This window comes from Arthrobacter sp. T2-23, from assembly GCF_055398325.1.
Window position 1 is genome coordinate 1131509 of the sequence record NZ_AP027917.1, and the last position, 113921, is coordinate 1245429.

At 67.1% G+C, this 113921-nt stretch carries 98 protein-coding genes, 3 rRNA genes, 1 pseudogene and 1 riboswitch (2 of these 103 running past the window's edge); of the genes and pseudogenes, 49 read left to right on the top strand and 53 right to left on the bottom strand.

Features of this window, described 5'->3' with window-relative positions:
• From ACZ5Z0_RS05185 to ACZ5Z0_RS05220, 8 genes are all read right to left on the bottom strand, one after another.
• Nucleotides 1-103, bottom strand: the 5' portion of a protein-coding gene (locus ACZ5Z0_RS05185) for an ABC transporter ATP-binding protein (RefSeq protein ID WP_464110173.1). 1493 nt of this gene lie to the left of the window's left edge; only the first 103 of its 1596 coding nucleotides appear in the window; its start codon is at nt 101-103; the stop codon falls past the left edge of the window.
• Nucleotides 104-329: 226 nt separating this feature from the next.
• Nucleotides 330-1442 carry a BMP family lipoprotein gene (locus ACZ5Z0_RS05190; protein ID WP_464110174.1) on the bottom strand — a complete coding sequence of 371 codons (1113 nt, stop codon included), beginning with the start codon at nt 1440-1442 and terminating at the stop codon, nt 330-332.
• A gap of 302 nt (nt 1443-1744) precedes the next feature.
• A complete protein-coding gene (locus ACZ5Z0_RS05195; protein ID WP_464110175.1) occupies nt 1745-2770 on the bottom strand; it encodes an NADP-dependent oxidoreductase in 1026 nt (341 codons plus the stop codon).
• Complete coding sequence (locus ACZ5Z0_RS05200) at nt 2767-3198, bottom strand: organic hydroperoxide resistance protein (protein WP_464110176.1); 432 nt, start codon at nt 3196-3198, stop codon at nt 2767-2769. The genes ACZ5Z0_RS05195 and ACZ5Z0_RS05200 overlap by 4 nt, the downstream gene beginning before the upstream one ends.
• A 59-nt stretch (nt 3199-3257) precedes the next feature.
• Nucleotides 3258-3650 (bottom strand): MarR family winged helix-turn-helix transcriptional regulator, encoded by a 393-nt coding sequence (locus tag ACZ5Z0_RS05205; protein ID WP_464110728.1) that lies wholly within the window; start codon nt 3648-3650, stop codon nt 3258-3260.
• A gap of 170 nt (nt 3651-3820) precedes the next feature.
• On the bottom strand, nt 3821-5020 hold the full coding sequence (locus ACZ5Z0_RS05210) for an amidohydrolase (protein WP_464110177.1): 1200 nt from the start codon (nt 5018-5020) through the stop codon (nt 3821-3823).
• A 143-nt stretch (nt 5021-5163) separates the two neighbouring features.
• Nucleotides 5164-6168 carry an IS481 family transposase gene (locus ACZ5Z0_RS05215; protein ID WP_464110154.1) on the bottom strand — a complete coding sequence of 335 codons (1005 nt, stop codon included), beginning with the start codon at nt 6166-6168 and terminating at the stop codon, nt 5164-5166.
• Nucleotides 6169-6277: 109 nt separating this feature from the next.
• Nucleotides 6278-7435, bottom strand: a complete 1158-nt coding sequence (locus ACZ5Z0_RS05220) for a mannose-1-phosphate guanylyltransferase (protein ID WP_464110178.1) — start codon at nt 7433-7435, stop codon at nt 6278-6280.
• Nucleotides 7436-7785: 350 nt separating this feature from the next.
• On the opposite strand from ACZ5Z0_RS05220, the gene sdhC reads away from it, so the two are divergent.
• The 5 genes from sdhC (at nt 7786) to ACZ5Z0_RS05245 (ending at nt 12161) form a co-directional block, all read left to right on the top strand.
• On the top strand, nt 7786-8121 hold the full coding sequence (gene sdhC / locus ACZ5Z0_RS05225; protein WP_315851473.1) for a succinate dehydrogenase, cytochrome b556 subunit: 336 nt from the start codon (nt 7786-7788) through the stop codon (nt 8119-8121).
• A gap of 3 nt (nt 8122-8124) precedes the next feature.
• Nucleotides 8125-8589: a succinate dehydrogenase hydrophobic membrane anchor subunit gene (locus ACZ5Z0_RS05230; protein WP_464110179.1), complete on the top strand. Its 465-nt coding sequence runs from the start codon at nt 8125-8127 to the stop codon at nt 8587-8589.
• Between the two features lie 120 nt (nt 8590-8709).
• The gene (sdhA, locus tag ACZ5Z0_RS05235; RefSeq protein WP_464110180.1) at nt 8710-10509 is read left to right on the top strand and encodes a succinate dehydrogenase flavoprotein subunit; all 1800 of its coding nucleotides are present in this window, start codon (nt 8710-8712) and stop codon (nt 10507-10509) included.
• 1 nt (nt 10510) lies between these two features.
• Nucleotides 10511-11293, top strand: a complete 783-nt coding sequence (locus tag ACZ5Z0_RS05240; RefSeq protein WP_464110181.1) for a succinate dehydrogenase iron-sulfur subunit — start codon at nt 10511-10513, stop codon at nt 11291-11293.
• A gap of 97 nt (nt 11294-11390) precedes the next feature.
• Nucleotides 11391-12161: an alpha/beta hydrolase family protein gene (locus ACZ5Z0_RS05245; protein ID WP_138770017.1), complete on the top strand. Its 771-nt coding sequence runs from the start codon at nt 11391-11393 to the stop codon at nt 12159-12161.
• On the opposite strand, the gene ACZ5Z0_RS05250 is transcribed toward ACZ5Z0_RS05245, so the two are convergent.
• The 10 genes from ACZ5Z0_RS05250 to glyA form a co-directional block, all read right to left on the bottom strand.
• Nucleotides 12118-13281, bottom strand: a complete 1164-nt coding sequence (locus tag ACZ5Z0_RS05250; RefSeq protein WP_464110182.1) for a YihY/virulence factor BrkB family protein — start codon at nt 13279-13281, stop codon at nt 12118-12120. The genes ACZ5Z0_RS05245 and ACZ5Z0_RS05250 overlap by 44 nt on opposite strands.
• Nucleotides 13226-13903: a 2'-5' RNA ligase family protein gene (locus ACZ5Z0_RS05255; protein WP_464110183.1), complete on the bottom strand. Its 678-nt coding sequence runs from the start codon at nt 13901-13903 to the stop codon at nt 13226-13228. Before ACZ5Z0_RS05255 ends, ACZ5Z0_RS05250 begins: the two co-directional genes overlap by 56 nt.
• Nucleotides 13904-13907: 4 nt before the next feature.
• The gene (gene trpS, locus ACZ5Z0_RS05260; protein WP_464110184.1) at nt 13908-15023 is read right to left on the bottom strand and encodes a tryptophan--tRNA ligase; all 1116 of its coding nucleotides are present in this window, start codon (nt 15021-15023) and stop codon (nt 13908-13910) included.
• Between the two features lie 16 nt (nt 15024-15039).
• Complete coding sequence (locus ACZ5Z0_RS05265) at nt 15040-15873, bottom strand: exodeoxyribonuclease III (protein ID WP_464110185.1); 834 nt, start codon at nt 15871-15873, stop codon at nt 15040-15042.
• Between the two features lie 10 nt (nt 15874-15883).
• A complete protein-coding gene (locus tag ACZ5Z0_RS05270) occupies nt 15884-16456 on the bottom strand; it encodes a hypothetical protein (protein WP_464110186.1) in 573 nt (190 codons plus the stop codon).
• Nucleotides 16457-16525: 69 nt separating this feature from the next.
• Nucleotides 16526-17386 carry an ABC transporter permease gene (locus ACZ5Z0_RS05275; protein WP_464110187.1) on the bottom strand — a complete coding sequence of 287 codons (861 nt, stop codon included), beginning with the start codon at nt 17384-17386 and terminating at the stop codon, nt 16526-16528.
• Nucleotides 17383-18234 (bottom strand): ABC transporter permease, encoded by an 852-nt coding sequence (locus ACZ5Z0_RS05280; RefSeq protein WP_464110188.1) that lies wholly within the window; start codon nt 18232-18234, stop codon nt 17383-17385. The genes ACZ5Z0_RS05275 and ACZ5Z0_RS05280 overlap by 4 nt, the downstream gene beginning before the upstream one ends.
• Nucleotides 18227-19177 (bottom strand): ABC transporter ATP-binding protein, encoded by a 951-nt coding sequence (locus ACZ5Z0_RS05285; protein ID WP_464110189.1) that lies wholly within the window; start codon nt 19175-19177, stop codon nt 18227-18229. The genes ACZ5Z0_RS05280 and ACZ5Z0_RS05285 overlap by 8 nt, the downstream gene beginning before the upstream one ends.
• 181 nt (nt 19178-19358) lie before the next feature.
• Nucleotides 19359-20297: a bifunctional methylenetetrahydrofolate dehydrogenase/methenyltetrahydrofolate cyclohydrolase gene (locus ACZ5Z0_RS05290; RefSeq protein WP_464110190.1), complete on the bottom strand. Its 939-nt coding sequence runs from the start codon at nt 20295-20297 to the stop codon at nt 19359-19361.
• A gap of 4 nt (nt 20298-20301) precedes the next feature.
• Entirely contained in the window at nt 20302-21603 is a 1302-nt protein-coding gene (glyA, locus tag ACZ5Z0_RS05295) for a serine hydroxymethyltransferase (protein ID WP_464110191.1), read from the bottom strand.
• Between the two features lie 171 nt (nt 21604-21774).
• Nucleotides 21775-21860, bottom strand: a riboswitch (ZMP/ZTP riboswitch).
• A gap of 32 nt (nt 21861-21892) precedes the next feature.
• On the opposite strand from glyA, the gene purU reads away from it, so the two are divergent.
• Nucleotides 21893-22753: a formyltetrahydrofolate deformylase gene (purU, locus tag ACZ5Z0_RS05300; protein ID WP_464110192.1), complete on the top strand. Its 861-nt coding sequence runs from the start codon at nt 21893-21895 to the stop codon at nt 22751-22753.
• A gap of 53 nt (nt 22754-22806) precedes the next feature.
• Nucleotides 22807-23220, top strand: coding sequence for a class I SAM-dependent methyltransferase (locus tag ACZ5Z0_RS05305; protein WP_464110193.1), 414 nt, complete (start codon nt 22807-22809; stop codon nt 23218-23220).
• Nucleotides 23221-23234: 14 nt separating this feature from the next.
• On the opposite strand, the gene ACZ5Z0_RS05310 is transcribed toward ACZ5Z0_RS05305, so the two are convergent.
• Nucleotides 23235-23738, bottom strand: coding sequence for a DUF2231 domain-containing protein (locus ACZ5Z0_RS05310; RefSeq protein WP_464110194.1), 504 nt, complete (start codon nt 23736-23738; stop codon nt 23235-23237).
• Between the two features lie 89 nt (nt 23739-23827).
• Between ACZ5Z0_RS05310 and ACZ5Z0_RS05315 the strand changes: the two genes are divergently transcribed.
• The 10 genes from ACZ5Z0_RS05315 (at nt 23828) to ACZ5Z0_RS05360 (ending at nt 35471) form a co-directional block, all read left to right on the top strand.
• A complete protein-coding gene (locus ACZ5Z0_RS05315) occupies nt 23828-24346 on the top strand; it encodes a gamma carbonic anhydrase family protein (RefSeq protein WP_464110195.1) in 519 nt (172 codons plus the stop codon).
• A 95-nt stretch (nt 24347-24441) separates the two neighbouring features.
• Nucleotides 24442-25632 carry an ROK family transcriptional regulator gene (locus ACZ5Z0_RS05320; RefSeq protein ID WP_464110196.1) on the top strand — a complete coding sequence of 397 codons (1191 nt, stop codon included), beginning with the start codon at nt 24442-24444 and terminating at the stop codon, nt 25630-25632.
• Nucleotides 25633-25762: 130 nt separating this feature from the next.
• Complete coding sequence (gene mmsA / locus ACZ5Z0_RS05325) at nt 25763-27319, top strand: multiple monosaccharide ABC transporter ATP-binding protein (protein WP_138770033.1); 1557 nt, start codon at nt 25763-25765, stop codon at nt 27317-27319.
• A gap of 45 nt (nt 27320-27364) precedes the next feature.
• A complete protein-coding gene (mmsB, locus tag ACZ5Z0_RS05330; RefSeq protein WP_464110197.1) occupies nt 27365-28633 on the top strand; it encodes a multiple monosaccharide ABC transporter permease in 1269 nt (422 codons plus the stop codon).
• A gap of 62 nt (nt 28634-28695) precedes the next feature.
• On the top strand, nt 28696-29796 hold the full coding sequence (locus tag ACZ5Z0_RS05335) for a substrate-binding domain-containing protein (protein WP_464110198.1): 1101 nt from the start codon (nt 28696-28698) through the stop codon (nt 29794-29796).
• A 102-nt stretch (nt 29797-29898) separates the two neighbouring features.
• A complete protein-coding gene (locus tag ACZ5Z0_RS05340; RefSeq protein ID WP_464110199.1) occupies nt 29899-30969 on the top strand; it encodes a Gfo/Idh/MocA family protein in 1071 nt (356 codons plus the stop codon).
• A gap of 991 nt (nt 30970-31960) precedes the next feature.
• Nucleotides 31961-32476, top strand: a complete 516-nt coding sequence (locus ACZ5Z0_RS05345) for a hypothetical protein (RefSeq protein WP_464110200.1) — start codon at nt 31961-31963, stop codon at nt 32474-32476.
• A gap of 486 nt (nt 32477-32962) precedes the next feature.
• Entirely contained in the window at nt 32963-34252 is a 1290-nt protein-coding gene (locus tag ACZ5Z0_RS05350) for a serine/threonine-protein kinase (RefSeq protein WP_464110729.1), read from the top strand.
• Complete coding sequence (locus tag ACZ5Z0_RS05355) at nt 34249-34758, top strand: mucin-associated surface protein (RefSeq protein ID WP_464110201.1); 510 nt, start codon at nt 34249-34251, stop codon at nt 34756-34758. The genes ACZ5Z0_RS05350 and ACZ5Z0_RS05355 overlap by 4 nt, the downstream gene beginning before the upstream one ends.
• A gap of 95 nt (nt 34759-34853) precedes the next feature.
• Nucleotides 34854-35471, top strand: coding sequence for an SRPBCC family protein (locus ACZ5Z0_RS05360; protein WP_464110202.1), 618 nt, complete (start codon nt 34854-34856; stop codon nt 35469-35471).
• Nucleotides 35472-35560: 89 nt separating this feature from the next.
• Here the strand turns inward: ACZ5Z0_RS05360 and ACZ5Z0_RS05365 are convergent, their stop codons facing one another.
• A complete protein-coding gene (locus tag ACZ5Z0_RS05365; RefSeq protein ID WP_464110203.1) occupies nt 35561-37780 on the bottom strand; it encodes an NADP-dependent isocitrate dehydrogenase in 2220 nt (739 codons plus the stop codon).
• 260 nt (nt 37781-38040) lie between these two features.
• On the opposite strand from ACZ5Z0_RS05365, the gene ACZ5Z0_RS05370 reads away from it, so the two are divergent.
• Complete coding sequence (locus ACZ5Z0_RS05370; protein WP_464110204.1) at nt 38041-39039, top strand: trypsin-like serine peptidase; 999 nt, start codon at nt 38041-38043, stop codon at nt 39037-39039.
• A gap of 465 nt (nt 39040-39504) precedes the next feature.
• On the opposite strand, the gene purH is transcribed toward ACZ5Z0_RS05370, so the two are convergent.
• Nucleotides 39505-41190 (bottom strand): bifunctional phosphoribosylaminoimidazolecarboxamide formyltransferase/IMP cyclohydrolase, encoded by a 1686-nt coding sequence (gene purH, locus ACZ5Z0_RS05375; protein WP_464110205.1) that lies wholly within the window; start codon nt 41188-41190, stop codon nt 39505-39507.
• Between the two features lie 150 nt (nt 41191-41340).
• On the opposite strand from purH, the gene ACZ5Z0_RS05380 reads away from it, so the two are divergent.
• Complete coding sequence (locus ACZ5Z0_RS05380) at nt 41341-42693, top strand: MFS transporter (protein ID WP_464110206.1); 1353 nt, start codon at nt 41341-41343, stop codon at nt 42691-42693.
• A 69-nt stretch (nt 42694-42762) separates the two neighbouring features.
• On the opposite strand, the gene purN is transcribed toward ACZ5Z0_RS05380, so the two are convergent.
• A complete protein-coding gene (purN, locus tag ACZ5Z0_RS05385; protein ID WP_464110207.1) occupies nt 42763-43353 on the bottom strand; it encodes a phosphoribosylglycinamide formyltransferase in 591 nt (196 codons plus the stop codon).
• 39 nt (nt 43354-43392) lie between these two features.
• On the opposite strand from purN, the gene ACZ5Z0_RS05390 reads away from it, so the two are divergent.
• Nucleotides 43393-43824 carry a hypothetical protein gene (locus ACZ5Z0_RS05390; protein ID WP_464110208.1) on the top strand — a complete coding sequence of 144 codons (432 nt, stop codon included), beginning with the start codon at nt 43393-43395 and terminating at the stop codon, nt 43822-43824.
• A 13-nt stretch (nt 43825-43837) separates the two neighbouring features.
• Here the strand turns inward: ACZ5Z0_RS05390 and ACZ5Z0_RS05395 are convergent, their stop codons facing one another.
• On the bottom strand, nt 43838-45160 hold the full coding sequence (locus tag ACZ5Z0_RS05395) for a cell division protein PerM (RefSeq protein ID WP_464110209.1): 1323 nt from the start codon (nt 45158-45160) through the stop codon (nt 43838-43840).
• Nucleotides 45161-45315: 155 nt separating this feature from the next.
• Here ACZ5Z0_RS05395 and ACZ5Z0_RS05400 point away from each other — a divergent pair, with 155 nt between their 5' ends.
• The 8 genes from ACZ5Z0_RS05400 to ACZ5Z0_RS05435 all read left to right on the top strand — a co-directional run bounded on the left by ACZ5Z0_RS05400 (nt 45316) and on the right by ACZ5Z0_RS05435 (nt 56618).
• Nucleotides 45316-45783, top strand: a complete 468-nt coding sequence (locus ACZ5Z0_RS05400; RefSeq protein WP_138770046.1) for a DUF4383 domain-containing protein — start codon at nt 45316-45318, stop codon at nt 45781-45783.
• 216 nt (nt 45784-45999) lie between these two features.
• On the top strand, nt 46000-47436 hold the full coding sequence (locus ACZ5Z0_RS05405) for a flotillin family protein (protein ID WP_464110210.1): 1437 nt from the start codon (nt 46000-46002) through the stop codon (nt 47434-47436).
• Nucleotides 47429-47686, top strand: a complete 258-nt coding sequence (locus ACZ5Z0_RS05410; RefSeq protein ID WP_464110211.1) for a hypothetical protein — start codon at nt 47429-47431, stop codon at nt 47684-47686. Before ACZ5Z0_RS05405 ends, ACZ5Z0_RS05410 begins: the two co-directional genes overlap by 8 nt.
• Nucleotides 47687-47890: 204 nt before the next feature.
• On the top strand, nt 47891-49054 hold the full coding sequence (locus ACZ5Z0_RS05415) for a glycosyltransferase family 4 protein (RefSeq protein ID WP_464110212.1): 1164 nt from the start codon (nt 47891-47893) through the stop codon (nt 49052-49054).
• Nucleotides 49051-50445, top strand: a complete 1395-nt coding sequence (locus tag ACZ5Z0_RS05420) for a UDP-glucose dehydrogenase family protein (RefSeq protein WP_464110213.1) — start codon at nt 49051-49053, stop codon at nt 50443-50445. The genes ACZ5Z0_RS05415 and ACZ5Z0_RS05420 overlap by 4 nt, the downstream gene beginning before the upstream one ends.
• A gap of 152 nt (nt 50446-50597) precedes the next feature.
• Nucleotides 50598-52337 (top strand): putative bifunctional diguanylate cyclase/phosphodiesterase, encoded by a 1740-nt coding sequence (locus tag ACZ5Z0_RS05425; RefSeq protein ID WP_464110730.1) that lies wholly within the window; start codon nt 50598-50600, stop codon nt 52335-52337.
• A 35-nt stretch (nt 52338-52372) separates the two neighbouring features.
• Nucleotides 52373-54532 (top strand): putative bifunctional diguanylate cyclase/phosphodiesterase, encoded by a 2160-nt coding sequence (locus tag ACZ5Z0_RS05430; protein WP_464110214.1) that lies wholly within the window; start codon nt 52373-52375, stop codon nt 54530-54532.
• Nucleotides 54533-54755: 223 nt separating this feature from the next.
• Nucleotides 54756-56618 carry a putative bifunctional diguanylate cyclase/phosphodiesterase gene (locus ACZ5Z0_RS05435; RefSeq protein ID WP_464110215.1) on the top strand — a complete coding sequence of 621 codons (1863 nt, stop codon included), beginning with the start codon at nt 54756-54758 and terminating at the stop codon, nt 56616-56618.
• 172 nt (nt 56619-56790) lie between these two features.
• On the opposite strand, the gene ACZ5Z0_RS05440 is transcribed toward ACZ5Z0_RS05435, so the two are convergent.
• The 10 genes from ACZ5Z0_RS05440 to ACZ5Z0_RS05485 all read right to left on the bottom strand — a co-directional run bounded on the left by ACZ5Z0_RS05440 (nt 56791) and on the right by ACZ5Z0_RS05485 (nt 69826).
• Nucleotides 56791-57639, bottom strand: a complete 849-nt coding sequence (locus tag ACZ5Z0_RS05440; protein ID WP_464110216.1) for an SDR family NAD(P)-dependent oxidoreductase — start codon at nt 57637-57639, stop codon at nt 56791-56793.
• 155 nt (nt 57640-57794) lie between these two features.
• Nucleotides 57795-57911 (bottom strand): 5S ribosomal RNA (rrf, locus tag ACZ5Z0_RS05445).
• A gap of 209 nt (nt 57912-58120) precedes the next feature.
• Nucleotides 58121-61244, bottom strand: a 23S ribosomal RNA gene (locus ACZ5Z0_RS05450).
• A gap of 483 nt (nt 61245-61727) precedes the next feature.
• Nucleotides 61728-63252, bottom strand: a 16S ribosomal RNA gene (locus ACZ5Z0_RS05455).
• Together the 16S, 23S and 5S rRNA genes form the textbook arrangement of a ribosomal RNA operon.
• 598 nt (nt 63253-63850) lie before the next feature.
• A complete protein-coding gene (locus tag ACZ5Z0_RS05460; RefSeq protein WP_464110217.1) occupies nt 63851-65125 on the bottom strand; it encodes a plasmid pRiA4b ORF-3 family protein in 1275 nt (424 codons plus the stop codon).
• A 142-nt stretch (nt 65126-65267) separates the two neighbouring features.
• Entirely contained in the window at nt 65268-66896 is a 1629-nt protein-coding gene (locus ACZ5Z0_RS05465) for an alkaline phosphatase D family protein (protein ID WP_464110218.1), read from the bottom strand.
• 80 nt (nt 66897-66976) lie between these two features.
• Nucleotides 66977-67441: a hypothetical protein gene (locus ACZ5Z0_RS05470; protein WP_464110219.1), complete on the bottom strand. Its 465-nt coding sequence runs from the start codon at nt 67439-67441 to the stop codon at nt 66977-66979.
• Nucleotides 67442-67628: 187 nt separating this feature from the next.
• The gene (locus ACZ5Z0_RS05475) at nt 67629-67832 is read right to left on the bottom strand and encodes a cold-shock protein (protein ID WP_011690916.1); all 204 of its coding nucleotides are present in this window, start codon (nt 67830-67832) and stop codon (nt 67629-67631) included.
• A gap of 199 nt (nt 67833-68031) precedes the next feature.
• Nucleotides 68032-69246 carry an acyltransferase family protein gene (locus ACZ5Z0_RS05480; RefSeq protein ID WP_464110220.1) on the bottom strand — a complete coding sequence of 405 codons (1215 nt, stop codon included), beginning with the start codon at nt 69244-69246 and terminating at the stop codon, nt 68032-68034.
• 85 nt (nt 69247-69331) lie between these two features.
• Nucleotides 69332-69826 carry an SRPBCC family protein gene (locus ACZ5Z0_RS05485; RefSeq protein WP_464110221.1) on the bottom strand — a complete coding sequence of 165 codons (495 nt, stop codon included), beginning with the start codon at nt 69824-69826 and terminating at the stop codon, nt 69332-69334.
• A 194-nt stretch (nt 69827-70020) separates the two neighbouring features.
• Here ACZ5Z0_RS05485 and ACZ5Z0_RS05490 point away from each other — a divergent pair, with 194 nt between their 5' ends.
• Both ACZ5Z0_RS05490 and ACZ5Z0_RS05495 read left to right on the top strand, forming a co-directional pair.
• Nucleotides 70021-70473 carry a DUF4383 domain-containing protein gene (locus tag ACZ5Z0_RS05490; protein ID WP_464110222.1) on the top strand — a complete coding sequence of 151 codons (453 nt, stop codon included), beginning with the start codon at nt 70021-70023 and terminating at the stop codon, nt 70471-70473.
• 109 nt (nt 70474-70582) lie between these two features.
• Nucleotides 70583-71650, top strand: coding sequence for a tellurite resistance/C4-dicarboxylate transporter family protein (locus ACZ5Z0_RS05495; RefSeq protein WP_464110223.1), 1068 nt, complete (start codon nt 70583-70585; stop codon nt 71648-71650).
• Between the two features lie 190 nt (nt 71651-71840).
• Here ACZ5Z0_RS05495 and ACZ5Z0_RS05500 read toward each other — a convergent pair whose 3' ends face one another.
• Entirely contained in the window at nt 71841-72023 is a 183-nt protein-coding gene (locus ACZ5Z0_RS05500; RefSeq protein WP_464110814.1) for a hypothetical protein, read from the bottom strand.
• Between ACZ5Z0_RS05500 and ACZ5Z0_RS05505 the strand changes: the two genes are divergently transcribed.
• Together ACZ5Z0_RS05505 and ACZ5Z0_RS05510 are read left to right on the top strand one after the other, a co-directional pair.
• Nucleotides 71970-72212 carry an HNH endonuclease signature motif containing protein gene (locus ACZ5Z0_RS05505; RefSeq protein ID WP_464110731.1) on the top strand — a complete coding sequence of 81 codons (243 nt, stop codon included), beginning with the start codon at nt 71970-71972 and terminating at the stop codon, nt 72210-72212. The two genes, ACZ5Z0_RS05500 and ACZ5Z0_RS05505, sit on opposite strands and share 54 nt — an antisense overlap.
• Before the next feature lie 157 nt (nt 72213-72369).
• Nucleotides 72370-73116, top strand: a complete 747-nt coding sequence (locus tag ACZ5Z0_RS05510) for a haloacid dehalogenase type II (RefSeq protein ID WP_464110224.1) — start codon at nt 72370-72372, stop codon at nt 73114-73116.
• A gap of 62 nt (nt 73117-73178) precedes the next feature.
• Here ACZ5Z0_RS05510 and ACZ5Z0_RS05515 read toward each other — a convergent pair whose 3' ends face one another.
• On the bottom strand, nt 73179-73535 hold the full coding sequence (locus tag ACZ5Z0_RS05515) for a hypothetical protein (RefSeq protein ID WP_464110225.1): 357 nt from the start codon (nt 73533-73535) through the stop codon (nt 73179-73181).
• A 594-nt stretch (nt 73536-74129) separates the two neighbouring features.
• Here ACZ5Z0_RS05515 and ACZ5Z0_RS05520 point away from each other — a divergent pair.
• The 3 genes from ACZ5Z0_RS05520 to ACZ5Z0_RS05530 all read left to right on the top strand — a co-directional run bounded on the left by ACZ5Z0_RS05520 (nt 74130) and on the right by ACZ5Z0_RS05530 (nt 76334).
• Nucleotides 74130-74609, top strand: coding sequence for a hypothetical protein (locus ACZ5Z0_RS05520; protein WP_464110226.1), 480 nt, complete (start codon nt 74130-74132; stop codon nt 74607-74609).
• A gap of 67 nt (nt 74610-74676) precedes the next feature.
• Nucleotides 74677-75066: a TfoX/Sxy family protein gene (locus ACZ5Z0_RS05525; RefSeq protein ID WP_464110227.1), complete on the top strand. Its 390-nt coding sequence runs from the start codon at nt 74677-74679 to the stop codon at nt 75064-75066.
• Nucleotides 75067-75068: 2 nt separating this feature from the next.
• Nucleotides 75069-76334 (top strand): flavin-containing monooxygenase, encoded by a 1266-nt coding sequence (locus tag ACZ5Z0_RS05530; RefSeq protein WP_464110228.1) that lies wholly within the window; start codon nt 75069-75071, stop codon nt 76332-76334.
• A gap of 1542 nt (nt 76335-77876) precedes the next feature.
• Here the strand turns inward: ACZ5Z0_RS05530 and ACZ5Z0_RS05535 are convergent.
• Nucleotides 77877-81032, bottom strand: coding sequence for a DEAD/DEAH box helicase (locus ACZ5Z0_RS05535; protein ID WP_464110229.1), 3156 nt, complete (start codon nt 81030-81032; stop codon nt 77877-77879).
• 485 nt (nt 81033-81517) lie between these two features.
• On the opposite strand from ACZ5Z0_RS05535, the gene ACZ5Z0_RS05540 reads away from it, so the two are divergent.
• On the top strand, nt 81518-82141 hold the full coding sequence (locus ACZ5Z0_RS05540) for a hypothetical protein (RefSeq protein WP_464110230.1): 624 nt from the start codon (nt 81518-81520) through the stop codon (nt 82139-82141).
• Between the two features lie 213 nt (nt 82142-82354).
• Here the strand turns inward: ACZ5Z0_RS05540 and ACZ5Z0_RS05545 are convergent, their stop codons facing one another.
• A complete protein-coding gene (locus tag ACZ5Z0_RS05545; protein ID WP_464110231.1) occupies nt 82355-82735 on the bottom strand; it encodes a VOC family protein in 381 nt (126 codons plus the stop codon).
• A gap of 315 nt (nt 82736-83050) precedes the next feature.
• Between ACZ5Z0_RS05545 and ACZ5Z0_RS05550 the strand changes: the two genes are divergently transcribed.
• Nucleotides 83051-83809, top strand: a complete 759-nt coding sequence (locus ACZ5Z0_RS05550; protein ID WP_464110232.1) for a DinB family protein — start codon at nt 83051-83053, stop codon at nt 83807-83809.
• Here ACZ5Z0_RS05550 and ACZ5Z0_RS05555 read toward each other — a convergent pair.
• Nucleotides 83806-84915: an AI-2E family transporter gene (locus ACZ5Z0_RS05555; RefSeq protein WP_464110233.1), complete on the bottom strand. Its 1110-nt coding sequence runs from the start codon at nt 84913-84915 to the stop codon at nt 83806-83808. The two genes, ACZ5Z0_RS05550 and ACZ5Z0_RS05555, sit on opposite strands and share 4 nt — an antisense overlap.
• A gap of 121 nt (nt 84916-85036) precedes the next feature.
• Between ACZ5Z0_RS05555 and ACZ5Z0_RS05560 the strand changes: the two genes are divergently transcribed.
• Entirely contained in the window at nt 85037-85621 is a 585-nt protein-coding gene (locus ACZ5Z0_RS05560) for a histidine phosphatase family protein (protein WP_464110234.1), read from the top strand.
• A 28-nt stretch (nt 85622-85649) separates the two neighbouring features.
• Here the strand turns inward: ACZ5Z0_RS05560 and ACZ5Z0_RS05565 are convergent, their stop codons facing one another.
• The 4 genes from ACZ5Z0_RS05565 to ACZ5Z0_RS05580 all read right to left on the bottom strand — a co-directional run bounded on the left by ACZ5Z0_RS05565 (nt 85650) and on the right by ACZ5Z0_RS05580 (nt 90047).
• Entirely contained in the window at nt 85650-87548 is a 1899-nt protein-coding gene (locus ACZ5Z0_RS05565) for an FAD-binding monooxygenase (protein WP_464110235.1), read from the bottom strand.
• Nucleotides 87549-87760: 212 nt separating this feature from the next.
• Nucleotides 87761-89125, bottom strand: coding sequence for an MFS transporter (locus ACZ5Z0_RS05570; protein WP_464110236.1), 1365 nt, complete (start codon nt 89123-89125; stop codon nt 87761-87763).
• 93 nt (nt 89126-89218) lie between these two features.
• A complete protein-coding gene (locus ACZ5Z0_RS05575) occupies nt 89219-89539 on the bottom strand; it encodes a GYD domain-containing protein (protein WP_464110237.1) in 321 nt (106 codons plus the stop codon).
• A gap of 172 nt (nt 89540-89711) precedes the next feature.
• Nucleotides 89712-90047, bottom strand: coding sequence for a cupin domain-containing protein (locus ACZ5Z0_RS05580; RefSeq protein ID WP_464110238.1), 336 nt, complete (start codon nt 90045-90047; stop codon nt 89712-89714).
• A gap of 155 nt (nt 90048-90202) precedes the next feature.
• On the opposite strand from ACZ5Z0_RS05580, the gene ACZ5Z0_RS05585 reads away from it, so the two are divergent.
• A complete protein-coding gene (locus ACZ5Z0_RS05585; RefSeq protein ID WP_464110239.1) occupies nt 90203-91957 on the top strand; it encodes a RecQ family ATP-dependent DNA helicase in 1755 nt (584 codons plus the stop codon).
• 7 nt (nt 91958-91964) lie between these two features.
• On the opposite strand, the gene ACZ5Z0_RS05590 is transcribed toward ACZ5Z0_RS05585, so the two are convergent.
• On the bottom strand, nt 91965-92282 hold the full coding sequence (locus tag ACZ5Z0_RS05590; RefSeq protein ID WP_464110240.1) for an acylphosphatase: 318 nt from the start codon (nt 92280-92282) through the stop codon (nt 91965-91967).
• A 156-nt stretch (nt 92283-92438) separates the two neighbouring features.
• On the opposite strand from ACZ5Z0_RS05590, the gene ACZ5Z0_RS05595 reads away from it, so the two are divergent.
• Nucleotides 92439-92705: a YegP family protein gene (locus ACZ5Z0_RS05595; protein WP_464110241.1), complete on the top strand. Its 267-nt coding sequence runs from the start codon at nt 92439-92441 to the stop codon at nt 92703-92705.
• A gap of 50 nt (nt 92706-92755) precedes the next feature.
• On the opposite strand, the gene ACZ5Z0_RS05600 is transcribed toward ACZ5Z0_RS05595, so the two are convergent.
• Nucleotides 92756-93532 (bottom strand): hypothetical protein, encoded by a 777-nt coding sequence (locus tag ACZ5Z0_RS05600; RefSeq protein WP_464110732.1) that lies wholly within the window; start codon nt 93530-93532, stop codon nt 92756-92758.
• A gap of 9 nt (nt 93533-93541) precedes the next feature.
• Nucleotides 93542-94165 carry a hypothetical protein gene (locus tag ACZ5Z0_RS05605; RefSeq protein WP_464110242.1) on the bottom strand — a complete coding sequence of 208 codons (624 nt, stop codon included), beginning with the start codon at nt 94163-94165 and terminating at the stop codon, nt 93542-93544.
• 326 nt (nt 94166-94491) lie between these two features.
• On the opposite strand from ACZ5Z0_RS05605, the gene ACZ5Z0_RS05610 reads away from it, so the two are divergent.
• On the top strand, nt 94492-95727 hold the full coding sequence (locus ACZ5Z0_RS05610; protein WP_464110243.1) for a mechanosensitive ion channel family protein: 1236 nt from the start codon (nt 94492-94494) through the stop codon (nt 95725-95727).
• Nucleotides 95728-96068: 341 nt separating this feature from the next.
• Here the strand turns inward: ACZ5Z0_RS05610 and ACZ5Z0_RS05615 are convergent, their stop codons facing one another.
• Together ACZ5Z0_RS05615 and ACZ5Z0_RS05620 are read right to left on the bottom strand one after the other, a co-directional pair.
• Nucleotides 96069-96947: a pullulanase X25 domain-containing protein gene (locus tag ACZ5Z0_RS05615; protein ID WP_464110244.1), complete on the bottom strand. Its 879-nt coding sequence runs from the start codon at nt 96945-96947 to the stop codon at nt 96069-96071.
• 123 nt (nt 96948-97070) lie between these two features.
• Nucleotides 97071-97937 (bottom strand): DUF1295 domain-containing protein, encoded by an 867-nt coding sequence (locus ACZ5Z0_RS05620; RefSeq protein ID WP_464110245.1) that lies wholly within the window; start codon nt 97935-97937, stop codon nt 97071-97073.
• A gap of 155 nt (nt 97938-98092) precedes the next feature.
• On the opposite strand from ACZ5Z0_RS05620, the gene ACZ5Z0_RS05625 reads away from it, so the two are divergent.
• Both ACZ5Z0_RS05625 and ACZ5Z0_RS05630 read left to right on the top strand, forming a co-directional pair.
• Nucleotides 98093-98533 (top strand): DUF2177 family protein, encoded by a 441-nt coding sequence (locus tag ACZ5Z0_RS05625; protein WP_464110246.1) that lies wholly within the window; start codon nt 98093-98095, stop codon nt 98531-98533.
• 82 nt (nt 98534-98615) lie between these two features.
• Complete coding sequence (locus tag ACZ5Z0_RS05630) at nt 98616-99590, top strand: aldo/keto reductase (RefSeq protein ID WP_464110247.1); 975 nt, start codon at nt 98616-98618, stop codon at nt 99588-99590.
• 82 nt (nt 99591-99672) lie between these two features.
• Here the strand turns inward: ACZ5Z0_RS05630 and ACZ5Z0_RS05635 are convergent, their stop codons facing one another.
• A complete protein-coding gene (locus tag ACZ5Z0_RS05635) occupies nt 99673-100773 on the bottom strand; it encodes an adenosine deaminase (protein WP_464110248.1) in 1101 nt (366 codons plus the stop codon).
• 66 nt (nt 100774-100839) lie between these two features.
• On the opposite strand from ACZ5Z0_RS05635, the gene uvrA reads away from it, so the two are divergent.
• Nucleotides 100840-103407 carry an excinuclease ABC subunit UvrA gene (uvrA, locus tag ACZ5Z0_RS05640; RefSeq protein WP_464110249.1) on the top strand — a complete coding sequence of 856 codons (2568 nt, stop codon included), beginning with the start codon at nt 100840-100842 and terminating at the stop codon, nt 103405-103407.
• Nucleotides 103408-103421: 14 nt separating this feature from the next.
• On the opposite strand, the gene ACZ5Z0_RS05645 is transcribed toward uvrA, so the two are convergent.
• Nucleotides 103422-103994, bottom strand: coding sequence for a hypothetical protein (locus ACZ5Z0_RS05645; RefSeq protein ID WP_464110250.1), 573 nt, complete (start codon nt 103992-103994; stop codon nt 103422-103424).
• Between the two features lie 145 nt (nt 103995-104139).
• On the opposite strand from ACZ5Z0_RS05645, the gene ACZ5Z0_RS05650 reads away from it, so the two are divergent.
• From ACZ5Z0_RS05650 to ACZ5Z0_RS05670, 5 genes and pseudogenes are all read left to right on the top strand, one after another.
• On the top strand, nt 104140-105045 hold the full coding sequence (locus ACZ5Z0_RS05650; RefSeq protein WP_464110251.1) for an MSMEG_6728 family protein: 906 nt from the start codon (nt 104140-104142) through the stop codon (nt 105043-105045).
• A gap of 48 nt (nt 105046-105093) precedes the next feature.
• On the top strand, nt 105094-106011 hold the full coding sequence (locus ACZ5Z0_RS05655; protein ID WP_464110252.1) for an SDR family oxidoreductase: 918 nt from the start codon (nt 105094-105096) through the stop codon (nt 106009-106011).
• Nucleotides 106012-106053: 42 nt separating this feature from the next.
• Nucleotides 106054-106443: a DUF1622 domain-containing protein gene (locus ACZ5Z0_RS05660; RefSeq protein WP_464110253.1), complete on the top strand. Its 390-nt coding sequence runs from the start codon at nt 106054-106056 to the stop codon at nt 106441-106443.
• A 59-nt stretch (nt 106444-106502) separates the two neighbouring features.
• A complete protein-coding gene (locus ACZ5Z0_RS05665; protein ID WP_464110254.1) occupies nt 106503-107186 on the top strand; it encodes a YqjF family protein in 684 nt (227 codons plus the stop codon).
• Between the two features lie 95 nt (nt 107187-107281).
• Nucleotides 107282-108903, top strand: a pseudogene (locus tag ACZ5Z0_RS05670) (HNH endonuclease signature motif containing protein).
• Nucleotides 108904-109640: 737 nt separating this feature from the next.
• Here the strand turns inward: ACZ5Z0_RS05670 and ACZ5Z0_RS05675 are convergent.
• From ACZ5Z0_RS05675 to ACZ5Z0_RS05690, 4 genes are all read right to left on the bottom strand, one after another.
• Nucleotides 109641-111464 carry a gamma-glutamyltransferase family protein gene (locus ACZ5Z0_RS05675; RefSeq protein ID WP_464110255.1) on the bottom strand — a complete coding sequence of 608 codons (1824 nt, stop codon included), beginning with the start codon at nt 111462-111464 and terminating at the stop codon, nt 109641-109643.
• Between the two features lie 3 nt (nt 111465-111467).
• Nucleotides 111468-111611, bottom strand: a complete 144-nt coding sequence (locus ACZ5Z0_RS05680; RefSeq protein WP_349413107.1) for an MFS transporter small subunit — start codon at nt 111609-111611, stop codon at nt 111468-111470.
• A gap of 1 nt (nt 111612) precedes the next feature.
• Nucleotides 111613-113007 carry an OFA family MFS transporter gene (locus ACZ5Z0_RS05685; RefSeq protein ID WP_464110256.1) on the bottom strand — a complete coding sequence of 465 codons (1395 nt, stop codon included), beginning with the start codon at nt 113005-113007 and terminating at the stop codon, nt 111613-111615.
• 159 nt (nt 113008-113166) lie between these two features.
• On the bottom strand, nt 113167-113921 hold the 3' end of the coding sequence (locus tag ACZ5Z0_RS05690; RefSeq protein WP_464110257.1) for a Tex family protein. It continues 1660 nt past the right edge of the window; only the last 755 of its 2415 coding nucleotides appear in the window; its start codon lies off the right edge, out of view — the gene reads right to left on this strand; the stop codon is at nt 113167-113169.

Genomic DNA, 113921 nt, shown 5'->3' on the forward strand with positions numbered 1-113921 from the left:
CCAGCAGGCAGTGCACCTGCCCCGGTTCGACGACCAAATCGATGTGGTCATTGGCTACCAGGGACCCGAATCGCTTCGTGATCCCTTTCAGTTCGAGTTTCAAAACCCCAACCAATCTGTGTGTGTATGGATCTGCTCCGGCGCCTTGTCGGCGGCAGGGCAGCGGGTAATCCCAGCCTAGTGTCACCAGTGGTTCCTGGGCAGGGCAACGCTGCAGGCAAAAGAGGCGCCGGCAGGCCGCTGCTGGCGGGACGAAGCCAGCAAAACAGAACGCGCCGCCCTTCGGCCGAGACAACGGCGGAAGGGCAGCGCGCCCCGCGGTTCGGTGCTTACTTGGTCGGGCTGGACTTCGACTCGACCTTGACGGTGCCGGAGATGATGTCCTTCTTGAGCTGGTCCAGTTCGCTCTTCAGGTCTGCCGGCACAGCGGAATCGAGATCGTGGAATGGAGCCAAGGCCACGCCGCCGTTTTCGAGGGTTCCGATGTACGGTGTGGCGTCGAACTTGCCGTCCTTGTCGTCCTTGATGACCGTCTCCACAGCGGTGGACATGGTCTTCTGCACGGAGGAGAGGATCACGGACTTGTAATCCGGAGCGGTCAGGTAGCCGTCCGAGTCAACCCAGATAAGCTTGGCATCCTTGCCCTTGGACTTGGCGTCGAGGATCGCGCTGCCCGCGCCGCCTCCGACGGGTCCGGCCACGGGCAGGACGATGTCGGCGCCCTGGTCCAGGAAGCCCTGGGTCAGGACCTTACCCTTGTCGACCTGCTTGAAGTCACCAACGAAGGTGCCGTCCTGCTTGTCCTTGTCCCAGCCGATGAGCTGGACGTTCTTGCTCTTCTTCTGGTTGTAGTACTTCACGCCGTCGGCAAAGCCATCCATGAAGATGGTGACGGTAGGGATGTTGATGCCGCCGAAGGTGGCGACCTTGCCGGTCTTGGAGGTGCCCGCCGCCAGGTAGCCGGCCAGGAATGCAGCCTGGGCAGTGTTGTAGACGATCGGCTTGACGTTCTTGGGGAACGCAGGGTCGTTGTAATCGATGATCGCGAAGTGGCTGTTCGGGTTGGCCGTCGCGATGGACTTCGTGGCGTCGCCGAGCAGGAAGCCGACGGTGACGGTGAGCTTGCAGCCCTGCTGGACCATGGAGCGAAGGTTGGGGTCGTAGTCCGTGTCAGCCTTGGACTGAACGTGCTTCTCCTGGATGCCGAGGTCCTTCACGGCGCTCTGCAGGCCCTCGTAGCCGGACTGGTTGAAAGACTTGTCGTCGAATCCACCGGAGTCGGAGACCATGCAGGCGGTGTAATCCGATTTGGTCGCTGAACCTGAGGCGCCGGACGAGGACGGGGCAGCCCCGCAACCGGTGAGCAGCAGGGCGGTCGCACCCGCGGTGGCGACGCCGGCCATTGAACCGCGCTTAAGGGTGGCGCGCAGTGAGTTCTTCAAAGTTCCTCCAGGAAGAAAGAGATAGGCGCTACGACGGGAGTTCAATGAGTGTCTGCTTCCGGTTTTCCCCCGAAACACTGTTGTCACTGACGGATTCGCAGCACTGCGCCGAGGCGCACTGATGGAAGCTACTTTAGTGTCATGGAACACGTCGAGTAACACACTTCACAGCTGTTTCCCAGATTGTTGAGAACTTGTTACCAAGCGGTACCCCACCTGCGCGAACGTATACGTGAGGCCCCGAAATCGTGGGAAATCGGGGCCTCACGTGTACGTTCGCGCGTGCTGGACGCGGAGCTAGCTCAGAGGCGGACCAGCATCTTTCCGGTGTTGGCGCCCTCGAGCAGGTCCATGAAGGCCTGCGGGGCGTTCTCCAACCCGTCCACGATGGTCTCGTCGTAACGGACGGTGCCGTCGGCCAGCCAGCCGGAGAGCTTCTCGACGAACTCGCCCATGTACTGCCAGTAGCCGCCCACCAGGAAGCCCTTGAGGGTCAGCTGTTTGCCGATGGCCAGCATGAGGTTCCGCGGGGCCGGCGTCGGCTCGGTGGAGTTGTACTGAGCGATGGCGCCGCACATGGCGACGCGGCCGCCGACGTTGAGCACGGACAGCGCGGCCTCGAGGTGCTCGCCGCCGACGTTGTCGAAGTAGACGTCGATGCCCTTCTCCCCCGCGGCCTCCTTCAGCAGCTCGCGAACCGGGCCGTCGTGGTAGTTGAAGGCGGCGTCGAAGCCGAGCTCCAGCAGGCGGGCCACTTTCTCCGGGGTGCCGGCGCTGCCGATCACCCGGGAGGCACCCATGGCCTTGGCAATCTGCCCCACCAGGGAGCCGACGGCGCCGGCTGCGCCGGAGACGAAGACGGCCTCGCCGGGCTTAAACTCGGCGACCTTGAGCAGTCCGGCGTAGGCGGTCAGCCCGGTCATGCCGAGCGCGCCCAGGAAGGCGGACGTCGGGGCCAGGTCGGTGCGGGCCGGCGTCGTCGCTGCGGCGTCTAGGACGGCGTACTCACGCCAACCGAGGCTGTGCACCACAGTGTCCCCCACCTCACGGTCGGCTGAGCGGGAGGCGATGACCTCGCCGACGGCGCCGCCCTCCATGGCGGCGTCCAGGGCGAACGGCGCGGAGTAGGACTTGACGTCATTCATCCGGCCGCGCATGTAGGGGTCCACGGAGATGTAGAGGTTGCGGACCAGGACCTGGCCGTCCTGCGGTTCCGGCAGGGCCGACTCGGCGAGGCGGAAGTTCTCCGGCACGGGGCGGCCGTGGGGCCGAGAGGCGAGCTGGATTTCCCGGGTGGTGGCGGGGAGAGAGATGGTTTCGGTGCTCATGCGGCGACCTCCAGGATCTTGATGTCTACGGTGATGTTGCCTCGGGTGGCGTTGGAGTAGGGGCAGACCTCATGGGCCTTGGCGACGAGCGCCTCGGCGGTTTCGCGGTCAACGGCCGGCAGTGCGATCTCGAGTTCGGCGGCGATGCCGTAGCCGGAGCCGCCGTCGAGGGCGCCGAGGTGGATCTTCGCGGCGACGGCGGAGTCGGTCAGGTCCGCCTTCTGCTGGCGGCCCACCAAGCGCAGGGCAGAGTGGAAGCAGGCGGCGTACCCGGCGGCGAAGAGCTGCTCCGGGTTGGTGCCTTCTCCGCTGCCGCCGAGTTCCACCGGGCTGGCCAGGGCGACGTTGAGCTTGCCGTCGGACGTCTGCGCGTTTCCGTCGCGTCCTTCGCCGGAGGCCAGTGCCTCGGCCGTATAGAGGGTCTTCATAAGGGTCCGATCTGTTGGAAATTCAGGGGAAAACTGGGAGGGGTGCCGAGCGGCGCGGGTCAGCGGCCGGCCTGCAGCGCAGCGGTGAGCCGGCCCAGCGTCTCGCGGAGCTGGTCGAGCTCCACGGCGGAAAGTCCGGCGGCATCGGCGAGCCGCTGCGGAATGCCGGTGGCGCGGGCGCTGAGGGCGGTGCCGGCCGCGGTGAGGAATACCTCCACGCGCCGTTCGTCCGCCGTGGACCGCCGTCGTTCGACGTAGCCGAGGGACTCGAGCCGCTTGAGCAGTGGCGAGAGCGTGCCGGAGTCGAGGCCGAGCTCCTCGCCCAGCTCGCGGACGCCGCGCGGCTGGTCCTCCCAGAGCACCATCATCACGAGGTATTGCGGGTAGGTCAGTCCGAGCTCGTCCAGCATCGGCCGGTAAGCAGCCGTGGCAGCCCGCGAGGCCGAGTACATGGCGAAGCACACCTGCCTGTCCAGGCGGGGAACATCCCCTGGGGGAGCGCCAGGTTCGGGGGCGTGGCTGGAAAAGGTTTCGGTCACCCACGAACAGTAGCCAACAATTCAGTTGTGCACAACCCATTCGCCCGAAGCCAGGGCGCGAAATGTCCGTTCGCGCGGAGGGCCTAGAGGTCGCGGAGGGTGCGGAGCGCGGCGGCGGTTAGTACCCGGACGCCGAGGCCCAGGGCGCGCTCGTCCAGGATGTAGTCGCCGCGGTGCAGGTCGTACTCTTCGCCGCCGGGGGTCTTCGTGCCCAGCCGCATCATCGCCCCGGGCAGGTCGGCCAGGAACCAGGCGAAGTCCTCGCCGCCCATCGACTGCGGGGTCAACACCACCGAGCTCTCGCCGATCTCGGCACGCGCGGCGGCCTCGATCAGCGCGGTTTCGTGTTCCGAGTTCACCACCGGCGGCACGCCGCGGGTGTGTTCCAGATGGACGTCGACGCCGTAGGGCGCCGCGATCTGCTGCACCACCTCGTCGAGGATCTCCCCCGCGCTGTGCCAGGCCTCGCGGTCCAGGCAGCGCATGGTGCCGGCCATGTAGCCGCTTGCCGGGATGGCGTTCGGGGCCGAGCCGGCCGAGATGTGTCCCCACACCACGGAGACGCCGCTGCGGACGTCGACGCGGCGGGACAGCACGGCCGGGACATTGATGGCGATCTGGGCCAGCGCGAAGACCAGTTCCTCGGTCAGGTGCGGACGCGACGTGTGGCCGCCCCGGCCGGTCAGTTCAATCTTGATGGTGTCCGACGCCGAGGTGATGGCACCGATCCGGGTGCCGATCTTGCCCACTTCGATCCGGGGGTCGCAGTGCAGCGCCAGGATCCGGGGCACTCCCTCCAGCACGCCTTGCTCGATGCACGCGTGCGCGCCGCCGGGCATGGTCTCCTCGGCCGGCTGGAAGATAATCCGCACCGTGCCGCCCAGCGGCGAGGACTCATGCATCTGCTGCAGGACCAGGGCGATGCCCAGCATCGTGGTGGTGTGGACGTCGTGCCCGCACGCATGCGTCACGCCATGGTTCTTGGACGCGAACGGCAGCCCGGTCTCTTCGATGATGGGCAGCGCGTCAATGTCCCCGCGCAGCGCCGTCGCAATCGGGCCCTCGCCGACGTCGACCGTCAGCCCGGTGCCCTCGAGTCGGCGGGGTTTGAGCCCGGCAGCCTCGAGCCGCTTGGCGAGCTGGTCGGTGGTGCGGAACTCCTTGAAAGAAAGCTCCGGGTGCGCATGCAGGTCGCGGCGGAAAGCGATCAGCTCCGACAGGAGTGGCTCCAGCCACGGCCCCACCAGGGTGGTTGGCTCAGCTTCAGTAGTGTAATTGCGCACACAATCACTGTAGCGAGAGTCCAAAAATTAGCGGCATCGCCGACGGCGCGTTACGGTTCCCGGACAGCGCCGCGTCCCCGGCTAGCGCCCCGGCACCCACGCCAGCCCTCGGAGGTGACCAGAGCAGGAGCGGGCTAGATGTACTAACCCGGCACGTTAGTGACACGGCTGGCGGGTGAGGCGCCTTTGAGGGCGGTGTGTGGCCTGTGGTGATTGTAGTAGTCGATGAAGTCCTGGTAACAGGCTTGGCGTTCCGTTTCTGAGCGGTAGGCCCTGGCGTAGGCCCATTCCTCTTTGAGGATTCGGTTGAAGCGTTCGACCTTGCCGTTTGTCTGGGGCCGGTAGGGCCGGGTGCGTTTGTGGCTGATGCCGGCCTCGGCAAGGACTTTGCCGAAAGCTCTGGACCGGTAGCAGGAGCCGTTGTCGGTCATCACCCGCTTGATCCGAACGCCTTGGGCTTGGAAAGCGGCGATGGCGTTGCGCATGAATGCGGCCGCTGTGGCTTGGGTTTCGTCGGGAAGGATCTCGGAGTAGACGAACCGGGAATGGTCATCGACGGCGTGATGAATAAAGGAGTAGCCCCTGACCTGCCCGCGGTCTTTACGGCGGCCTTCGGCGAGGTTCCTGGCCCGGGCATTCGCCTCGCCCTGCACGCGCCCGTGGATCCGGTGGCCGCCGCCGTTGGGGATGCGGCCGAGCTTCTTGACATCGATGTGGACCATCTCGCCGGGCCAGGCGTATTCATATCGGCGGGCGCGGTCCCGGCCCCGGGTCCTGACTCCGGTGGCCGGATCGGTGAACCGCAGCGGGGGACAGAGGTAACGAGCCAGGATCCGGTGAACAGTGGAGATGTTCAAGTGCAGGTGATACGCGATCCGGGCCGGACCCCAGCGCCTGTTGACCCGCAGACCCAACACCCGCCGCTCGGAGCGCACCCGGGTCCGGTGCGGACAGGCAGCCGGTCGGCTTGAACGGTCTTGAAGCCCGTCCTCGCCGAAATCACGGTACCGCTGCGACCAACGGGCTGCGGTCGGCACGGAGACACTGAACCGTTCAGCCGCCCGGCGCAACGGCCAACCATCATCAACGATGCAGCGAGCCAGCCGAAGACGGCACGAGTGAGCCAAAAACGCGTTACGGTGGGACACGAGGACCTCCTGGGTTGTGTTCGCTCTCGACAAGCACCACACAACACCCGGAGGTCCTCTTATTGCGTCAAATCAGTCCCCGTGTCACTAACGTGCCGGGACAGTACAGCTAGAGCACGTCCGTGTCGCCGCTGGCCTTGAGCGCGTCCACCGCGGCCTTGACCCGCTGGGAGTTCGCCTTTGTGGTGACGAGCAGCGCATCTGGGGTGTCCACGATCACGACGTCTTTGATGCCGATCAGTGCGATCACGCGCTTGGTGTCGGTGACCACCACGCCGCTGGCGTTTTCGGTGAAGACGCGGGCGCCCTCGCCGATCACGGTGACGTCGTCGACTTCCTTGGCGCTGTTGAGGCGGCCCACGGAGGCGAAGTCTCCGACGTCGTCCCAGCGGAAGGTGCCGGGCACGACGGCGACGTCCCCGGCCGCGGCGGCCGGCTCGGCGACCGCGTAGTCGATGGCGATCTTGGGCAGGGTGGGCCAGACGCGGGAGGTGACCTCGTCGCGCAGCGGGGTGTCCCAGGCCTTGGCGATTTCCTGCAGGCCCGCGAACAGCTCCGGCTGGTTGGCTTCCAGGTGCTTGAGCATGAGCGAGACCGGCGCGACGAACATGCCGGCGTTCCAGACGTACTCGCCGCTGTCCAGGTACTGCTGGGCAACTTCCTCACTGGGCTTCTCGACGAACTCGACGACCGTGTGGGCGCTCGGGGCTCCGGCCACGCTCAGCTTGTCGCCGGCGCGGATGTAGCCGAACCCGGTGGAGGGGTGGGTGGGCTTGATGCCGATCGTCACGATCTTGCCGGCGGCCGCGGTGTGGATGGCCTCGCGGACGGCGTCCTGGAACAGTTCGTCAGGGCTGATGACCTGGTCCGCGGCGAAGGACCCCATGATGGTGTCCGGGTCGCGCTCATACAGGATGGCGGCGGCTAGCCCGATGGCCGCCCCGGAATCCTTGGGCTCGCTCTCCAGGACGAGGTCCGCCTCGGACACCTCGGGCAGCTGTCGGCACACGGCCTCGCGGTGCGCGGTTCCGGTGACGACCAGCACGCGGCTGCCGGCGAGGGGTTCCAGCCGGTCATAGGTGGCGCGCAGCAGCGTGCTGCCGGACCCGGTGAGGTCGTGCAGGAACTTCGGGGCAGCGGCCCGGGACAGCGGCCAGAGCCGGGTGCCCACTCCGCCGGCAGGAATCACCGCGATAAAGCGGTCCAGCGGGGAGTCCGCCGCAACGCCCTCGGGTGAACCGTGGCTGGTCATTTTGTCTGTAGTCATCACGGCTACTTTAGCGGAACGCCGCCCAGACGCCCCGGGACACGAGTGTAGGGACGCGCACGGGGCCTGCGGGCAGGAGGCATAGAGCACCCGCGCACCGATCCGCCGCCGGCGCCAGCCAATGTGGCGTTCGTCTCAAAACTGGTTGAAAACCGCGCCGGGCGCCGTCACCATCGATCCGCTGAATTGAATAAGCTGAGAGCGAAGCCTAGATTTAGGCTTGAGCTTACGAGTGCTCTCGCAGCAGGCGTTCCCCCCGCGTGGATCCCATGCCAGCGCCGCTGTGTTGCAGGGAGGTTTATTCAGTGCCGACAAAACCAGCTGGCACCTTGTACCGCGGCCGTGAAGGCATGTGGTCTTGGGTTGGACACCGCGTTACCGGTGTAGTGATCTTTTTCTTCTTGTTGGTCCATGTGCTGGACACCTCATTGGTGCGTGTGTCCCCCGAGGCCTACACCGCCGTGATCGGTGCCTACAAGAACCCCCTTATGGCCCTGGGTGAAACGGGCCTTGTCGCAGCGATCGTGTTCCACGCCTTCAACGGCCTGCGGATCATCGCCGTCGACTTCTGGAAGAAGGGCGCGAAGTACCAGCGCCAGATGCTGTGGACGGTCCTGGCCCTCTGGGTCGTCGTCATGGTCGGCTTCTCCATCCGCCACCTGTCCCTCGCCTTTGGAGGTCACTAAGCCATGACTGCAACCATTCAGAGTCCCCGTAGCGGCAGGATTGCACCGCAGTACCGCCGCAACGGCACATCCAAGGGCAACTTCGAGATGCTGGCATGGCTGTTCATGCGGCTTTCCGGCGTCGTCCTCGTGGTCCTCATCTTCGGCCACCTGACCGTCAACCTGCTGGTGGGCGAAGGCATCCACGCCATCGACTTCGGCTTTGTCGCCGGCAAGTGGGCTGACCCGTTCTGGCAGGTCTGGGACCTGGCCATGCTGTGGCTCGCCATGCTGCACGGCACCAACGGCGTGCGCACCATCATCAACGACTACGCCGAAAAGGACGCGACGCGCCTTTGGCTGAAGATCGTGCTCTACGCGGCCGCCGCGGCCATCATCATCCTCGGCACCCTGGTGATCTTCACCTTCAACCCGTGCCCCGTGGTTGACGGCGTGCAGCTGCCCGGCGGGTTCTGCCCCGCCCCGTAGCGGCCCCTGCCTTCGGGCGCTGGTTCTTGCCTGCCTCGCGGAACAAGGATCAGGAGACTTCACTGCGCAGGCTCCGCCGGCGGTGTATTACAGCGAATTTTGAGAGAAAGAGCATCTGGTATGCAGGTCCATAAGTACGACGTCGTCATTGTCGGTGCCGGTGGCGCTGGCATGCGCGCCGCGATCGAATCCGGTCAGCGTGCGCGAACAGCAGTACTGACCAAGCTTTATCCCACGCGCTCCCACACCGGCGCGGCGCAGGGCGGCATGTGTGCAGCCCTGGCCAACGTCGAGGAAGACAACTGGGAGTGGCACACCTTCGACACCATCAAGGGCGGCGACTATCTGGTGGACCAGGACGCCGCGGAGGTCATGGCGAAGGAAGCGATTGACGCCGTCCTGGACCTGGAAAAGATGGGCCTGCCGTTCAACCGCACCCCCGAGGGCCGGATCGACCAGCGCCGCTTCGGCGGCCATACCCGCGACCACGGCAAGGCCCCGGTGCGCCGTGCCTGCTACGCCGCGGACCGCACCGGCCACATGATCCTGCAGACCCTGTACCAAAACTGCGTCAAGCACAACGTTGAGTTCTACAACGAGTACTACGTGCTGGACCTGCTGACCGTCGAGGAAGACGCGGTCCGCGAGGACGGCACCCCGTACAAGCAGAAGCGCGTGGCCGGCGTCGTGTCCTACGACCTCGCCTCCGGCGAGCTGCACGTCTTCCAGGCCAAGTCCGTGGTGTTCGCCTCCGGCGGCGCAGGGAAGGTCTTCAAGACCACCTCCAACGCCCACACCCTGACCGGCGACGGTATGGGCATCGCGTTCCGCCGCGGCATCCCGCTGGAGGACATGGAGTTCTTCCAGTTCCACCCGACCGGCCTCGCCGGCCTGGGCATCCTGCTCTCCGAGGCCGCCCGAGGCGAGGGCGCGATCCTGCGCAACTCCGAGGGTGAGCGCTTTATGGAGCGCTACGCCCCCACCATCAAGGACCTCGCCCCGCGTGACATCGTGGCCCGCTCCATGGCCAACGAGGTCCGTGAAGGCCGCGGCTGCGGCCCGAACAAGGACTACGTCCTGCTGGACCTGACCCACCTCGAGCCGGCGCACATCGACGCCAAACTGCCGGACATCACCGAGTTCGCCCGCACCTACCTCGGTGTGGAGCCGTACACGGAGCCGGTTCCGGTTTTCCCGACGGCGCACTACGCCATGGGCGGCATCCCCACCAACATCAGCGCCGAGGTCCTGCAGGACAACGACACCGTTGTCCCCGGCCTCTACGCCGCCGGTGAGGTCGCCTGCGTCTCGGTGCACGGTTCCAACCGCCTGGGCACCAACTCGCTGCTGGACATCAACGTCTTCGGCAAGCGCGCCGGCATCGCCGCTGCGGAATACGCCAAGACCGCGGACTTCGTCGACCTTCCTGCCGATCCCGAGGCGTACACGCTGAACCTGCTGGAGCACGTGCGCACCTCGGACGGCACCGAGAAGGTGGCCCAGATCCGCAAGGAACTGCAGGACACCATGGACGCCAACATGCAGGTGTTCCGTACCGCCGACACGCTGAACCAGGTCCTGAAGGACATTGCGTCCTTCGAGGAGCGGTACCAGCGCATCAGCGTCCAGGACAAGGGCAAGCGCTTCAACCTGGACCTGCTCGAGGCCGTGGAACTCGGTTTCCTGCTGGAACTGGCCAAGGTCATGACCGTGGCTGCCCTGCACCGCGAGGAATCCCGCGGCGGACACTTCCGCGAGGACTTCCCCGAGCGCGACGACGAAAAATTCATGAAGCACTCCATGGCGTACAAGGATGACCACGCACCGGCGGACGGTTCCGCCGAGTCGATTGCCGGCATCCGGCTTGCCACCAAACCGGTGGTCTTTACGCGCTACGAGCCGATGGTGAGGAAGTACTAAGATGACCGCTGAACTCGCTGAGCCAGCCTCCAAGATCGAACTGCCCGCCGGCGTCGGCGGCGGCGGGGACATCCCGTCCTTCGACGTCCACCTGCGCGTGCGCCGCTACAACCCTGAGGTCTCCGACGAGTCCACCTGGGACGACTTCCACGTCACCATGTACGGCACGGACCGCGTCCTGGATGCCCTGCACAAGATCAAGTGGGAAATCGACGGCAGCGTCTCCTTCCGCCGCTCCTGCGCCCACGGCGTCTGCGGCTCCGATGCCATGCGCATCAACGGCCGCAACCGCCTCGCCTGCAAGACCCTGTTGAAGGACCTGGACACGTCCAAGCCCATCACCGTTGAGCCGATCAAGGGCCTGCCGGTGGAGAAGGACCTGATCGTGGACATGGAACCGTTCTTCCAGTCCTTCCGCGAGGTCATGCCCTTCCTGATCAACCGCGGCCACGAGCCCACCAAGGAACGCCTGCAGTCCGCCGAGGACCGCGAGCGGTTCGACGACACCACCAAGTGCATCCTCTGCGCCGCGTGCACCTCGTCCTGCCCGGTGTTCTGGACCGACGGCCAGTACTTCGGCCCGGCGGCAATCGTGAACGCACACCGCTTCATCTTCGATTCCCGTGATGACGCCGGCGATATGCGCCTGGAGATCCTCAACGACAAGGAAGGTGTGTGGCGCTGCCGCACCACCTTCAACTGCACCGAGGCCTGCCCCCGCGGCATCCAGGTCACGCAGGCCATCGCCGAGGTCAAGCAGGCCATCCTGGCCCGCAAGATCTAGCACCCTTTTTCACCACCAGCAGTTCCAGACGACGACGGCGCCTCCCACCTTCCGGTGGGGGCGCCGTCGTCGTCAGCCCTTTGACCGAAAGGCTCCCGTGTCCCGCTCCGAGAAAGTCTCCTTCGAAGGTTCCACCGGGGAGCTGCTCTCCGGCGTCGTCGACCTGCCCGAGGGACCGGTGAAAGGCTGGGGCGTGTTCTCGCATGGCTTCACGCTGGGCAAGGACAGCCCCTCGGCCTCGCGGATGTGCAAGGCGCTGGCGGACAACGGTGTGGGCATGCTGCGGTTCGACAACCTGGGCCTTGGCGAGTCCGCCGGGCTCTGGTCGGAGGGTTCTTTCAGCCACAAGGTGGCGGATACCGTGAAGGCCGCAGAGTTCATGCGCGAATCCGGCCGGCCCGTCTCACTGCTGGTGGGGCACTCCTTCGGCGGTGCCGCGGTGCTGGCGGCCGCACGGGAGATCCCGGAGCTCGACGCCGTCGCTACCGTCGGTGCCCCGTTCTCGCCCAAGCACGTGGCCCACGTCTTTGACGCGGCGCTGGACCGGATCCTGAGCGAGGGCAGCGCCGAGGTGGACCTGGGTGGCAAACGGGTGGAGATCAGGCGGCACTTCGTGGAGGACCTGGAAAACGCGGACCTGACCGACTGCATCCGGCAACTGCACAAGCCGCTGATGGTGCTGCACTCCCCCACCGACAACACGGTCGGCATCGAGAACGCCAGCAGCATCTTCCAGACCGCGCGGCACCCGCGCAGCTTCGTCTCGCTGGAGGGCTCCGACCACCTGCTGACGGGCAAGGGCCAGGCCGCCCGCGCGGCGAAGATTATTTCGGCGTGGGCCGATCAGTACCTCGACGCCGGAAACTAGCTGACGGGCGGCGGACGGCCCGGGGCTCGGTCGGCGTCCTCCCCGGCTGCACCTGGCGGGCGCCCCAGCCGTTAGTCTTCGCCGACGGAACGGATTTCAAGTCCTCCTCGCGGACGGTGGACCACGCCGCCGAGACGAGGTACACCTGGCTGACCAGGTTGAACCAGATGAGCAGCCCGATGATGATCGCAAACGGCGCGAGGATCGGGTTTCGGCCGGCGCTGGCCAGCAGTTCCGCGCTGAAAATCTGCAGCACGCTGGTCCCCACGGCGGCGAGGATGGTTCCTTCCAGGAGGGCCCGGCGCTGCAGTTTCAGCCCGGCGGCCAGCCGGAACATGATTAGCGCGGTCGCCCAGCCCAGCACAAGCGGCACGGCGATCTTGATGGACGTGGTCAGCGGGCCGGCCACCAGCGGGTCCAGCTTGAGCTGTTCGGCGACCCAGCCGGCGGCGGTGCCGAACACCAGCGAGGCTCCGGCACTGATCACCAGCGCGACGCCGAGCAGCAGCAGGGTCCCGACGTCGTGCAGTTTGAGCAGGATCGGGTTCATCTTCAGCGGCCCGAGCCGGAGCACCCCGCGCAGCCCGTCCCGCAAGCCCGCAATCCAGCCCAGCGACGTCACCACGGTCACGACGGCGGCAATCACTGCCGTCCATCCCAGCCCGTTGGGGTTCAGCAGCTCCTGCGGGTCCACCAGCCCCTCCCGGCCGTCGACCTTGAGCAGGCCGGGGGCGCTTGAGGCGACGCTGCCCACCACCCGCTCCAGCAGCGCGGGCTGGCCGCCCAGCAGCAGGCCGGCCACCGAGAAGCCGGTGGCCAGCAAACCGGTGATGGAGAAGAACATGTTGAAGCCGATGCCGGCGCTCATCAGCGGGCCGTGCTGCAGATTGTAATGCTGGAAGGCGCGCATCGGCCGGAAGGCGTTGAGCCGGGCCAGCTGCCATTGGACCATCGCCAGCGGCGCGGCCAGGCCCCCGCCGGAGGCGCGGCTCGCCTTGCTCCAGTCGACCCGTTTCCGGGTCACTTCGAGCCGCAGCCGTGCCAGCTCGGTGGGAAGGGGAGGATCAGCGGGCGCCTGCTGGGGCGGCCGGGCCTCGGTGGTCGTCAGATTCGGTGCCAAAGTCAAGCTCTTCCCGTAGCTGCCAGATGCCGTTGTCGTCGTGCTCGTAAAGTCCCATGCTAGCCACCGGGAAGCTGGCCCTGTAATCCTTGAGCACCGCTTCGGCCTCGTCGAGGCTCTCCGGGGCCACGTCGTGGGCCACCGTCACGTGCGGGTGGTAAGCGAAGGGCAGCTCGCGTTCCAGCGGCCCGGACTGCAGCTGGCGGTGTAGGCTGACGCACTCGCCGAAGCCGGCCTCGACGTTCAGGAACACCACCGGCGAGACCGGCCGGAAGGTCCCGGTGCCCGCAATCGTTACGGTAAACGGCTCCTGCTGGCGGGCCACCTCACGAACGTGGCTGCGGGTGGCCTCCCAGTCCTGCGTCATGGTGGTGGTCACGAGCGTGATGTGCGCCGGCACTGTCGCCGCCATCGGATCGCCGAAGGAGGCACGCCAGCGCTGCAGTTCCTCGGCGATCTCCGGCGGGAAGCCCAGGATGACGCCGATGCTGATGCCCTCGTCCGGGGTCTGCCCGTTGCCAGACGCCGGGCCCTGGTGGGGTGCGGCGGCTGAACCCTTGCGTCCGCCGTGGTGGGCGGCGCGTCCGGTATCGCTGGCGGTGACTTTGCTGACGGAGGACATTGCGCTAGTGGACTCCCCGCGTTCCCGCGTAGGGCAGGAAGCCAACCTTGGCGTAGACCTCCCGGAGCGTCACCGAGGCGATCTCCCGGGCCTTGTCCGCCCCCACGGCCAGCAGCCGGTCGAGCTCCGCCGGGTCGGCGAGCAGCTCGTTGGCGCGGTCCCGGATCGGCGACAGGTGCGCCGTCACGGCCTCGGCCAGGTCCACCTTGAGGTGGCCGTACATCTTGCCCTCGTACGCCGCCACGAGCTGGTCAACGCTCTGGCCGGTGATGGCCGAGTAGATCGTCAGCAGGTTGGAGACGCCCGGCTTGTTCTCGCGGTCGAAGCGGATTTCGGTTTCCGCGTCCGTGACGGCGGACTTGATCCGCTTGGCGATCAGCTTGGGCTCGTCGAGCAGGTTGATGAGGCCGGCCGGTGATTCGGCGGACTTCGACATCTTCGCCGTCGGGTTCTGCAGGTCGTAGATCTTGGCCGACTCCTTCTGGATGAAGGGCTGCGGCACCGTGAACGTCTCGCCGAAGCGGGAGTTGAAGCGCTGCGCAAGGTCGCGGCTCAGCTCCACGTGCTGGCGCTGGTCCTCGCCCACCGGAACGCCGTGCGGCTGGTACAGCAGGATGTCCGCCGCCTGCAGGATGGGGTAGGTGAACAGCCCGACGCTGGCCTGCTCCGACCCCTGCTTCAGGGCCTTGTCCTTGAACTGGGTCATCCGGGAGGCCTCGCCGAAGCCGGTGATGCAGTTGAGCACCCAGGCCAGCTGGGCATGCTCGGGAACCTGGGACTGGACGAACAGCGTGCACTTGTCCACGTCGACGCCGCCGGCAATGTACTGAGCGGCGGTGACACGGGTGCGGTGGGCCAGCTCGGCGGGGTCCTGCGGCACCGTGATGGCGTGCAGGTCCGGGATAAAGAACACGGCGTCGTATTCGTCCTGCATCCGGACCCAGTTCACCAGGGCGCCCAGGTAGTTTCCGAGGTGGAGGGAGTCCGCGGACGGCTGCATGCCCGAGAGGATGCGGTGTCGGGTGCCGGCAGCGGCAGGTGCCCGGCCGGCGGTCGAGAGGGCGGCGTCAGGGGTGGCGACGGCGTCGGCGACGGTCGACGCGGTGGAAGGAGAGGTCATCAGGGGAACCTTAAAACTAGAGCCGGTAGTCCACTACCAGCGGGGCATGGTCGGAGAAGCGGGTGTCCCAGGACGGCGCCCGGTCAACAACTGCCGACACCGCCGCGGCGGCGAGGGCGGGCGTGGCCATGTGGTAATCAATGCGCCAGCCGGTGTCGTTGTCGAAGGCCTGTCCCCTCTGCGACCACCAAGTGTAGGGGCCGTCGACGTTACCCGCCAGGCCCCTGTGAACATCCTTCCAGCCGATTTCCTCGCCGAAGAAGCGGTCAAAGTAGGCGCGCTCCTCGGGCAGGAAGCCAGCACGTTTGACGTTGCCCTTCCAGTTCTTGATGTCCAGCTCCGTGTGGCCGACGTTGAGGTCGCCCACCACGAGGGCGTGGTCGCTGTGCTTGGCCAGTTCCGGCAGGCGGGTCGCCATCACGTCCAGGAAGCGGAACTTGTCGTCCTGCTTCGGGGTGCCGGCCTCGCCGGAGTGGACGTAGGCGCTGGCCACGGTCAGCTGCGAGGCCCCGCCGGCGGCGTCGCGGACGATGTAGTCGGCCTCGACCCAGCGGCCGGCGGTGGCGAAGTAGTCGTCGCCGATGCCACTCCGGGTGGCGACGGGTTCGGTGCGGGAGGCGATGGCAACACCGGCACGGCCCTTGGCTTCGGCTTCGGCGTGCAGGATGTGCCAGCCTTCGCCGAGCAGTTCCCGGACGATCGCGTCAGGCGCGCGGACCTCCTGCAGGCAGAGAATATCCACGTCCCGCGGCGCCAGCCATTCCGCCATGCCCTTTTTGTATGCAGCGCGGAGGCCGTTGACGTTGACCGATGCGATGCGAAGGTGGTCCTTCTTCAATGCCGAGCTCACCCGCTCCACTCTAGTCGATGATGGTTCCGCTGACCGGTTCGTCGGAACCGCCGGCGGTCTTGATCATGTCTCGTGCATTGGTGGCCGTGATCTCGATGGTTTCCAGCGCGCGCCGGATGGTGTCCTGGTCCGAGGCCTCGCCCTTGGCGCGTTCCTGCTCCACCACACGGACCTGCACCTGCACGATTTTGAACGAGTGGTCCAGTTTCATGTCGCGGATGTCGTCGGCTTCGCGGCGGTCGCCGACGAGGCGCGTGCCGCCGTGGTCCCTGCTGCCGGACGACGGCGCGCGGCCCACCGCTGAGTTGAACGCGTTCTGCGCCTCGTTCAGCTTGGCCCCGGCCTTTTTGGCGGCCCGCTGGATGCTGAACACGACGAAGGCTGCCAGCGCGAGCCAGCAGGCGGCGATGACGGCGACGACCCAGCCCACGACGTCGTTCTGGTTCGCCGCGAAAATGACGGCCACGAGGAAGGCGATGATAAAGACCGTCATTCCGAGTCCGCCGATGCGGAACATCGAGAACTTTCCGGTGGCGGCATTGAACGCGGACGGATTGGAAGTGGGGTTGCCCAGGGATCGCATGTGCCTATTATCGCAAACCGGCCGGACACCGGGTCCCGCTTCCACCCCCGGCGAACGGGGCCGGGAGCCCTACTTCAGGAACAGCCGGCGGAGCCGTCCGGTGGTGAGCGCCACGCCAAGGACGATCATGACCAGGTAGTAGCCGATGTGCACCGCGGTGGCGGGGGTGAACACGCCCACGCTGATCTGGCGCAGCAGCTCCACCCCGTGCCAGAGCGGCATCGCCTGGATCATCCACTGGATCCACTGCGGGTAGACGCTCAACGGGTAGAAGGTCGCGCTGAACAGGAACATCGGCAGCATCACGAAGTTGATCCAGTCCATCTGCTGGAACGTCTTCATGAAGCTGGTGATGCCCATGCCGAAGCTCGCGAAGCCGAAGGCGATGAGCACCGAGGCCGGGATCATCACAATGGCCCACGGGGTGGTGATCAGTCCCATCACACCCATCACTGCGGTGAAACCGGTGGCATACATGGCACCGCGGAGCAGGGCGAGGAAAATCTCGCCCATCGCGACGTCGACCGGCCCCAGGGAGGTGTACAGCATGCCCTGGTAGAGCTTGGAGAAGTTCATCTTGAAGAAGACGTTCCAGGTGGAGTCGTAGACGGCCCCGTTCATCGCCGATACCGCCAGCAGCGCCGGCGCGATGTACGCGGCGTAGCTGATCTCCTGGCCGCCCGGGCCCTGGACGGACCCGACGATCGCCCCGAGGCCCACGCCCATCGAGATCAGGTAGAGCACGGGTTCGAAGAAACCCGAGAGCATGACCATCCAGTTGCTGCTCTTGGTGGCCATCAGTCCGCGGGCGACGACGGCGCGCACGTTGCGTGAGTAGAGCGGGCCGAAGCGGCGGTTGCGGGCAGCCTCGGTGACGCTGCGGCCGTCGACATTGTTTCCCGAATCGTAGGGTCCGGCGAGCAGGCTCATGATGCCATCCTTTTGGCGAACAGGCGCCTGGACAGGACCCAGCCGATGACGGCGAGGCCAACCAGGAAGACGACGTGGGCCACGGTCAGCAACGGCGCCTCCTCGTAGCCGTAGCTGAAGACGCGGCCGAGCTCGGTGCCGTGCCAGATCGGTGAGATCCAGCCGATCCAGCGGACCGCCATTGGCAGGGTGTCCAGCGGGAAGAAGGTGCCGGAGAACAGGAACAGCGGCATCACTATGAAGCGCATCACCATCGCGAATTGGCCCTTGTCGGTGGTGACCGTGGCCGCGTAGGCCATCAACGGCAGGCCGAAGGACAGCCCCGCCAGGGTGGCCACCGGGATGGAGACCCAGCCCCAGGCGCCCGGGGACGCCCCGAACAGGGCCACGACGCCGAAGTAGATCGCGGACTGCAGCACGAACCGGATCGTGACGGCGATGATCTGCCCGGCGGCGATCTGTTCCGGTGTCAGCGGCGAGGCGTGCGGCCCGTAGTAGACCCGGCGCCACTTGAAGCCGTCCATGACCGGGAAGGTGAACTCGTTCGCGGCGGTCATGACGGCGGCGGAGATCAGCAGTGCGGGGGCGATGAACGTCAGGTAGCTGACGCCGCCGAACACTGTGGCGGAGTTGGTGTCCACCAGGGTGGCCAGGCCCACGCCCATCGCGAAGAGGTAGGCGACCGGCTGGCCGACGCCGTACATGACGATGGTCCAGCCGTAGCCCTTCATCACCCGCAGGACCTGCTCGGCGTAATAGAAGGCACCCCAGCGGCGGGCCCGGGCGGCCGAGACGGCCGGTGAATGCGCGCGCAGGGCCGGGGCCGCCGCCGTCTCCGGGCTAGTCAACGAGGCTCCGTCCGGTCAGGCGCAGGAAGACGTCCTCCAGCGAGGAGCGGCGCACCAGGGACGTGACCGGGCGCAGTCCCCGGGCGGAGACCTGCTCCAGGGCGGCCTCGCCGTCGTGGGCGTAGATGAGGACGCGGTCCGGCAGGGTTTCGATCCGTTCGCCGATGCCCTCGAGCTCGGCGGCGACGGTGGCGTTGCGCTCGGAGCCGAAGCGCAGCTCGAGGACCTCGCGGGTGGAGTAGTCCCGGATCAGGCTCGCGGGGGAACCCTCGGCCATGATCTTGCCCTTGTCCACCACGATCAGGCGGTCACAGAGCTGCTCGGCCTCGTCCATGTAGTGGGTGGTCAGGATCAGGGTGACGCCCTGCTCCTTCAGCCGGAACAGCCGGTCCCAGAGGATGTGCCGGGCCTGCGGGTCCAGGCCGGTGGTGGGTTCATCCAGGAGCAGAATCCGGGGCTCGTTGATGAGGGAGCGGGCGATCGTGAGGCGGCGCTTCATGCCGCCGGAGAGCGCGTCCACCTTGGATTTGGCCTTGTCCGTCAGCTGCGCGAATTCCAGCAACTCGTCGGCCTTGGGCTTGAGGTAGCTCATCGGCAGGCCGAAGTAGCGGCCGTAGACCAGCAGGTTGTCGCGGACCTTCAGCTCCTCGTCCAGGTTGTCCTGCTGCGGCACCACACCAAGGTGCGCGCGGACTTCCGGGCCGTGCTGCTCCGGGTCCAGCCCCATGATGCTCAAGCTGCCGGAGGTGCGCTGCGCGACCCCGCCGATCATTTTCATGGTGGTGGACTTGCCGGCCCCGTTGGGGCCGAGCAGTCCGAAGGCTTCGCCGGCGGGCACGCGGAAGGAAATGCCGTCGACGGCGGTGACGTCGCCGTAGCTTTTGGTGAGGTTTTCGGCGGTGATGACGTACTGAGGTTCGCCATTGTCGGCGGGGCTGCTCACGGGAGCTTCTTTCGAGACAAGTTCAGACACCCGGAACACGGTAGTCCATCCCGGCAAACTATGAAAGAGTCTCTTCGTAAAAATATCCAGACGTTTGCCAATTCGTGATGTGGCTTAACCGCGCAGGGGCGCCGCTCCCTGAGGAGGGGCGTCCCTGGCGCCGGATCTCGCACCCGTGGCCCTAGGCGGTGGCCCTTTCCAGGTGGCGTTCGGCGGTTTCCACCACGTTGGCCAGCAGCATAGCGCGGGTCATCGGCCCTACTCCCCCGGGGTTCGGCGAGAGCCAGGCTGCGACGTCGGCCGCAGCCGGCTCCACGTCGCCGGTGACCACGGCTTTGCCGGAGCCGTCATCGACGCGGCTGACGCCGACGTCGAGCACGATGGCGCCGGGTTTGAGGTCCGCCGCCTTGATCATGTGCGGCTGGCCGGCCGCGGCGATCACGACGTCGGCCTGCCGGAGTTCGGCGGGCAGGTCCACGGTGCCGGTGTGGGCCAGGATGACGGTGGCGTTGACGTCCTTGCGGGTCAGCAGCAGGCCCACGGGGCGGCCGATGGTGACGCCGCGGCCCACCACCAAGACGCGTTTACCGCTGAGGCTGATGCCGTGCCGGGTCAGCAGCTCCACGCAGCCCTTGGGCGTGCAGGGCAGCGGGGACGTCATAGGGCCGCTGACGTTCGCCACCAGGCGGCCGAGGTTCATCGGGTGCAGGCCGTCCGCGTCCTTGTCCGGATCCATGGCCTCCAGGATGACGTCCTGGTCGATGTGCGCCGGAAGCGGCAGCTGGACGATGTAGCCGGTGCACTCCGGGTTCTCGTTGAGCTCCCGGACCACCGCCAGCAGTTCCTCCTGGGTGGTCTCTTCCGGCAGGTCGCGGCGGATCGAGGTGATGCCCACCTCGGCGCAGTCCTTGTGCTTGCCGCCGACGTACCAGGTGCTGCCCGGGTCGGAGCCGACCAGGATGGTGCCCAGGCCCGGGACGATCCCCTTGGCCTTGAGCGCCGCGACGCGCTCGGTCAGTTCGGCCTTGATCTCAGCTGCGGTGGCCTTACCGTCCAGGATGCGGGCGCTCTGCGCCCGGTCCGGAGCGGCTTCCGTGGTTTGGGAATTGGTGGCGGTCATAGAATCACCACTGCTCGTGCTGCGGGTACAGCGGGAAGTCCTCGGCGAGCTTGTCCACGCGGGTCTGGAGGGCCTCGACGTCGGTCGCGGAGCCCGCCTTCAGGGCGGTGGCGATGATCTCGGCCACCTCGGTGAATTCCTTGGCGCCGAAGCCGCGGGTGGCCAGGGCCGGGGTGCCGATGCGCAGTCCGGAGGTGACCATCGGCGGGCGCGGGTCGAAGGGCACGGCGTTGCGGTTGACCGTGATGCCCACCGAGTGCAGGAGGTCCTCGGCCTGCTGGCCGTCCAAGTGGGCGTTGCGCAGGTCCACCAGGACCAGGTGCACGTCGGTGCCGCCGGTGAGGACGGAAACGCCGGCGTCGGAAAGGTCGGACTGGTTCAGCCGGTCCGCGATGATCCGGGCGCCTTCCAGGACGCGTTCCTGGCGCTCCTTGAATTCCTCCGTGCCGGCGATCTTGAAGGCCACGGCCTTGGCCGCGATCACGTGCATCAGCGGGCCGCCCTGCTGGCCGGGGAAAACGTTGGAGTTGATCTTCTTGGCCCACTCCTGCTTGGCCAGGATGACGCCGGAGCGGGGGCCGGCCAGGGTCTTGTGCACTGTGGAGGTGACGACGTCGGAGTACGGGACCGGGCTCGGGTGCAGCCCGGCGGCCACGAGGCCGGCGAAGTGCGCCATGTCGGTCCAGAGCAGCGCGCCGACCTCATCCGCGATCGAGCGGAAGGCCTCGAAGTCGAGGTGGCGCGGATACGCGGACCAGCCGGCGATGATGACCTGCGGCTTCTCGGCGAGCGCCTGCGCCCGCAGCTTGTCCATGTCGACCCGGAAGCTGCCTTCCTCGACCTGGTAAGCGGCGACATCGTAGAGCTTGCCGGAGAAGTTCAGCTTCATGCCGTGGGTCAGGTGGCCGCCATGGGCCAGCGAGAGGCCCAGGATCTTGTCCCCGGGGGTGATCATGGCGGACAACGCGGCGGCGTTGGCCTGCGCGCCGGAGTGCGGCTGGACGTTGGCGAACTCGGCGCCGAAAAGCTCCTTGACCCGGTCGATCGCGAGCTGTTCCGCGATGTCGACGTACTCGCAGCCGCCGTAGTAGCGGCGGCCCGGGTAGCCTTCGGCGTACTTGTTGGTGAGGACGGAGCCCTGTGCCTCCATGACGGCGCGCGGCGCGAAGTTCTCGGAGGCGATCATCTCCAGGGTGCCGCGCTGGCGGCCGAGCTCCTGGGCCAGGACGGCGGCGATTTCGGGGTCAAGTTCAGCGAGGGGCTGGTTGCTCACGGCTGCTGAGGAAAGGCGAAGGGAAGTAGTCACGAAGAACTCCTGGCTTGGCAACGGTCACTGCTTTAAGGTCAGGTTACCGGCTGGCCCGCAGCAGCGCCGCAAAATTACGGCTCCCGAAAACGGGGCCGGGCTGCGGGCGCGGCACCCGTCAGGGACACCGCCTGCGGGCCGGCAGCGGAGGCTGCCGACCGGAAAAACGTGACCCTCGGCCCAGGCGTACGATCCGTGGTCTGCGTGCGTGCCGCTCCCTGGTGGTAAGCCACCCAACGCCAGTTGCGACTCGTCCAGCCTATCCCAGCCGCGGGTAGGCTTGTCTTTCGTGACTGAAGACCAGCTGACTGCTTCCTACGTTTTGACCCTCTCCTGCCCGGACCGGCCCGGAATCGTGCATGCTGTGGCCGGCGCCCTCCTGGTGGCGGGCTGCAATATCACGGACTCCCAGCAATACGGCAGCCAGGGCACCGGAACCTTCTTTATGCGGGTCGAGGCAACGACGGCGGCCCCGCCGGCCGAGCTGCACGCCGCCCTAGAGCCCGTGGCCCAGGCTTTCGGCATGCAGTGGAGCCTCAACCCGGCCGGCCGGAAGGTCCGCACGCTGCTGATGGCAAGTACCTCCGCCCACTGCCTCAACGACCTCTTGTTCCTGCAGCGCTCCGGCACCCTGCCGATCGAGATCCCGGCGATCGTTTCCAACCACCGGGACCTGGCCGGCCTGGCCGAGTTCTACGGCATCCCGTTCCACCACATCCCGGTCACCAAGGACACCAAGGTCGAAGCCGAAGACGCCCTGCGCAAGCTCATGGCCGAGCACGACATCGAGCTCACGGTCCTGGCACGGTACATGCAGATCCTCTCCGACGAGCTGTGCACGGAGCTCACCGGCAAGGCGATCAACATCCACCACTCCTTCCTGCCCTCCTTCAAGGGCGCCAAGCCGTACCACCAGGCCCATGCCCGCGGCGTGAAACTCATCGGCGCCACGGCACACTACGTCACCGCTGCCCTGGACGAGGGCCCGATCATCGAACAGGAAGTCATCCGGGTGGACCACCGGCGCACCGCCGAGCAGTTCGTCCAGATGGGCCGCGACGTCGAGGGGCGCACCCTCGCCCAGGCCGTGCAGTGGCACGCCGAACACCGGGTGCTGCTGGACGGCAACCGCACGGTTGTTTTCAGCTAAGGGCGTCCAGCCAGGCCCTTGCCTTGGACGACCGCCCGCCTTTGACTGGGACCATGGGTGCAACGCCGACGGATGAACTGACGGGCTTCCTGGACCTGCTCAAGGCCGAGGGCCGCCGCGGCGTGCTCGGCCTGGACTGCGGACAGGGAGCGGACGGACTCCTTTTTGTCCGCGCCGGGATCCACTTCACCGGCGTCGACGCCTCGGAGGAAAACATCCACGCTGCCCGCGCCCGGGGGCTCTCGGCCTCGGTCGCGGCCGGGCCCGCCCTGCCTTTTGCCGACGCCGCCTTTCCGGCCGTCTGGGCAGTGGACGCGCTGGCCGGCCTGCCGGCCGGGGAATGGGACGACGTCGTCCGCGAACTCCGGCGCGTGGCGGAACCGGGCGCACCGATCGCCGTCGTCCTCCCCGACCCCGGACATCCCCAACTGGGCCGCGGCTTCACAGTCCTCCGCTCCCCCGCCTGAGCCCCCGAAAGCCGTCAGGGACGCCGGACGCTGCGCATGTAGCCGCCCAGGAAACCGCCCACGATCAGCAGGACGGCGCCGGCCCGCGCCAGGCGCACGCCCAGGCGGTGGCGATCCTGGCGCCGGGCGCGCCAGGAGGTCAGGAAGATCAGCGTCGCGGCCAGGTTGGCGGCGGCATGCACGACGCCGATGCGCCGCGTGGCCGTGTCCGCCCGTGCCCACTCGGCCCAGCCGCTGAGTCCCGTCGGCGCCGCAGCAAGGACGCCGAGTCCCACCAGCCGGCGCGCTGCCCGGCGGGACCCGTCGTCGGGGAAGAAATCCAGGAACATCGCCATGAACCACGCCCCGAAGGGCACGTCGGTGAGGATCACGTGCGGCGGAATGCCGGTGGCGTCGCCGTGAAAAAAGCGGCGGAGCCGGGGCTCGGCAATCAGCCGGGCGGCCAGCGGCTCCGCTGTCCGGACGGCCGGGTCGAGCGCGTCAGCCTCACCCAGGCGTTTCATCAACTGCAGGAACATGGCAGCCACCTCCGGAAATGCGTGGGAATGGCCCCGATCCTACTCAGCGACGCCGCCCGTGCAAGAGGCGTGTGTCCTAGGCTGGTCGCATGACTCCCGTTTACGCTTTCGCCGGTGATACCCCGGCTGTCCACGAATCCGCCTTCGTCGCCCCGAGCGCCTCGATCATCGGCCGGGCCAGCCTGGCCGAGGACTCCAGCGCCTTCTACGGCGTTTCCGTCCGGGCCGACACCGCGGCGATCACCGTGGGAGCCGGCAGCAACCTGCAGGACAACGTCGTGCTGCACGCGGATCCGGGGTTCCCCTGCAGCGTCGGCGCCCGGGTCAGCATCGGCCACAGCGCCGTGGTCCACGGCTGCACCGTCGAGGACGACTGCCTGATCGGCATGAGTGCCACCATCCTCAACGGCGCAGTGATCGGCGCCGGTTCGCTCGTGGCGGCCGGCGCGGTGGTCCTGGAGGGCACGGTGATCCCTCCCCGCTCGCTCGTGGCTGGGGTGCCGGCCAAGGTCCGCCGGGAGCTGAGCGACGAGGAGTTCGCGGGCGTCCGGCGCAACGCCACCCACTATCAGGAACTCGCCCGCGCGCACCGCGAAATTCACAGCTGACTCACAGGGATCATCCATGATTACCGCCGGACAGGGGCGTCACGGGTTGCGTTAACTTCTTGACTACAACGCCGTGATGGGGCACTCTTCATTGCATGCCCTCACCAACGCGCTCAACGAGGAGCCGCACCAAAAACCCCGGGTCGCAGTCCGCGCTTCGGCATCTCAACCAGCAGCGGATCATCGAATGCCTGCTGGCAGGTCCCTCCACCCAGGCGGAACTGGCCCGGCAGACCGGACTTTCCACGGCCACGGTCTCGAACATCGTCAAGATCATGCAGGACGCCGGGCTGGCGTCCACGGAGCCGATCACCAGCTCTGGACGCCGCGCCCTGAACGTCCGGCTCAACAGCAACGGCGCCGTCGCCGTCGGCATCGACTTCGGCCGCCGCCACCTCCGGGTGGTCCTGGCCTCGCTCAGCTACCACGTGATCGCGGAAGAATCGGTTCTGCTGCCGCTGGGCCACCACGCTGAGGAGGGCATCGCCGCCGCCGTCGCCGTGCTGGACCGGCTGCTGGCCGGGAGCGGTGTGGAACGCAGCGCCCTGGTGGGCGCCGGCGTCGGCATCCCGGGCCCGATCGACCGCCGCACCGGCACCGTGGCGCAGGGGGCCATCCTGCCCGAGTGGGTGGGTATCAACATCCTCCAACGGCTCGAGGAAGCGCTGGATCTCCCGGTCTTCGTGGACAACGACGCCAACCTCGGCGCCCTGTCCGAAGTCACTTGGGGCCCGCACACCGGCATCAGCAACCTGATGTTCCTGAAGATTGGCTCGGGCATCGGCGCCGGGCTGATCCTGAACGGCATGCCCTACTACGGGAACGTTGGCATCACCGGCGAAATCGGCCACGCGACGATCCACGAGCATGGCCTCGTCTGTCGCTGCGGCAACCGTGGCTGCCTGGAAACGATCGCCTCCACCACCACCATGATCGAGCTCCTGGGCCGGGGCGAGGACAAGCCGCTGACCGCCGAGGACATCGTCCGCAAGGCCCTCGCCCGGGACTCCGCCACCCTCCGCGTCGTGGACGACGCCGGCCTCGCCGTCGGCCGCGCGCTGGGCAATGTCGCGAACCTCATCAACCCTGAAGTGATTGTGGTGGGAGGCCCGCTGGCGGGGCTCGGCGAGTTGCTGCTGGACCCCATCCGGCGCGGTCTGGTGCGCCACGCGGTGCCCGTCATCGGCGAGACCACCACTCTGACGATGTCCTCGCTCGGAGACCGGGCCGAGGCCCTCGGGGCGACAGCCCTGGTGTTCCAGCATGCCGGAATCCGGCGAAACTAAAGCAGCCGTTATCTTGCTGTTGCGTTAAAGACTTGACGACAACGGCGTGATCCAGTTTACTTTTCCATCAGACGGCCCTGCGGTTTGCAGGGGCGGACAACGAAGTCATGCATTGGAGGCGTAAGGGCAGATGACGTCCCTCAACACGCACAGCGATCCGGTAATTCTCGAGATGCGCTCCATTACCAAAGAGTTCCCCGGCGTTAAAGCATTGGCCGAGGTGAACCTGCGGGTGAAGGCCGGCGAGATCCACGCCATCTGCGGCGAAAACGGCGCCGGAAAATCCACCCTCATGAAGGTGCTCTCGGGCGTTTACCCCTACGGCAGCTACACCGGCGACATCGTCTACCAGAGCGAAGTCCAGCAGTTCAAGGACATCCGCGCCAGCGAGCACGCCGGCATCGTGATCATCCACCAGGAACTGGCGCTCATCCCGGAACTGTCCATCATGGAGAACATCTTCCTGGGCAACGAGCCGACCAAGCGCGGCGTGATCGACTGGGCCGAGGCGCGGATCCGCTCCACCGAACTGCTGGCCCGGGTGGGACTGCGAGAGGACCCGGACACCCCGGTGAAGGAAATCGGCGTCGGCAAGCAGCAGCTGGTCGAAATCGCCAAGGCGCTCAACAAAAAGGTGAAGCTCCTCATCCTCGACGAGCCCACCGCGGCCCTCAACGAGTCGGACTCCCAGCACCTGCTGGACCTGATCCTGGGCCTGAAGGGCCGGGGCATCACGTCGATCATCATTTCGCACAAGCTCAACGAGATCGAGCAGATCGCCGACTCCATCACGATCATCCGCGACGGCAAGTCGATCGAGACCCTCGACGTCAAGGCCGACGGCGTCGACGAGGACCGCATCATCAAGGGCATGGTGGGCCGGACCCTGGAATCCCGGTTCCCGGACCACGAGCCCAAGATCGGCGAGAAATTCTTCGAGGTCAAGAACTGGAACGTGGGCCATCCGCAGATCCAGGACCGGCTGGTCTGCAAGAACTCGAACTTCTTCGTCCGCCGCGGCGAGATCGTCGGCTTCGCCGGCCTGATGGGCGCCGGCCGCACCGAGCTCGCACGCTCCCTCTTCGGCCGCTCCTACGGCCGCTTCATCTCCGGCCAGGTCTACAAGGACGGCAAGGAACTGCACCTGAAGACGGTCAAGCAGGCGATCGACGCCGGCCTCGGCTACGTCACCGAGGACCGCAAGTCGCTGGGCCTGAACCTGCTGGACGACATCAAAGCCACCACGGTCTCGGCCGCGCTGAAAAAGATCAGCAAGCACAACGTCGTCGACGCGGACAAGGAATTCACCGTCGCGGAGCAGTACCGCAAGTCGCTGCGCACCAAGACGCCGTCCGTGGAGGAAGGCGTGGCCAAGCTGTCCGGCGGCAACCAGCAGAAGGTGGTGCTGGCGAAGTGGATGTTCACCGACCCGGACCTGCTGATCCTGGATGAACCCACCCGCGGGATCGACGTCGGCGCCAAGTACGAGATCTACGGCATCATCCAGCAACTGGCCAACCAGGGAAAGGGCGTCATTGTCATCTCCTCGGAGCTTCCCGAACTGCTGGGTCTCTCCGACCGCATCTACACCATCTTCGAAGGCGCCATCACCGGCGTGCTGAACAAAGAGGAAGCCAGCCAGGAAAGCCTCATGAAGCTCATGACTTCCGCCCGCAAGACCGCCTGACCCTCTGGACCATCCAGAACATTCCGGACAACAAGGACTGACAAAATGAACGCGCTCAAGAAGCTCTTTGGCGGCAACACCCGCCAATTCGGCATGATCTTCGCCCTGGTTGCATTGATCGTCTTCTTCCAGATTTTTACAGAGGGCCGCACGCTCACCCCGGGCAACGTCATCAACCTCTTCAATGGCAACTCCTACATCCTGATCCTCGCGATCGGGATGGTGCTGGTGATCATCGCCGGCCACATCGACCTCTCGGTCGGCTCGGTCGCCGCGTTCGTCGGCGTCAGTGTCGCCCTGATGATCCGCGACTGGGGCATCCCGTGGTATGCGGGCATCCTGCTCGGCCTGCTGCTCGGAGCCCTGATCGGGGCCTGGCAGGGCTTCTGGACCGCCTACGTCGGCATTCCTGCCTTCATCGTCACGCTGGCCGGCATGCTGCTCTTCCGCGGCTTCAACCAGTTCGTCGGCAAGTCCAACACCATCCCGGTGCCGAACGACTTCCAGTACATCGGTTCCGGCTACCTGCCTGAATTCGGGCCCAACACCGGCTACAACAACCTCACCCTGCTGCTGGGCCTGCTCGGCGCCGCCTTCGTCGTGTTCAGCGAGATCCGCTCCCGCCGCAAGGCCAAGTCCCTGGGCGCCGAGGTTCCCGAGACCTGGGTCACCGTCACCAAGCTCGTGCTGATCTGCGGCGCCATCCTCTACGCGACGTACCTGTTCGCGACCGGCCGCCCCGGCACCTCATTCCCGATCCCGGGCCTGATCCTGGCTGTCCTCGTCCTGATCTACGGCTTCATCTCCTCCAAGACCATCATCGGCCGCCACGTCTACGCCGTCGGCGGCAACCGCCACGCCGCCGAACTCTCCGGCGTGCAGTCCAAGAAGGTCAACTTCCTGGTGATGATGAACATGTCCATCCTGGCCGGCCTCGCCGGCATGATCTTCGTCGGCCGCTCGACCGCCTCCGGCCCGTTCGACGGCGTCGGCTGGGAACTCGACGCCATCGCGGCCGTCTTCATCGGCGGCGCCGCGGTGACCGGCGGCGTCGGCACCGTGATCGGCTCGATCGTCGGTGGCCTGGTGATGGCTGTCCTGAACAACGGCCTCCAGCTCCTCGGCGTCGGCGCCGACCTCACCCAGATCATCAAGGGCCTCGTGCTCCTGATCGCCGTCGCTTTCGATGTTTACAACAAGACCCAGGGCAAGAAGTCGATCATCGGCATGATGATGAAGAACTTCGGCCGCAGCAGCGAAAACAGGCCCGACGAGACCACGTCCACCAAAGAGGTCATCGCCAAGGAATCCTGAACGGCTCCCTGGCCCAGGAACCCCGATTCTCCGAACACCATCTATAGAAAGTGAACCAAGCAATGCAACTGATTGGTAAAGCAGGAAAGGCAGCAGCGATCGCTGCTATTGCGGCACTGGCGCTGACAGCCTGCGGCCGTTCCGACAGCGGAACGTCCGGTGGCGCAAGCAGCGGCGGCGAGGCGTTCCCGAAGAATTCCTCGATCGGCGTGGCTCTCCCGCAGAAGACCAGTGAAAACTGGGTGCTGGCAGAGAAGCTGTTCAACGATGGCCTCAACGGTGCTGGCTTCAAGGCAGATGTGCAGTTCGCCAACGGCGGCGTCTCGGAGCAGCAGAACCAGATCAGCGCCATGGTCACCAAGGGTGCCAAGGTCATCATCGTGGGCGCCATCGACGGCGCCCAGCTGGGTACCCAGCTCAAGCAGGCCAAGGATGCCGGCGCCACCATCATCGCGTACGACCGTCTGCTCCTGAACACCGACAACGTCGACTACTACGTCGCCTACGACAACTTCAAGGTCGGCGTCCTGCAGGGCCAGGCCCTGCTGGACGGCATGAAGGCCAAGAAGCCGACGGGCCCGTACAACATCGAACTGTTCGCCGGTTCCCCCGATGACGCCAACGCCAAGGTCTTCTTCGACGGCGCTATGAGCGTGCTGAAGCCGAAGCTTGACGACGGCACCCTCAAGGTTGTCTCCGGCCAGACCTCCTTCGAGCAGGCCGTAACCCAGGGCTGGAAGGCTGAGAACGCTCAGCGTCGTGCCGACACCCTGCTGACCGGCAGCTACGGCAGCGCCACGCTCGACGGCGTGCTCTCCCCGAACGACACGCTGGCCCGAGCGGTCCTGACCTCGGTCAAGGCAGCCGGCAAGCCGCTGCCGGTCATCACGGGCCAGGACTCCGAGGTCGAGTCGGTCAAGTCGATCCTCGCCGGTGAGCAGTACTCCACCATCAACAAGGACACCCGCAAGCTCGTCGAGCACGCGATCACCATGGTCAAGGACATCCAGGCCGGCAAGAAGCCTGAGATCAACGATGACAAGTCCTACAACAACAAGGTCAAGACCGTTCCGGCGTTCCTGCTGGCGCCGGTCATCGTGACCAAGGAAAACGTTAAGACGGCCTACGTCGACGATCCGGTACTCGGACCGCTGACCAAGTAGTCTCAACGCTCCACCATCAGGGCCCCGGCTCTCCCGCTGACCAGTTCGGTCACGGGAGGCCCGGGGCTCTTTTGTCCGCCGCGGGGGTGAGAAGATGACACCATGTCTGCCCCCATCGCCACCCCGTGGCTGTTCAGCCAGCCGGACCAAGACCCGCGGACGGCCACCGGCGCCAGGCTGCGGTGGGGCGTGGTCGCCACCGGCGGCATTGCCGCCGCGGTGACCCGGGACCTTGAGCTCCTGGCCGATGCGGAGTTGTACGCGGTGAGCTCGCGCAGCCAGGCCGCGGCCGACGCATTCGCGGCCGACTACGGCTTCGCCCGGGCCTACGGCGACCAGGACGGGTCGGCCGGTTACGAACGGCTACTGGCCGACGACGCCGTCGACGTCGTCTACGTCGCCACACCGCACGCCCAGCATCACACGATTGCGCGAGCGGCCCTGGCGGCCGGCAAACACGTGCTGTGCGAGAAGGCCCTCACCATCAATGCCCGGGAGGCCTCCGAGCTCGTGGAGCTTGCGCGGGACAAGGGCCTGTTCCTGATGGAAGCCATGTGGAGCCGGTTCCTGCCCAGCATGCAGCGGGCGTTCGAAATCGCCGCCTCGGGCGAGATCGGCGAGGTCAAGTGGGTCGCCGCCGACCTGGGCTTCCCCGCCCCGTACTCCCCCACGTCCAGGCTCTGGGCGCCGCGTGACGGCGGCGGCGCCCTGCTGGACATCACGGTCTACCCGCTGCTGTGGGCGCTCGGGACGCTCGGGTTCCCGCAGACGGTCAGTGCCACCGGCTGGCTCAACGACGACGGCGTGGACGCCCAGAACGCGCTGACCCTGGGCTACCACCACGGCGCCCAGGCCCAGCTCACCTCCTCGCTCCTGGCCCACGGCCCCCGCGCTGCCACCGTGGCGGGCAGCGGTGGCTTCCTGCAGAGCCTGGGGTCGGTCAACAACCCGAAGGAACTCCTGGTGCGGGTCGGTTTCGACGAGCCGCGCACCGAGCGGTTCAGCGTGGTAGGGCGCGGCTACAGCTATGAACTCCGCGAGGTCACACGTTGCATTCAGCAGGGCCTCACCGAAAGCCCGGTCATGCCGCTGGAGGATTCGCTCAACACCATGCGGCTGTTCGACGGCGTCCGCGCACAGCTGGGCGTGAGCTACCCGAACGACCTGCACTGACTTGGGTCTGTGGGGGCGGCCGGCGGCTCCGGCGCTGGATTCGCGGTGCCGAAATCACGGCTCTGCGGCGGCCAAATTGCCGTCCGCTATGGACTAGCCCCGGCCCCCGGACTTAGGCTGTAGACCAATCGTCGATAGATTTCGGGGAGGGGTGTTGCGCATGCAATCAGCAGCGAGCCCCTCCCCTGCGCGCCGCATCGTGCGGATCGTGTTGCTTGCCATGGCGGCCGCGCTGACGTGGTTGGCGCTGTCTGCCGCAGCCGCGAGCGCCGACGGACTCACGGTCTCCAGCACGGCTCCGAGTGCCTCGAGTACTTCGATCGCGGCCATGATCCAGTTGCCGATGACGGACGACGTGACGGAGCCCAGTTTACCGGCTCTGCTTCCAGTGGCGCCCGCCCCGACGCTGCCGGCCATCGTCCCGGACCTGCCACCGGCGCCTATGCCTCCGGCCCCGCCGCCCCCGCCCGTGGCGCAGCCGGCCCCGCCCGTCGCACCGGTGACCTTGCCGGCACCGCCCGCAGCCCCAGCGCCGGCCCCTGCCCCGCCCGCGGCTGAAAGCCCGCCCCCGGTCCCGCCGGCAACCGGCCCGGTGGCCACTCCGCCTGCGGTGCCTGGCCCCATGCCCGCGCCTGCCCCTACCCCGTCACCTGCCCCGGCCCCCGTTCCTGCGCCAGCACCGGCGCCAGCCCCCGTCCCTGAGCCCACACCCGCGCCGCCGGTCGTCGACCCTGCCCTCCCGGCCCCGGATCCGGTGACCGACCCGGCCCGGCACCCTGGCGGCCTGCCAGGTGTCCCGGTGGTTCAACCGGCCCCGAACCCCACGCTTCCGGTGGGCCAGCCCGCAACGGGTACCACGCCGACGGCGCCGTTGCCCGGTGGGGTCCCGGCAGTGCCGGCTCCCGGGCCCGCAGTGCCCGGTACGCCGCCGACGGTCCCAGTCCCTGCGCCCGCCCCCGGGACCACCCCGGCACCGGCGTCGCCGGCGCCGGTGCCTGTTGTCCTGCCGATGGAAACGGTGGCGGCCGTGTTCCCTGCCGACCCCGCGCTGGCCTGCGGCCCCGGGGCGGCAGCGCAGCCCCCGCCCGGCATGGCCAATTCGACCGGATACGCGACTGTACGCCAGGCCTATGTTCCGCTCATGGTCCTGCCGGAACCTCACGACGCGGGCAGTCCGGCCGGCGCCCCGCCCGCAGAGAATCCAGTACCCGCCAGCCCCGTCCCGGCCGGCGGCAACGCCCCGGCCGCGCCGACGGCGCCGGCCGGGGGGAACGACGGCCCGCGCCCTTGGGGTGGCGGAACCGGCCTCCCGGCGCCCAGTGCCCTGCCGCCGGTTCCGGGCTCGGGTTCTGGCAGCGGAGCCGCCTCCAGCGGCACGTCCGGCGCCCTGGCCTGGCTGCCGGGTTCACTGTTCTTCATTCCCCCCATGGGCGCCGACCCCATCAGCGGCCCGCTCCAGCACGTCCATCCTGCCGACGCCGCCGATCCCGGATCTTCTCCTGACTAGAAGGGCCGTTCTCTGCCAATTTTCTGCGCAGAGCACGGTCCTTCGGGCTGCCATGTGCGCCCGCCGTCAGTCATTCAGGAGAATTTCCCATGGATCTCACCGTCCGCGACCGGATCACCGGCACCCCCGTTTCGCCTAGGCGCCCCGTCTCAGCGCCGTCCGCGAACCGGCCCGCGCTGGCCCCGCGCGCATCCCTTCAGCTTCGCCGCATCCAAGTGATACCCCCGCACGCAGAACGTCCGCCGTAGCGCGTGGCCGCTCCTGTCCTGGTCCCTTAACCGCCGGAGCGATGTCGTTGGGTCCGCTGGGGGATCCAACGGCCTCACAGGCAACGGCGAAGCCTCTTCCCTACGAGCGAAAGGTGGATACATCAACCCCTATGCCAAGTGGGCGGAACAGCGCCATGCTGGACCGCGATACCCGTACCCGTACCCGTATTATTCTTTAGGGGCGCCACCACGGCGCCGATGAGAGGGACGGGGTAACATCGTGGACGCTTCGCCCAGCGGGGTCACGACAGAGATTCTGAGCGGCCGCTACCGGCTTGGGGAAGTGGTCGGCAGGGGCGGCATGGCCTCCGTGTACTCGGCCCGGGACGAGAACCTGGGCCGGGACGTCGCGCTGAAGCTGTTCGCTCCGCAGTCCGCCGATGCCGATGAGCTCAAGCGGCAGCAGGCCGAAATCGAACTGCTGGCCACGTTGAACCATCCGAGCCTGGTGACGCTGTTCGACGCCGGCACAGACACGCGGATCCCGGAGGAGCCGAGGCCCTTCCTGACCATGGAACTGGTGGACGGCCAGGACCTCCGGAGCCGGATCCGGCACAGTCCCGTGCCGCTCGACGAGCTTGCCGTCATCGGGGCGGGACTCGCGGACGCCCTCGCCTACGTCCATTCCCTCGGCATCATCCACCGCGACATCAAGCCGGCGAATGTCCTGCTGGTGCAGGTCCGGCCCGGCGAGCCGCTGCGGCCGAAGCTGACCGATTTCGGCATTGCCAGGATCGTGGACGGAACCCGACTCACCGCTACCGGGACCATGGTGGGTACGGCGGCGTACCTGAGCCCCGAGCAGGCCCGCGGCGCAGACATGGGTCCGGCCAGCGACATCTACTCGCTCGGCCTGGTCCTGCTGGAGTGCATCAAGGGTTCGGTCGAATACCCGGGAAGCGCCGTCGAGTCCGCGGTGGCCCGGTTGCACCGTGCCCCTGTCATTCCGGACAGTGTTCCGGCGGAGTGGGCCGCGCTGATCCGGGCGATGACCGCGCTGGACCCCTTGGACCGTCCGGCGGCCGCCGAGCTGGAGACGGCCCTGCGCCAGGCGCTGATCTCCCCCGACTCGCTGCCGGGTGCCCTGGCCGAAGAGCGCACCCGGGTGCTGCCTGCCCCGCCCGCCCGGGCACCGCGGTCGGCGCAGGACACGGGTCCCGGAACCGCACGGAACACCGCCCAGACCGCCGCCCAGGATTCCGTCGACGCCGCTCCCCGCCTGGACGGGCAAACGCACCCCCGCTACGCCCTGAACCCCGACGTCCCGGCTGCTGGCCGTGCAGACGGCCGGGGTGTCCCCTCCCGCTGGCTCGCCCGGTTCCGTGCGAGCCGTCGGCGCACCAAGGTCGCCCTGGTCCTGGCCATGCTCGCGCTCCTCGCGGCAATCGCCGTCGCCGCCACCATCCTGGCCGCCCCGAAGCCGGCACCCGTCGTCGTCCCCTACCCCGCCGTCACCGGCGACCTGGGGGAACACCTGAAACAACTGCAGAAGAGCGTGCAACCATGATCGGCAAAAGCACACGGCGTTGGAGCCCGGCACTGGCCGCGCCCGTGCTGACGGCCTTCCTGGTCGCGGGCTCGCTCTCCGGCTGTGCCGGGGCGGCGCCCGAACTGGACACCGCGGCGGCCACGCAACTCCAGTCCCAGGTCCTCGCCGTCACCGAGGCGGCGGCCACCGAGGACTCCGCCGGCGCGCTGAAGCTCCTGGACGAACTTATGGCCAAGCTCGACGCGGCCGCCGCGGACGGAAAGGTGTCCTTCAAGCGCCACCAGAGCATCAAGGCGTCGGTTGATGTCGTCCGCGCCGATCTCACGGCCAAGATTGCCCAACAACAAGCGGCTGCGGCCGAGGCCGCGAAGGCCGCGGCGGCAGCCCAGGCCGCCGCCCAGGAAGCGGCAGCGAAGGCGGCGGCGGATCAGGCAGCGGCCCAAGCGCCGGCGCCCGCACCGGCGCCCGCACCGGCGCCCGCCGATAACGGCAAAGCTAAGGGCAAAGGCAAAGGCGGCGGCTAGCCACTCCGGGCTTTCCCTCTCGGCCGGTTCCGGCTAGCTTGGTCAGTCAGGCCGAAACCGGCCTGCCGGCCGCCGACTGAAGGAGTGAAACAAACATGGCAACAGTCCAGGAATCCATCAATGTGAACGTTCCCCTGAGCCAGGCCTACAACCAGTGGACCCAGTTTGAGGACTTCCCGCAGTTCATGAGCGGCGTCGACGCCGTCAGGCAACTCGATGACACCACGGTCCACTTCCAAACCAGCATCGGCGGGGTCAAGCGCGCCTACGACGCCCGGATCACCAGCCAGGACCCCGACCGGCAGGTGTCGTGGGAGAGCCTTGACGGTCCCCGCAACGCAGGCACGGTGCGGTTCGCGGAACTCGGACCGGCGGAAACCAGGGTCGACGTCGAACTCAGCTGGGAGCCCGGCTCGGCGACCGAGAAAATCGGCGCCGCCGTCGGCCTCGACTCCCGGCAGGTCGGCGCAGACCTGCAGCGGTTCAAGACTTTCATTGAGGGCCGGGACTTCGAAACGGGTGCCTGGCGCGAGCGCGTGAGCGGCGGCGAGGTGGATGGGCAGCTGCCCGCGGCGCCGCTGCTGACCGACACCGGCTACGACGTCGTCGGTGCCTCCGGGTCGCTGAACACCGATCCGGACATGGCCACCGAACCGGCCTTCGACGGCGGCACAACCGGCGACCGCCGCAACCGCAGGGCCTCCGACCGCTGACGCGGAGGCCGCTTAAACGCCCAAGGGCGCACCGGGTCCTCCCGGTGCGCCCTTGTTATTGCGGCGTTATTGCGGAGTCGTTGCGGTGGCTAGCCCAGCAGGGAGAGCACGTCGCTGAACTTGGCCGAGGGGCGCATCACGGCGGAGACCTTGGCCTCGTCCGGACGGTAGTAGCCGCCGATGTCGACCGGGGATCCCTGCACGGAGAGCAGTTCGCCGACGATGGTCTCCTCGTTGGAGCTCAGCGCGTCGGAGACCGCGGCGAAGGCGGCGGCCAGCTCGGCGTCGTCCTTCTGGCGTGCCAGCTCGTCGGCCCAGAACTTGGCGAGGTAGAAGTGGCTGCCGCGGTTGTCCAGCTCGCCGGCCTTGCGCTTGGGCGACTTGTCCTCCAGCAGGAACGTGCCGGTGGCGCGGTCCAGGGTGTCCGCCAGGACCTGTGCGCGGGCGTTGCCCGTGGAGGTCGCGAGGTGCTCGAAGCTCACGGCGAGGGCCAGGAACTCGCCCAGGCTGTCCCAGCGCAGGTGGTTTTCCTTGAGCAGCTGCTGGACGTGCTTGGGAGCGGAGCCGCCGGCGCCGGTCTCGAACAGGCCGCCGCCGTTGATCAGCGGGACGATCGAGAGCATCTTGGCGCTGGTGCCGAGTTCGAGGATCGGGAACAGGTCCGTGAGGTAGTCGCGGAGCACGTTGCCGGTGACCGAGATGGTGTCCTCGCCCTTGCGCAGGCGTGCCAGGGTGAAGGCCGTGGCCTCATCCGGGGACATGATTTCCAGCTGCAGGCCTTCGGTGTCGTGGTCCTTGAGGTATTCCTCGACCTTGGCGATCATCTGGGCGTCGTGGGCGCGGGTCTTGTCCAGCCAGAAGACGGCGGGGGTGGCGGAGGCGCGGGCGCGCGTGACGGCCAGCTTGACCCAGTCGCGGATCGGCACGTCCTTGGTCTGGCAGGCGCGCCAGATGTCGCCGGGGGCAACCTGGTGCTCGATCAGCACGGCGCCGGCGTCGTCGGCCACCTGGACGGTGCCGGCGGACTGGATCTCGAAGGTCTTGTCGTGGCTGCCGTATTCCTCGGCCGCCTGGGCCATCAGGCCGACGTTCGGGACGGTGCCCATGGTGGTCGGGTCGAAGGCGCCGTTGGCACGGCAGTCGTCGATGACGACCTGGTAGATACCGGCGTAGCTGCTGTCCGGCAGGACGGCGAGGGTGTCGGCCTCCTGGCCGTCGCGGCCCCACATGTGACCGGAGCTGCGGATCATGGCCGGCATCGAAGCGTCGACGATCACGTCGGACGGCACGTGCAGGTTGGTGATGCCCTTGTCCGAATCAACCATGGCCAGCTCGGGGCCGTCGTTGAGCCCCTTCTGAATGGCCGCCGCGACGTCGCCGCGGATTTCCTCCGGCAGGTCCTCAAGTCCGTTGAGGATGGAGGCCAGGCCGTTGTTGGGGCTCAGGCCGGCCGCGGCGATCTGCTCGCCGTAGGTGGCGAAGAGCTCGGAGAAGTACGCCTTGACGACGTGGCCGAAGATGATCGGGTCCGAGACCTTCATCATGGTGGCCTTCAGGTGTGCGGAGAAGAGCACGCCCTCTTCCTTGGCCCGGCCAACCTGGGCGGCGAGGAAGCTGTCCAGTGCGGCGGCGCGCATCACGGTGCCGTCGATGACCTCGCCGGCCAGCACGGGGAAGGCCCGCTTGAGGACCTTGACCGTGCCGTCTTCCTTGACCAGCTGGATCTTGAGGTTCGTGTCAGCCTCGATCACGACGGACTTCTCGTTGGAGCGGAAGTCGTCGGCATCCATGTGGGCGACGTTGGTCTTCGATTCGGGGGACCAAGCGCCCATGCTGTGCGGGTTCTGGCGGGCGTAGTTCTTGACCGAGAGCGGCGCGCGGCGGTCGGAGTTGCCCTCGCGGAGCACCGGGTTGACGGCGGAGCCCTTGATCTTGTCGTAGCGGGAGCGGACGTCCGTCTCCTCGTCCGAGGCGGGGTTGTCCGGGTAGTCCGGCAGGGCGTAGCCCTGGCCCTGCAGCTCGGCAATGGCTGCCTTCAGCTGCGGCACGGAGGCGCTGATGTTGGGGAGCTTGATGATGTTGGCCTCGGGCGTCTTGGCGAGCTCGCCCAGTTCGGCCAGGGCGTCGCTGACGCGCTGCTCTTCGGTGAGGTAATCGCCGAAGACGGCGATGATGCGGCCGGCTAGCGAAATGTCGCGGGTCTCCACTTCCACACCGGCCGTCGAGGCGAACGCCTCGACAATCGGCAAGAACGAATAGGTGGCCAGCATCGGCGCTTCGTCGGTGTGGGTATAGATAATCTTGGCCATTGCTCGGGCGTCTCCCTGAAAGTCTGCGGAAATCTTTGTTATCTCAACGGCTCTAACTTACCCGAGTTGGCCACATCGGCGGCTATCCGGGACGGGCGCCCGGGCCAGCGTGACATCGAAATCGCAGTAACTCTGCGGAAATCTTGCGTGACAAATGTTGACAGATCGGTTTACCCATTCGTCAAGTTGGCGTAGTTTCTAACCCATCACAGCGGCCGGCCCCGGCTGGCCGCCCCGCATTCCTCCCGGTTAGGACACCCATGACAACACCCAAGACTCTGGCCACCAGTCTCCTCAGCCTCTCCGCCGCCGCACTCCTGGCGGTCTGCGCGGCCGGCCCGGCGTCGGCCACACCGGCCCCCGCCAATACGGTGGTAGGCGCGTCAGACGTCAGCAGCCACACCGTCGCGGAGAGCACCGGCGCCGATTACTGGACTGCGGAGCGCATGCGCAGCGCGATCCCAGGCGACGTGCTGGCGGCCAAGGCCATGGATCGTGGCGCCGCAAAGACTGACGCCGGCAAGCCGGTGGAGGTCGGCGCTCCGGCGAAGGTGGGGGGCACCACCCCGACGCTGCAGTCCAAGCAACTGCAGACCAAGACCAACGCCAGCGAGAGCCCCGTCCCGCACATCGGCAAGGTTTTCTTCACCCTGGCCGGTTCCAACTACGTCTGCTCAGGCAACTCGGTGACTTCCTCGAACAAGAGCACCGTCTCCACGGCCGGGCACTGCGTCAACGAGGGCCCTGGCGCCTTCGCCACTAATTTCACCTTCGTCCCGGCCTACCTCAATGGCGCCGCACCCTACGGCAAGTGGACGGCCAAGGCGCTGTACGCTCCGACCCAGTGGAGCTCCGGCGGTGACATGACGTATGACACCGGCTTCGCCGTGATGAACTCGCTCAACGGCAAGTACCTCGCCGACGTCGTCGGTTCCTCCGGCGTCCAGTTCAATGCCGCCCGCGGCCTGAGCTACAAGTCCTTCGGGTATCCGGCGGCCGCGCCGTTCAATGGCGAATCGCTGAAAAGCTGCAGCGGCAAGGCCACAAACGACCCTTACAACCCGCAGTTCAACACCCAGGGCATCCCCTGCAGCATGACCGGCGGATCCTCCGGCGGGCCCTGGTTCATCGGCACCAGTTCCGCCGGCTACCAGAACTCCATCAACAGCTACGGCTACGGCAGCAACTCGACCACCATGTACGGACCGTACTGGGGCTCGGTCATCCAGCAGGCCTACACGACCGCCGCAGCCTCCTAAGCCCCTCATCCCCGAGAAACCCTCAACCCAGGAAAGGAAAAAGCAACGCGGGGTCACTTGCCGCCCGTCCCCCTCGACAGGGCGGCGCATTGACCCCGCGTTGCTGTGTGCTTGCGGTTGCTGGGTGCCGGGCCGCTGGCCCCGCTGATGGACATGCCCATCGCTGGGGCCGCCCTGCACCGGGCATGCCCATCGCTCGGGCCGACCGGTGGACATAATGTGCATATGCCCACGCCTGGGCGCGAAGAATGAGCATGTCCGTCGGCCCTGAAACCCATGCCCATCCCTAGGCGCGAAGAATGGGCATGCCCGTCGGCGTCGCTGGCCCGGACCCCGCAGCATCACTCCACGCGCTTCCCCCACAACCCAGCACCCGGACACGCCACAAAAAACGGACATGCCCTCCCGGAAGGAAGGGCATGTCCATTCTTCGGAGCAGCCGTTGAGCATGTCCCCTAGCGGAACCTAGTGGAAGAAGTGGCGCGCGCCGGTGAAGTACATCGTGATCCCCGCGGCGTTGGCGGCGGCAATGACTTCCTCGTCCCGGACGGAGCCGCCGGGCTGCACGACGGCGCGGACACCGGCGTCGATCAGGATCTGCAGGCCGTCGGCGAACGGGAAGAAGGCGTCCGAAGCAGCGACGGCACCGCGGGCCCGTTCGGGGGCGCCGGTGGCATCGGCGTTGGAGGCCCCGCCGGCGCCCTCCACATCCGAGCTCACCGAAACCCCGAGGGTGTTGGCCCGTTCGACGGCGAGCCGGCAGGAATCGAGCCGGTTGACCTGGCCCATGCCGATGCCGACGGCGGCGCCCTCGGCAGCGAGCAGGATCGCGTTGGACTTGGCCGCCCGGCACGCGGTCCAGGCGAAGGCGAGGTCGGCCAGCGTCGCGGCGTCCGCGGCGTCGCCCGCGGCGAGGGTCCAGTTGGCCGGGTTGTCGCCCTCGGCGTCGACCTTGTCCGTGGCCTGGACCAGCATGCCGCCGGAGACCTGGCGGAACTCGGTCGGGTAGCGGCCGTAGCCCTCGGGCAGGGTCAGGAGGCGGATGTTCTTCTTCTTGGAGAGGATTTCGACGGCCTCGTCCTCGAAGCCCGGGGCAATGACGACCTCGGTGAAGATGCCGGCCACGGTCCGGGCCATGCCGGCGGTGACGGTGCGGTTGGCCGCGATCACGCCGCCGAACGCGGAGACCGGGTCGCAGGCGTGGGCCTTGGCGTGAGCATCGGCGATCGGGTCCGCGGCGGAGGCGGAGCCAACGGCCACGCCGCAGGGGTTGGCGTGCTTAATGATGGCGACGGCGGGCTCGTCGAAGTCGTAGGCGGCGCGCAGGGCGGCGTCGGCGTCGACGAAGTTGTTGTAGCTCATCGCCTTGCCGTGCAGCTGGTCGGCCTGCGCGATGCCGGCCGGGGCGGCCTTGTCCACGTAGAGGGCGGCCTGCTGGTGCGGGTTTTCGCCGTAGCGGAGCACCTCGGAGCGCTCCAGGGCAAGACCGGCGTAGGCGGGCCAGTCGATCACGCCGTCGCCGTCCCCGTCGAGGAACTGGCTGGCGGTCCAGGTGGCCACGGCGGTGTCGTAGGACGCGGTGTGCGCAAACGCCTTGGCGGCAAGCCGGCGCCTGGTCTTCAGGTCAAAGCCGCCCGAGGAGGCTGCCGCCACCACGTCACCGTAGGATGACGGGTCCACCACGATCGCGACGGCGGCGTGGTTCTTCGCGGCCGAACGCACCATCGCGGGGCCGCCGATGTCGATCTGCTCGACGACGTCGTCCTGTGCGGCGCCGGACTTCACGGTCTCCACAAAGGGGTAGAGGTTCACGACGACGAGGTCGAACGGCTCGATCTCCATGTCCTCGAGGGTCTTCATGTGCTCCGGGACGCGGCGGTCAGCGAGGATGCCGCCGTGCACGCGCGGGTGCAGGGTCTTGACGCGGCCGTCCAGCATTTCCGGGGAGCCGGTGACTTCTTCGACTTCCTGGACCGGGATTCCGGCGGCGGCGATCTTCTTGGCGGTGGAGCCCGTGGAGACGATCTTGACCCCGGCTTCGTGCAGGCCCTTCGCGAGTTCCTCCAGACCGGTCTTGTCGTAGACCGAAATGAGGGCCCGGCGGATGGGAACACGGTCGATGGATACACGGTCAAGCTGCGTAAAGCTCACAAAAGTCTCCGTCTTATATCGCGGCGGGGCCGCGGGTGGTGGGGATGCGGCCAGTTTATCGCGTCGCGGCTGCGGGGCTGCCCGCGCGCCGGAGTGTGAAGCTTCACCGCCGGCGCGCCCCGGGACGTAGAGTTTTCACAGGAGGCCGAGATGAATACGTACACCACTGTGCCCAGCGGCGAACAGGTGGTCCAGGAACTGCCGTGGCGGTGGAAGGTCCAGGGCAGGATTTTCCTGATCGGCGGCCTGGGCTTCATGTTCGATGCCTGGGACGTCACGCTCAACGGCATCCTCATTCCCCTGCTGTCCAGACACTGGTCGCTGAGCCCGGGCGACGCCGCGTGGATCGGCACGTCGAACCTCATCGGCATGGCTCTGGGCGCCTTCGTCTGGGGCACCATTGCGGACACCATCGGCCGCAAAAAGGCCTTCACCGCCACCTTGCTGATCTTCTCGATCTTCACGGTCCTCGGTGCCTTCTCCCCCGACTTCCTCTGGTTCGTGGTGTTCCGGTTCATGGCCGGGTTCGGCCTGGGCGGCTGCATCCCGGTGGACTACGCGCTGGTGGGCGAGTTCACCCCCCGCAAACAGCGCGGCAAGGTCCTGACCGCGATGGACGGCTGGTGGCCGATCGGCGCGGCGCTCTGCGGCTTCGTCTCGGCCGGACTCGTCGCTGCCTTCGCGGACTGGCGGCTCACGATGCTTGTCATGGTGCTGCCCGCGCTGCTGGTGTTCTGGATCCGCCGCAGCGTGCCGGAGTCGCCGCTGTTCCTGATCCGCAAGGGCCGCCGCGAGGAAGCCGCCAGGGTGATCGACGACCTGGTCGAGGCCACCGGCGCCGAAGCCCGGGTCTACAGCCTGCCCGAACCCCAGGACGCACCCCGGCTCTCCGCCGGCAGCGCCTGGACCCAACTCCGCGCGCTCTGGCAGTTCAACTGGAAGATCACGACGGCGGCCTGGGCCCTGTTCTTTTCCATCCTGCTGGTCTACTACCTGTCGCTGACCTGGATGCCGCGGATCCTGATCGGCGCCGGCTTCGAGGAATACAAGGCGTTCCTCACCACGGCGTCGATGGCCGCCGTCGGCCTCCTGGGCGTGGTGGTCGCCGCGCTGCTGGTGGAGCGGACCGGCCGCAAGTGGATCCTCGCCGTTACGGGCCCGCTCTCGGCGCTGACGCTGGTGATTGTCGCCGTCGTCGTGGACATCCCGACGGCGGCCGTCTTCTGGCTGCTTGTGTTCGGCTTCGTGGTGCAGGTGGCGATCCCGGTGCTCTACGCCTACGTGTCGGAGCTGTACCCGACGGAGCTGCGCGGCTCGGGCTTCGGCTGGGCCTCGACGTTTTCCCGGCTTGGCGCCGGCTTCGGGCCGCTGGTCTTCGCCGCCTTCCTGTGGCCCGAGCTGGGACTGGCCACGTCCTTCGCCCTGGCCGGCGGCCTGGTGCTTCTCTCGGTGCTGTGGATGGCGTTCTTCGCCCCGGAGACCAAGCAGCGCCGCCTGGAGTAGCCGGCCGCCGGCCCAGCCCAACTGACCCGCAGTAGCGACCGGACTGAGCGTTCAGAACGGCCCCTACTGCTAGTCAGTTGGGGCAGGCAGGGCGGGCGCCGCGGCGGCGAGCGCCTTGAGGGTCGAAACCAGCAGCCGCCGTTCCACGGTCTTGATCCGCTCGTGCAGGGTTTCCTCGGTGTCTCCGTCCGCCACGGTCACGGCCTCCTGCGCGATGATCGGTCCGGTGTCCACGCCGGCGTCGGCCCAGTGCACCGTGCACCCCGTGACCTTCACACCGTAGGCCAGGGCGTCGCGGACGCCGTGCGCGCCGGGGAACGCGGGCAGCAGGGCCGGGTGGGTGTTCAGGTACCTGCCCCCGAACGCCTCAATGAAGTCCGCGCTGACAATGCGCATAAAACCCGAGGAGACGACGACGTCGGGCCGGTACTCGGCCACGGCCCGGATGAGCGCGGCGTTCCAGGCGGCGCGGTCCGGGTAGGCCTTGAAGTCCACCACGAAGGTCGGGATTCCGGCTGCGGCGGAGCGCTCCACGCCGTAGGTTCCGGGCCGGTCCGCCCCGACGGCGGCGAGCTCAACGTCCAGCTCGCCGGTCTTGACGGCGTCGATGACGGCCTGGAGGTTGGAGCCGGTGCCGGAGACGAGGACAACAATGCGCATTGCCTTAGCTTATGGGGCCGCTCGCGTACGCTGGAAAATATGAATTCACCCCACGTCCCCGGCGGAAGCCCGCGGAGCCAGAATCCGCGGAGCGAGGCGGCAAAAGCGTCGCTGCTCAGGACGCACAACCTGTTCCGCATGTTCATCGTGGCGGTGCTCGGGGCGTTCTTCGTGTTCCAGTTGGACGTCAACTACCTTTGGCTCGCCGCGCTCCTGACCGTCGCGGGGCTGGTGCTCGGTGTCCTGCTCCTGGTCCGCGCCACGAAACTGCGGGAATCCCGCCTCGTGCTTTTTGGAACCATCTCCGGCTTGGTGGTCACCGTGGTGATGGCCCTGATGATCATGGTGTCCGCGGTGTTCTTCAACCAGATCCGGGACTACCAGCAATGCGCCCGGCATGCGCTCACCCAGCAGGCCGCCTCGGCATGCCGGACGGAGCTGGAAAAGTCGATGCCCACCCAGCTGCGCTAGCGCAGCTGCCGGATCAGTCGGACTCGGCGGCCAGCTCCAGGTCCGCCTCATGCAGTTTCTGCCGCCGTTCGAGCCACGGCCCGGCCGCGTAGCCGATCACGACGCCGATGCCGGCTTCCACCGCGACGAACAGCGCCGTCATCAGCGGGTCCGGACCGATGTCCGTGAGCCTGCCAATCCCGGCCGATCCCCGTGCCAGCCACGCCAGCGCGGCGGCCAGCAGCCCCGTCACGGCGCCGGTCATGGCACCCAGGACCAGGGTGGAAACCGTGGCGGTGAACCAGCGCGCCTTGACCTTGATGGAGAGCCATTCGTCAAAGTGGTTTTCGCCTTCGCGCAGGAACCACCAGCCCGCCAGGACACCGGCGAGGGCCGGCACCACCAGGGCGACAAACCCGTACTCCAGTGCGCCGGAAGGCAACGCCGCGAACACCGGGATGGAGGGCAATGGCCCGACGGCGGTGTCCAGCGGCCCGGCATGGGAGCCGACGCCGAGGGCGAAGCCGGAGCCGGACGTCCAGGCGAGCGCAAACACGGCCAGGTTGGGCAGGTAGCCCAGTTGCGCGATGGTCAGGGCGGCACCGCCCACGGCGCCGGCGTCGAGCGCTTCGTAGACCGCGATGACGAGGTTCCAGTGAATGAGGAGGTCGACGGCGAGCAAGGTGGCGGCCATCGCCAGGCTGGCCATCACCGCCACGAACCCGGCCTTGAGGACGGAGCCGAGGTAAGAGCCGGCCCAGCGCGAGTGCTGGCTGGTGCGCGAGAGCCAGGCGACGGCGTCGACGCCGATCAGCCGGCTCCAGGAACCCGCCTCGCGCCGGGCCCCGATCACCATGCCGAGGGCAAAGGGGATCAGCGGGACGATCGAGGCGTACCAGAGGCTGACGCCCACCTCTGCGGTGCGGCAGACGAAGCCGGTGGCGAACCCGAAGGCGCCGTACATCAGCCAGGAGCCGAGCAGCGCCTGCCAAAGCTGGTCGGTGTAGGAAGCCCTGGCCAGACGTCGGCCGGCGCGCCAGGCGAGCAGGAACGGGATCAGGGTGAGCCCCAGCGGGACCAGCGAGAGGACGCCGGATTCAGGCCGGGCTGCGGCGCCATCGCCGACGGTGTCCAGCAGCAGGGGTACTCCGTGGACCACCAGCCACGCCTGGCCGGCGAGCCGTGCGAGGAATTCAAAGCCGCTGTCCCGGAAGCCGGCCGTGGCCCAGACCGCGACGATGGGTGCCACCACGGCGAGCGCGGATATTACTGCCGCCTGCGCGGACTCAAGCGCCCCCTGCAGCCACAAAGGCATCGGAAGGCCACGGTCCCCGGTCTGATCAGCGCGCAGTTTCATCGTGATCCATCGTGCCACGCGCCGGGCCGTGTCCGGCGTTCCGACAGGCTTTCTCCCCCGCATTTCCAAGCCGCCGGGGCGGCCCGCGGCGGCGCTTTTTCCCCTACCCGGCCGTAAAATTTAAAGTGTCCGCAATCACTGGTTGGAGGCAGAAAATGACTACCGCATCTCCACATGCGCACGGCGTACATTTCGGACGGACAGATGTCCAAAACGTCGGCATGGGTGTGGGTATTGTCCTAATTGTCGTGGGCGTCCTGGGGTTCATCCCGGGCATCACCACGCAGTACAGCGAGCTGAGGTTCTTCGGGCCCGATTCCCGGGCCATGTTCCTCGGCCTGTTCCAGGTGTCCATGCTGCTGAACATCGTCCAGCTGGCCATCGGCGCCACCGGCTTGACCATGTCCCGCAACGGCATGGGAGCTAGGAACTTCCTTATGGGCTTTGGCCTGCTGTACATCATCTTCAGCGTTTACGGGCTGATCGTCGGCGTAGGGTCGGCGGCCAATTTCCTTGCGTTCAACACCATGGACAACTGGACCCACCTGGTGCTGGGCGTGGCCATGATTGGCGCCGGCTGGCTGCTTTCGAGGCATCTGGCCGATGACGCACAAACCCGGTAAGCGAACACCGGGAAAAGGGAGCCGCGAATGAGGACCGTTTCATAGCAATCCAATAATTCGTACTACCTGCTGGTGCGGACGCTGCGAGGTAACTCAGGCGTCCGCACCAGCTTTCTCTTTTCCCCGCGTCCGCGGGCAGGGCTTTGCCCCAAATGCTGGACTTATTCGACGGCGGCACCCCAGACTGGCCTGACGCACCGACCTGAAAGGTTTTCCATGCCGGACTTCTCAACCTTTATCCCGTTCCTCGCGATCCTCGCCGGGGCGCTCCTCGTCGTCGCAGTCGTCTGGGTGGCGATCAAGCTGATGTGGAAGGTGGCCGAGCCGAACGAGGCGCTGATCATCTCCGGCCTGACCCGCGGCACCCTGGAGACCAGGGACGGCATGGACTTCAAGATCGTCACCGGCAAGGGGGCCCTGGTGTTCCCCGGCCTGCAGACCGTGCGGACCCTGTCCCTGACCTTGAACGAGACCGAACTAAAGGTCTCTTGCGTGACGTCGCAGGGCATCCAGGTGATTGTCGAGGGCGTAGTGATCTACAAGATCGGGGACGCCCCGCCCTTCATCGCCAATGCCGCGCGCCGGTTCCTCGGCCAGCAGCCCAAGATGCAAAGCCAGGTCTACAACGTCTTTGAGGGGCACCTGCGGTCCATCATCGGCAGCATGACCGTGGAGGAAATCATCCGCGAGCGCGACAAACTCGGCTCGCAGGTCCGCAGCGCCAGCGGGGTGGAGATGGAGAAGCTGGGCCTGGTGGTCGACTCACTCCAGATCAAGGACCTCCAGGACCCCACAGGCTACATCCAGAACATCGCCAAGCCGCACATCGCGCAGGTCAAGATGGAAGCACGGATCGCCGAAGCCACCCGCAACCGGGAGGCGGCCGAGCGGGAGGCGGAGGCGGCCGCGCAAATCGCCGACGCGCAGAGCCTGTCCGCGATCAAGCAGTCGGAGGCGCAGGCCAACGCCGAACGCGCCCGGGCCAACGCCGCCCAGGCCGGCCCGCTGGCGGAGGCGACCGCCCGCCAGCAGGTGGTGGTGCAGGAAACCGAAGTCGCGAAGCTCGAAGCGGACCGCGAGGAACAAAAACTCCAGACCACCATCCGGAAACCCGCGGATGCCAAGGCCTACGCAAAGCGCACCGAGGCCGAGGGCCAGAAATCCGCCGACATCAGCGCGGCCGAGGCGCTGGCCCGCCGCACCGAGCTTGAGGCCCAGGTCAACGCCCGGCGCACCGAGCTCCAGGCGCAGGCCAACGCCACGGCGGCCGCGGCCGCAGCCGGGGCCACCCGCGTGACCGGCGAAGCGGAAGCTGCCGCCACAAAAGCCCGCGGTGACGCCACGGCGTCGTCGATCAAGGCCAAGGCGCTGGCCGAGGCCGAAGGCATCAAGGCCCGCGGCGAAGCGCTCGGCACCAACCAGGACGCGGTCATCTCGCAGCAACTGGCCGAAAACATGCCCGCCATCATCGCGGCGGCCGCCGAGCCGTTTGCCCACGTCGGGCAACTCACCGTCCTCAACGGCGGGGAGGGCATCAACCGGATGATCGGCGGCATCCTGGCCCAGGTGGGCGACTACCTGCCCGCGCTGCGGACGGCGCTGAAGGACGGCCGGCAGGCAGCCAAACAGCCGCCGAAAGCTCCGGATGCCTAGGAACGTCGACCGCAGCCTCACCGGCAGGATCGGCCGGGTCACGGGACGGGTGGGGCCGGGCACCATCGGGGAGGTCATGCTGCCCTTCCGCGGCGGCACCAGCGCGTTCCACGCCCACCCCTTTGACAAAACGAGCGTCTTCGCCATCGGGGACGAGGTGCTGGTGATCTACTTCGAACCGCCCCAGACGGTCTATGTGGACGAACTCCCGGACGTGCTCCGGCACGAACCGACCGAGCAGCGCCGCTGACCACCCGGAGGTCAGGGCGGGTCGATCCCCGCGTCCGCTTGCCGCAGGTGGCCGCTGCGAGGCCCGCCTGAGCGGCCGTCTCCGGCAAATGGGCGACAACGGGCTGGATGGCGCCTGAGCCCGTGGCCGCCTGTTAACCCACTCTTCCCCCACAGGCCACACCGGTGACCCCGCGCCGACAGCCGCCGCGGCCACGGTGGAGGCGTGAGGATCGCACTAGTCGCCGAATCATTCCTGCCCCAGATGAACGGGGTCACGCACTCCATCCTGAGGGTCCTGGAGCATCTGCAGGACCGCGGGGACGAGGTGCTGGTGATCGCGCCGTCGACGCAGGACACCGCCGTCCCCGGCGAAGTTCACGGCGCGCAGGTCCACCGGCTGCCCTCCGTGCCCCTGGCCGGCTACACGAACGTACGGGTGGCGTTGGGCGGTGTGGCCCGGGTCAAGCGAATCCTTGCCGACTACGCCCCCGACGTCGTCCACCTCGCCTCACCGTTCGTGCTCGGCTGGCGGGCAGTCCAGGCCGCACACCAACTCGGCATCCCCAGCGTCGCCATCTACCAGACCGAGGTCCCCGGCTACGCGGCCCGGTACGGCGTCCCGTTCCTGGAGAACTGGGCCTGGAACCGGGTGGAACAGATCCACCTGCTCGCCTCGCGCACCCTGGTCCCGTCCACGTTCGCGCTGAACCAGTTCCTGGGCCGCGGCATTCCACGTGTTCAGATGTGGCGGCGCGGGGTGGACACCACCCGCTTCAGCCCGGAAAAGCGCGACGGCGCGTGGCGGGCCGCCGTCGCCCCCGGCGGCGAGCGCATCATCGGCTACGTTGGCCGCCTCGCGGTGGAAAAACAGGTTCAGGACCTGGCGGTGCTCGCCGGCGTGCCCGGCACCAAGCTGGTGATCGTCGGCGACGGTCCGCAGCGCGACGCCCTTGAGGCCGCACTCCCGCAGGCCGTGTTCACCGGCTTCCTCGGCGGCGAGGAACTGGCCCGCGCGGTCGCCTCCTTTGACCTCTTTGTCCACCCCGGCGAGTTCGAGACCTTCTGCCAGACCATCCAGGAGGCCATGGCATCCGGTGTCCCGGTGGTCGCCACCGGCCGCGGCGGCCCGCTGGACCTCGTGGAGAATTCACGGACCGGCTGGCTCTACCCGCCCGGCGACCTCGCCGCGCTGCGAGCCCGTGTCACGGACCTGACCGGCGACGACGCCAAGCGCCGCGCCTTCGCCGCCGCCGCCCACGCCTCGGTCCAGGGCCGGACCTGGCACGCACTCGGCGAGGAACTGGTGCTGCACTACCAGGCGGTCCAGGCCAGCCCCACCACACCCGGCCCAACCAGCACGAGCCCAACCAGAGGAGCAACCCTGTGAAGATTTCTGTGATCGGCTGCGGCTACCTCGGCGCCGTACACGCGGCCACCCTGGCCTCGATGGGGCACTCGGTCGTGGGGATCGACGTCGACGCCGCCAAGGTGGCCCAGCTGGACCGCGGCGCCGCACCCTTCTACGAACCCGGCCTGGACGAGCTGCTGCGCGACGGCCGCGCCAAGGGCCGGCTCGCCTTCTCCACCAACTTCGCCGACGCCGCCGGCGCCGAGCTGCACTTCCTCTGCGTCGGCACGCCGCAGTCCAAGACCTCCGACGGCGCCGACCTCAGCTACCTGGTCGCCGCCACCGAGGCGCTGCTGCCCTTCCTGGCGCCGGGCGCCGCCGTCGTGGGCAAGTCCACGGTCCCGGTGGGAACGGTGGACATGCTCCACGGTGTGCTCGCCGGTCGACCCGATGTGCTCCTTGGCTGGAACCCCGAGTTCCTGCGCCAGGGGACGGCCGTCAAGGATTCCCTGGTGCCGGACCGGCTGGTGTACGGCGTACCCGGCGGCGCCGATTCAGCCCTGCATCCCGACAGCGCCGGCGCGGCCGTCACGGCGGCCCTGGACACGGTGTACGCACCCCTGCTCTGCGCCGGCATCCCCCGGATCATCTGCAACTTCGCGACGGCGGAACTGATCAAGTCGGCGTCGAACGCCTACCTGGCCACCAAACTGAGCTTCATCAACGCCATGGCCGAACTCTGCGAGGCCTCCGGCGCGGACGTGACGGAGCTGGGCGAAGCGATGGGCCTGGATCCGCGGATCGGCGGCCGCTACCTGCACGCCGGCCTCGGCTTCGGCGGCGGCTGCCTTCCCAAGGACATCCGCTCACTCCGGGTGCAGGCCGCCGCGCTGGGCGTGGACTCGGTGGACGCCTGGATGGCCACAGTCGACGGCATCAACCAGGGCCAGCGCTCCCGCACGGTGGAAGCCGCCCGGGAGCTGTGCGGCGGCCAGCTGGGCGGCCGGAGGGTGACCGTGCTGGGAGCGGCGTTCAAACCGGACACCGATGACATCCGCGACTCCCCTGCCCTGGACGTGGCGCAGCAACTGGCGGACGCCGGTGCGCACGTCACCGTCACGGACCCGGCCGCGATCAACAACGCGTGGTTGCGCTACCCGCAGCTGCGCTTCGAGGCCTCCACCGAGCAGGCGCTCGACGGTGCCGAGCTGGTGCTGCTGCTGACCGAATGGGAGGCCTACCGGGGCCTCTCGCCTGCGGCCGCCGGGGACCTGGTCCGGCGTCGGACGGTGCTGGACGCCCGGAACGCACTCGACGCCGCAGCCTGGGCGGCTGCGGGGTGGACCGTGCGCGGGCTGGGCAGGGCAGCCCAGGCCCCGGCCGCAAGCCGGGCCGCCGCTGCACCCGGCAGGCCCGCCTCCGCTGGCTGAATCCCGCGCCGTGGCGCCCGGGCCGCGCTGCGCCCCCTATGATTTCTGAGGGGAGGATTTAGCATGCAGCATCGTTGGTCTCAGATTCATCCGGTCGTGTCCGGGTGAGCACTTCAGCGCGCACCGAAGAGGACGCCCGGCTCCGCGAAGCCATGTCCCTGCTCTCAGCCACGCTGGAGTCCACCGCGGACGGCATCCTCGTAGTCAGCACGGAGGGCCGGATCTCCTCTGTGAACAATAAGTTCCTTTCCATGTGGGCCATCCCGCGCGAGCTCGTGGACGCCGGCGACGACGATGCGGTGATCGGCTCCGTGATGGGCCAGCTTGTGGATCCCGATGCCTTCGTTGAGAAGGTCACCGCCCTCTACGCGGACCCGGATGCCGAGAGCCACGACGTGCTGCGCTTCCGCGACGGACGCACCTTTGAACGCTATTCGCGCCCGCAAAAGGTTGAAGACCGGGTGGTGGGCCGCGTCTGGAGCTTCCGCGACGTCACCCAGGCCCGGCGCGACCAGGACCAGATCAACCGGGTGATGGCGGATCTCGCGGCGCAGGCCAGCCAGCTGAAGCGCCTCGCATTCCAGGATCCGCTGACCGGGCTTTCCAACCGCCAGCTCTTCAACGACCGGTTGGCGCACGCGCTGGCCGGGCCGTGCGGGACCGCCGTCGACGTCCTCCTGCTGGACCTGGACGACTTCAAGGAAGTCAACGACGTCCACGGCCACCACGCCGGGGACCAGATGCTGATCGAGGTGGGCCGCCGGCTCCGCGCCTGCGTCCGGCCCAGCGACGTTGTAGCACGGCTGGGCGGCGACGAGTTCGTGGTCCTGCTGGTCGGTTCGCTCGACGCCGACGCCGCCGCCGAGCGGATCGTCGAATCCCTGGGGGTGCCGGTCTGGCTGGACGGCACGATGCTGCGGCCCAGCCTCAGCCTGGGCCTGGCCTCCATCGGCGACGGCGCCGACGACGCCTCCGAGCTGCTGCGCCGCGCGGACATCGCCATGTACGCGGCCAAGGCCGCCGGCAAGAACCGCTACCTGCGCTTCCGCCCGGAAATGATGGCGGCCCTGCTCGAACGCACCGACCTCGAAACCGGGCTGCGGGCCGCCGTCGACGGCGGGGAGATCACCGTGCATTACCAGCCGATCGTCTCGGCCCGGCTGGGCACCGTGGTCAAGGTTGAGGCGCTGGCCCGCTGGGAACGCGACGGTGTCCTGGTCCCGCCGCAGCAGTTCATCCCCACCGCCGAACGCAGCGGCCTGATTGTGGAAATCGGCACCGAGGTCCTGCACCGCGGCTGCACCGAGCTCGGGTCCTGGCTTGCCGAGGACCCCACCCGGTCGCTCGCCATCAACGTCTCCGGTGTGCAGCTGCAGCAGGGCAGCTTCCCGGAGCTGCTGTTCGCGACGGCCGGCTCCTGCGGCGTCGATCCGCACCAGCTGGTAGTGGAGGTCACCGAGAGTGTCTTCTTCGACGACGACTGCCTGGTCCAGCGCCAGCTGGTGCAGCTCCGCAGCGCCGGAGTCCGGGTGGCGCTGGACGACTTCGGCACCGGCTACTCCTCGCTGGGCCGGCTCCAGGACCTGCCCGTGGACATGCTCAAGATCGACCAGTCCTTTGTCGCCATGATCCGCACCGGGGACGAGCGCCTGCCCATCCTCAACTCCATGATCGACATGGCCCACGGCCTGGGCCTGACCGTCACCGCAGAGGGTGTCGAGACGCCGGAGCAAGCCGGATACCTGATCAAGCGCGGCTGCGATTCCCTGCAGGGTTTCCTGTTTTCCAAGCCAAGGCCGCAGGGCGAACTCCCCGACGCGCTCTCGGCGTCAGCGCGGACCATCACCGCGCTGCGCGGCGACACTGCCGCCCAAAGGCAGCCGGTGCTGTGATTTGAGTCTCATGGCCCTATGATGCTTGAAGTTTAATGACCACCGCCCTGTCGGTGGAATGGAAAATCAAGCGCCCGGGGGCTGGCATCGACGTGGAACAAGGACTGGCGGAGACCCTGCTTGAGCAGGGCCCCGACGGGTTGCTGCTGCTCAACACCGATGGAACCATCTCCTTCCTCAACCCGGCCGCCGAACGCCTGTTCGGGTACACCTCGGGGCAGCTGGTCGGTCTGGTGCGCACCCGCCTCCTGGTGGAGGATGACCGCGGCGGGTTCCTGCGGGTCCTGAGCCGCCTCGGCCGCGCGGGCACCTACGGCACCAAACCGTTTCCCGCCGTCGGGCTGCACCGCAACGGCACCGAAATCCCGCTGGAACTGACCTGTTCCCTGGTCACGACACGGGCGAAAACCTCGATGGCGGTTGCGGTGCGGGAGACCACCCACCGCGTGGACGACGACGCCGGACGCCGCCACGCCGTGTCGCTCCTCGACGCGACCCTGGAGACGACGGCGGACGGCATCGTCGTGGTGTCCAACACCGGCCAGATCACCGGCGTCAACGAACAATACCTTCGGCTGTGGGGCATGCCGCGCGAGATCCTGGCAGAAGATGACGCCTCCGCACTGGTCAGGTTCATCGCCAAGCAGCTGCTGGACCCAGACTCCTTCAAGGCCAAGGTTGGCGAGCTCTACGCCAACCACGAGCTGCACAGCCAGGACCTGCTGGAGTTCAAGGACGGCCGCACCGTGGAACTGTATTCGCGCCCGCAGAAAGTCGCGGACGAAGTGGTGGGCCGGATCTGGAACTTTCGCGACGTGACCACGCGCATCATGGCGCAGGACCAGGCCCGGCGCGCCCTCGACGAGCTGGCCCAGCAGGCCGACCAGCTCAAGGCCCTGGCCTTCCAGGACCCGCTGACCGGGCTGGCCAACCGCATGCTGTTCAACGAACGCGCCACCGCAGCACTGGAGTCCTCGGGCCCGGTGGCGGTGCTGCTGCTTGACCTGGACGACTTCAAGGAAGTCAACGACATCCTGGGCCACCACGCCGGAGACCAGATGCTGGTCGAAATCTCCCGCCGGTTGCAGAACTGCGTGGGACCGCACGGCACCGTGGCCCGGCTGGGCGGCGACGAGTTCGTGGTCCTGCTGGTGGGCTGCAACGACTCCGACGCGGTGGCGCAGCGGATCGTGGGCACCCTGAATGCCCCGGTCTCCATCGAGGGGACCCTGATGCGCCCCGGGCTGAGCCTGGGCGTGGCGACGCGCGGAACTGAGGTCATGTCCTCCTCCGAGCTGCTGCGGCAGGCGGACGTGGCCATGTACGCCGCCAAGGAAGCCGGCAAGAACTGCTACGTGCACTTCCAGCCGGAGATGCTGGCCACCCTGCTGGAACGCACCCAGCTGACCGCGGGACTGCGCCGCGCCGTCGAACTCGGCCAGATCACCGTCTTCTACCAGCCCGTGGTTTCCACGAACCGGCGCGAGGTGGTGCAGTTCGAGGCCCTGGCCCGCTGGGAACGCGACGGCGAGCTCATGGCCCCGGACACCTTCATCCAGACCGCAGAGCGTAGCGGCCTGATCCGTGACATCGGGGCCGAGGTGCTCCGGCAGAGCTGCACCGAGCTGCAGTCCTGGCTGGCCGAGGACCCCGGACGGACCCTCGCCGTGAACGTCTCCGGCGTGCAGCTGCAGCACAAGGACTTTGCCGAGCGGGTGCTGGACATTGCCGCGTGGAGCCGGGTCGATCCGCACCAACTGGTCATCGAGGTCACGGAAAGCGTGTTCTTCGACGCCGACTCGCACGTGATCCAGCAGCTGATCACCCTGCGTGCTGCCGGGATCCGGGTGGCGCTGGACGACTTCGGCACCGGCTACTCCTCATTGGGACGCTTGCAGGAACTCCCCGTGGACGCGGTGAAGATCGACAAGTCGTTCGTCTCCATGCTGCACACCGGCGAGGAGCGGCTTCCCATCCTGACCTCGATGATCCACATGGCGCACAGCCTGGGCCTGCGGGTGACGGCGGAGGGCATCGAAACGCCCGCCCAGGCCCGGTACCTGATGGAGCACGAGTGCGATGCCCTGCAGGGCTACCTGTTCTCCCGCCCGGTGCCGGAGGCGCACCGGGCGGCGGCCGTGGCCCAGTCCTCCGAGGCGATCGAGACGCTGCAGGAAGCAGCTGTCGCGCTGTAGTCGCGGGCTGTATCTGGCGCTGATTCTGGGGCCGCAGCCCGGCACCAGTCTGGGTGCCCAGACGACACATTCGGACGCTTTTGCAAATACCGTCGGGGCGGCGTGAGAGTGTGCTACCGAACACATATGATTTCAGCAGTCGCGGTCCGCAGCGAACCCCCTAAGGGTGTCGCGCGGCGCGCCACCATTCACAGATCCATCGCTTTTGGGGGCAGTACACATTATGGACGCAGCATTCGCACAGACGGTGCTGGAGCACAGCCCCGACGCCCTCGTTCTGCTTGCCCCGGATGGATCCATCGCTTTCTTGAACAATGCCGCAGAACAGCTGTTCGGCTACTCCCGTGCGCAGTTGCTCGGTGCCGACTACAGCCTGCTGCTGGCCGAGGCCTCCCGGGAGGACTTCCACCAGATGCTCACCGGGCTGGCGGCCGAGAATTCCGGCGTCGCCCGCCGCGGTGCCAGCGCCACACGGCTGCCCTTCGCTGGCGCGGGCCGACGCGGGGATGCCTCCGAGTTCGCCTTGGAAATCACCTGCGCGGCGCTCCCGCCCGCGGCCGGGACCACCGGGGGCGACGCCGCCGTCGCACTCTCCGTCCGCCCCGCCACCGCCGGGCCCTCCGTCACCGGGCCCTCTGTCGCCGCGGCTCAGTCCGCCGCGACTCAGCCCGCAGCCGCGGCAGCCGCCGCCGCCCCCCGCCGTCGGACGTCCCCGCTGGAGGCCGAACTGGTGCCTGGCACCACCGGCGTCCTCCCCCGCCTCACGCCCGCCGAGCAAGACGACCAGCTGAAGGCGGCGGTGCTGCGCGACACGCTGACCGGGCTGCCCAACGGCACGCTGTTCAACGAACGGCTCGCCGCGGCGCTGCGCCGGCCGGATCCGGTGGACGTGCTGCTGCTGAACGTCGACGACTTCAAGAGCTTCAACGACATGCTGGGCCGCTCCGCCGCGGACGAACTGCTGGTCGAAGTGGCCAGCCGGCTGCGCAACTGCGTCCGCCCGCACGACACCGTGGCGCGGCTGGGCGGCGACGAATTCGTGGTGCTGCTGACCGAGTGCCTCAACGCCGGCGCCGTCGCGAAGCGGATTTCCGAGTCGCTGTACGTCCCGGCACGCATCGGAGGCTCCACGGTGCGGCCCGGGGTGAGCATGGGCCTGGCATCCAAGACACCGCAGACCCACGACGGAGCCGAACTGCTGCGGCAGGCGGACTCGGCCATGACGGCGGCCAAGGCGGCGGGAAAGAACACCTGGCTGCAGTTCCGCCCGGAGATGTTGAACACCCCCGCGCACAAGGCCCAGGGCGAGACCGGGCTGCGGCAGGCCGTTGAGCTGGGCCAGATCTCGGTCCACTACCAGCCGGTGGTGTCCCCCGGGCTGGGCGCCGTGGTGCAGTTCGAGGCGTTCGCGCGCTGGGAGCGGCACGGCAAGCTGGTTCCGCCGAACCAGTTCCTGCCCGTGGCCGAGCAGAGCGGGCTGATCCGCGAGATCGGCGACGAGGTCATGCGCCGCGCCTGCGCCGAGATCCGGCCCTGGCTCGCCGGCGATGCGACCTACAGTGTGGCCGTGAACGTCTCCGGCCTGCAGTTCCAGCACCGCGACTTCGCCACCGACGTCCTTGGCATCGTCGCCTCGACCGGGGTGGACCCGCGCCAGCTGATGCTCGAGCTGACCGAGAGTGTGTTTTTCGACGCCGATTCGGACGTGCTCCGCCAGCTCCGGCAACTGCGCGAGGCCGGCGTACGGATCGCGATGGACGACTTCGGCACCGGGTACTCGACGCTGGGCCGGCTCAAGGAACTCCCGCTGGACAAGGTCAAGATCGACCGGTCCTTTGTGGCGATGATCAAGACCGGCAAGGAACACCTGCCCTTCTTCCGCACCATGATCAACGCCGCCCAAAACCTGGGCCTGAAGGTCACGGCCGAGGGCATCGAGACGCCGGCGCAGGCCAAGTACCTGATGGACCTGGGCTGCGACTCGCTGCAGGGCTACCTGTTCGCCAAGCCCGCCCCGGCCAGCGACCTCGCCGGCACGATGGAAAGCGCCCTCACCGCGATCGACAAGGTCGAGGCCGAAGGGTAGGGCCGCCCCGACGGTCCCTCAGCTCCGGCGGCGCGGTGTGGCCGCGGGCTGACGTTCCAGCCCGGTTATTACGCTCCGCGGCACTCCCGCAGCCCGATCCACCGCGAGTGGCGCGGCGTTCGCCCCCTGCCGACGGCAACAACTGGGCTGGAACGTCGCGATCCTGCGCCTGTCAGCCCCGGGGATCGATGGTGTCGAGCTGCTGCGCCACCATGGCCGCGCTACGCTCCCACAGCTCCTTGGCCAGCCAAGCGTCGTACGCCTGCTTGTTAGCCTTCGCCAGGGCCCGCTTGGCGTAATACGCGCCGGAGGCCCACTCCTGGACCGGCGTGGCCGTCGCGAGCCACACCAGGGTGTCTGCGCCCTGCTCCGGGGACAGCATGAACCGGTTGAGGAAGCTGCGGTACATGAAGCGGAAGGGGCTCGTGGTGTCGGCGGCGAAGTTGGTCGCGACCACCCCGGGGTGGAACGCCGCCGTGGAGATGCCGGCAGCGTGGTACCGGTGGTGCAGCTCGGCCGTGAAAAGGATGTTCTCCAGCTTCGCGTTCCCGTAGGCCAGGTTGGCGGAGTATTTGTTTGCGACCTCGAGATCGTCGATGTCCAGCCGGCCATAAAGTGAATTGGCGGCGCTGGCGGTGTTGATGACCGTGGCTTTGCCGGTGGTGAGCACCTCCAGCAGTTCGGTGGTGAGCAGGAACGGGGCCAGGTGGTTGATCTGGAACGTTTTCTCATGGCCGTCCACCGTCAGCTCCCGGGCGCCCATGATCCCGCCTGCGTTGTTCGCCAGGACGTCGATCCGCGGATACTTCTCCTTCAGCTGCGCTGCGAGCCCCCGCACCTGCGCCAGTTCGGCAAAGTCGGCGACGAAATAGTCGGCTCCTAGCTCCGCCGCGATCCGTTCCGTCTTCTCCTTCGAGCGCCCCACGAGGACGACGTTCTCCCCTTGGGCGGCGAGCGTCCGGGCTGCAGACGCCCCAATGCCGTCGCTGGCGCCGGTGATAACGATGGTCCGTGCAGACATGGGATCTCCCGTGGTCGTTGCTTCAATGGGTCAGGCTACTCAAGGGTAATCAACGCTGAACTGCCGCCCGGTGTTCCGTTCGAACCCGGCCTCTCATTGGGGTGTTAAATGGCGCAGGCCCCGACATTGAGTGTCGGGGCCTGGCTGTAATGGTTGTCCGGCGGTGACCTACTCTCCCACACCCTCCCGGGTGCAGTACCATCGGCGCTGTGGGTCTTAGCTTCCGGGTTCGGAATGGGACCGGGCGTTTCCCCCACGCTATGACCGCCGTAACCCTGTGTCCGCACCCTGGGGGCTGTGAAAGCCGTTCCCGGGTGGGAAATCTGGTGGTTACAACATCTGTGGTGTTGTATTCAGTTGTTTTGGTTCCTTAGCAACGGGTTTGTTGTTTGGGAACCACATAGTGGACGCAAGCAGTCTTGTTTCTTTGTACCCGCCCCTGGTGCGAACTCCTTTTGAATAAGGTTCGCGGGGTGGGTGTGTGGTGTAAGTTATCGGCCTATTAGTACCGGTCAGCTTCACGAGTCGTTAGTCCTCGCTTCCACATCCGGCCTATCAACCCAGTGGTCTGGCTGGGGGCCTCTCACACACAAGGTGTATGGAAATCTCATCTCGAAGCGAGCTTCCCGCTTAGATGCTTTCAGCGGTTATCCCATCCGAACGTAGCTAATCAGCGGTGCACTTGGCAGTACAACTGACACACCAGAGGTTCGTCCGTCCCGGTCCTCTCGTACTAAGGACAGCCCTTCTCAAATTTCCTGCGCGCGCAGCGGATAGGGACCGAACTGTCTCACGACGTTCTAAACCCAGCTCGCGTACCGCTTTAATGGGCGAACAGCCCAACCCTTGGGACCTACTCCAGCCCCAGGATGCGACGAGCCGACATCGAGGTGCCAAACCATGCCGTCGATATGGACTCTTGGGCAAGATCAGCCTGTTATCCCCGAGGTACCTTTTATCCGTTGAGCGACGGCCATTCCACAATGTACCGCCGGATCACTAGTCCCGACTTTCGTCCCTGCTCGAGATGTCTCTCTCACAGTCAAGCTCCCTTGTGCACTTACACTCGACACCTGATTGCCAACCAGGCTGAGGGAACCTTTGGGCGCCTCCGTTACTTTTTAGGAGGCAACCGCCCCAGTTAAACTACCCATCAGGCACTGTCCCTGACCCGGATTACGGGCCGAAGTTAGATGTCCAAAGTGACCAGAGTGGTATTTCAACGATGACTCCACCCGAACTGGCGTCCGGGCTTCAACGTCTCCCACCTATCCTACACAAGCCACTCCGAACACCAATACCAAACTATAGTAAAGGTCTCGGGGTCTTTCCGTCCTGCTGCGCGTAACGAGCATCTTTACTCGTACTGCAATTTCGCCGAGTTTATGGTTGAGACAGCGGGGAAGTCGTTACTCCATTCGTGCAGGTCGGAACTTACCCGACAAGGAATTTCGCTACCTTAGGATGGTTATAGTTACCACCGCCGTTTACTGGGGCTTAAATTCTCAGCTTCGCCTTGCGGCTAACCGGTCCTCTTAACCTTCCAGCACCGGGCAGGAGTCAGTCCGTATACATCGTCTTGCGACTTCGCACGGACCTGTGTTTTTAGTAAACAGTCGCTTCCCCCTGGTCTCTGCGGCCCCTGCACGCTCCGGACAGCTAGTGTCCATCACGATAGGGGCCCCCCTTCTCCCGAAGTTACGGGGGCATTTTGCCGAGTTCCTTAACCATAATTCTCTCGATCGCCTTAGTATTCTCTACCTGATCACCTGTGTCGGTTTGGGGTACGGGCGGCTAAAACCTCGCGTCGATGCTTTTCTAGGCAGCATAGGATCACCGAATCCCCCCATACGGGGGTCCCGTCGGGTCTCAGGCATCATGAACGGCGGATTTGCCTACCGTTCGCCCTACATCCTTAGACCGGGACAACCATCGCCCGGCTCGGCTACCTTCCTGCGTCACACCTGTTAATACGCTTGCCTCCCAGGATCAGGTCCCGCGCTCCACCAAAACCCTTCACCCACAAGGGGTGTCGGGCAGGTCTCGGGCGGTTAGTATCCCCTGTTCAGCATGGGCGGTTTTTCGCCGGTACGGGAATATCAACCCGTTGTCCATCGACTACGCCTGTCGGCCTCGCCTTAGGTCCCGACTTACCCAGGGCAGATTAGCTTGACCCTGGAACCCTTGATCATTCGGCGGACGGGTTTCTCACCCGTCTTTCGCTACTCATGCCTGCATTCTCACTCGTGTAGGCTCCACCGCTGGTTTCCACCGCGACTTCACTGCCCACACGACGCTCCCCTACCCATCCAGACGCCTGAACCACAAGGGCTTAGCTAATATCTGAATGCCACAACTTCGGCGGTGTACTTGAGCCCCGCTACATTGTCGGCGCGGAATCACTTGACCAGTGAGCTATTACGCACTCTTTTAAGGATGGCTGCTTCTAAGCCAACCTCCTGGTTGTCTTCGCAACTCCACATCCTTTCCCACTTAGCACACGCTTAGGGGCCTTAGTTGGTGGTCTGGGCTGTTTCCCTCTCGACTATGAAGCTTATCCCCCACAGTCTCACTGCTGCGCTCTCACTTACCGGCATTCGGAGTTTGGCTGACGTCAGTAACCTTGTAGGGCCCATTAGCCATCCAGTAGCTCTACCTCCGGTAAGAAACACGCAACGCTGCACCTAAATGCATTTCGGGGAGAACCAGCTATCACGAAGTTTGATTGGCCTTTCACCCCTACCCACAGCTCATCCCCTCCATTTTCAACTGAAGTGGGTTCGGTCCTCCACGACGTCTTACCGTCGCTTCAACCTGGCCATGGGTAGATCACTTCGCTTCGGGTCTAGATCACGCCACTGCAACGCCCTGTTCAGACTCGCTTTCGCTACGGCTTCCCCACACGGGTTAACCTCGCGACGTAACACTAACTCGCAGGCTCATTCTTCAAAAGGCACGCCGTCACAACTACAAGGCTGCTCCGACGGATTGTAAGCACACGGTTTCAGGTACTGTTTCACTCCCCTCCCGGGGTACTTTTCACCTTTCCCTCACGGTACTGGTCCGCTATCGGTCATTAGGGAGTATTTAGGCTTATCAGGTGGTCCTGACAGATTCGCACGGGATTTCTCGGGCCCCGTGCTACTTGGGATACTTCCCAGGCGGCACACTACATTTCGGTTACGGGGCTCACACCCTCTCTGGCCGGCCTTTCAAGACCGTTCACCTATGCACATGCTCTCACCCCACTGTCCCGGCAGAGACAGAACGGAAAGTCCCACAACCCCGACCATGCAACGCCCGCCGGCTATCACACATGGAACGGTTTAGCCTGATCCGCGTTCGCTCGCCACTACTGACGGAATCACTATTGTTTTCTCTTCCTGCGGGTACTGAGATGTTTCACTTCCCCGCGTTCCCTCCACGCACCCTATGTGTTCAGATGCGGGTCACCAGATCACTCGCGCGTCTGGCGGGGTTTCCCCATTCGGACACCCTGGGATCACAGTCCGGTTATCGACTCCCCCAGGCTTATCGCAGATTCCTACGTCCTTCTTCGGCTCCTAATGCCAAGGCATCCACCGTGTGCTCTTAAAAACTTGACCACAAAAGATCAAGGAGTAATTTCGAGAGAACCACAGAAACCACCCCCACACCCAAAGGCGCAAGGACAGATCCAGGTTCATATTCTTGGAAATTGCTTCTTATAAAAGATGCTCGCGTCCACTATGTAGTTCTCAAACAACAACCCCGTACCACACACCCCACACACATCACATGCGCGCTCGGTGCAGCCGGGAAACCAGAAACACAAGCCCCGGAAAGGAAAACCCTCCCGGTCCTGTTGTCTCAGGACCCAACAGTGTGCCAAACACTACCCAACGGTTCATTCCGGCGAGCGTTCCAGGACAGGGACCCCGAAAGGACCCATCCGTACTTGCTGCCGGCCTGTGCCGCCAGGCACCTATTCGTTGATATTCCACCCGTGAGCACCCGCCGCAGAACTTACGTCTGCGCAACGGGCGTACTCCTGACAACACCACCACACAGGCATAACGCCCGGCACGGTGATTGTAGGTGCTCCTTAGAAAGGAGGTGATCCAGCCGCACCTTCCGGTACGGCTACCTTGTTACGACTTAGTCCCAATCGCCAGTCCCACCTTCGACAGCTCCCTCCCACAAGGGGTTAGGCCACCGGCTTCGGGTGTTACCAACTTTCGTGACTTGACGGGCGGTGTGTACAAGGCCCGGGAACGTATTCACCGCAGCGTTGCTGATCTGCGATTACTAGCGACTCCGACTTCATGGGGTCGAGTTGCAGACCCCAATCCGAACTGAGACCGGCTTTTTGGGATTAGCTCCACCTCACAGTATCGCAACCCTTTGTACCGGCCATTGTAGCATGCGTGAAGCCCAAGACATAAGGGGCATGATGATTTGACGTCGTCCCCACCTTCCTCCGAGTTGACCCCGGCAGTCTCCCATGAGTCCCCGCCATTACGCGCTGGCAACATGGAACGAGGGTTGCGCTCGTTGCGGGACTTAACCCAACATCTCACGACACGAGCTGACGACAACCATGCACCACCTGTGAACCGGCCCCAAAGGGGAAGGACTGTTTCCAGCCCGGTCCGGCCCATGTCAAGCCTTGGTAAGGTTCTTCGCGTTGCATCGAATTAATCCGCATGCTCCGCCGCTTGTGCGGGCCCCCGTCAATTCCTTTGAGTTTTAGCCTTGCGGCCGTACTCCCCAGGCGGGGCACTTAATGCGTTAGCTACGGCGCGGAAAACGTGGAATGTCCCCCACACCTAGTGCCCAACGTTTACGGCATGGACTACCAGGGTATCTAATCCTGTTCGCTCCCCATGCTTTCGCTCCTCAGCGTCAGTTAATGCCCAGAGACCTGCCTTCGCCATCGGTGTTCCTCCTGATATCTGCGCATTTCACCGCTACACCAGGAATTCCAGTCTCCCCTACATCACTCTAGTCTGCCCGTACCCACCGCAGATCCGGAGTTGAGCCCCGGACTTTCACGGCAGACGCGACAAACCGCCTACGAGCTCTTTACGCCCAATAATTCCGGATAACGCTTGCGCCCTACGTATTACCGCGGCTGCTGGCACGTAGTTAGCCGGCGCTTCTTCTGCAGGTACCGTCACTTTCGCTTCTTCCCTACTGAAAGAGGTTTACAACCCGAAGGCCGTCATCCCTCACGCGGCGTCGCTGCATCAGGCTTGCGCCCATTGTGCAATATTCCCCACTGCTGCCTCCCGTAGGAGTCTGGGCCGTGTCTCAGTCCCAGTGTGGCCGGTCACCCTCTCAGGCCGGCTACCCGTCGTCGCCTTGGTGAGCCATTACCTCACCAACAAGCTGATAGGCCGCGAGTCCATCCAAAACCACAAAAAAGCTTTCCACCCCCCACCATGCGATGAGGAGTCATATCCGGTATTAGACCCAGTTTCCCAGGCTTATCCCAGAGTTAAGGGCAGGTTACTCACGTGTTACTCACCCGTTCGCCACTAATCCCCCAGCAAGCTGGGATCATCGTTCGACTTGCATGTGTTAAGCACGCCGCCAGCGTTCATCCTGAGCCAGGATCAAACTCTCCGTTGAAGTAAAACAGACACACCATGCGCCCCCGGGAAAACGGGATACACACAATGCACAAAATTTGAAACCAGCTAAAAACACCGGACCCATCCACGGGGTGGCGGATCCGGCACAATCAACCAATTCAATACAAAAAATTGGTATCAACAAACTTGGCACACTATTGAGTTCTCAAACAACAGACACACCCGGCACCACCACAACCACAAAACCAGTCGAGGATCGCTCCGGAGCAACTTTTCAAACTTACCCGCTCACACGGTCCTTAGCAAATCAACGTTTCCGCGATTACCAGTCCCACACAGCAGGCCCCCGACCGAAATCAGCACGCAAATTTGCGAACCATTTTCCAGGCCGTTTAGAAGGGGGTCGGTCGCTATCTTTCCGCATCAGCGGCGGCGACTCGAACTACTTTACACACCAAACCGACCCCAAACAAAATCGACCCCCAGGGGTGCCTCATGGCGTCATATTCGCCGGAATTCCGCGGGTTCGGGGCGCCGCAACAGCCCGCAACCAGCGAGGCGGCCGACGTCGGACCTCTGTGGAGTGGGTCACACCGGGCAGCGCCGGTGGAAGCGGCGCCCGCCCCCGCGGCTTACTACCTGTCCCCCAGCGTTGCCTGCACCTGGAGCAGGAACTTGAGACCGCCGTCGGACAGTTCCCGCTCCTGCAACCGGAAGTGCGCTCCCGGAATCGTGAGCTGGAGGCTGCCCAGTGACTGCCGCACCGTCCGGTCGATGTCGCGAATCCACTCGGCCGGGATCGGGTCACCGGAACGCGTCACAAAGCCGGAGGCCTCGAGCGCCCTGATGATGACCTCGTCGCGGATGGAATAGGAGGGCTCGAATCCTTGGACGGACCAGTGCGCCGCCAGCCGGGTCATGAGTTTCACTGCGTCGTGCTGCGGGGCGCCGACGGTCTGCACCAGGTAGTCCCACAGCTTGTCCGGATTGGCCAGGCCGAGCTTGCCCATCGAGCCGAGCACCAGTCTGCCGTTGCGTTTGCGGAGCAGTTGCCACGTGAGCAGCTGCAGACGGAGGTCGAGCACCTCGGGCGTGTGCGACTCCCGGTTGCCCTTGCCAAGAGTCTCGTCCACCCAGCCGAGCTCTTCCAGCGTGCGGCGGACCATGGCCGGTTTCAGGTAGCCGTCCTTCGTCAGTTCCAGCCCCTCCCCCGCGGCATTTTCCAGGAGCCACAGGACCGGGCGGAGCACGGCGTCCCGCTCCGCCGGGGTAACCGGCCGCGGCCAGAGCTGCAGGCTGAGACGGCGGAGGCTCCGGTTGACGGCGTCGAGGTCAAATGCGGTGACGTCGAACCTGGACGTCCACTCGCCGGTGACCTCGTAGAACCACACGGCCGCGTCGTGGTGCTCCGGGTGCTTCTCATTCGCGAGCACCTCGGCCAGGTGCCGGTACCCGCCCGGGCCGCCGGAGTCCTCCACCGGCCCGCGGTTGGCACCCGCCACGCACCTGATGGTGCCCTCGGGGAGCAATGCGGGCCCCACCAGTTCCACCGTGTGAATCCAGGAATCGCCGAAGTCGTATTCGTACTCGAACAACTCGGGCGACGGGCCCGCTGCATCCAGCAGTTCGAACAGGACGACGCCGGACGCCGGCTCCGCGCCGACGTCCTCCGCCGTCTCGTCAGGGCCGAGAATGATGCGGCCTTCGCCGTGACGGTCGACGCAACGGATGCCGTACAGATGCTGGTCGTGCCAGCCGAAGGCCCGCTGGATGGCCTCATGGAACTGCGGGACGGTGATGGTTTCCGGGACGAGGAGGCGCCGCCAGATCTCCGGCTCCGTGCCCTGGATGCTGATTCGGAAGTCGACGGCGGGGACGGGGTTCGGGAGGCTCGGGTCCATCGGCTGCATGCGGGCCATTGTGCCAGAGGCATGGCGGGGCGGGACCTGCCCGAACCAGGCCGCGAACCCGGCACCGAAGCCGTGAGGTGTTCCGCCCCGGTCTCCGGCCCCAATGCTTCGGCCGCAGCGCTCCCGCCCCACCCAGCTGCGCCTACCGCTGCGGCTGCAGCGCCTTGCTCCAAAGCACGGCGCCGTTGGCGTCGCGCAGGCTGACGGTGAAGACGTCGTCGGCGCCCAGGTCCACGTGGCCGAAGTACTGGCTCTTGCCGCTGCGCGGGGATTCGTTGGCGTAGGCGCCGGCCTTGAAGAACGCCACCTCCGGCCCGAACGTCCCGTCCAGGGCGTTCGGGCCGAAGCTGCCGGCGTTGATGGGCCCGGCAACGAATTCCCAGAACGGGTCGAAGTCGGCGAACCCGGCGCGCTCCGGGGAGTAGTGGTGCGCGGCGCAGTAGTGCACGTCGGCGGTCAGCCAGACCACGTTCTTAACCCGGTTGCGCTTGAACGCGGAGAGCACCCCGGCGATCTCGAGTTCCTTGCCCAAGGGGGCGCCGGCGTCGCGGTTGGAGAGCGACTCCTCGTTCACGGGTCCGTCCGGGACCACCAGCCCCAGCGGCAGGTCGTTGGCAATCACCTTCCATGTGGCCTTGGACTTGCTCACCTCGCGGATCAGCCAGTCGGCCTGCTCCTGGCCCAGGATGTGGGTCAGGTGCGTTTCCTTGCCGTCGGTATTGGGGTCCTTGAAGCTGCGCATGTCCAGGCAGAAGATGTCCAGCTGCGGGCCGCGGCTGATCTTCCGGTAGATCCGGGCGGGCTCGAAGCCGGTGCCGCCGGCGCTGACGCCCGCGATGGGCTGGTACTCCTGCCAGGCCTGCCGGCCGCGGGCGGCGAGCACATCCACGCGGCGTTCGGTGTAGCGGCTGTCGGTGAGGATCTGGCCGGGGTACCAGTTGTTGTGCGTCTCGTGGTCGTCCCACTGCGCGATCACCGGAACCTGCGCGTACAGTGCACGGACGTTCTTGTCCATCATGTTGTAGCGGTGCCGGCCGCGGAATTCGTTGAGGGTTTCGGCCACCTTGGAGACTTCCTCGGTGACGAGGTTGCGCCAGAGGCGGCCGTCCGGCTCGGTCACCTGGGCGCTGATGGGTCCGTCGGCGTAGATCGTGTCGCCGGAGTGGATGAAGAAGTCGGGCGCCGTGGCGTGCATGGCCGCGTAGCCGCGCATGCCGCCGATCTCCTCGTTGATGCCCCAGCCCTGGCCGGCGGTGTCACCGCTCCAGACGAAGCTTTGGCCGCCGGCGTCGCGGCCGTGGCTGAGCTCCCCCGTTTTCGGTGCGGTGCTGAAGGAGCCCTGCGCGGTCTCGCCGGCGTTGCCGTCGGCGTCCTCGAAGTGCAGGCTCAGCGCGAAGCGGGTGCCGGCGGGCAGGTGCTCGGCGTTGATCTTGGCGGTGAAGTCGGTCGCCTCGGACGCGGCACTTCCGCGCAGCACGCGCTGGAAGGCGCGGCCGCCTCGGAGCGGTGACCCGTCGTCGTCGACGGCCAGCAGGTTCGCCACGAGGGTGCCCGGGCCCGACGCGCGGGACCACAGCACGCCGGAGCCGGTGGTGACATCGCCGGTGGCAATGCCCGACGGCAAGGTCAGGCGGTTGCGGACCAGGGCGACGCCGGCGGGCCGTGCGGCGCTGGCCGCACCGGCCGTTGCGGGGACGACGGCGGCGGCACCGGCGGCGGCCAGGGCACCTTTGAGGACATTGCGTCGGGTGAAATCAGTCATGGTTTTCATCCTTGACTGCCCGCGTAAACCTCCGGTGGCGGGGGCGTGAACAGCGCCGGGCCAGTGGATTGAGTCCGGCAAGATGCTTTTCAGCGGGAGGCGGCGTCGACAAAGGGGACTTGGCCGGCGTACTGCTGGTAGAGCTTGACCGCCTCGTCGACGTCGATGTTCCCGATGTCGAGGGAGACGGCGAGGCCCTCCAACTGGGCGTTGGACGTTTCTGCGGCGCTGACCCGGTCCGCGACGGCGCGGGAGGTTGCGAAGTTGGTGGCGAGGGCCGCGGCGACAGAGAGGATCACGGCGAGCAGGCACAGCACCCGCCAGACGATCGAGTCCTCGCTGAGCGAGAAGACGCCGGCAACGGCGTTGGTGAACCCGGTGCCTCCCACCGCGGGGCCGGCGGTGAGCGCGGCGGCCAGGCCGCTGCCGACGATGCTGATGTTGGAGAGCCGGTTCCGGCGGGGTCGTTCGCGGGCCAGGTAAGCGCGGATGGCTTGCTGCTTTTCGTCGATCCGGGCGGACAGCCGTTGCCGGGCGTCTGGTGTTTCGCTCATGGTGTCTGCCAGCTTCCCTCGCCGATCCCTGGGGCTCCGCGTGGTGGCGAACGCGGACAGCAACAGGATGCGCCCGGCCGGGGTTGGTGTCCAGAGGGCTGGCCCAGCACACCCGGGTTAAACAAAAGCAGGGCCCGTCCGAAGACGGGCCCTGCTAGAAACCTAACGGTCCCGGGTATCTAGGAAATTAGATAGCCTGGATGTTGGTGGCCTGAGGACCCTTGGGGCCCTGCTCGGTTTCGAAGGAGACCTTCTGGTTCTCTTCGAGGGAGCGGAAGCCGGAGGAGTTGATCGCGGAGTAGTGCGCGAAAACGTCCTGCGAGGAGTCATCGGGGGAAATGAAGCCGAAGCCCTTTTCAGCGTTAAACCATTTGACGGTACCAGTAGCCATTATTTTTGTCCTTCGTGAAGGTGGAGGAACTGTCCCGACTTTCGGGTCCTCCTGTTTGGGGTGCTCAAAACCGCTGCTTCAGAAGAACACGGGCTTTCGACCGTGCGTACTGCCTGAACTACGAACTGCATAAACACAACAACAAGATCTACTCTACAGGACGGATGGGCAGGCGGTTTACCACGCGTCATAAAGGGGCTTAGGAGACGGGCTGCTTCTCCCGGCTCAAGTCCGCAGCCGACGACGTCGTCCCCGCCTCGCGCCCAACGCCCGGCTCCGCCGGGCTGCCAACGCGGGCCCGACCGACGCGTCGTTCAACGGCGCGTCCGGCGGCGATGGAGAGCCGGTGGGCGGGCCGCTCGACGGAGCGGTAGAACAGTTCAGCGGCCAGAAGCGAGGCCGCGGCGGACACCGCGAGCGCCAGGGGCAGCGAGACGTGCCGCAGCAAGGTGACGCCGGCCAGGATGATCGGCAGGTGCACCAGGTAGAGGCTGAAGGAGACGCGGCCCAGCCATTGCGCCGCGGCGGTGTCCCCGAGCCTCTTCGCGGAGCCGCACAGCAGGAATACCAGGACGATCAGCGTCGCACCGACGGTAATGAGCGCCTCGACGCCGGCGATCGGCTGTGCGCGACTGACCCATTCGGCGTTCGCCAAGAACAGGCCGGCGGCGGTGACCGGGAGCCAGACGAGCCGCGGCCAGGAACGCGTCAGCCTGCGGATCCCTTCACGTTCGGTGCCCAGGATCGCGCCTATGGCGAAAATCGGCAGATAGGTCAGGGCCTCCACGTGCAGCACCCCACCCACCACGGTGAGCATCAGCAGCATGCCGAGCTTCAGGTGCCAGAAGCGCCGCCAGCGCAGGGCAAGGAAAACGTAGGCCGGCAGCAGCAAGGAGAACAGGACTTCCCACCGCAAAGTCCACAATGGAGTGTTGAGGGTGCTCGCGCCCAGCAGCAGCAGGCTGTCCTTGGCCGCCCGCGCGAGGCTCGGGTCCACCACGTACATGTCCGCCCAGGAGCTCTGCAGCGGCGACGCCGTGCGCGGAATGAGTGCAATCAGCGCGACCGCCAAAGCCAGGGCCGCCCAGGCGGGCACGTAAAGGCGAAGCAGCCGCTTGGCGTAGTACGGCGCCCAGCTACTGGCGGCGCCGGCCCCTGTGAACGGCAGGATCAGTACGAAGCCGGAGAGTACAAAGAAGACGTGGACGGCCGGGGTGCCGTTCCAGAGCAGGTGCAGCGGGGAGAACACCGCCCACGCCCCGCCCGTGTCGAGCGGCGCTGACCTGTGGTCGAAGACCACTTCCCCGATTTTCGGGAGCGTGGAGATCAGATGGCAGGCCACCACCACCAGGGCGGCGATCCCGCGGAGGCCGTCCAACTGCGTGACTCGGGTTTGACCAGACTGATTCCGCATCCGTTCCATGTTACCAGTTCGTTACATTTGGAGAACGACGGCGTCCGAGCCGCCGTGAAGTGGTGGTGCCGTTCCGGTCCCCGGGCTAGGCGTCAATATTGGCAGTGCTGGACTCGGCGATCCGTTTGATCGCGGCGAGCGTCCTCGGTATGCCGTCGAGTGCCTGCTGGGTGCGGTCCGCGATTTGGGCGTCTGCCCCGTCGCCGAATTTCTCACCGAACATGGCGATCCCCTCCGGCAGGAATTCCCACGATTCGCTCAGGACGGTTCCGGCGTCGGACTGGGTGAGGGTGAAGCCCCAGCGGACATACTTGCCGCCTACCACCCAGGCGAACTCGCGGCCGCGTTCGGCAGCCACCACCTGCGACCGGGTCTCCCAGGACCGCGTGGGGAGCTCGTTACGGCCGGTGAACCAGGCACCGATTTGGCCGGCGCTGCCCTGGTCGTCCCACCAGCATGACGTACAAACCGGGCTCCACTCACCCGTGCGAGTGATGTCGGAGACCAGGTCGTAGAGGGTCTCGGCGGATGCGTTGACCGTGACCGAATCCTGGTATTGGCGGATGCTGCGCTGATTCATGAGGTCCATCCTTACAGACGCATCCCTCTTCCGCCGCTGGTTGCCGCCGAAGGTAGCCACTGCCCGCGTCAGGAAGATCTGATCCTGCCGCGAGCAATCCGCAGCTCTGTGTTCTCCGAATTGCTGGCATAAGCATCGGAGCGGCCGCACACCGGCCGGCCCGCCACCGCAAGCCCGCACCCAAGGAGCAACGCATGACCACCACGACCCACACCAGGACCACAGCCCGCACCACCGTCCAGAAGGCAAGCCTCGCCGTCGGCGCCGTCTTCCTGCTGGTCGGCATCCTGGGCTTCGTCCCGGGGATCACCACCAACTACGAGTCGCTGCAGTTCGCCGGCCACCACTCCGAGGCCATGCTGCTGGGCCTGTTCCAAGTCTCGGTCCTGCACAACGTCGTCCACCTGCTCTTCGGCGCTGCCGGCCTGTTGCTGGCCCGCTCCGCCACCGGTGCCCGCTCCTTCCTGCTCTACGGCGGCGTCATCTACCTGGTCCTGTTTGTGTACGGCCTGGTGGTCCCGGAAGATTCAGCCGGCGACTTCGTGCCGCTGAACAGCCTGGACAACATCCTGCACCTGGTGCTCGGCGCCGGCATGATCGCGCTGGCAGTCATCCTCACCAAGGGCCGCGCCAAGGCCCGCAACTAGGCGCGCGCCGCACGCAAAACCACACCTCTCAACAACCGCGCCCACCGGACTCCGGTGGGCGCGGTTGTTCTCCGTCGGGGGAAGAACGGCAAGCCCTAAGCTGGGTGCCATGACCACCGTCCCGGCGAAACGCAACTCCCTCGGCTCACGCGTCTCGCGAGCGGTGCAGACCCTCACGCCGGGGTACTTCGCCCTCACGATGGCAAGCGGGATCATCTCGGTGGGGCTTGAGCTCGAAGGGTTCGGCGCACTCTCGGCCGCACTCCTGGTGGTCTGCGCGGCCTCCTACGCCGTGATCCTGCTGCTCAGCCTTGCGCGGCTGATGAGGTTCCGCGCCGATATGCGCAGCGACTTCCTGGACCCGGGCCGGGCGTTCGGCTTCTTCACCTTCATCGCAGGAACGAATGTGCTCGGCGTGCGCCTGGGGATGGCGGGGTGGCCCGGTACGACGGCGGCGCTCCTGGCCCTCGCGGTGCTCGCCTGGGTGGTGCTCGGCTACGTTGTGCCGTGGACCGCGGTGCTGGGCCGGGACGAGCGGCCTGTGGTGAAGGACGCCAACGGCTCGTGGTTCATCTGGTGCGTGGCCAGCCAGTCCGTGGCCGTCGCGGCGGCGTCACTGGAACCCCTCGCTGGGCCGGACTGGCGCGCGGTCCTGGCGCTGGCCGCCGTCGTCGCCTGGTCGGTGGGGCTCATCCTGTACGCGGCGGTGGGGATCTTCGTCTCGCTGCGGCTGATGACTTACCCCATCCGGCCCGAGGACCTGCGCCCGCCGTACTTCGTGGCCATGGGCGCCATGGCGATCAGCGTCCTCGCCGGGGCGCGGATTGTGGAAATGGCCGGCGCGCCGATGGTGGATGCGACGCGCGGGCTGGTGGCCGGCTCCTCCGTGGTGTTCTGGGCCTTCGCCTCCTGGCTCTTCCCGGTCCTCCTCGCCGCCGGCTGGTGGCGGCACGTGATCCACCGCGTGCCGCTGCACTACGAACCCGCCCTCTGGAGCGTCATTTTCCCGCTGGGCATGTACGCGGTGGCGGGGATCTACCTGGGGCGCGCCGACCACCTGCCGCTCGTGGCTCTGATCGGCCGCACGGAACTCTGGCTGGCTGTCGCGGCGTTCCTTGCCACCTTTGCCGCGATGCTGTGGCACCTCTGGGTCACGCTGGTGCGCCCGGGGCGGTGACACCAAGGTGACGCGGCCGGTACTGGGCGTGGGGGCGGGTTGGTGTGCGGTAATGCCGCCATCCCGCCCCTTAGGGATCATCCTGCTGACCCTGGGCGGTACGATCTGTTTCATCGACGGCGCAGCAGCGCTGCCGACTGGAGCTCGCATGTTCGACGGCGTTCTGGCTGCGGTCGCACTCCCCGGACTGTTAGTGGTGGTTCTGACGGTTGTTGCGGCCGTCATCCACGCCAGAGACATCAAACGCCGGGATCCGGTCCGGCGTTTCAGCCGCCAGCAGCGCCGGGAGGGTATGGCCCGCGCCGGCGGCCAGTGCGAGATGGAGGCAGGACTCCGGCAGCGGTGCCTGCTGCCCGCTGAACACGGTGACCACTTCTATCCGTGGTCCAAGGGCGGATCTACCAGCCTGCAGAACTTCGTCGCGGCCTGCGCCAGATGCAACCGGACTAAGGGCGCGCGGGTCCCCTCGCCCGGTCAGCAGGCAAGGATGGAACGACGACGGCGGGAGTACGTAGGGCCGGTCGGTTCCGTCAGCGTCGGCGCGCGGCAGCCGCTCTCCTGAGCGGGCCGGGACCGGGCGGTTCCTCGCTGAACGCAGTTGGAAATCCGGCGCAGGCGTGGCAGGAACCGGGGAAGAGAAGGCGCGGCCGTTCCGTCAATGCGCAAGGTGCGCATAGTGCCAGACTAACGGTCAGGGAACTCTCGCAAGGAGACAGGTTATGAAGTTCCAGCCATACCGTTCACCGTCAACCGGGTGCGAGGTACGCGCCGTCCTCTTCGACACCTTCGGCACAGTGGTGGACTGGCGCGCTGGCGTCGCCCGGCAGGCGGCCGCCTTCGCCGCGGCGCACGGGCAGGATCTCGACGCCGAGGTGTTCGCCGATGACTGGCGCGCCCTCTACCAGCCGGCGATGGAGGCCATCCGCTCCGGATCCCGCGCATTCGCCACCCTGGACACACTCCACCGCGAAAACCTGGATCCGGTGCTCCGGCGCCACGGCTTCGACCCGGACGGGGTGGAGGCAGGAACCCTTGACGAGCTGAACAAATCCTGGCACCGGCTGCCGCCGTGGCCGGACAGCTTGGCGGGGCTGGCCGCCATCCGCCGTAGCTACATCGTGGGCCCTCTCTCCAATGGCAACACCTCGCTGCTGTTGGACATGGCCAGAAACGCCGGCCTTCCGTGGGACGTCATCATCGGCTCGGACATGACACGCACCTACAAGCCGCTGCCCACGGCCTACCTTCGGACAGCGGAGTTCCTGGACCTCAGGCCTGGTGAAGTGATGCTCGTGGCCGCCCACAACAAGGACCTGAACGCTGCCCGGGAGGCCGGGCTGGCGACAGCCTTCGTCCCCCGCCCCACCGAATACGGCCCGGGCCAGACCGCGGATCTGACGCCAGAGAGCGATTGGGACCTTTCGGCGTCGAGCATCGCCGAACTTGCCCACGAGCTCGGGGCCTGAACTGGCCACCGCAGGTTGCGCCGAGTTGCCCAGCTATGCCTGAATCACCCAGCGGGACCGTGCTACCTCAGGTAGGCGCCCGGCCCGGCGAGGCTAACTTGCGCCCCAAGCTCGGCGTCCCTGAAGGCCTTGTCCCAGTCGTCCTTGTCACCGGCGACGTACCGCCGGCGCTGGACGGACCACCGGCGCAGATAGGCAGATGCCGGGGCGGCGATCGGCGCCGGGCGCGGTGAAAGGTGCGGGGTGGGTGGACGGTGGAGCTTGGCTGCCATGGCGGCGCGCTGGGCGACCCGGGGCCTGCCGCGCACATGTCTGACGACCGCCACTGTAATGACGAGCGCGACGACGAACAGCCAGGTTGCCACGATCACGTAGGCCATGACTGCCAGGAATAACAGGAACCCGATAATCCGTGCCATGCCGACATTGTTCCAAGCAGGACCGGTTATGGGAACACCCCGACCGTTACCTGGGCCGTCGACGAACCAACTCGCGACCTGCAACGCGGCTCTGGAGCGGCGCAACGCAGCCGAGCAGTCTCCGGCGAGATTGCCTCCAAAACTTTCGGCGAGGCATTACTGACGACGGTCACCGCGACGACGCTGGCAGCCACCATGCCCAGACGGGCCTCTGCCAACTGCGAGCCCATTCCATGGACGAGGATGAGTGCCAACTGAGGAGCCGCGGCCGACCGGGAGGGCGAAGTAGGGGTTGGTGATCTTTGGTGGTGAAATCGCAAGGATTGATCTGCGGGTTGTACTCCGCGGCCGTACTCCTGTTGGTGGTGCTAAAGGCAAACAATGTCACGCCGCCAACCACCAGCAACAGGACGACGGCACCAACGAAGATTTTGGTTCGTGGATTCATGACCCCCTTCCCACTCCTTCGAACAGGCCGGCCGCCGGCGTCACGGACCTCCTAAAGAAATATTCCCGCATCACCGGTTCGGATGCTCCCCGCGGGTCTAGGGTGAGACGGTCGGCACCCGCCGCGAAAACCCTCAAGGAGGGTGCATGACTCCCAGCCAGTCCAGCTCCGAACAATTCGGCCAGCATTTGAAAAGCGTCGGCGGCTCAGAGGCCGACGCCAACGGTTCCGCCTACGTCGTCACGGAGGAAGACACCGTGGAAAGCGTCGTCTCGGGCCTGCGGATGAAACAGCAGGAGCACGGCAATCAGGCCAGCGAGCCCTCCATCCTCCATGCCTCGGCCCAAGTCCTCATCAGCAGGCGCGATGAGCAGGATCCGGCCCATCACGCGGGGACCTCCCAACAGGGGACGTACCAGTTGGACATTCACTTCGGCGGCGGCCACAGCACCCGGGAACCCATCCCCGAAAAGGACCTGGAAACCGCCCAGATCTGGGCCCAGGGCCGGATCGACGCCCAAGGTGCAGACTTCGGTGCCATCTATTTTCCCTCCGGCGGCGGCATTGCCCCCGGAACGGGTGCACTGGAGTGCAGCTACGACCGCGCGGTGGGCTGGTACCGGTAGGCTGCGCGTCCGCGGGTTTATCCTGCAGAAAGACCCATTCGCTGGCCATCAGTTCCCGGAGGTACTCATGGAAATGCCCAAAGCGTCCGACGGCGACAAGGAGCGCTTCCGCGCTGTGGTGCCGGAGACTCCCGAGGTGATCATCAAGCCGATGTTCGGGAACCTGGGGGCGTTCGTGAACGGCAACATGTTCGCCGGCCTGTTCGGCCCCACCATCGGCGTGAAGCTGTCCGAGTCGGACCAGGCGGCGCTCGAAAGTACCGAGCGGACCGTTCCGTTCGGGCCGGCCGAGCGGCCCATGGGCGGCTACACCGGCTTGCCGGAGGTCTGGAACGGCGAGGGCGACGGCGATGAGGCGCGCGCCAGGGCCTGGGTGGAAAAGGCGTTCGAGCACGTGGCCGCGCTGCCGCCTAAGCCGCCCAAGGCACCCAAGTCCCCCAAGGTACCGAAGAAGTAGTCATGTCCTCCCCCGGCGCGGGCCCAGCCCAGAAGGTCGATACCCTGGTGATCGGCGCGGGGCAGGCCGGCCTGGCGACGAGCTACTGGCTGAGCCGGCACGGCGTCGACCATCAACTGCTGGAACGGCGCGACACGCTGGGCGGCGCCTGGCAGGACCGCTGGGATTCGTTCTACCTGAACACCCCGAACTTTTCGTTCCTGCTGCCGGAGCTGAGCTACGACGGCCCCGAGCCGGACGCCTTCCTCCCCCGCGACGAGGTGATCCGGCTGTTCCGCGACTACGCCGCGCGGATCAAGGCGCCGGTCCGGCTCGGCACGGAGGTGACCCGGGTCGGCGTTGCCGACGCCCGCTTCACGGTCGAGACCAATCAGGGCCGCTGGGACGCACGGAACGTCGTCCTGGCGAACGGCGCCTTCCAGCGACCGCGGATCCCGGCGTCGGCCGCCAAACTCCCCGGGCACATCCGCCAGCTGCACAGCCACGACTACCGCAACGCGCAGCAGCTTCCCGACGGCGCCGTGCTGGTGGTGGGCACCGGGCAGTCCGGCGGCCAGATCACCGAGGACCTGCTCGACGGCGGCCGGGAAGTCCATCTGTCCGTCTCCACCTGCCCCGAGGCTCCGCGCCGGTACCGCGGCCAGGACGTTTTCCACTGGATCCTGCAGCTCAACCTGCACGGCCCCGAATTCGGCATCAACGGCCTCCAGGCGGACCAGCTGCCCTCGCCGGCCGCGCGCTTCATGTGCAACCCGCTGATCTCCGGCAACGGCGGCGGCCACGGCATCCACCTCCGGGACCTCGGCCGCCGGGGCGTCCGCCTGCACGGCCGGTTTGAGGGAACGGACGACGGCGCCCTCGTCTTCAGCGACGACCTCCCCGCACGCCTCGCTCTGGTGGAGTCGGGGTTCCGCGAGCGGCTGGGGCGGATGGCCGACGCCTACATCGCCGCGGGAGGCATCGACGCGCCGCTGGCGGAGCCCATGCCGGCGGACGACTGGCTGCCCGCCGACTCGGGGGCGCGGCTCAACCTGGCGGCCGAGGGTGTCACCTCGGTCATCTGGTGCACCGGCTACGGCTTGGACTTCGGCTTCCTCGACGTGCCAGTGCTCGACGAGTGGAACTACCCGCGGCACAACCGCGGCGTCACCGAGGTCCCGGGCCTGTACGCCGTGGGCCTCCCTTGGCTCACGAAACACCTGTCGGCCACGCTGTCCGTGGTGGGCGACGACGCGGAGTTCGTGGCGGGGCATATCGCGGGGCGGTGACGGGGCGGGTCCACAGAAGGTGTGCCGACGCTGTTGTGGGCCGCCGGCGGGTCCGTGCTACGTCCTGTAGGCCACCGATCCGGCCCACCAGCATGCAGACCTCGTCGCCGCCTGCGCGAAGTGCAACCGGGCCAAAGGCGCCAGGATTCCGTCGCCCGGTCAGCAGGCACGGATCGAACGACGACGGCGGGAGTACGCGTCGACGGTGGACTTAGTCGGCCCCCGTGAGCGGCGACGACTAGTCTGAACGGTACGCTTTCGGCGCTTCACCGCCCATCGCGGCTTCCCAGCAAGGCTTGTCTCCGTCGAAGATTGCCATCGCGCCGTTCGGAGCAGGTTGGCGCCAACTTCGGACTTTACTGACGCACCCGGGCTGCTTTCATTAATCAAATCTGGGGATTACTAGCAACTAAGCGGCATGTTCAGAATAATTTGGACCGTCAGCGGGGTGGGTATCCGACAGCAACTCGGTAGTCATAGAACACCTGTCCAAACGTCCAAAATAAGCCGCTCTCTATGCTTTCCCGCTGCTGTGCAATACTCTAATTCCACATCTAATTCCTGGGGGAAATCATGGTCTCAATACAACGGGCGCGGCGTCTTGCCGGCGCCTTTACCTTTGTATTCGCGCTTGCGCTGACAGCCTGCGGCGCGCCGACTGCGCCTCTCGCTGCTGCGCCACCCTCTGCGGTGGCGTTAACGCCAAGCAGCCCCACAGCCACCCGAACTCCAGTGACTGCCACTCCGACTCCTTCACCCACAGTTCCGTCCGCGGCACCCGTCATAGCGGCGCCCGTTCCTGCACCGTCAGCTCCACCAGTTCCCGCGCCTGCAGCGGTCGCGGCTCCGCCTATTCCCGCACCTGCACCGGCCGCTGTCGCGGCGCCGGCGCCCGCTTCCAATGTAGTCGCCGGAGTGATCGTGCCCGGCGCGTTTTGTCGCAACGCCGACGTCGGAATGCGTGGTCTGGCAGCCAATGGCAGGACCTACACCTGCGGCGGCAAGGGCGCTGACGCCAATGGCCATTACCACTGGAACGTCTAACTAGCGCGGAGTGGTTCCGCTTAACGGAAGCGGATCCTCGTCGGGACAACCGAGGCTCCGAGCCTTTCAAAGTCATTGAGATAAGTCTCGGAGGAGATATGGCGCCTCACCATAAGTGTGGCAGCATTTTCTGTGGCTTCCAGCCGCCCTGATTTTCCGATTTTACGGGAACAAACGCCGACAAGGGACGACAGCCGCGCCGGACGCGGCCCATCCCGTAGGCGCGTTTTGACGAATATTAGTAAAGCCGGCAATGAAAGCAGCACCGACCAGGGTCGCTTCTACCAGTCTCGAAATCGCGTTCCTGCCTTCTTTCGGACAGCGGCGCGGAACGGGTTCATCCTCCCGGCGTCCGGGAGGACCTATTCGCCACCACGCCCGGCACTCTCGAACGCGCATCTGAAGAACGCCCCTTGGCGCTTGAGGTTCCGTTCCGGTTCGCCGAGTTCCGCTAAGAGGGACTTCGTGGAGCCTGAGAATGGCAATGAGCCTGTTTTCTCAGAGCGCCACCGCAGCCGCCGTCGCAAACACATCAGCCGGCATTGGCCGGTTCAGCTTCCAGGTAATGGCAATCGGTTTCTCCCCCGCGTGCTGCACATAGTCCACCTGGCCGAGGCACGTGTAGGGCAAGGTCAGCCCGGTCTCGTCCTCTGACGTGTCGCGCGTGAAGATCAGGATCTTCGAGCCGTGCGCGGCCCGGTCCAGGTAGCGCCTGCCCGTCGGGCTTCCGGGCGAGGTCGCGTTCTGCGATTCCCAGTGGAACAGCTCCGGGCTGACTGCGTAGTCCTTGTACATGGTGGTGGCCGAGTGCTTTTTGTCGTCCTTGTTAAGCGTGACAAAGAAGGCGTCCGTGGATGTGGCTGGGCACCAGGCAACACCCTCGCGGTGCTGTACGTTCTTCCCAAGTTCCAGCGACCCGTATTGCAGGGCCGCCAGGACCTCTTCACGCCGGTAGGTCGCGTGCGAGAGCAGCGGAATGTGCTGCAACCCCCCACCCAATCCCTTTGCAGCATGCTTTGACGCGGCCACTCCGAGCTTCACCACCTGGCGGATCTCGCTGCAGACAAACTGGTAACCGCGCAGGTAGTCAAGGCCGGCGTCGTACGACTGGAAGCCGCCGCCATCGTCCCAGAGCGTGTAGAAGAGCATGCGGGCGAACGTCTGCTCCCGCATGCCGAGCTCCGCGTAGCGGGGCGCGTCGGCGCCGACGAGCATCGAGTACGCCTCGGCGCGTTCCGGATCGTCCACATGGATCAGCGCGGCCATCCGGCCGAGGAGCTTCTTTTCGTCGGCGTCGGAGAGTTCCCGAATCCTGCCGCTGAGCACCGTCTCCAACGGTGAGAACCCCTCGATCAGCCCGGCCTGGCGGAGGTAGCCGGTCCATGAATCCCTGGTGGACCGGTAGATCGACTTCACGTCGTTCCCAGACCGCTCCAGGTAGGTCTCCAGCTCCGTCTCCGCGTACGAGGCGATGTCCCGGACCAGTTGCGCACGGTTGAACCGCAGCTGGGCCTTGATGTTGTCCAGCACTACTATCTGCGCCACCCGGTCCAGCACAATCTGCGAGCCCGACGGCAGGTAGGGGAACTCGTCCTCGACAGCCCTTTCCAGCTCCTTGCGCCCAAAGCCGGTGAGCGCCCGGTAGCGCAGGTCGAAGCGGAATTCACGGTGCTGCTGGCCGATGAAGTCCATAACAGTCAGCACCGCCTTTCCCTCGGCGCGGCGCAGCCCGCGTCCCAGTTGCTGGAGGAAGATCGTGGCGCTCTGCGTGGGCCGGAGCATCAGAATGGTGTCCACCTGCGGTAGGTCCAGGCCCTCGTTGAAGAGGTCAACGGCGAAGATGCAGTTTATCTCGCGTGCGGCGAGACGCTTCAGCGCCGCCGCCCGGGCGGCGTCGTCGGTGCTGCCGTCCACCGCGACGGACGCGATGCCGGCGCGGTTGAAGACCTCCGCCATGTAGTGGGCGTGCTGGACAGAGACGCAGAAGCCGATGGCCCGCATCTGCTCTGTGCTGGTGACCTTGTCCCGGAGTTCGCGGATCACCTTCGCGGCTCGGGCGTCGTTGCCGGTGTACAGCTTGTTCAGCTGCGCGGTGTCGTAGTTGCCGCGCTTCCACTCCAGCTGGCTCAGGTCGACGTCGTCGGAGACACCGAAGTAATGGAACGGCACCAGCAGATCGGCGTCCAGGGCATCCCAAAGCCGAAGTTCACTGGCGGTGCGGCCGTCGAAGAACTGCTGGGCGACGTCGACGCCGTCGCCGCGTTCCGGCGTCGCGGTCAGTCCGAGGAGCTGCTGCGGCTGCAGGTGGTCCAGCAGCCGGCGGTAGGTGGGCGCCATGGCGTGGTGGAATTCATCGATGACGACGACATCGAAGAAGTCCGGTTCCAGCTGTTCGATACCCAGGGACGCGAGCGACTGGACCGAGGCGAAGATGTGCTTCCACTGCTGCGGTTTGTGCTCTCCGACGTAGAGTTCGCCGAAGGCGCCGTCCTGCATGACGTCGCGGTACGTGCGCACAGCCTGCTTGAGGATTTCCTGGCGGTGGGCGACGAAGAGCATCTTCAGATCTTTGCCGGACGCTTCGCGGAGCCGCTTGTAGTCCAGCGCCGCGATGACGGTCTTGCCAGTGCCGGTGGCGGCGACCAGCAGGTTGTGGTTGAAGCCCTTGAGCCGCTCGGCTTCCAGGTCTTCAAGCATCTCCTCCTGGTGCAGGAAGGGCTGGAGCTCGAGGCCGGTGCCTGCCCCGGGGATTGCTGTTCGCCGGCCGCCGTTGCGTTCGAGTGCGGCGCCCAGCTTTTCGCCGTCGCGTTCCGGATCGTAGCTCTGGAAAGCGCGCTGTTCCCAGTAGCTGTCGAAGGTGACCTCGAACTTCTGCAGCAGGGTGGGCGTGCCGACGGAGCTGAGCCGCACGTTCCATTCCAGGCCGTCCAGAAGCGCGGCCTGACTGAGGTTGGAGCTGCCGACGTAGGCAGTGTCGAAGCCCGAATGGCGGCGGAACAGCCAGGCCTTGGCGTGCAGGCGGGTGGCCTGGGTTTCGTAGTTGATCTTCACTTCGGCGCCGTAACGGTTGACAAGTTCGTCGATGGCGCGGCGTTCCGTGGCGCCCATGTAGGTGGTGGTGATGACGCGGAGTTTGGCGCCGCGTTCCCTGAGCCCGGCGAGGGCTGGTTCGAGGAGCCGCAGTCCGGTCCACCGGACGAAGGCGCAGAGCAGGTCAACTGTGTTGGCTGATTCGATCTCCGTCCTGAGCTCCGCGGCGAGGTTGGGATCGTCCTTGCTGTTGGTGAGCAGGGCCGAGTCGCTCAGCTTGGTGGTGGGGCGGCGCAGGTTGCGCCGCTTGAGCGTGTCCGGGCGGTGCAGGGACTGGAGCTGGGTGGGGCCGGGCGCGATGCGGTCCGTGGTGTCCAGTTCCTGGAGGAGCTTGTTCGCGAGGGCTACGCGTTCTGTTGGCTTGGCTGCGGCCAGGACCCGCCGGACTGCGTCTCCTACGTGCCGGGAGAGGACGTCCGGGGAGTCTTCGTCTTCTATGTCCGCGAAGATCGGTTGCAGTTCTTCCACTTGGCTCAGATGGTCGCCGAGGGCATCCGTGTTAAGAAGTTCGTACAAACCCTCGGGCAGTTGCTCCGCTGCCACTCCCCCAAAGAAATTAGTCACTGCGCCAGGCTATTTTGTACGCGGCCGAAAGGCCAGCTGCGTACCTGGAAAAGGACCGACCAGTATAGAGTCGCTGCCTCAACTTAGAATCACGGCATTGGCAGGACACTTGAATTTTCCGTGTTTATGGAGGGGATGAACATGCAGCAAGATCATGCAGAACTTGTTCTTGCGGGGTCTAAGCAAGACGCCGTGTTGTGGGACGCGCCAGAGGGCCGGATCTTCAACGTCCATCGAGAAGAGGACTGGCGGTTCATACGCGGATCCAAACCAATACTCAAGTGTCCTGTGCGGACTTGTGACGTCAAGCTCGTAGCCGTAGACCGAAAGGGAACCCGCCATTTCCGGAATTCACCCGGCTCAGTTGACTGTCGGCATTTCACAGCTCGCCCAGATGACCACTCGACACGGGGGGCGGTCCGATGTCGCCAGAGCATCTCTGGTATCAACGGGAGATCGCTAAACAGGCTCAGAAACGCCCACACATGCGAGTCATCATCGAGGATTTCGAATCCAATGCCGATGTTCTTATCACCAATACGACGACTAACCGCTCAATTGCTGTAGAAATTCAGCGCTGGGACACCGATATTGAGGAACGAACTGCGCGTCGGATGTCGCTCGGGCACGAAGTTATATGGCTCATCACCGACTCGGCACAATTAACTCCCGAGATGAAGCACCGCGTTTTCACCTCCCGTGGTGCTTTCGTACGCGTCAGGTCATTCGATCTTCCTCACAGAACTCTGGCACCGTGGGACGGCGAACCGCCGCGATCGATTCCGGTTATGGAGGTCTCAGGAACAACAGCGCGCCTCGATACCCAAACAGGGAAAATCCGGTCCGTCAGGATGCCACTGATGAAGGTCTTAGACGAGATTCTGGACGGCAAACGTGAATGGATGTTTCCCGGGGAGACCATCTACAAGACAGTCAGTGGCGCCGGGCGAAAGGGAGGTGCATGGGCCCGCAACATCGACTACGTGAACGCCCTCATTCTCAGTTCGGGATTAGACATTCCATTAGCGCCGGAAACCTCCCGATATGGACGACTCAGCGAACCGGTCGATCGCCCGCCCTACTACCCTGAAATATTTGAGATCGATTGAGCGGTCGATCACGTATGGCGGGGCGCCGGATGATGCCGGGAAGCCCGGGCACCAAGTCCGGCGAGATTGCCGGCTACCTGCGGACCCTGTGCACCTATCGGGCGCCAGCGTCATCCTCATCTCAGCGGTGATCACTCCGGAGAAGAGGCAGATCCTGCGGGCCGAACGTCCCCATCATCCCTGCCGCCACGTGGCGGCCCCTCCGCCTCCGCCCTACGACCGCTGGGCGATGTTGAGGATGTTGCCCTCGCTGTCCAGGAACCAGGCGGCCTTCCCCCAGGATGCGGTGGCAACGCCGTTCTCGGTCTTCAGGCCGGGAAAGTCGTACTCTTCGAATACGACGCCGCGGCCTCGCAGCTCCTCCATCTCGGCGTCCAGGTTGTCCGTTTCCCAGCCCAACTGGGTGTTCTTGGCCGTCCCGGCATTCTCGGTCTGGTACACGAGGAAGCGGGTTCCCTGGCCGCAGTTGTACATCACGCTGCCCTCCTCCATAGATTCGGAGGGTTCGATGCCCAGCTTGTCCCGGTAGAAATCTTTCGCCCTGTTGATGTCCTTCGCGGGGAGGACAGCCATGATGTTTGAATCCTTGAACATGATGATTCCCTTCAGTGCGTCGATGACCGCAGTGATGGCGTTACTCCCCCCGGTTTGGGTTCCCTGAGTCGTGGCCCGGGAACCGTGACCGCCCCTCGCGCCGAGCCGGGACGGCCACCTGGGACTCTTCGACACCGCGCCACCCACCGCCGGCGCAAGGGGTCCCCGAAGCTTATGTGGCCATTATGGACCGATCCTGCCCTGCGGAAAATGGTTGATCGCGCATAGGGCCCAGCGGCCTGTGCGCGACCAGCCCCAGACCCATAACGCCGCACGGGTGCTGCGCTACGTGCCCGCCCGTGGCAGAGTGCTCGCATGGCAGCTTTCACCCAGTCCGACGACCTCAAGGGTGCGCACTTCACCGACGTGAACCTGCGGGGAGCCCGGTTCATCCGGTCCGACCTCTCCGGCGCGGTGATGCGGGCGGTCGACGTGGCCGGCGCGGACATCGATGCACCGTGGCTGGCCGAAGCCGGGAACACCCTGCACATCAACGGCGTCGACGTCGTCCCCTTCGTCGAGGCGGAACTCAACCGCCGCTTCCCCGGCCGCGCCCAACGGCGCGCCGGCGACCCGGCGGGTCTTCGTGCCGCCTGGGCCGTGTTGGAGCAGACCTGGGCCACAACCCTCGAGCGGGTCGCGGCGATGCCGGCCGGCACGGTCGACATCACAGTGGACGGCGCGTGGTCCTTCGCCCAGACCCTGCGCCACCTGGTCATGGCCACGGACACGTGGCTTCGGAAAGCAATCCTGGAGATCGACGAGCCGTATCACCCGATCGGCCAACCCAACGCCGAGTACGAGACCGACGGTTACGATCCGGCCGTCTTCGCGACGACGGCGCCGCCGTATGCCGAGGTGCTTGAGGTCCGCGCACAGAGGGCCGCCATGGTGCGCGACTACCTCGCCGCGGTCACCGAGGCGGAGCTGTCCGCGTCCCGCCGGAACCCGTGGGGTCCCGAGCAACCGGTGACCATCCGCTCCTGCCTGCACACCATCCTCAACGAGGAATGGGAGCACCACCGCTACGCCGTCCGTGACTTGGAGGTCATTCAGGCGGGATTCGCCGGTTAAGAGGCCTCGGCGTCGGCGGGCTCCGTCGCCGGGCCGGCCGCCCCCGGGGCGGGTTCGCGGCCGGTCACCGTCTTGATGATGGTCCAGCCGACGGCGGTGATCGGAACGGCCAGCAGGGCGCCGATCACGCCGGCGAGCATGGTCCCGGCGGCCAGGGCCAGCAGGATGGCGAGGCCGTGGATGGACAGCACCTTGCCCATCAGGACCGGCTGCAGGAAGTGGTGTTCGAGCTGGTTCACTCCGATGACGACCGCGAGCACGATGAGGGCCGAAACTGGGCCGTTGGAGATCAGGGCCACGGCGACGGCCAGCGTCCCGGCGGCGGTGGAGCCGACGATCGGGATGAACCCGCCGATGAAGACGAAGACGCCGAGCGGCAGGGCGAGCGGGACACCCAGGATGGCGAGCGCAACCCCGACGATGAGCCCGTTGGAGGCCGCGACGAGTGCGGTACCGCGGACATAGCCGCCCAGGACGACGGCGGACCGGTCCGCGGCAAGGTGGGCGGTGCCGCGGTGGGCGGCGGGCAGGAAGCCGATGAGGAAGTCACGGATCTTGGCCCCGTCTTTGAGCAGGAAGAACAGGGTGACAGCCATGAGGATCATGGCCACCAGAATTTCGCCGACGGTCCGCGCCCCGGTGAGCGCCTCGGAGCCGAAGGAACTGGAGGTGAAGAACTTCTGCACGGATTCACGTGTTGTGTTGATCTGCTCGTCGCTGACCGGGATGGGGCCTGTGTTCAGGAAGGTATGCAGTTGGTCGACGCCGGCCACGGCCTTTTGGCTCAGTTCCTTCCACTGGCTGCGGACCAGTAACACGATGCCCGTGACGATGCCGCCGAACACGGCAACGATCGCAAGGAACGAGGCAGCGACGGCCAGGGCACGCGGGAAACCGTGCGCGGCGAGCCACCGGACCAGTGGCGCGATCGCCGCAGCGAGGATGACGGCGATGGTGGCGGGAATGATGACCAGCGGGACCCGGGTGAGGGTCCACAGGACAGCCCAGGCAAAGGCGGCCACCGCCAGGACCTGGAGGGACCGGATGCTGGCGCGGCCAAGACCGTCGGTCCAGATCGCCGGCAGCCCGGCGCGGGTATCAGGCATGTGTTGTCCTCTTTCGCTTGGAGCTGCGGGCGGCCGTCGCCGCACCGCAATCGGCCCTCCGATCATATGTGCGCGGAGCCCGGATGGCCGGGTCCACGCCAGCTCGGGGCACAATGGAACCATGCCCCTGACAACATTTGCGCTCGTCCGCCATGGCCAGACCGACTGGAACGCACAGCGCCGGCTGCAGGGATCCACCGACATTCCACTGAACGACGTCGGCCGCGGCCAGGCGCGCGACGCCGTCGCCGCTCTGGCCGGCAACGAGTGGGATGCGATCGTCTCCTCGCCGCTGAGCCGTGCGGCGGAGACCGCTGAGCTGATCGCCGCAGGGCTCGGGCTCACCGTCACCCGGCGCGTCCCTGAGCTCACCGAGCGCTCCTTCGGCCCCGCCGAGGGCCTGCAGGACGGTCCCGAGCTGGATGCCCTGCGCATCCCCGGCGGCTTCCGCGGCGCCGAAAGCGAGGACGACGCCGCCGACCGCGGACTGGGCACACTGGAAGCGCTGGCGGAGGAGTTCCATGGCGGCCACGTCCTGGTGGTGGCGCACGGCTCGTTGCTCCGGGTAAGCCTCAGCCGGGTGGTTGGCCGCGCCCTCCAGAGCATCGACAACGCCGCGCTGAACCTGGCCCACCACCACGCCGTCGACGGCTGGCAACTCGAGTACTTCAACGGCGAACGGCTGACGGCGGACGCCAGCGTCTGACGCGAAGGCCTGACACGACCGCCTCCGCCTACGCCCGCCCGGGCACCCGCTCCCCCACCAGCCCCGCGAAGAATGCGGCGAGCTCCGCCGTCGCCGTCAGCGGCAGCACGGTGGCAACGTACTGGTCCGGTCGCACCACCACGATGACGCCGGCGCGGTCCAGGCCGCGCTGCTCAAAGATGTCCGCCCGCGGATCCGCGGCATAGACCTTCTCCAGGTAGTCCAGCTGGAACGGGCCCACCTGCGGCTTGAACACGCCCGGTACAGCGCTGATGTCCACGCTGGTGTGGTCCTGCTGGTAGATGACCTTGACGTCGAACCACGCATCACGGTCCAAGCCCGCAGGGGTGGCGGCCAACGGCGAGTCCGGCGCGGTTGCCAGCCAGTCGGCCAGTTCCGTGGTGGGCGACGCGGCGCCGGCCGCGGCACCGTCCGCGAAGACGTAGATCCGCCACCGGCCGTCCGCCGTGGCCTGGTGGCCGAGGTGCAGCGGGTTGGTGTCGCAGACCCGGACCACGGGCGCGGACTTGAAGCGCTTGCCGATGGGGAACCCGGTGGCCAGCTCCTGGTGCGTGGCCTCGCCGATCAGCATGGACGGGGCGTACTGAGTCATAAAGCCGGCGGGGAATTCGGCGGTGCTGACGTAGAAGTCCTCGAGCTGGGAGGGGCTGTCGAATTCCTCCGGCTTCTTGGCCATCAGCGTCGACCATTCCTTGTCGAAGTCGATGAGGTTCTTCGCGACAACCTGCCGCTCGGCCGAGTACGTGGCCAGCAGGCTCTCCGGGCTGCGGCCCTCCAGCACGTGCCCGAGCTTCCAGCCGATGTTGAAGCCGTCCTGCATGGAGACGTTCATGCCCTGGCCGGCCTTGGCGCTGTGGGTGTGGCAGGCGTCGCCGGTGATGAACACCCGCGGGGTGCGGGTTTCGCGCTGCTCCGGGCGGACGTCGTCGAACCGGTCGGTCAGGCGGTGGCCCACCTCGTAGACGCTGTGCCAGGCCACGTTGCGGACGTCGAGGGTGTAGGGGTGGATGATGGCGTTGGCCTTGGCGATGATCTGCTCGATGCTGGTGCTGCGCACCGCGCCGGCGTCGGTCTCCGGGACCACGCCCAGGTCGACGTACATCCGGAAGAGGTGGCCGCCCTCGCGCGGGATCAGCAGGATGCTGCCGCCCGCGCCGGACGTGATGGCGCACTTGGTGCGGATGTCCGGGAAGTCGGTGTTGGCGAGGACGTCCATCACGCCCCAGGCGTGGTTGGCCTTGTCGCCGGCCATGGTGCAGCCGATAGAATCCCGCACCTTGCTGCGGGCGCCGTCCGCGCCCACGACGTATTTGGCCCGGACGGTGCGTTCCTGGCCGGCGTCGGGTCCGGAAGTGTGCGTTAGCGTCACGGTGACGGGGTACTCCCCCTCGCCGACTTCCAGGGCCTTGAACTCGTAGCCGTAGTCCGGCTTCATCCGGGTGGGGGCGTTGGCCATGACCTCGGCGAAGTAGTCCAGGACGCGGGCCTGGTTGACGATCAGGTGCGGGAATTCGCTGATTCCGGCGGGGTCGTCCAGGGTGCGGGCGGCGCGGACGATGCGGGACGGGTCTTTGGGGTCCGGCTTCCAGAACGCCATCTCGGTGATGCGGTACGCCTCGGCGATGATCCGCTCGGCGAAGCCGAAGGCCTGGAACGTCTCCACGCTCCGGGCCTGGATGCCGTCCGCCTGGCCGATGGCGAGCCGGCCGGGCCGGCGCTCCACGATGCGCGTCGTGACGCCGGCGAACTGGGAGAGCTGGGCGGCCGCGACCATGCCGGCGGGGCCGGTGCCCACAATGAGGACGTCGACGACGTCGGGGAGTTCGGCGGGCCGGTCAAGTCCGACGCCGGCGGCCGGCTGGACCCGCGGGTCCCCGGATACGTAACCGTGGTGGTGGAAATGCACGGGCTGTCCTCACTTCTTTGTAGGGCTGGCTGCCGCCGCGATGTTCGATAATAGAACTTCTTGTTCTATTATCGAACCACTGCTTTGACTATAGGCGTCCCGTGAGGGTGCGGGCAACTTTTCTGTGGTTCCGCTCACACTGGACCCGGCCCTCCACCGAGTCAAGGCATCAAGGGCGTCGAAGGAGGCAAGGACGCGCCTTGGGAGGCGGCCTATGCCGTCCTACGCTCCCGCCACAGCAGCGACACAACAAACACCACCGCGCCGAGTCCCAGCATGACAAACACCATCAGCCCCCAGTTCGCCTGGGTCACACCGGTGCCGTAGAAGATGCCGATCAGGACGGTGGCCGTGATCGCGCCCAGGTAGCGGCAGGTCTGGAAGATTCCGGCCGCCACTCCGCGCTCCTCCAGCCGGGTGGACAGGTACATGCCCTGGCTTGAGGCGATGCTGACCACGCAGTACGGGACGCCCAGCAGCGCCGTCATCGCCAGCACCAGCGGGGCGGCCAGCGACGCGGTCAGCAGCCACATGGTGCCCGACGCCGCGATCAGCAGTACGACGCCGGCGATCAGCACCCGCCGCACGCCGAACCGGTCGATGGCGCGGACCGCGAAGGGCGTCCCGACCACCGAGATGGCGGCGAGCGGCAGCATGAGCAGTCCCACGATGCCCGGGTCGTACCCGCCGGCGGTCTGCAGCAGCTGCGGCAGGCCGAAGAACGCGAAGTAGTAAACGCCGTTGAACAGCGCGAAGCCGAGATACACCAGCAGCAGCGGCCGGTTGGCCCCCAGCAGCCGCAGGTCCAGGAAGGGCGGGCTGAAGCGCAACTCCCGCAGGCTGAACAACACGGCGAGCAGCAACCCGCCGCCCAGCAACCACCACCGGTAGTCCGGCAGGACGTTGAGCAGCGCCATCATCACCAGCACCAGCGCGCCGATGAACGCTGCGATGCCCGGCAGGTCCGAGTCCCGCAGCAGTTCCGCCACCCGTCCACGTTCCCGCTTGATGTCCGCCGGGGCGAACCGCCGGACCACAAAGATCGCCACCAGCGCGAGCGGGACGTTGATCAGGAACAGCGCCTCCCAGCCCACCAGGCTCACCAGCAGGCCGCCCACCACCGGCCCGACGGCGGCCGCCGAGGTGTTCGCCATCTGGATCCGGCCCAGCGGCCGCGTGGATCTGACGTTCGCCTGCCGCGCCAGCGCCGCGACCATCACCACGGCGCTGGGATACGCCGTCGCGGTCCCGAGGGCCATAAAGGCCCGCGCCACACAGAGCAGCGCGAAGTTCGGCGCGAACGGGGCCAGGGCACAAGTCACCGCCACGAGTGCCATGCCGAGCAGGAACAGCCGGCGCGGGCCGAACCGGTCCGCCAGCCGTCCCATCAACGGCTGCCCGGCCGCGGAGGTGAGATAAAAGGACGTGACCACCCAGGTGACCGTGGCGACGTCGAGCGCGAAATCCGCGCGCAAGACCACCAGCGCGACGGCGATCATCGAGGAGTTCAGCGGGTTCAGCGACGTGCCGAGGCTGAGTCCTGCGATGGCGACGCCGGTCCGGGAAGAGTTGCTCACGGCAACAGTCTGTCCTACGGCGGCCGCCGGGATCGAACCCACGGGCAGTCCCGGGCGGGTTGGCGCGTCACACAGCGCAGGCCTGTAGCCGCCCTACTGCCCCGGAGCCCGGTACGACGGCGTCTTCGTGGCCGCGTCGTCGATGTCCTCTACCGTCATGAGCGGCTTAAGGCGAATGCTCACGTTGCCGGTGGAGTTGATCATCAGCGAAAGGGCCGCAGCGTCGGCGTCGCTCGGGGCTTCGAGGACGCCGAGAACGTCGGTGTCCCCAAAGGCGTAGTAAAAGCACTCGAGCGCTCCGCCCACGGACTTGAGCGCGTCCACCACGGCGTCGCGGCGCTTGCTGCCGCCCTCGCGCATGAGCCCCTTGATTCCTTCGCCTAGGTAATTGGCTTCAAAAAGATACTTGGTCATGGCAGTTCCTGTCCCGTGAAGTCCAGGACGCGGGCATCCGGGGTGTGCCTGGCACCCCTGCGAGTTAGGGTCCTGGAGCCGGTCCCCGGAGTGGGGCCGTCGGTGCACAGCGTAGGCCTACTCCCCTGCACTGACAATGGGTTTCGGAAAGTCCGGCGGCCACCGCCCTGGCTCAGCCCTGTACCTTCGCCACCGTCATCAGGATCGCCGAATCCTCTTCCGCCATCAGGCTGTGCAGGCCGTCCGGGACGATCAGCAGGTCCCCCGTTTTCCCCTGCCACGATTCGTTGCCCGCCTGCAGCCGGACACAGCCCCGGAGCACAAAGACGGTCGCCTCCCCCGGATTCTGGTGCTCGCTCAACTGGGTCCCCGCTTTGAACGCCATCACGGTCTGGCGGAGCACCTTCTCGTGGCCGCCGTAGACGGTGTCGGCGGCCCGCCCGCTGCCGGCCGCGAGCGCCGCTGTGACCTGCTGACGGGCCAGGGCCTCGATCGATATCTTCTGCATGCGCGCCACCCTACCTACTGCCAAGAGCCCTGCCGAGGGCCATTTGTCCCGACCGGCCGGCCGACGCGTTTCTTGTAACCTCCGCCTGGCCTACCCTGAAGGCAGCAGCCGGAACCGGCTGCCTGAGCCCGCGGAGTCGCAGAGGGAGCCGCCGAATGCGCCACGCCGGCCCGGCCGAGGAAACGTCCGACTCCCCAGTTCCTGACTCCCCGGCGTCCAACGACGCCCTGCGCACCCTCGCCGCCGTCGCCTTCGGCCTGCCCGAACTCCGCGACGGTCAGCTCGCCGGCATGGCTGCCCTCGCCGCGGGCCGGGACGTCCTCGCGGTGATGCCCACCGGCTACGGGAAGTCGGCCCTCTACCAGGTCCCCGCCCTGCTCCTGCACCGGCGGCTGAGGCGGCCCACCGTCGTCGTTTCCCCGCTGATCTCCCTGCAGGAGGACCAGCTGGACGGACTGGCGGGCGCGCTCGGCCCGGACCACGCCGTCGCCATCAATTCCTCGCACAGCCCCGCGGAGCAGGAGCGGGCCTGGCAGGCCGCAGAGCGCGGCGACGCCGTGTTCCTGTTCCTTGCCCCGGAACAGCTGGCGAAACCCAGCACGGTGGACCGGATCGCCGCCCTTAACATCGCCTTGTTCGTGGTCGACGAGGCCCACTGCGTCTCCACCTGGGGCCACGACTTCCGGCCCGACTATCTCCGGCTCGGCGAGGTCCGCGAGCGGCTAGGCCGTCCGACGACGGCGGCCCTCACCGCCACCGCCGCTCCCCCGGTCCGCGAGGAAATCCTGGACCGCCTGAAGCTGACGGATCCGCTGGTCCTGGTCCGCGGCTTCGACCGCCCCAATATCAGCCTCGATGTCGTCCGGCACCACGAAGACAAGGAGAAGCGCCGCGCGGTGGTGCGCCAGGTGGCCGCGCTGGTCGGCGAACTGCACGGCCCGGGCCTGGTCTACGCCACCAAGCGCAAGGACACCGAGAAATACGCCGCGAAGCTGGCGCAGAAGGGACTGCGGGCCGCCGCGTACCACGCGGGCCGAACACCGGCGGAACGCGAGGAGGTCCACCGGCAGTTCCTCGCCGGCGGACTCGACGCCGTGGTGGCCACCACCGCGTTCGGCATGGGCATCGATAAGCCGGATGTCCGGTTCGTGCTGAACGCGGACATCCCGGAGTCGCTGGACAGCTACTACCAGCAGATCGGCCGGGCCGGACGCGACGGCCTGCCCGCCCAGGCGGTGCTGCACTACCGGTCCGAGGACCTGGGCCTGCGCCGCTACTTCGCCACCCACCGGCCGGACGAGTCCGCGCTGCTGGCCGTCCTCGCCGTCCTGCGCCACGCCGGTGGCACCATGGCGCCGGCTGCGCTGGCCGCGGCCACGGGTTACCCGCCGCGCCGGCTCACCGGGCTGCTGAACCAGCTGCAGGACACCGGCGGCGTCACCGCGGCGGACGGCGGGATGCGCCTGGAGCCCGGCGCCGATCCCGCGCAGCTGGTGGAGCGTGCCGTCGCCCTTGCCGCGGCACGGGAACGGGTGGACAAGTCCCGGATCGCCATGATGCGCAGCTATGCCGAGACGCACGGCTGCCGGCGCCAGTTCCTGCTGGGCTATTTCGGCGAGGACCTCCCCGAGCCGTGCGGGAACTGCGACAACTGCGCGGACGGCTCGGCCGGAAGCGGAGCGGCGGATCGTCCGGCCGACGACGACGGCGCCACTGCCGGCGCGTCCGCAGCCGACGCGGAGCCGTTCCCGCTGAACTCGGCGGTGGAGCACGCGCTCTGGGGCCCGGGCCTGGTGATGCGGCACGACGACGGGCTGATCACGGTGCTGTTCGAGCGGGAGGGCTACAAAACCCTGTCCCGGAAGGCGGTGCTGGCGAGCGGCCTGCTCACACTGCGGCCAGGGGGTTGAGCCGCGCTCAGTAGACCACCCGGAAGTTGCTGAACGCCCCGGTGGCCGGGGTCATCCGTTCCTCCACGTGCTCCACCCGCCCGGGCGCTTCAGGCGAGCGCAGCCAGCTCCGGAACTGCAGCACCACCGCCTGCGGACCCTCCACAACGACGGCGACCGTGCCGTCGTCATTGTTCCGCACGGTGCCGCGCAACGACAGCTCCTCGGCCTTGCGCACCGTCCAGTACCGGAAGCCCACGGCCTGCACCATGCCCTCAACCCGGGCCGTGAGCCGCACGGCCGTACCGGTGTCCGCCGCGCCGGAACCATCAGGGAATTCAGCCATGCCTCCAATGTAGTCCCGGTCCGGCGCTGCCCACATCCGGGACTTTCGCCCCTTTCAAGGCTGTTCCGGGCCAAGGAGGGTGTAGGGAGACCTCCGGCACTGCGCGTTCTGCGGACACCCCGCGTCGCCCGCCGGAACGCCTGAAAGGAAAAGACAATGGCAGGACAATTCGAGATCTTCACCGACGCAGAATCGAACGTCCGGTTCCGGCTGCTGGGGGCTGACGGCACAGTGCTCGCTGTCTCAAAAGCTTTCGAGGACAAGCGTTCCGCGGCGGACGGCATCATGGCGGTGCGTGAGTGCGCCGGCACCGGTTTGATCCGGGAAACGCATCCCACCCCCTGGGGCGGCACCACCTGGACCAAGAGCAGCCAGGCGCAGCACCGCCCCACGACCCGGCGGCGGCACCTCCCCGCCGTGTAAGCCGTGCGTTGGCCTCCCGCCGGCCCGACCTCGCGGCCGGCGCGGAGGGTTTACCCGGCGACCTTCGTCGGCCGCAGCGAGGTGATCATCTTCCGGAGCGTTTGGTACTCCTTCGTTTCCGTATACAGCTTTGCCTTCTCCAGGTACGGCAGGGCGGCATCGCCCGGAGTGGCATTGTTCGCCGGGTCGTAGGTCGCGCCGAAGAGCGCCCCGCTGGGCGGCCACAGGACCAGGTGGAACATCGGGCAGGCGAGCGGCCCGGCCTCCTCCGGCATCATCGTGATCCCGTATCCGGCCGTCGTGGTCTGGGTGGGGCCCGGGTCGGTCCCGTCACCGCGGGACTCGAAGACATAGCGCGGCGCAGCGCGGTCCGCGGTGCCCGGTTCCACCAGGGCCTGGAGCGGCTGGGAATCGTAGACCTGGTAGGGGTACTGGGACACGCATTCCGCCCCGGTGACAACGTTGGTGCGCAGCTGGGCCATCGGCTTCCCTTCCGCGTTGGCGACATCCACGAACGCCCCGCCGAGCTTGCTGCCCGGGTCCCGGGCTGTCCAGTCCGGCGGGTAGTCGAAGGACAGCCCGTCCGAGGTGGTGAAGGTCTGCCAGCCCGACGGCGTCACGGCCGACGGCGGCACGGTCCCCGGAGCCGGGGTGCTGGCGGCCGGCAGGCCCCCGGTCGGTGAGCCGGGCACCGTCGTACCCGCCGCCGTCGTACCGGAGGGTGTCGCACCCGGCGCCGTCGTACCTTCCGGCGAGGCCGCCGGGACGCCGCAGCCGCCCAGCAGCACAACCAAACCGAGGGCGGCGGCCACCACCCGGTCCCGCATCACACGCAGCTACTTTCCTGCCGGCCGCAGGGACATGATCATCTGCTTGGCCCACTGGTACTCGGTGGTGTCCTTGTACGCCTCGGGGCTGTCCACATGCATGGGGCCGCCCGGTGTGGTGTCGAAGGGGTCATAGTCGCCGCCAAACGAGGCCCCGCTGGGCGGCCAGTTGAAGACGTGCGTCATCGGGCAGGCCTCGGTGCCGGTGGGTTCCGGCTCGGAGGTCAGGCCGTAGGCGAATGTGGTCGCTTTCGCCGGGTCGCTCTCGGTCCGGTCAGTCCGGGCCTCATAGACGAAGCGAGGGGCCGTCCCCTTCTGGGCCAGGGCCGGCACCGGCGCCGTGTCATATTGCATGAAGGGCATCTTCTCGGTGCACTGGGCCCCCGTGACCACCCCGGTGCGCAGGGAGGCCATGGTCTTGCCGTAATCGGTGAGCACATCCACGGCCGCGCCCCGGGCACCCGGGGCGGCATCATTGATGGTCCACTTCTCCGGGTAATTGAAGGTCAGCGTGCCGTCCCCGGTGGTAAACGACTTCCAGCCCGCCGGCGCGGCGGACGCCGGAGACTGTGACGCGGCGGTCGGCGAGGCGCTCGCCGACGTCGCAGACGGCGACGTCGCAGGCGGCGACACGGAAGACGCTGCTGACGGGTTTGGCGCCGGGGACGAACTGACTGCGGGGGCCGCGGCGGGCGACCCGCATCCGGCCAGCAGGACCACGGCGAAGCATGCGGCAGAACCTACAGTGGCCAATGATGCGGTGCGACGCATGTCACCCTCCCCCGGAGATGCAAGTGGTTGCACAATTCTCGGGGTTTCCGCCGCGAAATACAGGGGCGTAGGTCCCTAATCGGACGCCGGTTGCGCGCGATCCCGGCCCCGCGGCGCCGGCGTGACCAGACCCACCTTGACTTTCCACCGATTTCAGTTGATTCGCGAAGCTTGCTAGACCTTAAAGGATGCAAGACTTCTTATCTTCGGCCATGCCCTTCCTCGCCGTGGCCCTGGCCGTGGCCGCCGGGCTCGTCGCCTCGTGGCTGGTGCGCCGCGTGGTCCTCCGGCTCAACCGCAAGCAGGAGGCCCTCAGGGAGACCTCGCGGGAGGCACGGCTTCCGTTGCGCTTCGCGCTCTGCCTGATCGGGGTCCGGATCGCGCTGGCTACGACCACTGCCGACGCCGAGTGGCGCCGCAACGTGGACCACGGCCTGATGATCGCGCTGATCGGATCCGTGGCGTGGCTGGCGATCGCCGTCCTGCTGGTCATCGAAACCATCATCCTGACCCGCTACCGGGTGGATGTGGCGGACAACCGGCGTGCCCGGCGGCTCCGCACCCAGGTGATCATGGCCCGGCGAATCGGGGTGGCGCTGATCGCCATCGTGGCGCTGGGCAGCATCATGCTGACGTTCCCGGCCATCCAGGCCCTCGGCGCCGGGCTGCTGGCCTCCGCAGGGGTGATCTCGATCGTGGCCGGCCTGGCCGCGCAGACCTCGCTGGTCAACGTCTTCGCCGGCCTCCAGCTCGCGTTCACTGATGCCATCCGGGTGGACGACGTCGTCGTAGTCCAGAAGGAGTGGGGCCGGATCGAGGAGATCACCCTGACCTACGTGGTGGTCCACATCTGGGACGACCGCCGGCTGATCCTCCCCTCCACCTACTTCACCACCACCCCCTTCGAGAACTGGACCCGGCGTCAGTCCGAGGTGATGGGCACGGTGGAGTTCGACCTCGACTGGCGCGCCCCGGTGGAAGCCATGCGGGCCGAGCTGAAGCGGGTCCTGGCCACCACCGATCTCTGGGACAAGCGTGTGGGCATCCTGCAGATCACCGACGCCACGGCGGGCTTTGTCCGGGTCCGCATCCTGGTCAGCGCCGGGGACAGCGCCTCGCTCTTTGACCTGCGCTGCCTGATCCGCGAAGAGCTGGTGCTGTTCCTTCAGCAGGAATTCCCGACGGCGTTGCCGCACGTCCGGCTCGAATCGCTGCCTTCCGCCGCGGCCTCCACGCAGCCTGCAGCCAAGCGTCCGGGAAAACTCGCCGCGTCCGAGGGGACCGCATCGCGGCTTCCGTCCGATCCGCACGACTCCCAGCTGTTCACCGGCTCGGTCGAGGCCGTGCAGCGCTCCCGCGCGTTCTCCGGCCCCGGCGAGGACGTGTTCGAGGACCGGGACAAGTCAGTCGCGGCGCAGAACTAGGTCCCGCTTTCCCCGCCCGTCTTCCCTCTCCGGTGCCGCGGGTCGATAATCGGTGCCATGACCATCCCGCCGCCGCACGAGCCCGATCCCTTCCCGCCCGAACCCGGGCCGAGGTCGCCGGAGCCGCAGCCGGGCGATCCGTTCCCGCCGGATCCGGGGCCCACACCGCCGTCGCCCATCCCCGCACCGGGGCCGAGCCCGACGCCGGGCCCCGCGCCCACGCCTGGCCCGCTACCGATCCCGGATCCCGGACCGGTCCCGCCGCCGCCCGTTCCGCCCAGCCCCAACCCCACACGCTTCTAGAGCAACGATTGGCGCCGAACTGGGGTGCGCCTCGGCTGCTAGCCGAAGACGATGTCCCGGGTGCGGTGGTCGTACCGGATGACCAGCATGCCGCCGCGGTGGTGCACCTCATGGTTGGCGCCGTCGAAGACCCCGAAGGCACCGTAGTTCTCGTCCCAGGAGCGGTTGATCGCGATCTTGAAGCTGTACGAACCGGCCGGCAGGTCCGCGGCGAGCTTCCAAAGCTGGTCTACCTCGTCCAGCTGCATCTGGGACTCGTCGTACTGCGGCGCCCAGTTTGCGGGTGCGCCCAGCAGGACGTTGAAATCACCGGCGACGGCAACCGCTGCCGGCTGTTCGACGGCGGGTGCCGCGGCCTGCGTCTCGGCGGCCATTTCTGCGGGCGCCTTCTCTGCCGCCTTGCGCTTCCGGACCGCCTTGGCGACCGGGGCGACGGCTTCTTCTACCAGCTTGGTCGCCGTGTCGGCCACCTTCTCGGCGACCTTTTCCGCAACCTTGACGGCCTTCGGCGCAGCCTTCGGTGCAGTCTTGCGCGCCGGCTTTCCGGCCGGGGCGGACGGCAGCGGGGTGTCGGCCGGAACCGGGGTACCGGCGTCGAGCGCCGCCGTGAAAGCAGCGGGATCCGCGAAGGCAACCGTGGCGCGCTGGCCGTCCTCGGTGATCGTCCAGCCCGAGCGGCCCTTGACCAGCCAGCCGGCCTTGACCAGCTTGGCCGTGGCGCTGGTGAGTGCCTTGTGGCCGCGGGGGATGCCGCCGCTGAGGAGTTCGCGCTCGTGGTCGTTCAGCGGCACCCGCGCAATCGCCTCTCCCAGCACGACGCCGGCGTTCAGCTTCTCGCCCGACCACACCCCCTCGGTCAGGACGTCCAGCACAGCCTTAAGCCGAAGGTTCGTGTTTTCCGCAGCGTTCGCGCCCATGGGTCTCCTTTAGCAGCAATTGATCCACCTGCATTTTGCCAAGCTTCGCCGGGTTCCGCGACCGGACAAGGTTAACTCTGTGTGTCATGACCCACTGTGACGGGCCGGAGTGCCGCTGTGCGGCTAGATCCGGGGGATCAGGACCGGGGTGTTCTTCTTGTACGCCTCGTAGTCGGCCTGGCCGCCCCACTTAGTGTCGGCCTTTTTTTCGAGATGCGGTACGCCGCTGACCTTGGTGATCAGCAGGGCGACGAACACCGGGGAGATGAGGGCAACCCACTGCCAGCCCTGCAATGTGGGCACGGCAATGATCGCGACACCGACCCAGAGCAAGATCTCGCCAAAGTAGTTCGGGTGCCGGGATTTCGCCCACAACCCTGTCGAGATGAACTTCCCTTTGTTGGCGGGATCGGCGCTGAAGCGGGACTTCTGGGAGTCCGCCACAATCTCGCAGCCGAAGCCGGCCACCCACACCAGGAGGCCGCCTACAGCGAAGCCATCCAGGGCTACCCGGTTCCCGGACGTCATGGCCACCCACGCGGCGGCCGCGGTGAACGAAACCCAAATGCCCTGCATGGTCCACACGCTAAGGAAGCGGACAAAGGAGGGCTTGATCTCGTCAAAACGGTCGTCCTTGCCAGCCCGGCTGATGCGGCGGAACAGGAAGGTGCCCAGCCGGGCGGCCCAGACGAGCACTAAACCAGCGAGCAACAGTCCCCGGGCGTCGATCCCCGGGGTCAGCAGCACCAGCAGCAGGGTGACAGCGATGTAGCTCAGAGACCCGGTGAGGTCGTAAAACTTCTCCGTCTGCGCCAGATACGCCGGAACGAACGCCAGCCACTGGATCAGGAAGGCGGCCCCGACGGCCAGTGCGAAGACCGGGATCCCGCCGGCCACGGCGCCGCCCTGGCTGCCGGCAACCGCCAACAGCGCCCCAATCACAACGACCAGGGGGATGGCGGCGAGGGCCTTGCGCTCCGAGTCTTTCATCAGGTGTTCCTTTCACAGGCATCGCCAACCTCTGGCGCGGGGGGCGGGGCTTCCCCGCCACCATCAGTATTGTTCAATACCCGAGAAATGCAGCACTGACTGGCCGCCGCCTATACTTCGGGGAACGCCAGCCCCTGCCGACACGAGGAGCCACCATGACCGGTCCCACCAAGAAGTGGCTGCTCGCCTACGCGGTGGCCGGCATCATCTTCGCCGGCATCGACGCGCTCTGGATCAGCACCGTAGCGAACAACCTGTACCGCAGCCAGATCGGCCACCTGCTCCCGGCCAGCTTCAACGTCCTGGGCGCCGTCCTGTTCTACCTCGTCTACGTCGTGGGGATCGTGCACTACGGCATCAGGCCCAACGATCCCAGAGCCACGCTCACGAGCCGGATGGCCGGGGCGGCCCTGTTCGGCTTCTTCACCTACGCAACCTGGGCCCTGACAGCGTTCGCCATCCTCAAGGACTTCCCTGCAGTGGTGGCCGTGACGGACATCGCCTGGGGAGCCGCGGTCTGCAGCGTCGTCACCGCGCTCACGGCTCTGCTGATGCGGCTGGGCAAACCCGTTGCCCGCGGCAAGCAAGCTGACTAGAGTGGGTTGATCGCCGCCGCCCGCCGGGCCCCCTCCCGGGCTGACCCGCGGCACTCCATCCCCCTCTGTTCAGGAGATTCCCATGGAAACACGCACCCTCGGCTCGCTCACCGTCTCGGCCCTCGGGCTCGGCTGCATGGGCATGAGCGAGTTCTACGGCCAGGGCGACGAGCAGGAATCCGTCGCCACCATCCAGGCCTTCCTCGATGCCGGCGGAACACTGCTGGACACCGCCGACATGTACGGCCCGTTCACCAATGAAAAGCTCGTGGGCGGCGCCATCGCCGGCCGCCGCGACGACGTCGTGCTGGCCACTAAATTCGGCAACGAACGCCGCGAAGACGGCTCGTGGGTGGGCATCAATGGCAAGCCCGAGTACGTCCGGGCTTCGTGCGACGCGAGCCTGCAGCGCCTCGGCGTCGACCACATCGACCTGTACTACCAGCACCGGGTGGACAAGACCGTGCCGATCGAGGAGACCGTCGGCGCCATGGCCGAGCTGGTCCAGGCCGGCAAGGTCAAGCACCTGGGGCTCTCCGAGGCCAGCGCCGACACGGTGCGCCGTGCCCACGCCGTGCACCCCATCACCGCCCTGCAGACCGAATACTCTCTGTGGGAGCGCGAGCCGGAGACCAAGATTTTCCCGGTCCTGGCCGAACTCGGCATCGGCTTCGTCCCCTACAGCCCGCTGGGCCGCGGCTTCCTCACCGGCCAACTGCGCAGCGAGGAGGACTTCGCGGCGGACGACTTCCGGCGCCACTCGCCGCGTTTCCAGGGCGAGCACTTCACCCGCAACCTCGAACTCGTGGACCGGGTCACGGAACTCGCCACCGAGAAGGGCTGCACCCCGGCCCAGCTGGCTCTGGCCTGGCTGCTGGCCCAGGGCGAGCACATCGTGCCGATCCCCGGGACCAAGAAGCGCGAACGGCTGCGCGAGAACCTGGGCGCCGTCGACGTCGAGCTCTCCGCGGACGACCTGGCCCGGCTCGATGAGCTGGCTCCGGCCGGCGTCGCAGCGGGCGCGCGCTACCCGCACATGGACAGCATCGACGTCTAAGAAGGCGGTGCACCGTTGCCCTATCACTTATGGTTCCTATTCGCCCGTTTTAGCGACCTTAAGTGATAGGGCAACTACGGTTTTAGCGGCCGGATGCCGCCAGTTCGGCCAGCAGTTCCGTCTTGCGTTCCTCGCTGGCAAAGGAGGACCGGATGGAGTTGGCTGCGAGGCGCACGCAGTCGAACTCGGAGAGCCCAATCACGGACTTGAGCTGGGCGAAGTTGTCATCCACGTACCCGCCGAAGTAGGCCGGGTCGTCCGAGTTCACGCTCACGTTGAGCCCGGCCGCCAGCATGCCCGGCAGCGGGTGCTCGGCCAGCGTGTCCACGGCGCGGAGCCGGACGTTGGAGAGCGGGCAGACGGTCAACGGCATCAGCTCGTGGACGAGGCGTTCCACCAGCTCGGGGTCCTCCATGCAGCGGATGCCGTGGTCGATCCGCTCCACCTCGAGCAGGTCCAGCGCCTCGATGATGTACGACGGCGGGCCCTCCTCGCCGGCGTGGGCGATCCGCCGCAGCCCGGCGTCCTTGGCCCGGGCGAAGAGCCGCTCGAACTTCGACGGCGGGTTGCCCACCTCGGCCGAGTCGAGCCCGATGCCGGCGATCGGTGCGTTCATGGCGAGGAGCTGCTCCAGCACGGCGAGCGCCGATTCCTCGGACTGGTCGCGCAGGAACGCGGCAATCAGCAGGGTGGAGATGCCGAACTCCTGCTGCGAGCTGGCCAGTACCGAGGCCACGCCGTTGACGCAGGTCTCCAGCGACACCCCGCGGGACAGGTGCGCCTGCGGGTCGAGCATGATCTCGGCGTGCCGGACCCCCGCTGTCGCGGCCCGGGCCAGGTACGCGCGGGTCATGTCGGCGAAGTCCTGCTCGGTCTGCAGCACCGCCATGTTGGCGTAGTACAAATCCAGGAACGACTGCAGGTCCGTGAACTCGTACCGGGCGCGTAGCTCGTCCAGGTCCGCGTAGGGCAGCGTGACCCCGTTGCGTTCGGCGAGCGCGAAGATCAGCTCCGGCTCCAGCGTGCCCTCGATGTGCAGGTGCAGCTCCGCGACCGGCAGCGCGGCGTGGACTCCTGCCGGGACCTCTGCGAACTCTGGGACGCCCTCAGCCTGAGGCTCAACCTCCTGCTCAACTTCCTGCCCTGCCTGCGGCGCCCCGGCGCCGCCGTCGTAAGTTCTCATTCGGTAAGGATATGCCTGCCGGGAGCGATATGCCGCCGGAGGGCAAGGGCGGATAGAGTCGAACAGATGCATAGTAATCAGCAGGCTTCCGATCTTGCCGGCCTTGCGCCGGACCACCCCACGGATGGCTTCGTCCGGGTCCGCGGCGCCCGGGAGAACAACCTGCGCAACGTGGACGTGGACGTGCCCCGCGACGCGATTGTCGCCTTCACCGGCGTCTCCGGCTCCGGCAAGTCTTCGCTGGCCTTCGGCACCATCTACGCCGAGGCCCAGCGCCGCTACTTCGAATCCGTGGCGCCCTACGCCCGGCGGCTGATCCAGCAGGGCCACAACCCGAAGGTGGAGCTGATCACCGGGCTGCCGCCCGCCGTCGCGCTCCAGCAGCGCCGCGGCACCCCCAGCTCCCGCTCCACCGTGGGCACGGTCACCACGCTGTCCAACTCGCTGCGGATGCTTTTCTCCCGCGCCGGCAGCTACCCCGACGGCGCCGCGCCGCTGGACTCGGACGCCTTCTCCCCCAACACCGCCGCCGGCGCCTGCCCGGAATGCCACGGCCTGGGTATCGCCCACACGGTCACCGAATCCTCGCTGGTCCCGGATACCTCACTGAGCATCCGCGACGGCGCGATCGCCGCCTGGCCCGGCGCCTGGCAGGGCAAGAACCTTCGCGACATCCTCACCCACCTGGGCTACGACGTCGACACCCCCTGGCGGAAGCTGCCCAAAAAGGACCGCGACTGGATCCTCTTCACGGAGGAGCAGCCCGTGGTGGAGGTGACGCCGCAGCGCGACCGGGTGGCCAAGCCGTACAAGGGCCGCTTCTGGAGCGCCCGCAGCTACGTCCTGCACACCCTCGCCGACTCCAAGAGCAGCACCATGCGCGAGAAGGTGCTGCGCTTTATGGAAACCGGCCCGTGTCCGCGCTGCGGCGGCAGCGGGCTCCGGCCCGAGGCCCTTGCCGTAACGTTCGCGGGCAAGACCATCGCCGAACTCAACGCCGTCCCGATGACCGAGCTCGCTGCCATCATCCGCCCCACCACCGAGCTCACGTCTGCGGGGACCGCGTCGCGGAAGCAGTCCTCCGGCGAGTCCAACGAGGTGGCCGTCGCCATCACCCGCGACCTGCTGCAGCGCGTCACCGTGCTCTTGGACCTCGGCCTGGGCTACCTCGCGCTGGGCCGTTCCACGCCCACGCTCTCCCCCGGCGAAATGCAGCGCCTGCGGATCGCCACCCAGCTGCGCTCGGGCCTGTTCGGCGTGATCTACGTGCTGGACGAGCCCTCCGCGGGGTTGCACCCGGCCGACGCCGAACCCCTCCTCGCGGTCCTGGACCAGCTGAAATCTTCCGGCAATTCCGTGTTCGTCGTGGAGCACAACATGGACGTGGTGCGCCGCGCCGACTGGCTGGTGGACGTTGGCCCGCGCGCTGGCGAGGGCGGCGGCGAGGTGCTCTACAGCGGCCCGGTGGCCGGCCTCGCCGAGGTGGAAGCCTCCGTCACCCGGCCGTACCTGTTCCCGGCTGCTGCCGGAAAGAAGCCGTACGACGGCGGTCCGCGCGCGCCCCGCTCCAAGGGCCGCCGGGAGGCGGCCGGGTGGCTCGAGCTGCGTGACATCAGCCGCCACAATTTGCAAAAGCTCGACGCCGATTTCCCGCTCGGCGTCCTGACCGCCGTCACCGGCGTCTCGGGCTCCGGGAAGTCGACGCTGGTCAGCCAGGTCCTCGCCGAGGTGGCCAGCACATGGCTGCACCCCGGGGCGGACGCGGCAGCCTCAGCGGAGGAAGCGGACGAGGACGCCGGCGAGCTCACCGCCCCGCTGACCGTCGGCCCGGTGACCGGGCTGGAGCAGATCGACCGGCTGGTGAAGGTGGACCAGAAGCCGATCGGCCGGACCCCTCGCTCCAACCTCGCCACCTACACCGGGCTGTTCGACGCCGTCCGCAAGGAATTCGCGGCCACGGACCAGGCGAAAGCCAGGGGCTTCGGCGCCGGACGCTTCTCCTTCAACGTGGCCGGCGGCCGCTGCGAAACCTGCCAGGGCGAGGGCTTCGTGGCCGTCGAGCTGCTCTTCCTGCCCGGCAGCTACGGTCCATGCCCGGAATGCCACGGCTCGCGCTACAACCCGGAAACCCTCGAGGTAACCTACCGCGGCAAGAACGTGGCGGAGGTGCTCGGCCTGACCGTCAACGCTGCCGCCGATTTCCTCACCGACGTCCCCGCCGCGGCCCGGGCCCTGCAGACCCTGCGCGAAGTCGGACTGGGCTACCTCCGGCTGGGCCAGCCCGCCACGGAGCTCTCCGGCGGCGAGGCCCAGCGCATCAAGCTCGCCACCGAATTGCAGCGGGCTCAGCGCGGCCACTCGCTCTACCTGCTGGATGAGCCCACCACGGGACTGCACCCGGCCGACGTCGAACTGCTGATGGCGCAGCTGCACCGCCTTGTCGACGCCGGGAACACGGTGGTGGTGGTGGAACACGAGATGGACGTGGTGGCTGCCGCCGACTGGGTGATCGACCTGGGACCCGCCGGGGGCGACGCCGGCGGCAAGATCATCGCCGTCGGTGCGCCAGCCGTCGTCGCGCGCTCCAAAAAAAGCAGGACCGCCCCGTATCTCGGGGCGGTCCTGAAGGGCTGAGCGGCGAAGGCTGCTTAGGCGGCTTTGGGCAGTTCGCGGATGATGCGGACCTTCCACGCGGCGTCGTCGCTGGTGTCCAGCAGGGCCACGGTGCCCTGGGCGAGGTGCAGGGCGACGCGCTTGGCGGCGAGGAGTTCCAGGTAGAGCTGTTCGTTCATCCGGGCCGGGGTGTCGATGACGTACTTCACCGCGTCGCGGACCTTGCGGTAGTTGGCGCTGCGTTCGCGGTGCAGGTGCAGCTCAAGCAGCCGGCGCTGGCGCAGTCGCGGTTCGTGCCGGTTGAGCCAGGACACGGCCGCGTGGACGGCCACCACGACGGCGAGCGAGATCGCGTAGATTTCCCAGCCGCTGGAGAGCAGGAAGAGCGGCAGGTTCGCGATGGCGACGAGGGCGATGAAGAGCCGGAACGCGAGCAGGCGGCGCATGGTCAGGGCTACCGAGGCGAGGGCGGCGCGGAATCCGTGCTGTTCCTTGCGGGCCTCGGCCGGGTCAAGGGTGAATTCCTCAAGGACCAGGATTCCGTTGGCTTCCGGGCCGAGCATTTGTCCGTACTTTGGCGCAAAGGGCGCCGTTGCTTTAGGGGTCATGGCGGGTCTTCCGTGCGGCTGGGGTGGTTGCCGTAAATGATAGATCCCCGGTCTGGGAACTGTCTGTACGTATCCGCGATGTGAACACGCTCACCTGGGACGCCCAGCAATTGGTGATGCGGCCCTGTGGCCCCAAACTGGAGAGATGCAGACTTTCCTCCCCTTCCCCGATTTCCAGCAGAGCGCAGCGGCCCTTGATCCCGCGCGGCTCGGCAAGCAGCGCGTCGAAGCGCTGCAAATGCTGCGCGCGCTGGTGATTCCCGAGTACGGCTGGCAGTCCCACCCGGCCGTCCGGATGTGGATGGGCCACGTGCCGGCGCTGACGATGTACGGTCTGGCCATGGTGGACGAGTGGACCGCCCGCGGCGGCGAAGACACCACCCGCGACAAGATCATGGAGTTCGCGCCGCAGGCGGCCCACCCGGACTACGCCGCCAAGATCCCGATGCCGTACTGGCTGGGGAACCCGGACTTCCACCTCAGCCACCGCTCCCGGCTGCTCGCCAAGGACCCGAAGTTCTACACCGAGGTGTTCCCCGGCACGGACCCGGACCTGGAGTACGTCTGGCCCGAGCCCAAGCACGAACTGCTGCCGGAAGACCCTGCCGGCGACCGCATGTGGGTCCTCCGCCTGCCGCTGGGCGGCACCGACCCGCAACGCCTGGACACCATCAGCCTGCCGCCGGTCCGCGGCTCCGCCGCTCCCGCCGCCGGCGAGGACGACTACGAGTTCGTCTACGCGGACAACGGGTCGCGCCGGCCGGACAAAAACGCCCGCAAGCGCCCGGCCAAGCCGCTCGTGAAGAAGCCCACCCGCAAGCGCCAGGCGCAGGAGGAGGCCTTCACCACCCTGCCGGGGAAGTCCGTGGTGGCCATCCCGTTCGACGGCGGCCAGTCCTTCGCCGTCGGTGAGGTCCAGGGCCGTCCGATCACGGTCGACGGCGTGTTTGCACGCAACTTCCAGGTCAACGAGATCGTTGCGCGCCGGGACTTCGACTACCCGGCACTCCTCCAGGATCCGAGGGTCTTCTTCCCCATCGCTGCGCGGTAGCCGGGCGTCTCGCCACGTCGCCCCGCAATTGCTGGCAGACTGGCGGGTATGACTGTACTGCTGGCCGGTTGCGGCGATCTGGGAACCGAGGCCGGCCTGCGCTTTGCCGCGGCCGGCCACCGCGTGGTGGGCTGGCGGCGCTCGCCGGAGAAGCTGCCGCCGGCCATCGAGGGCATGGCGGCTGACCTGACGTCCGGCGCACTGCCGCCGGTCCCGGCGGATACCACCGCCGTCGTCGTCGCCATTGCGGCGGATTCGCCCACCGAGGAGGCGTACCGGGCCGCCTTTGTGGACGGCCTCGCGCACGTGCTCGACGCCGTGGCGGCCTCCGGAGCGCCCGTCCGCCGGGTGCTGTTCGTCTCCTCCACCGCGGTGTACGGCGACGCCGACGGCGGCTGGGTTGACGAAACGACGACGCCCAACCCCGGAGGGTTCTCCGGCCGCATCATCCGCGAGGCCGAGGAACTGCTCTACAGCCGCCTGCGCGGCACAGGAATTTCGCCCGTGGTGCTGCGTCTGGGCGGCATCTACGGGCCGGGCCGGACCCGGCTGATCGACCAGGTACGCGGCGGGAAGGCCGCCGTCCCGGCGGAGTCCCGCTTTACCAACCGCATCCACCGCGACGACGCCGCAGCCGCGATCGTCCAGCTGTGCACGATGGATGCCGAGCCCGCGCCCTTGTACCTGGGCGTGGATAACGAACCGGCCGAGCTCGGCGAGGTATTGCGCTTCCTCGCCGCCGAACTGGGGCTGCCGGAGGTCGCACCGGCGGAGCCGGCGTCGAGCGCTGAGACCGGAGCTCGCGGCGCCTCGCGCGGCGCCTCGGGCAGCGGCGAGCCGTCACGGGGCGGGAACAAACGCGTCAGCAACGCGCTCCTGCGGGGCACCGGCTTCGAGTTTGAGTATCCGAGCTTCCGCGAGGGCTACCGCGCCATCCTGGCCGGCGTCGGCGTGCGGCATCCCTGACGTACCGTCGACGGCAGACCACGATCCCCAACGAGGAGCAGCATGGACTTTAGAAGCATCATCGAGGCAATCGGCGGCTTCATGGACTTCGCCGGCGTAGCCGTGATGGTCATCGGCGCGCTCGTGTCGCTGCCGATGGCCCTGCGGGGATTCCAGCCGCGGCAACTTCCCGCCGGCGCCGAACCGCTCTCGATCTACCGCTCCTACCGGCAATTGCTGGGCCGCTCCATCCTGCTGGGCCTGGAACTGCTCGTGGCTGCCGACATCATCCGGACCGTCGCCGTCACGCCGACTTTCGAGAGTGTCGGGGTGCTGGCCATCATCGTGCTGATCCGGACCTTCCTCAGCTTCTCCCTCGAGCTCGAAATCACCGGCCGCTGGCCCTGGCAGAAGCAGCCCGCCGGCACCCAAACGGCGTCGACGGCCAGCTGACTCAGCTGATGCCAACGGATCCGTGGCCCAACGCGCCAGAGTTGCCCAGACCGGTCATCATGGACCAGCGCTGGACCGACGCCGTGTTCCTGCACTGGCGTATCCCCGAGGCCGCGGCAGCGGCTTTCATGCCCCGCGGCGTAGTACCGGACGTGTTCGACGGATCGGCCTGGGTGGGACTTATCGGCTTCCGCATGCGGGGCGCCGGTTTGGGCAACGGACCCGGGGTTCCCTACTTTGGCAGCTTCAACGAGATCAATGTGCGGCTCTACTCCCGGGAGCCGGACGGTACCAGGGGCGTCGTCTTCCTCAGCCTGGACGCCTCGCGGCTGGCGGTGGTTCTGGCGGCCCGGGCTGCTGGCATCCCGTACGTGTGGTCCCGGGACCGCTTCCGGGCAGCCAACCGGGCAGACCCGTCCACCGGATACTCGGTGCGGCGTTTTCGGGGCGGCGCGCGGAGCGATTTCGCGGTGATCCCGGAGTTCGACGTCGAAGCAGCGGACCCCTTGTCCGTCCACCTCACCGCACGGTTCGGTTTGCATACCCGTTTCCGCGGCAAAACGCTCTACGTTCCGAATGCCCATGGCCCGTGGCCGCTGTTCCGGGCCCGGGTGACGGTGCTGGAGGACCTGCTCATCGCAGCGGCGGGCATCGGGGTTTCCGGGCCGCCGGAGTCGGTGTTGTTCTCCCCGGGCGTCCGGACCCAGTTCGGTCGACCGCGGGTTCTTGGCGGCGGGCGCTGAGTCCGTGGGCTCGCGTCCATTCCGGTGCTGGTGATGTGGCGTCGGCCGGTCCGGTTGCCGCCAATAATGTCTGACCCCTGCGGTTGAATTGGGTTATGGGAATCGGTGCAGCTCTCATCGCTCGTCCGGCCGGAAGGCCGGGCGGTGATGGGCGCGGCGTAGCCCCTAATTTTGATGGGGTCCTTGGCCGACTTCAGGAGCTGTGCGCGACGGCGGTCGCGGACTCGTCACTGCTGGACTTTGGCGAGGCGGCAGATTTCGCGGGCCGGATCGAGGAAATCTCCCGGGCCGTGGAGTACCTGCAACTGGTGGCAGCCGGGGTCGTGGACCGCACCCGCAAGGAGACCGCCGCCGGCGGTGTCCCGGTGCTCGATGACGGGTACCGCAAGAGCTCCGAGTTTCTGCGGGACAGGCTGCAGATCAGCGCCGCCGAAGCCCACCGGCGCCTGTCCCTGGCCGGGGAGGTGCTGCCCCGCACCGGGATGACCGGCCAGCCCCTCCCGCCCCTGCGCGAGGAACTCGCCGCGGCCCTGTCCGCCGGGGCCGTGCCGTCCCGGTCCGCGACCATCATCACGCAGGCGCTGGGCCGGGTCCGGCGCGTTTGCGACGCGGAGACGGCTGCCCGGATGGAACACGTCCTGACCCGCACCGCGGTCGAGCACGACCCGGACTTCCTGGCCCGGATCGCGAGGCGCTGGATGGACGCGGTAGACCAGGACGGCGCCGAACCCTCCGAAGAACTCCTCCGTCAACTCCAGGCGCCTTCATCCGCCGGCCCCGCCACGGCCTGCAGCACCTGGAAATCTTCGCCACCACCGAACAGTTCGAACACCTGCTCACCGTGATGAACACCGCCACCAACCCCCGCACCCCGGCCGCCGGAGCCGAGGGCGAATCGGGCGGCAGTGACACCGCCGCGGACGAAGGTGCGGGCACGGACGCGGACGGGTTCGTGCCGAACCAGCTGGACCGGCGGTCCCGGCCGCAGAAACTCCTCGACGGCCTCGTCGGCGGCTGCAAAGTCGCCCTCGCCTCCGGCGGATTGCCCGCCGCGGGCGGACTCCGGCCCCAGGTCATGGTCACCATCGACTACCGCGACCTCCTCGACCGGCTCCGCAGCTACGGGGACACCGTGGAGGCCGACGGCCCCGGCGGGACCGACACTGCCAACACCTACCCCGACGCGGCCGGACAAATCGCGGGCCCCACGCCGTTCGGCTTCACCGGCCCCAGCCCGTTCGGCTTCACGGGCCCCGGCCCGTTCGGCTTCACGGGCCCCGGCCCGTTAGGGTTCACCGGCACCGGGGCAATGGCGTTCACCGGACCCGTCACCGCCGCGACCATCCGCAAAATCGCCTGCGACGCCGACATCATCCCCGTCGTGCTCGGACCCCGGGGCCGGGTCCTGGACATCGGCCGCACCAGCCGCATCTTCCCGCCCCACATCCGCAAAGCCATCACCGCCCGCGACCAAGGCTGCGCCTTCCCCGGCTGCACCATACCCGCCCCCTGGTGCGAAGCCCACCACATCACCTACTGGTCCCACGGCGGCACCACCAGCACCGACAACGGAACACTCCTGTGTTCACACCATCACCACCTGATCCACAAAGAACAATGGACCATACAGCCCCGCAACGGGATCCCGTGGTTCATCCCGCCACCCCACCTCGACCCCTACCAGACACCCCGACGAAACCCCTACTTTCGCTGCTGAAACGCAAGAAGCAGCCGGCGAGCAGTTTCGTCCCTTCGACGCGGATCATGCTCTGACGCTGGACGCCAAGGGGCCGACGAAGGAGCGCCTTTCCATGCTTAGCCAATGGGTCTTATCAAAGTTGCAGATCCGTGTTGTGATGACGAGTACGTGGCAATCGGGGGAACTATTCAGAAGGGGAACTCCATGACCGGGATCAGTGATTCCAGTTCTCGTCCTACGTACCGTTCCGGTCTGAGCCACGCGCCCGAGATCATTTGTGGGTTCGCGGCGGTGCTGTTCTGGTGGATCGGCCTGACGGGATATTTCACCGTCGGCGGCCCAGCCAGTGGCGGCGGCGGACTGATTGTTTTTGTCGCAGTACCAGCGCTGACCACCGCCGGAACCTACGTCCTCGCACGTCACACCCGACGTACCGCCTCGTCACCCGCAGCCCCAACCCGCTTGAGGACTCTCAGGACTCGCCGCCTTCCGGTGCGCAACCGCCGGGGGACCCGCGATGCCATCCTCGTCGTCGGTGGGTTGGCAGCGGCGCTGCTCTGGTGGATCGGCCTGACCGGATACTTCGCGGTTGGGGGCGTCGCCAGTGGCGCAGCTGGGGCCGGGCTGTTCCTGGCCGTCCCGGCGGCCGTCACGGCCGGAACCTATCTGGCGGCTCGCCGCCGCCGGGGTCCAGCCTCCTGGACTCCCGGCCACCGCCTACGCTAACCCAAATCCTTCAGTTGAACGGACTCGTCCTACCGCCCCGCGGCATACCCTTGGGCACCGCGCGGGTTAGCCGCGGCCTGCAGCACTCCCGTCGCCGGGTCGCGGACCACGGCCGACAGCCGGCCCAGCGTCCAGCCGCCGGCGACTGTTACCAGGTGTCCGCGGCGCTTGAGGCCCGCGATGACGTTGTCGCCCAGCCGCTCCTCGACCACGGCCCCGCCGGGTTCCCAGGTGCGCGGCCAGAACGAGCCGGGCATCGACGTTGTATGGAAAGTCGGCGCGTCGATGGCCTGCTGCGGCGAGTAGCCGCCCACGATCGTGCGCAACAGGTAGGGCAGCTGCCACTGGTCCTGCTGGTCGCCGCCGGGCGAACCCAGCGCGGTCACGGCGCGTCCCTCCCGGAGGACCAGGGTCGGGGTCAGCGTGGTGCGGGGCCGCTTGCCGGGCGTGAGGGTCGACGGCGTGCCCGGCTCGAGCCAGGTCATCTGCAGCCGCGTTCCCAGGCAGAAGCCCAACTCCGGAATCGCGGGCGAGGACTGCAGCCAACCGCCCGACGGCGTAGCCGAGACCATGTTCCCCCACCGGTCCACGACGTCGATGTGGCAGGTATCGCCCCGGGTTTCCCCGCTCGGCGCCACAGTTGGCTCCCCGACGCCCAAACCCGCAGGGCCGGACTCCGCACCGGCCACGGCCAGTGCAGGCGGGGTGTACTCGGTCCGCAACGCCGGCACGTACGGCTCATGCCCGGGGACGTGGCCGGGCCGGAATTCGTGCGACGCCCGGTCGGTGATCAGCGCCCGGCGGCCCGCGCAGTACTCCTCGGACAACAGGTACTCCAGCGGAACATCCGTGTCCCCGTAGTAGGCTTCACGGTCTGCCAGCGCGAGCTTCTGCGCCTCCAGGATCGTGTGCGCCCCTAGCTCAGTCGACGGATCCAGGAAGCGGTCCTCGAACCCGTCGAGGATGGCGAGGGTCTGCAGCAGCGCCGGTCCCTGCCCCCACGGCCCGGTCTTGGCGATGGTGTGCCCGCGGAACTCGACGGTGGCCGCCGCCTCATAGCCCGCGGCGAAACCGGCGAGGTCGGAGGACGCCAGTACGCCGGCGTGGTCGGTGCCGGAGGAGTGCCGGTGCGGGGTCTGCACCGACTCCACCATCGCGTGGGCGACGAATCCCTCCCGCCATTCCCGCCGGGCGGCATCGATCCGTGCCTCACGGGAGCCACTGGCTGCCCCGGCGGCGATGAGCCTGTCCAGGGTCCGGGCGTAGGCGGGGTTCCGGATGAGCTCCCCCTCGGCGGGGATCCTTCCGCCGGGCATCCACAGCTCGGCCGAGCTGGGCCAGTGCTCCTGAAACAGCTCCGCCACCGAGGCAATCGTGGTGCCGACTCTGCCGAGTATCGGGTGCCCGTCGCGTGCATAGCCAGCCGCGAAGTCCAGCACAGCCTCCAGCTCCCAGGTCCCGTGGTCACGCAGGAGCAGGAGCCAGGCGTCGACGGCGGCGGGCACCGCAGCGGCCAGCGCCCCGGAACCGGGCACCAGTTCCAGGCCTTCGGCCAGGTAGTGCTCCACCGTCGCCGCTGCCGGTGCCGGCCCCTGGCCCATCAGCACCACGGGCTTGCCGGGATCTGACGCCGTCACGAAGACGCCGGTCATGTCCCCGCCGGGACCGTTGAGGTGGGGCTCCACGACATGCAGCACGAAGGCGCCGGCCGTGGCGGCGTCGAACGCGTTACCGCCGCGTTCGAGCACCGCCTGGGCCGCCGCCGTCGCGAGCCAGTGCGTGGAGGCACTCATCCCGAAGGTGCCCTGCAGGGTGGGGCGGGTGGTGAACTGCTCGGGTGCGGTGAACGTCATGGGTCAGCCGAAGAGCGCCGCCACGCGGGTAAGGGTTTCGTAGACCCCGTAGGCCAGCGGCACCCCGACCAGGGCCCACGCCACGGCCAACCTGCCGGTGGACGCTTTCACAGCTGCCTGCGCGCCGGGGGTGTGTGCTGTGCTCATCTCAGGCCTCCATGGCAGGTTCGTTCGACCGCTCGCGGTCTGGGCGGGGTTCGTGGAATCGTGCGTCGACTGGCTTGACCAGCAGGTTGGCGACGAAGCCGATCACCAGCAGCGCCACCATGGTCAGCAGTGCCGGCTGGTAGGACGCGGCGTTCAGCTTGCCGGGCGTGCCCTGCGCGTCCAGGAACGCGTTGACGATCAGCGGCCCGGCGACACCGGCGGCGGACCAGGCGGTCAGCAGCCGGCCGTGGATGGCGCCCACCTGGAACGTGCCGAAGAGGTCCCGCAGATAGGCCGGGGCGGTCGCAAAGCCGCCGCCGTAGAAGGAGATGATCAGGAACGCCAGCGCCACGTAGAGGATGGTGGTGGACGACCCGGCGATGGCCAGCAGGACGTACAGCACCGCGCCGACGCCGAGGTACACCATGTAGATGCGCTTGCGGCCGGTCACGTCGGAGGTGGCGGACCACGCGAAGCGCCCGGCCATGTTGCCGATGGAGAGCAGCCCGACGAAGCCGGCGGCGACGGCGGCGCTGACCAGGGACGCGCCGTCGGACTGGCGGAAGAAGTCCTGGATCATCGGCGCGGCCTGTTCCAGGATGCCGATGCCCGCGGTGACGTTGCAGAACAGCGCGATCCAGACCAGCCAGAACTGCTTGGTTTTCACTGCGTTCTTGGCGGAGACGTTCTCCGTGGTGACGAGCTTGGCGGCCTGGACCTTCGTGGAGTCGAAGCCTGCCGGCTGCCAGCCGTCGGCCGGGACCTTGATGGTGAAGGCCCCGAACAGCATGTAGGCGAGATAGATGACGGCGAGGGTCAGGAAGAGCTTGCCCACGGAGTCGCCGCTGGCCACCCAGCCCTTGGCGTTGGAGTTGGGGTCATACAGCTTAAGCAGGGCGGTGGAGACGGGGCTCGCGATCAAGGCGCCGCCGCCGAAGCCCATGATCGCCATGCCGGTGGCGAGTCCCGGCCGGTCCGGGAACCACTTGATCAGCGTGGAAACCGGCGAGATGTAACCGATGCCCAGGCCGATGCCGCCGACGAAGCCGTAGCCGAGGTAGACGAGCCACAACTGCTGCGTGAAGATGCCGAGGGAGCCGATCAGGAAGCCGCTGACCCAAAACATGGCCGAGGTGAACATCGCCTTGCGGGGGCCGTTCTTGTCCACCCAGGTACCCATGATTGCCGCCGACAGGCCAAGCATCACGATGGCGATGGAGAAGATCACGCCGATTTCAGTGAGGCTGGCGCCGAAGTGCTTGACCAGTGCAGTCTTGTACACGCTCGTCGCGTAGGCCTGGCCGATGCACAGGTGGACGGCGAGCGCCGCAGGCGGCACCAGCCAGCGGTTGAATCCCGGCGGTGCGATGGTTCGGTCCCGGTCCAGCCAGCCCATAATTGCTCCCCTTGATTTGTCTGACGACGTCGATGTCCCAGCGTTCTAGAGGCGAAAGCCCTAAATGTGGGCAGTTGCCTCCGGCAATCATGGAGCAAATCATCAGTAAACGTAGGAATTGTGCGCCGAACGGTAGTCAATCCGCGACGAACGGTGACGCTACCTCCCCAGACCCGCTTTCCGGAGCGCCTCAGCCATCGCCGTGTCGGCCGGCGCCGGAACCGGCTTCGACTTCTCCGTCCGCCCGGCTGCAGCCTGCGAGGCTGGCTTCGCCCGGCTCTGCCTGTCGGGAGACGGCCGTCCCGCGGACGGCACCCGTTGTCCGCCCTCGGCGGCCCGGGCGGCCCCGGCCGGTTCGTCGTCGAGCCTCAGCGTCAGCGAGATGCGCTTCCGCTCCGGATCGGCCTCCAGCACCTTGACCCGGACCACCTGGCCGGATTTGACTACCTCGCGCGGGTCGGCGACGAACCGGTTGGCCAGCGCGGACACATGCACCAACCCGTCCTGGTGCACGCCGACGTCCACGAACGCGCCGAACGCCGCCACGTTGGTGACCGTCCCCTCCAGCACCATGCCGGGCCTGAGGTCGGAGATCTTCTCGATTCCCTCCCGGAACGTCGCCGCCGCAAACGCCGGACGGGGGTCCCGGCCCGGTTTTTCCAGCTCGGCGATGATGTCCCGCACGGTGGGCAGGCCGAACGATCCGTCCACGAAGTCCTGCGGGTTCAGCGCGGACAGGTCCCTGCCCGCGCCGGCGGCGGCCCTGATCTTCCGGGCCACCGGGTAGGCCTCCGGGTGCACACTGGAGGCGTCCAAGGGCTCCGCGCCCCCGGTGATGCGCAGGAAGCCGGCGCACTGTTCAAAGGCCTTGGCGCCCAGCCGCGGCACCTTCTTGAGCTCACTGCGCTTGCTGA

What these genes read in the sequence shown, in the direction of transcription:
- ACZ5Z0_RS05195 (WP_464110175.1), bottom strand. Translation starts at nt 2,770, where the DNA reads ATGAGCACCGAAACCATCTCTCTCCCCGCCACCACCCGGGAAATCCAG.
- ACZ5Z0_RS05200 (WP_464110176.1), bottom strand. Translation starts at nt 3,198, where the DNA reads ATGAAGACCCTCTATACGGCCGAGGCACTGGCCTCCGGCGAAGGACGC.
- ACZ5Z0_RS05205 (WP_464110728.1), bottom strand. Translation starts at nt 3,650, where the DNA reads ATGTACTCGGCCTCGCGGGCTGCCACGGCTGCTTACCGGCCGATGCTG.
- ACZ5Z0_RS05220 (WP_464110178.1), bottom strand. Translation starts at nt 7,435, where the DNA reads ATGACTACAGACAAAATGACCAGCCACGGTTCACCCGAGGGCGTTGCG.
- sdhC (WP_315851473.1), top strand. Translation starts at nt 7,786, where the DNA reads ATGTGGTCTTGGGTTGGACACCGCGTTACCGGTGTAGTGATCTTTTTC.
- ACZ5Z0_RS05230 (WP_464110179.1), top strand. Translation starts at nt 8,125, where the DNA reads ATGACTGCAACCATTCAGAGTCCCCGTAGCGGCAGGATTGCACCGCAG.
- sdhA (WP_464110180.1), top strand. Translation starts at nt 8,710, where the DNA reads ATGCAGGTCCATAAGTACGACGTCGTCATTGTCGGTGCCGGTGGCGCT.
- ACZ5Z0_RS05240 (WP_464110181.1), top strand. Translation starts at nt 10,511, where the DNA reads ATGACCGCTGAACTCGCTGAGCCAGCCTCCAAGATCGAACTGCCCGCC.
- ACZ5Z0_RS05255 (WP_464110183.1), bottom strand. Translation starts at nt 13,903, where the DNA reads ATGTCCTCCGTCAGCAAAGTCACCGCCAGCGATACCGGACGCGCCGCC.
- trpS (WP_464110184.1), bottom strand. Translation starts at nt 15,023, where the DNA reads ATGACCTCTCCTTCCACCGCGTCGACCGTCGCCGACGCCGTCGCCACC.
- ACZ5Z0_RS05270 (WP_464110186.1), bottom strand. Translation starts at nt 16,456, where the DNA reads ATGCGATCCCTGGGCAACCCCACTTCCAATCCGTCCGCGTTCAATGCC.
- ACZ5Z0_RS05275 (WP_464110187.1), bottom strand. Translation starts at nt 17,386, where the DNA reads ATGAGCCTGCTCGCCGGACCCTACGATTCGGGAAACAATGTCGACGGC.
- ACZ5Z0_RS05290 (WP_464110190.1), bottom strand. Translation starts at nt 20,297, where the DNA reads ATGACCGCCACCAATTCCCAAACCACGGAAGCCGCTCCGGACCGGGCG.
- ACZ5Z0_RS05305 (WP_464110193.1), top strand. Translation starts at nt 22,807, where the DNA reads ATGGGTGCAACGCCGACGGATGAACTGACGGGCTTCCTGGACCTGCTC.
- ACZ5Z0_RS05310 (WP_464110194.1), bottom strand. Translation starts at nt 23,738, where the DNA reads ATGTTCCTGCAGTTGATGAAACGCCTGGGTGAGGCTGACGCGCTCGAC.
- ACZ5Z0_RS05315 (WP_464110195.1), top strand. Translation starts at nt 23,828, where the DNA reads ATGACTCCCGTTTACGCTTTCGCCGGTGATACCCCGGCTGTCCACGAA.
- ACZ5Z0_RS05320 (WP_464110196.1), top strand. Translation starts at nt 24,442, where the DNA reads ATGCCCTCACCAACGCGCTCAACGAGGAGCCGCACCAAAAACCCCGGG.
- mmsA (WP_138770033.1), top strand. Translation starts at nt 25,763, where the DNA reads ATGACGTCCCTCAACACGCACAGCGATCCGGTAATTCTCGAGATGCGC.
- mmsB (WP_464110197.1), top strand. Translation starts at nt 27,365, where the DNA reads ATGAACGCGCTCAAGAAGCTCTTTGGCGGCAACACCCGCCAATTCGGC.
- ACZ5Z0_RS05335 (WP_464110198.1), top strand. Translation starts at nt 28,696, where the DNA reads ATGCAACTGATTGGTAAAGCAGGAAAGGCAGCAGCGATCGCTGCTATT.
- ACZ5Z0_RS05340 (WP_464110199.1), top strand. Translation starts at nt 29,899, where the DNA reads ATGTCTGCCCCCATCGCCACCCCGTGGCTGTTCAGCCAGCCGGACCAA.
- ACZ5Z0_RS05355 (WP_464110201.1), top strand. Translation starts at nt 34,249, where the DNA reads ATGATCGGCAAAAGCACACGGCGTTGGAGCCCGGCACTGGCCGCGCCC.
- ACZ5Z0_RS05360 (WP_464110202.1), top strand. Translation starts at nt 34,854, where the DNA reads ATGGCAACAGTCCAGGAATCCATCAATGTGAACGTTCCCCTGAGCCAG.
- ACZ5Z0_RS05365 (WP_464110203.1), bottom strand. Translation starts at nt 37,780, where the DNA reads ATGGCCAAGATTATCTATACCCACACCGACGAAGCGCCGATGCTGGCC.
- ACZ5Z0_RS05370 (WP_464110204.1), top strand. Translation starts at nt 38,041, where the DNA reads ATGACAACACCCAAGACTCTGGCCACCAGTCTCCTCAGCCTCTCCGCC.
- ACZ5Z0_RS05380 (WP_464110206.1), top strand. Translation starts at nt 41,341, where the DNA reads ATGAATACGTACACCACTGTGCCCAGCGGCGAACAGGTGGTCCAGGAA.
- purN (WP_464110207.1), bottom strand. Translation starts at nt 43,353, where the DNA reads ATGCGCATTGTTGTCCTCGTCTCCGGCACCGGCTCCAACCTCCAGGCC.
- ACZ5Z0_RS05390 (WP_464110208.1), top strand. Translation starts at nt 43,393, where the DNA reads ATGAATTCACCCCACGTCCCCGGCGGAAGCCCGCGGAGCCAGAATCCG.
- ACZ5Z0_RS05395 (WP_464110209.1), bottom strand. Translation starts at nt 45,160, where the DNA reads ATGAAACTGCGCGCTGATCAGACCGGGGACCGTGGCCTTCCGATGCCT.
- ACZ5Z0_RS05400 (WP_138770046.1), top strand. Translation starts at nt 45,316, where the DNA reads ATGACTACCGCATCTCCACATGCGCACGGCGTACATTTCGGACGGACA.
- ACZ5Z0_RS05405 (WP_464110210.1), top strand. Translation starts at nt 46,000, where the DNA reads ATGCCGGACTTCTCAACCTTTATCCCGTTCCTCGCGATCCTCGCCGGG.
- ACZ5Z0_RS05410 (WP_464110211.1), top strand. Translation starts at nt 47,429, where the DNA reads ATGCCTAGGAACGTCGACCGCAGCCTCACCGGCAGGATCGGCCGGGTC.
- ACZ5Z0_RS05425 (WP_464110730.1), top strand. Translation starts at nt 50,598, where the DNA reads ATGTCCCTGCTCTCAGCCACGCTGGAGTCCACCGCGGACGGCATCCTC.
- ACZ5Z0_RS05430 (WP_464110214.1), top strand. Translation starts at nt 52,373, where the DNA reads ATGACCACCGCCCTGTCGGTGGAATGGAAAATCAAGCGCCCGGGGGCT.
- ACZ5Z0_RS05435 (WP_464110215.1), top strand. Translation starts at nt 54,756, where the DNA reads ATGGACGCAGCATTCGCACAGACGGTGCTGGAGCACAGCCCCGACGCC.
- ACZ5Z0_RS05440 (WP_464110216.1), bottom strand. Translation starts at nt 57,639, where the DNA reads ATGTCTGCACGGACCATCGTTATCACCGGCGCCAGCGACGGCATTGGG.
- ACZ5Z0_RS05460 (WP_464110217.1), bottom strand. Translation starts at nt 65,125, where the DNA reads ATGCAGCCGATGGACCCGAGCCTCCCGAACCCCGTCCCCGCCGTCGAC.
- ACZ5Z0_RS05465 (WP_464110218.1), bottom strand. Translation starts at nt 66,896, where the DNA reads ATGAAAACCATGACTGATTTCACCCGACGCAATGTCCTCAAAGGTGCC.
- ACZ5Z0_RS05470 (WP_464110219.1), bottom strand. Translation starts at nt 67,441, where the DNA reads ATGAGCGAAACACCAGACGCCCGGCAACGGCTGTCCGCCCGGATCGAC.
- ACZ5Z0_RS05475 (WP_011690916.1), bottom strand. Translation starts at nt 67,832, where the DNA reads ATGGCTACTGGTACCGTCAAATGGTTTAACGCTGAAAAGGGCTTCGGC.
- ACZ5Z0_RS05480 (WP_464110220.1), bottom strand. Translation starts at nt 69,246, where the DNA reads ATGCGGAATCAGTCTGGTCAAACCCGAGTCACGCAGTTGGACGGCCTC.
- ACZ5Z0_RS05485 (WP_464110221.1), bottom strand. Translation starts at nt 69,826, where the DNA reads ATGAATCAGCGCAGCATCCGCCAATACCAGGATTCGGTCACGGTCAAC.
- ACZ5Z0_RS05490 (WP_464110222.1), top strand. Translation starts at nt 70,021, where the DNA reads ATGACCACCACGACCCACACCAGGACCACAGCCCGCACCACCGTCCAG.
- ACZ5Z0_RS05495 (WP_464110223.1), top strand. Translation starts at nt 70,583, where the DNA reads ATGACCACCGTCCCGGCGAAACGCAACTCCCTCGGCTCACGCGTCTCG.
- ACZ5Z0_RS05505 (WP_464110731.1), top strand. Translation starts at nt 71,970, where the DNA reads ATGGAGGCAGGACTCCGGCAGCGGTGCCTGCTGCCCGCTGAACACGGT.
- ACZ5Z0_RS05510 (WP_464110224.1), top strand. Translation starts at nt 72,370, where the DNA reads ATGAAGTTCCAGCCATACCGTTCACCGTCAACCGGGTGCGAGGTACGC.
- ACZ5Z0_RS05515 (WP_464110225.1), bottom strand. Translation starts at nt 73,535, where the DNA reads ATGGCACGGATTATCGGGTTCCTGTTATTCCTGGCAGTCATGGCCTAC.
- ACZ5Z0_RS05520 (WP_464110226.1), top strand. Translation starts at nt 74,130, where the DNA reads ATGACTCCCAGCCAGTCCAGCTCCGAACAATTCGGCCAGCATTTGAAA.
- ACZ5Z0_RS05525 (WP_464110227.1), top strand. Translation starts at nt 74,677, where the DNA reads ATGGAAATGCCCAAAGCGTCCGACGGCGACAAGGAGCGCTTCCGCGCT.
- ACZ5Z0_RS05530 (WP_464110228.1), top strand. Translation starts at nt 75,069, where the DNA reads ATGTCCTCCCCCGGCGCGGGCCCAGCCCAGAAGGTCGATACCCTGGTG.
- ACZ5Z0_RS05540 (WP_464110230.1), top strand. Translation starts at nt 81,518, where the DNA reads ATGCGAGTCATCATCGAGGATTTCGAATCCAATGCCGATGTTCTTATC.
- ACZ5Z0_RS05545 (WP_464110231.1), bottom strand. Translation starts at nt 82,735, where the DNA reads ATGTTCAAGGATTCAAACATCATGGCTGTCCTCCCCGCGAAGGACATC.
- ACZ5Z0_RS05550 (WP_464110232.1), top strand. Translation starts at nt 83,051, where the DNA reads ATGGCAGCTTTCACCCAGTCCGACGACCTCAAGGGTGCGCACTTCACC.
- ACZ5Z0_RS05555 (WP_464110233.1), bottom strand. Translation starts at nt 84,915, where the DNA reads ATGCCTGATACCCGCGCCGGGCTGCCGGCGATCTGGACCGACGGTCTT.
- ACZ5Z0_RS05560 (WP_464110234.1), top strand. Translation starts at nt 85,037, where the DNA reads ATGCCCCTGACAACATTTGCGCTCGTCCGCCATGGCCAGACCGACTGG.
- ACZ5Z0_RS05575 (WP_464110237.1), bottom strand. Translation starts at nt 89,539, where the DNA reads ATGACCAAGTATCTTTTTGAAGCCAATTACCTAGGCGAAGGAATCAAG.
- ACZ5Z0_RS05580 (WP_464110238.1), bottom strand. Translation starts at nt 90,047, where the DNA reads ATGCAGAAGATATCGATCGAGGCCCTGGCCCGTCAGCAGGTCACAGCG.
- ACZ5Z0_RS05585 (WP_464110239.1), top strand. Translation starts at nt 90,203, where the DNA reads ATGCGCCACGCCGGCCCGGCCGAGGAAACGTCCGACTCCCCAGTTCCT.
- ACZ5Z0_RS05590 (WP_464110240.1), bottom strand. Translation starts at nt 92,282, where the DNA reads ATGGCTGAATTCCCTGATGGTTCCGGCGCGGCGGACACCGGTACGGCC.
- ACZ5Z0_RS05595 (WP_464110241.1), top strand. Translation starts at nt 92,439, where the DNA reads ATGGCAGGACAATTCGAGATCTTCACCGACGCAGAATCGAACGTCCGG.
- ACZ5Z0_RS05600 (WP_464110732.1), bottom strand. Translation starts at nt 93,532, where the DNA reads ATGCGGGACCGGGTGGTGGCCGCCGCCCTCGGTTTGGTTGTGCTGCTG.
- ACZ5Z0_RS05610 (WP_464110243.1), top strand. Translation starts at nt 94,492, where the DNA reads ATGCAAGACTTCTTATCTTCGGCCATGCCCTTCCTCGCCGTGGCCCTG.
- ACZ5Z0_RS05615 (WP_464110244.1), bottom strand. Translation starts at nt 96,947, where the DNA reads ATGGGCGCGAACGCTGCGGAAAACACGAACCTTCGGCTTAAGGCTGTG.
- ACZ5Z0_RS05620 (WP_464110245.1), bottom strand. Translation starts at nt 97,937, where the DNA reads ATGAAAGACTCGGAGCGCAAGGCCCTCGCCGCCATCCCCCTGGTCGTT.
- ACZ5Z0_RS05625 (WP_464110246.1), top strand. Translation starts at nt 98,093, where the DNA reads ATGACCGGTCCCACCAAGAAGTGGCTGCTCGCCTACGCGGTGGCCGGC.
- ACZ5Z0_RS05630 (WP_464110247.1), top strand. Translation starts at nt 98,616, where the DNA reads ATGGAAACACGCACCCTCGGCTCGCTCACCGTCTCGGCCCTCGGGCTC.
- ACZ5Z0_RS05635 (WP_464110248.1), bottom strand. Translation starts at nt 100,773, where the DNA reads ATGAGAACTTACGACGGCGGCGCCGGGGCGCCGCAGGCAGGGCAGGAA.
- uvrA (WP_464110249.1), top strand. Translation starts at nt 100,840, where the DNA reads ATGCATAGTAATCAGCAGGCTTCCGATCTTGCCGGCCTTGCGCCGGAC.
- ACZ5Z0_RS05645 (WP_464110250.1), bottom strand. Translation starts at nt 103,994, where the DNA reads ATGACCCCTAAAGCAACGGCGCCCTTTGCGCCAAAGTACGGACAAATG.
- ACZ5Z0_RS05650 (WP_464110251.1), top strand. Translation starts at nt 104,140, where the DNA reads ATGCAGACTTTCCTCCCCTTCCCCGATTTCCAGCAGAGCGCAGCGGCC.
- ACZ5Z0_RS05655 (WP_464110252.1), top strand. Translation starts at nt 105,094, where the DNA reads ATGACTGTACTGCTGGCCGGTTGCGGCGATCTGGGAACCGAGGCCGGC.
- ACZ5Z0_RS05660 (WP_464110253.1), top strand. Translation starts at nt 106,054, where the DNA reads ATGGACTTTAGAAGCATCATCGAGGCAATCGGCGGCTTCATGGACTTC.
- ACZ5Z0_RS05665 (WP_464110254.1), top strand. Translation starts at nt 106,503, where the DNA reads ATGGACCAGCGCTGGACCGACGCCGTGTTCCTGCACTGGCGTATCCCC.
- ACZ5Z0_RS05675 (WP_464110255.1), bottom strand. Translation starts at nt 111,464, where the DNA reads ATGACGTTCACCGCACCCGAGCAGTTCACCACCCGCCCCACCCTGCAG.
- ACZ5Z0_RS05680 (WP_349413107.1), bottom strand. Translation starts at nt 111,611, where the DNA reads ATGAGCACAGCACACACCCCCGGCGCGCAGGCAGCTGTGAAAGCGTCC.
- ACZ5Z0_RS05685 (WP_464110256.1), bottom strand. Translation starts at nt 113,007, where the DNA reads ATGGGCTGGCTGGACCGGGACCGAACCATCGCACCGCCGGGATTCAAC.